Source organism: Pseudomonas sp. MF6396, from assembly GCF_002018915.1.
Lineage (GTDB): Bacteria > Pseudomonadota > Gammaproteobacteria > Pseudomonadales > Pseudomonadaceae > Aquipseudomonas > Aquipseudomonas palmensis.
In genome coordinates, this window is record NZ_MVOK01000006.1 from 1 (window position 1) to 108006 (window position 108006).

A 108006-nucleotide genomic window follows, 5' to 3' on the forward strand; every position below is an offset into this window, starting at 1 on the left:
TGAAGGCTGCCTGGATAAACGTCTGCCCATCCTGGATCGCGAAAAACGATGCGGGAGTGCCGTTGATGTCGTTGACCACGGCGAACCTGTCGGCATTGATGATGAACTGGCTCTGCAGGCCCGCTGGTCCGTTCTCGATGCCCAGGCCGATACCGGCGACAACGTACTTGCCTTGCGAGTTGAGCTGCATCTTCACAGCCCACATCGTCGATGCCCTGCCATCTGCGTCGACCTGAGCTTGTGCGATCGTCTGCACCGCCGCCGTGGCCTCGTTCATCGACACCTCGAGCGATTCGGTCTTGCGCGCCAGCACCTGGTCAGCATCGGCCAGCACTTTCGTCTCCGATGCAAACTTCGCCGCCGACTTCCAGGCCTCGAGCGCACTCGACAGGTCGCCCTCCCCGTTATCATCCCGGCCGGCGGTGTACACGGCTTCGACAGACGTGCGCATCGACGCAACAACCTGATCTGTCGTGGCCTGGGCCTCGTCGACCCGCTGGATATGCGATGTGTTGCCATCGACTTCGGTCTTGAGCTGATCGATACGGCTGGCGGTCGCGGCGCGGTCCGTGGCCACGACTGTCTCCAGCGCAGTGATCCCTGCCTTGTTGCTCTCGACCTGAGCATCCAGACTCGTCAGGCGAGTGACAGTGGCTTCGTTCTCGCTCGCGCGCACCCGCACTTCCTGTGCGAAGGACGCCGTGCTATCCCAGCCGCGCAGCGCGTCCGCCAAGTCGCCCTCTCCATCGTCATCGCGCCAGGAAGCTTGCAGCGCCTGCATCGACGCAGCTTGGGCCGTCACTCGCCCATCCACCTCACTGATGTCAGCAGTGTTCTTTTGCACCTGCACAGCCAGCGCATTGGCCGTCGAGGCGATGCTGCCAATGTCGAGCCAGTAGACCGGGTTGGGCGGTGCGTTGCTGCCATCCTCCGCGGCAGGCACATCTTGGATAGCTGCGTACAGACGCTGCCCCTGGCGAACGTTGTCGTCCTTCAGGTAGCTGCTGGTCGGCACGTACGCCAGTGCGTCGGTTGCCTCGCGGATCAAGTCCTCCAGCTCGTGCTTGGCTTCTTCCAGTCGGTCATTCACCGACCCTGGGCCATCACCGGAGATTTTCTCGATTTCCTTCAGCAGTTCCTCGCCCAGCTCGCTCTCGCCGATCTGCCCGGCTATCGCGGCCAGCATGGTCGTCACATCTGTGGAAGTTGAGGCGATCACCTTGAGGAAGCCGCTCACACCGTAAGCGTTCCGAGATCGGATGAAGTAGAAGTAGTTGGTTGAGAAAGCCAGTGCCGTGTGGGTCAGGCTGAGCCCCTGCCCCAGGTACGCGGCCTGATCAGCGTTGGCCAGCGGGTCCATGCTGAAGAAGTACTCGTAGGTTCCACCGTTCAGGCCGTGCTGCACGTTGCTCGGGAATAGCGTGATCGTGTCGATCGTCGCCTGCACCGCGCACGCCTCGGGCACTGCTGGGCCGTTGATGTTAACCGTGATGCTGGCTTCACCCGAGCGCGCCAGCGGCCCCAGAGCCGCAACGCTCATCGTGTAGCTACCAGATTGCAGCCCCGCCACTTCCAGTTGGACCGCCGTTGCCGGGATCTGGTGTGCCTGCACGGCGCGCGCACCTTGCCGGACAGTCACGGCATAGCCATTGACGATGCCAAACGGTGGCACCCAGCTCAGCACACCCTGTGAGATCTCGGCAGTCTCGTGGGTGCTCCAGGCCAGTCCGGTAGGTGAACCCAGGCCGCCGGTCGGCAGATTGATGAAGCCGATCGGTTCGTAGGGCTTGCCCACGGCATCATCAAAAATGGCAGGCTCGTACTGCGAGACAGTGACGTTGCAGCCATCGTCTGGCGCCATGTTCCAGTCGGTCACAATGAACTCGCCGACGATGTTCAGCGAAGGCAGATTCACTTTCACCACCCGCCCCGGGCGGCAGTTGTAGCCGGCGAAGTTCATGGGGAGCTGCAGTGATCCGCCGGCGCGGGCGCGCCGAAGCTTGATGTTCGCCAGGCGCTGGGCCTGGTAGGCATCACTCACATAGCCCAGCGAGATCGACTCGGGCGCCTCGCCGCCATCTTCGATAACCCACTGCTGTACCCGCACCTCCGGGAAATCCGTCTCGGCCCAAGCTTGCGAAGGATCGATGAAGGTGCCCGTGACGATGTTGATCGCAGCGTCATTGGTCACCTCGGTCGAACCCGACACAGTACCGATCACCATGTCCTCGGTGATCTCGAAGTCTGCCGGCCCGTAGTAGGCCCCGGCCTGCAGCATCCACTTACCGCCCACACGGATCAGCTGGCCGGCACACGACTCCTCCAGCTTCTGGATCACCTGGGTGCGCTGCTCGTCCGCGCCGATCACGCAACCTGTGCGATAGCGGGCCCCCAGCTTGCCATCAGCGTTGACCACTGCTTCGTCGCAGACGTTAGCAGCGCTGGCGAAGGTCTCGAAGATGATCTCGTCATCCGGCACCTTGCAGCGCTCACGCAGGTACCAGAGCAGGTGCAGCGCGGTGTTGTCGCTGTATCGCGCAAGGCCGGTACGCGGGTCGTATAGGTCATTCCGCCCGCGCACGACAAAGCGCGCATCGGGAATGCCGGATGGGAATTTTTCAGGGTCGTGCTTCAGCGATACACGGACAAAGGACAGGCCGCGACCGATCTGCGAGTTCCTCCAGTCCCGGCAGTTGGCCTTGAGGAATGCGTTGACCTGTGTCGGGTTCACAATCAACTGGTACGAGGCGTTCGCGCCATAGGTGGAGATATCTTCCTCACCCAGGTAGACCGCCTCCAGCGCGTCAATCGCACCTTCGCTAAGCACATAAACCAGATGGACCCATTCGCCGGTGCTTTGGCTGCCGGTCTGCTCCTGGGCCCATACCAGAACACCACCGGTGCTGACCCGGCCCAGAATGAACCTTGCGGGCGCCTTGGACGAACGAACGGTCTGTGCGGACGGTTCACTGCTCGTGCCGCCAGCCTTGAGTGCAGCACCCTGCTGAGAGCCAACAAACAGGCCTACCGCGCCGCCGATCAGCGCAAAGCCAATGCCGCCGGTGACGAACCCCAGCGCAGCACCGGCCGCGACGAGGGCGACCTTCTTGACTGCCTTGCTCATTCAACCCTCCAGACGGCCAGAGGGTCGCAGGCAATCCGCCCTACTCCATCCTCGGCCACCGACCAGAACTCGCCCGCCCAAAACACAGCCACGCCCCGGCCGTTCTCGCCGTCGTACATCGCCACATCACCGCGCTGGATGAACGCGGGATCGATGCGCTGAAAGCACGCATCCCAGGCAGCGTCGAGCGAACCGTGCAGCTTCTTGAGCAAACGCTTGGCGCCGGTCTCGGTGCGGTATCTGCCGCGGTACTGGGCGGCCGGGTCGACCCCGCAAACAGCAATCGCGGAGTCGGCAGCAAACAGGCAGCAGTCAAATTCGCCCCATGAAAAAGGCCGCTCGGAGGCGGCCTTGATGGTGTTGGCAAGCTGTGTTGTCCAGTCTCGATTGCGCATGGGCTACTCGTACTTAAATGAGGGTGCGTCCTTCTTGGCGCCCCAGTAGATTGGCCAGTCCGCCATCTGCGCGACGGCGAAGAAGAAGCGGTCGTCCTGGTACCGGGCCCGGTGGTTTTCGTCGGTCCAGCGCTCGGTGCCGACGCGGCTCCACTCGGCCATCCGGTCGATGACCGGCACCTTGATTGCGTTGCCGTCACTGCCGTTGCCGGCGTATGAGAACTGGGCCGCATCCATCCGGCCGCTGAAGAGAATGTCGGCTGCATACCCACCGGCCTGGTCGATCACGACGAACATGAGCTTGGCGTTGCGCCCACGGCAGCCTTTCAGGCTGGTCTCCGTGATGATCGTGGTGTCCAGGCCGTTGAGGGTGAGGTCGACGCTCATCGGAGAACCCGAACTGCTGCTCTCCTGCGCCTCGCCGACTTCGCCAAACGAGCCGACACCCTGATAGGTGATGCCGTCGAGCACCAAGTCACCGGTACCGGTGTGGGCGAAGACCATGCCGTCAGGGAAATCCAGCTGGCAGGCGTACACCGCCATGAAGTTGCCTTGGGCGATGATGTCCACCACCCGCTGGCTGAAAGGAAATGCCCCTGCCATCAGAAAGCCTCCCGGAAATCGATCGTGCCGTTGGCCACCAGGGGCCGAACGCTCAGTGCGTGGGTGTCGGAGGTCCTGCGCATCTCGGCGTAGGGCGCCCGGTATTCAACCGCGGCGCCGGCCGCGATCGTCTTGCGAATCCGCTTGTTGAGGTTCACCAGTACCTGGCCATTGGCGCTTGATACAGCGTCATCGATGACCTCGAACATCTCGCCGGCGATCGTGATGTAGTCACCCATGGAGAACACCTGCTTGTTCGCCGTAACGCCGCCCAGGCGCATGAAGGAAGCCTGGGCGGTGGCGGTGACGACGACCGGCGTGCCGATGAAGTCGTTGCGGGTACGGGTGAACGCCGGGAGGTTGAAGGTGCCGAACATGCCTTGCAGTCGCCCGATAAAGGCCGTCAGAAGGCGCTCCTCATCGCGAGAGAGCGCCGAGAACGTCAACTGGCACTGCCAGTAGGCCCCCGGGTATCCAACGATCTGCTGAGCGTTGGAGAGCGACGACGTGAATGCACGGTTGTTGTAGACGACCCCCCACGTCATTTCATTCGGGCACAGGCCATCCGGCCATGCGATTGCCATGTACTTTTCTCCTGGTGGTCGATCAGCCTTTGCGCAGTTGCTGCCGCGCCGGTCCGTTGCTGCGGAAGTCCTTCAGGACCATCTGGTACCCGGCCTGGGCTCCCTGCTTGGCCGCCTCCTGAATCCGGGCAAGCGTGGCCTCGTCAGCGGACCCCTGAACCGATATGTGCTGCTGGATCGGCGGCATGGTGCTCCACTGGCCCTGGCCGCCGTTGGCCTGAATATCGCTCAGGGTTCGGTCGAGCTTTGCACTGGTGCCGGCCGTGGTGACTCGCTCGCCCTTCTGCAGCAGCCAGGTGCCTTCGCGCGGGACGCTATCGATGCCGTCGTGCGCCATGCCCACCAGCGACAGGCTGCTGGCCAGCGCGGTGGTGCTGGTGAGCGCTGCGGATGCAGGCGCGGCGTTCGCGCCGAACGATGCCAGCGAGGCCATGGCCGCCGCCGGCGCGTAGGCCGCAGCCATCGACGTGCCGGTGACAGCTGCCACCGCAGCCGAGGAAGCGGCGGCCGTGTCACCGATCGCGGCGTTGACCGCCATCTGCAGGCCGATCTTCACCAGCATGTGCAGCAGGTCGTTCGCGATGCCCTCGGCAAAGGCGCTGAAGTTGAACTTGCCAGTCTTCACGAAGTTGACCAGCTCGTCTTCCAGGCTGCCCAGGGCGTTGCTGGTGACGCTGTACATCTGCGACGACATGTCCTTGGCGTTGTCCGAATAGTCCTGCCAGGCCGCGCGGGCGCCATCCGCCCAGTTGGATTCGGCAGCGTCGAGCTGGCTGTAGTAGTCCTGCTGGATGGCCAGGCGCTCGGTCAGTGCCTCCTCGAGCAGCGCGGTCTCCTTGTCGTACCGGGCCTTGGCATCCGGGTCGCCGAGCAGGTCGGCTTCCTTGAACTGCTTGTACAGCTCGCTGCGTTGCTTCGCGAAGTCCTGCTCGATGGCCAGGTTCTCGCGCAGGCGGGAGCGGAATTTCTCTCCCTGCCCCGCGCCGGCGATCTCAAGCTCGAAGCCCTGGCGCACGATGGTGTTGCTGTCCTTCAGGTTCGCCGCGTAGGTCGCTAGCTTGAGGTCTTCCTGGTTCTGCTTCTGCAGCTTGACCTTGGCATCGAGCTCGGCGGCCAGGTCCTGCAGCACCTTCTTGCGCTCGGCGCTGACACCCTTCAGCTTGCCGGTCTCCAGCTCGAACGCGAGCTTGGCCACCTCGGTAGCCTTGCCCTGCTTGCCGGTGGTCTCGTCGATCAAGGCGATCTGCCGGCGGTAGCCTTCCTCGGCGTCGATGCCGCGCTTCTTCAGGGCGTCGGCTGCGGCCTTGGATTTTGACTTGGCGTCCTCTTCGGCCTTCTTGGTCGCTGCTGCGGCCTTGATTGCGGCGTCGGCGCGCCGCTGCGACGCCACCAGCAGGTCGCCCTCGCCGGCCTTCAGGCCCTCGACCAGGCCCGCCTTGACGCGAGCTTCAAGCTTGTCGGCTTCCGTGCGCTTGCCGGCCAGCAAGATCTGCTCTTCGATCTTCTTGGCCATCTCGGTGTAGACCGTAGACCGCTCAGGCACTGTACCGGCGTTGGTTGCTGCTGCCGCGCTATTGGCATTGAACTCATCGGTGAGCCGCTTTACCAGGGTGGCCGCATACGATGCCTTCTCACCCGCATCCGCCACAGCGCCCGACTGCGCAACCCAAGCCTGTAGGGCTTCGGGCTTCAGTCGGAAGCGTCGAGAAAGGTCATCGATAACGAGCGACAGCGGCTGTCCAGCGGCATACGCCTCATCGAACTCCTTCTTGATGCGCGGAAACAGCGAGCTGCCCAGGTCGCGGTTCACCCGCTTCATCAGCGTACTGTATGCATCCGCCTGATCTTTGGTTGCCTGCTCGAAATCTGCCGTGTACTCGGCGAGCTGTGCCGCCTTTTGATCGCGACCCAGGGCCCTGAACTTTTCGGAGAGCTCATCAAGAGGCCTGCTGACATCAATGAGCGATTGCCGAGCATCGTCCGTTTTCATTGCGAAATAGGTCAGTGCTGTGCCGACTGCAATCAGTATCCCTGCAGGACCGCCCAGAAGCGCCATTGAGGCGGAGGCTGCCCTGGCGGTGACGCTCATTGCGGTAATCCCGGCTGCGGCCGTCCTGCTCACTCCAGCCATTGTGGCAAGGGTTGCCTGATAACGGGCCGTGTCGTATTGAACCCTCACAAAAGAGGCGGCCGCAGTAGCGGCTGCCGCAGCCAATCGAACAGATAGCACGCCGGCCAGCACTACTGCGGCCTTTGCTGTGGCCTCCACAACCGCCTTGGCCTCGGGTGAGCCCAATACCTTGTTGAGGGCGTTGACGGCATCCTTGGCTGCATCCAGGCTGCCCTCACCGGTGAGCAGCCCAGAGATCGTGTGCTGCAAGGCGTCGAGGGCCCGGCCGAAAGTATTCCTCGCTGCTGCGGCAGCCCCTGAGTACGACTCCTCTAGCGCATCCAGGATGATCCCCTGGGCCCCGGCCACATTCCCAGTCGACTCCATCGCCAGAGCCATTTTTTTCTGCTCGTCGGTGAAGCGAAACCCCGGCTTGCTGAGCGAGGTGAGGCCCTTGGATGGAACGTCCAGCGCGCGGCCGATTGTCTCGGCCGCGTCTTTAACTGTCACCCCGGTTCGGGTCGCCATATCCGCTGCGGACTGCAGTGCGCGATTGAACTGGTTTCCTATCACGCCAGTGAAGGCCAACAGTGTTGTTTGGGCCTGGTTGATGTCTCCGCCAGAAAATGTGGTCGCGCGCTCCATAGCGGCCGCCATGCCATTGAGCTGATCGCGATTGAAGCCTGCCGACTCACCAGTCGACCGAAGGACAGCACTGAGTTGCGCCTGCTCCCGCTCGGCGTTTCTCGTTTCTGAGACGAAGCGACCGAAGATGCTCGCTACCGACAAGCCTGCTACGACACCCGCCGCGACTTCGCCCAGTGCGCTCCAGGCGAACTTTGCCTGATTGGCAGCCTCAACCATTTCTTTCGAAGATTTCTTGGCTGCGCGCCCCGCCTGGTCTATCGGCCCGGTGAAGCCGCCAATCCGGGCAATCAGATCAAGAGTGAGCGTGCCAAGCGATCCAGCCATGACTTTCCTCCAGGCATAAAAAAACCCGCTTTGCGCGGGTTTCTGTCGAATTCAACTAACCTAAAATCCTTTGCTCGCGCAAAGATCTCCAACACCGTCCCCTACGCCAAGGACATAGAAGCTACCGACCGACAGCTTCATCGCAATAAACGGCTCATACCCTGCATACGCGCCATAAGAGTTCTTGGCGTTAACAAGGCCGCACGTAGTTCCATCCTTCCCGACCCGTACGTCCTTCAGCTTCGCGCTATCGGAATCCTTCAGGCGGTCATCCATGGCCGTCTTAATTGCAGAAAGGTCAGATTTTGTAGCTGGAACTCCAGTAGCGGCAATCGACGAAGCTGCGGACAAGGCCAGAACTGCTGCAATAACTACTTTCCCAAGCATGCGTTACTCCTTTGCTGAAGGAGAAACAATACCAAAATGCCAGCAGATCACCACCCCTTCACGTCCAGTTGTCCATCGCCTCCTCCAGCGTCTCGACCCGTGGGTCCATGTGCGGACCGAAGTCCTGGGCATACAGCCGAGGGGCGTCCTTGCCGGTCTTGGCGTTGAAGTACATCGCCTGGAACTGGGCCAGCGTGGCCTCGAGACGCATGCCAGGGTGGAGCGACCCGCGCTTCTGGCGGAACCTCACCCAGACCAGGAACTCGGGATAGGTCATGTTCTCCTGCGCCTCGGCAATGGTGCGGCCGCCTATCCCATTCATCACCAGCTCGCACCATAGTTCGTCGATCGGCTCTAGCGCTTCTTCTTTCCCGGGACGGCGCCGTTCTGCACTTCACCGATGGCGATCAGCAGCAGGTTGGTCAGGTCGGGATCGAGAGCCCCCTTCTCCGGATCGGCCTCGCCGGTGATGTCGTTCACGGTGAACACCGGCTTGCCCTCGGCATCGCAGATGCTGGAAGCGATGCGGCAGGCCAGTGGGTCGGCGCCGCGGTGCGCGGCAATGTCGCCCACGGCCGTCTGGTAGGACAGCGGGCGCACGTAGCAAGTGAACTTGCTGCCGGCCCACTCGATCTCCTTGGCTACCGGGCGGGCCGTGAAGGCCTTGGCCTTCTTCAGGTTTGCAATGCTCAGCTCGGTCATGCGGTCACCTTACGAATCCAGGCGGAGCCGCCCGAACGCTGGATCGCGACGGTGGACGCCACCACGGCGTTCAGTGCGAAGTTGAACGGGAAGTCGGCAACGTAGCCGGAGAAGGTGAACCAGGTGCGCGACGGCGGCAGAACGAAGTCGGATTCCTCGCTGATCTCTGCTGCTGCAGCTGCCCCGGTCCCGGTGCCGCCGGCGAAGGTGATGTTCGGCGCGCTGGTGTAGCCGCTGCCTGGGTTGGTGATGTTGATGCTCACCACCTCACCATCATCAACTACGGCTGTTGCCGTCGCACCGGTACCACCACCACCGCTGATACTGACGGTCGGCGCGCTGGTGTAGCCGCTGCCGGCATTGGTCACAGCGATCACTGCCAGGCTGCCGGCCGAAACGGCGGTTGGGGCTGCAGTACCGTCCGCCCAGCCCACGGCCCAGTGCACCGTGGTGTCGCCATCGGCTTCGGACATCTGGTGCAGGCGGATGTGGCTCGGGTTGTTCGGGTCGGCGTTCAGGCCCAGCGAGGCCTGGCCAGGGGTGCGCAGGCCTTTCTTGTAGCTGCGCTCCTTGGCCACCAGGCAGGTGTCCTCGATCTGCTCCGCCGGCGCGCCGCCGGGTTCGAAGCTGGTGGCGCATTCCACCTCCATGACAGTGTGCGGCCCGGTACCGGACACCGGCGGCACCAGGACGTAGATCTGGGTTCCTTGCGTGAGGATCGACATATCGTTCTCCAAATGTCGGGCATAAAAAAACCCGCACAGGGCGGGCGGGGTTTGGCGGTACGGGTCAGCGTTTGAGAATCCAGGCAGCATCAAAGCCTGCACGGCAGCTCTCGGTCGAAGGATCGCGCGACTCGGCGCCCCACCGGGTGATATAGGCGTGGAGCTCGATGGCGTCGCGGATCGCATCACGCACCTGGCGGGCGACATCACCTGTTTTCGCGTACACGTCGACTTGCAGGGTGAGGCCGTCAACATCGGGGCGACCGGCCAGGTAGTTCTCTGGCGAGCCAGTGATGACCTGCCAGACCGCGTAGGGCCTGGTGACTCCCTCGGGTGCCTCGCCAAACGAGTAGAGGCGCGTGTCGAGCCCGGCGCCGAGTAGCGCACCGACAGCCGCGTCTGCTGAGCAGAGGTCAAAGATCGGTGCGCGCATCAGACGGATCCCCCTTTCTTGAGCGCCCGCCTGATCGCACGATCAACGGACTTCTCGTATTCGGTTATGAATGTGTTGGTCGCCTCGCTGATGCTGTCGGCCAGAGCCGGGCGCATGAACGGCACTGCCGCCATGTTCTCGGTACCGAACTCCAGCAGGCGCCAGTGCGGCGTCGGTGCGTTCTGGCTCAGGTCGCCACCGTTCTTGAGCACAGCGCCGTGCAGTACGCCGATGCGAAAGCCGAGGTCGCCGGTAGACCGGAACAAGCGGCCATTCCAGCGCAGCGCGATGTTGTCCGAGATCGCCCGGCCAGTTTCCTTGTCGTCGATCCGCTCAGCACCTTCCTTGGCTTTGGCCATGACGACCTGGGCAGCCTTGCGCAGCGCGGCCCTGCCGCCCTTGCGCTTCACGTCGTAGCTGACGGCCTCCAGCTTGCCCAGCAGGCTATCCAGCCCGATAAGGCTGAACTCGACTGTCTCAGCCATCCTTCACCCCCTTTGAGGTCAGAATGGTCAGGTAGTCCAGGCCAGAGTCAGGATCGGCGAGCGGCGGCCCGACAATGCTGTAGACCTCTTCACGGTAGATGATGCGCATGGTCGGCAGTACACCGGGCCGGTACCGGATGACCATCCGGCTGGTTGCCTCTGCCTGGCCGGCTTTGGCAGCAATGAAGTCCCGCGCAGACAGATCCTCGATGCTCGCCGGGCATCTGCGCCAGCGCGTCACCCAGTCAGGCTCGCCGAACTCACCGTTGGGCTTGCGTACCGGCACCAGCTCCTGGATATCGATGCGGTGCCGCAACCGGCCGGCGCGCATTACACGCCCATCCGGATACGGTAAGGCATCAGCAGGTGCTGGGACGCCAGCGGCAGCTCGGTGGCAATAGTGCCGGTGACCACCTCCTCGCGGTTGGCGAACAGGTGGCCGAGCTTCAGCAGGCAAGCAGACTGGATGGCGGCGTTGATCACCATGCCGTAGGCGATGGCGTCGGCCTGTTCGTAGGCGTCGGCCAGCGCTTTGCGGGCGTACTCGAGCAGACGACAACGGGCGACGTGGTCCTGCTCGGCCTCGGCTGCAGCGACCCCCTCAGTGTTGGCCTCGCGCGCTGCCTGCATGTGTGCCGGCAATGCTGCTTTGGCCGCGTCGAGCGCCACCTGGTCCAGGTAGAAGCGGCGATTCAGAAACTGCATCGCCGCCTCCTCCGCCGCATCAAGATAGGCCTGCACCAGCGCCTGGTCTTCCGGCTCGGCCAGCAGGTGGTGCATGGCCAGGTCGATGGTGATCACGGCCATGGGTTACTCCTTGGGCTTGGCGTTCGCGCCCTTGCCGCCTTTATTGGCCGGCTCAGGGGCCTTTTTGTTCTCGGGCTCTTCGGCTTTCTTCACGTCGTATTCCTCGACCAGGCCGTTGCGCAGCAGCTCACGGGCGCGCAGCTCATCGACGGTGATCTCCGTGTTCCGCTTGGCGTAGGTGCCGTTGTTGTTGAAGCCCTTGATGGTCTTGACGGTGACTTCTGGCATGTTGTGTCACGCCCGGTTTCCCGGGCGTGCTCCTGGGCGGATTAAGGGGTGGCTTCGAATTCGCCGTGCACGAACGACTCGGGACGGTACACCGCCAGGGCCAGGCGCTCCTCGGCGCGAATGGTGACCATGTTGGTGCGGAAGTTGTCACCATCCTCGGTGGATACCTCGACAGCCGCCTCCTCACGGTCGAACACCTGGGCCGCGATGTTCATCGCACCGACCAGGAATTCGCCTTCTGGCACAGCGTTGCTGTCCACAACCGGCAGCTTCCACAGGCGCTGCACGCCGCCCTCTTGGACGTTCACCCAGATGTAGGAGCCGTTTGCGTCCTTGGTCAGCTCGATGTCGGCCCAGTCCACCGGGTTCAGGGCGATGGCCGAAGCGCGGTATTCGGCAACGCGCACCTGCAGGATCGCGCGGCGCAGGGTGTCGATCTTGGTGTCGCCGGTCTTGCGCAGCGCCTCGTTGAACGCGGTAGCCTGCGGGATCAGGCCCAGCAGATTCTGCCCGGTGCCGTCGCCGGCCAGCAGCTGCTCCTCTTCCTTGTACTTCAGGCCGTAGATCGCGCGGCCGTTGATGTAGCTCTGCAGCAGCGGGATGTCCGACAGCACCTGCTTGGAAGCGCGGAACCAGTGGGCAATGGTGATGACGTTGGTAGTCTTCAGACCGAAGGACAGATCGGACTGGGCCTTCGCGGCGCCCTCACCCGCCTGCGGCGCGGCCATGTTCTGGAAGCCGGTTTCCTGCACGAACTCGACCGCGTTCGAGCCGGTGCGGCCTGGCATGATCAAGTCGCGAATGGTGAACTCACGCTCTGGGCCCACCACGATGCCGGGTACGCGGGTCGGCTGGATGCCCACGCCGACACCACCGGTGCCGGTGGTAGAGCTGGTGATGTTGGTGACGGCCTTGCGGCCAACTCGCACGATACCCCGACCTCGGGTTTGCAGCGACTTGAAGTCGTCGCATTCGGTCAGCTCCTCGCCAGCCGACTTGAAGTCGACCGGATCATTCGCGGAGAAGCGGCGAGCCATCTTCTGCTCGATCTCCTGCAGGCGGTCCTGCAGGCCCAGGCCGTCTTTTACCAAACCATCCAGCACGGTCTTGGTTTCGGTCAGGATGGTGCCGTGCTCTTTGATTTCAGCAGCCGCCTTGCTGGCGAAGGCCTTGATTTCCTGGTCGCGCTGGTCGAGCAGCTCATTGACCGCCTTCAGCTGGATCTTGTCGTCGGCGTGTTCCTTGCGCTGGAACTGGCGGTGTTCGGCGCGAGCCTGGTTGCTCATGGCGTTATGCATGGTGAATCCTCAAAACGATGGGAGAGACAGTGCCGGGCGCGACTTCAGCGCCTCAACGATTTCGATTTCTGCCAGGTCGCCCGCGGACTCGCTCCGGAGCAGGTGCTGCAGCCCGCGGTTGGCAATAACCGCCGACTGGGTTTTCGAGAAGCCTGCCTCGCGCAGGAGCAACTCAAACTCGGGCATCGAAGGCAGGCCGCCGTGGGCAAGCTTCGATTTGATGGTGTCTGTTCGTGCTTCATCGTTCGCTGGCACGGTGACGATGGAGATCTCGATCAGGTCCAGCTTGGTCAGCGTGCGAATACGGGTCTTCTCATCGAAGGTGGATTCGCGAACGTAGTAGCCGATGGACAGGCCGGTGATGGAGCGGGTTTGCATGCCTCGGTAGGCAATGCGCGCATAGGGCGCGTCTTCCAGCCAGAGCTCGCCAGAACCGAACAGACCTCGCTCGTCTTCTTTCAGGCTGGCGATATCCCAGCTGCCGATCGGCTCGCCTGTGCGGTGCTGCCAGAGCACGGGGAAGGTGCGCCCCTTGGCCTTGGCGTCCTCGATCGATTCCAGGAATGCGCCAGGTGCCACCACTTCGTTGTAGCTGTCGACCACGCCAAACACAGATCCGTAGCCAGAAAAAAGGCCGTCGTCACCGACAGCCTTCACGTCATAGTCGAAGGAGCGGTACTTGACCGCCGCCTGCCGATCCTTGTGCCTCATGGGGTGTTACCTCTTGGCTGGTCGTTGAGCCAGTCGAGCAGCGCCGACTTGGCCTGGTTGGCACCGCCGGGGTCTTCGCCCAACTTGTCGATCGGCAGCATGTTGGATTGCACGGTGAGCTTCGCGGCGTTACCACCTTCAGGCGGCAGGTTCTCTTTGCGCCGGCAGTCGTCCCGGGTGTAGATGCCGTTCTGGGTCATCGAGCTGTAGAAGGCCGCCCGAGCCGCGCTGTCCAGGCGCAGCAGGCCTTCCGGGTTGAACTTCACGTAGAAGCGGCGGCGCTCATCTGGGCGCAGCAGGCGCCGGTTGGCGCACATCTCGATGCGCTTGATCCAGGGCAGCAGGATGAAGGACAGGAAGCCGATCATCTGCTGCTCCATCCCGGTACCCCAACTGGTGGAGTTCTGTGTGTGCCCGACCATCCAGGGCGGTACGCGGAACCAGCGGCAAATCTCCTCTACGTTGAACGCCCTGGTCTGCAGCATCTGGGCATCCTCAGGCGTCATGGATACCTGCTGGTACTTCATGCCCGCCTCGAGAACCATGGTCTTGCCGTGGTTCGTCGCACCGGAGAATTGCTTGATCATGTCCTCGCGGATGTCCTTCCGCTGTTCCGGCTTGAGGATCTGGTCGGTGGACAGCACTCCGCCCAGCTTCATACCGTTGGCAAACATCTTGGCCGCCGACTCGTCAGCAGCCATGGCCGAGCCCAGCACCTGCCGCCCGTATGCCAGGGGCGACAGGCCACAAAGCGGGTCCACCCCGAAGGCTCGCACGTGCACCATCTGGTCCTCGGTTAGCGTGTGAGGCTTGCCGAAGCTGTCGGTGTAACGGTACTCAATGGAGCCGTCCGCCAAGCGCCGCGGGGGCGACATGTTCTGCGGCAGCAGGAACTCCAAGCTCGTCAACGTCCGGCCGCTCTGGTGCGGCTCGCAGAATGCGTTCCCCTGCAGGAGCAGGCTGGCCATGACGTTCTCCCAGAACTCCACCGGTGTCTGGTCGGCGTTCGGCTGCTGGCTGATGACGAAGTTGACCGGGTGAGAGCTGGCCACCACCGGTGTGCCATTCTTGTCCTCGTACAAGGCGATCGGCAGCGTGGCAATGGTTTCAGCGATCAAGCGCACGCATGCCCACACCGTCGAGAGCTGGAGTGCCGTTTGTTGGCTGACCACCTTCCCCGATGCCGAGTCGGTGCCGTAGAAGGTGTTCCAGAAGGCGGAGTCGGTTAGGCCAATCTTGCGACCCGCCCACCCTGCGAGGCTCGATGCCACTCCCGGCTCGGCCGACTTCACCAGGGCCTGCCCGAGGATCTGCGTGAGTGATTTAGCCACCGATCAACCCCTTGCGAATGAAGCCCGCGGCCAGCAGTAGCGAGCCGGCAGCGGCCAGCAGTGCGTAACCCAGGCCGGCCAGCACGTATACGCCCGCGACGCCCAGCAGCAAGCCGCCGGCGGCGAGCACCAGAAAGATGATCAGGCCAGTTTTCATAGGTAGTCTCGTTAACCAACCACGATCGGGCTGGCAAGAAAGTCATCGAAGTGGCCGGAGTCATCGATACCGAGCTTGATGGCCACGGCGCAGCCGGTGATCAGGCTCACCATGCCGTCGATCTTGTTCTCCGGGCGCTCCTTGTTGGGGTAGATGTTGTCCTTCACGTCCAGCTTCGCCACCACGTTCGAGGCCATCCAGGTCAGCACCGGACAGTCGCCATGGGCCAGCTTGCGCTGTAGCACCAGGGCCTCGACCTCTTTCATGGGTTCGCTCAAGTTCTGCACCGTCTGGCGCAGCTCCACCATTGGCAATCCTTCGGCGTCCATTTCCTGGGCCAGCTGCGTGGCCTGCCATGGGTCGTAGGCATAGGCTCGAATATCGAACCGCCCGGCAAACTCCCGCATGTCCTCCTTGATGACTTCGAAGTCAGTGACCTCGCCGTCAGTCAGGGTCAGCAGGCCGAGAGCATCGAACTCGCGGTACCGAGCGGTGTTGCTGTCCAGCTCCTCCAGCACCCGCGCTTCTGGCAGGTAGTACCTGGCGTGGATATGCCAGAAAGGGTCGTCGCCATGAGGCGGGAAGATCAGCAGGTTCGCAGCAATGTCGATCTTGCTCGCCAGGTCGAGACTGCCGTAGCACGTGCGCCCCTCTAGTTCTGCAAGGCTCTTCCTAGCCGGGGCCTCTTTCCAGCGAAGCATGTTGAGCCAGGCATTCTTGGCGCCTACCCACTCGTTCAGGTGCTTGGTGCGGAAGGTGGCCTGCTTGGTTGCCGACTGCATCGCGTCACGCTGGCGGGCCAACAGGAAGTCCTCGCCGACCGAAATGCCGAAGTTCGGATTCGCTTTGCGCAGCGCGATCTCGCTGGTCCAGTCGTCCCCATGGTCAATGGTGTAGAGCGCGGGCCAGAGATCCGGACGCTCAATGACCCCTTCGAGCATCCGCTCGGAGTCACGGATCAGCTGGTGGCACGGTCCGCCGATGCTGGAACCCGCCGTGGTAATGACCAGCATAATGGGCTGCTCGCGAGCGCCCATCCCTGTTTCCATGGTGTCGTACAGCGTCGAATCTTGGTGTTCGTGGTATTCGTCCACCACCGAGCAGGACGGCGAAGAGCCATCGCCTGGTTTGCCGATGACCGGTTCGAAGCGTGACCCATCTGCCAAAACGACCATGTTGGATGCGTTCACGTCGACGCCGTAGTGCTCTCGCAAGTCGTCGGTACGCTCGACCATCAGCTTGGCCGGCCTGAACACCTCCCAAGCCTGCTTCTCTGTGGTCGCGCCAGAGTAGACCTCGGCGCCGAACTCTCCGTCGGCAACGAACATGTACAGACCCACGCCGCCGCCGATGATCGATTTGCCGTTCTTCCTGGGTACGAACACCAGGATCGTCCGGTAACGCCGGGTGCCATCCTTCTTGCGGACCCAGCCGAACGGCACGCAAACCGAGAAGAGCTGCCAGGGCTCCAGCTTGATCAGCTGCTTCTTACCGCCCCATTTACCCTTGGTGTGCGGCAAAAGCTGCAGGAACTTGGCGACTTTCTCCGCCTTGGCTGGATCGAATTTGTACGGAAAGTCCTTGCGCTTGGAGGCAGCCAGGTCATCGAGGTGACGCTGGGCCAGCAGCTGGATCCATTTGCAGACGAGGATCTTCCCGGCGACGACATCCTTGGCGTACTTCTCAGCCGCCTTGATCAGCGGAAATTTTGGCTTGGCCATCACAGCTCCGCGAATGCATTGCCCTTCGGCGCGTCTTTTTTACCCCCGCCCACCTTTGATCGGTCAGCCGGCGTCATGCCGAACTTGCCAAGCATGGCTTCCAGTCGCACCAGTTTGGCGGCGGGGAAATCAATGGGGTCGTTGCGGAACTGGGCCAGCAGGTTGGCGGCCAGCTCCAGGCTGAGTCGGTCGGAGTTGGTGAGCACGTCCCGCGGGGCGTACTTCGCGATCTCCTTCCAAGCGTGGAGCACTGCTCCGTTGATGTGAGCCGGCGGCGCGGTCAGCTCACCCGCAGGCTCGGCATCCTCACGGCGACGCTGGGGGTCTTTCTTGAACGCGCCGGTCAGCTCAAGCACGTTCGTCGGCTTGCGCGGTCGGGCCATTTTGAAAACCTGAATTTTGCGGAAGTGAAAAAAAAGCTGAGGGTGCGGTGTCCGAGCGAAAAGGCTGGAAGTTTGGACCCACCCCCTCCCTTGAACGAGATTTCATCTCATTTGCACCGTTTCTCGATCATTTTTTGATCGATTTCGACTCGCGCTGACTCTTGACCTTATGGCAGTCGCGGTTGATTGCCCGAAGGTTGGCAGGGTCGTCCGTTCCGCCGTGGGCCAAGGCCACAATGTGGTCAACCTCATGAGCCTCTCGAACCCTCGCAAGCCTGATGCACTCGTCGCACCGGCAAAGGTACTGATCGCGCTTCATCACCTGGTCACGAAGGCGCCGCCAAGGACGCCCACCACGGCCTGAGCCCTTGCGTGTTGCCCATGCCTTTGCCTGCTCGGCCGCAATCTCGGCATGGCCCTCACAGTATCCATGGGCATTGCGGTGCAGTGCTCGGCAACCTTGGGCGCGGCAAGGGCGCTGCGGCCTCAGCGGCATGGGGCGCCACTCAGGTAGGTCAGCGGTACCGCGTCGGCGCCTGCGGCCTGGTCATCACCGAGCGCCTCGATCAGTGCCAGGTTCTGGGTTGCGATCTGCTCGAGCAGGCCGGTCTGTTTCTTCTGCTCGGCCAGCATCTGCTCCAGCAAAGAGATTGCGCGCTCGTTCATATGCCACCTTTGTCCATTTGTTGATTCGTTCGCGCCGGGCGGCGCATCCGCTACAGGCCATTGCTCACCTCCTGTACCAGGTCAGCTGGTAGCACCGCGCATCGGCGGGTATCTCGGCGATGGGCCAGCGCAAGCAGCCCATGTACTTTCGCTCTGGCCGGGTGCGGCTCACACGCAGCGTCTGCACCAAATAGGCAGATCCGGCAGCAGTGGTTAAGAAATCACTGACTGCAATGCCGTCGGCACCGTCGACATACAGCCTGCATGGTGTATAGGGTTGCTTGGCCATGTTCGATAAGCTCTCTCGCGCAATGAAATCGGCGCATCCGCGGGGTCGTCGGAACGACATTCCGCCCGGATGGTCGTAGCGGAAAGATCTGGAGAAACCGTGATGAAAGAAATCGAAGAGCTTATAGACAGGTGCGTTTTGTTAACCGAGCAGCTTGAAGGCCTACTGGAGGAGCATCCCGTGGCGTCCGGATCAGTTGTTTATCAAACTGCCGTTCGTGTCCTCACCATGCAGGTTAATCAGCTTCAGCAAGATGTAATTACCAAGGCAGCGCGCGGAGTCATCCACGAAAGGGATCAGCTTCAACCGGTCTTCGGTCGAGTGCTTCACTAATCTGGCGGAACGCATGATCAGCGTGCTCGCGCCACGAAACGGCGCATGTCTGATTTGTGGCGCGGCTACTGCGATACCCGGTTCAGCGCCTCATCAGCCTTGTCGGCTGCCTGGGTCGCGGTAGTGGCTGCCTTCGACGCCTTGGTCGCGGCGCTCTCGGCCTTTCTGGTCAGCTCGTCCAGACGCTTGTCACGTTCAGCCATTGCGGCGTCGTAGGCCTTCCGGATCTCGTCGACCTGGTGCGACTGAGTGCTGGCCATCGACCAATAAGCAGACTGCCAACCCAGAACTGCACCGCCTGCAATGAGCACCACAGCGATGACCCACACCTCTGCCCGTCGCCACCAGCGTCGAGCGATGAATTCCAAAGCGCATTTGTCCATCAGGCTGTACCTCCAAGCTGTGCACGCAGCCGGGAGATCTCTGCGCTCTGCGTGGTCACCTTCTCAGTGAGCTGGCCCACCTGACACGTGAGCGCTTCAATCTTTCCTTCCATCCGTCCAACTGCTGCTGCCAACTCGTTGCGCTCCTTGGCGAACTGATCGGCGCGGGCCTCGGCCAGCTTTCGGGCCTCTCGCTCGGAATCGAGCAGTTCATTAAGCCGGCGGACAGTGCCGATATCGGCATTGTCCATAGCGCGATCAGCAGCGTCCTTGGACAGGAAGCGGCGCACCCATAGCAATGCGCCCGTGACAACGATGCCACTACCGCCCAGCCAGGTGGCTGTGCCTGGGCCCAGGTCGGTCGGGTCCATTTGCTTGCTCCGTACGTGAGAATTGTGCTCCGGCGTTAAACCGGCCGGATGCTTGCCCCCGGAATCCCTAGGGGTTAAAAGGAATGTTGGCCGATCTGGCTTCGCTAGAAGGAACTAGTAAATGCCCGTCAGTAACATCTATGTGGTCGCTTATCACCTCCATGGAGAAGCTCGCGAATTCATCGTCCGCGCCGAGAGGATGGATAACGCTGAGGCCTGGCACTGGGCTGCCTGCGAAGCCGGCGTTGGAGTCATCCCTAAGTTCACTGCTTCGGATATCAGAAAAGTCTCTCGGCCTGCTGCTGAGCGCTTCGGCATAACTGACGTCCAATGGCGGAGGTCCGGCAACCTATGAAATACCGCATCGACTACAACCTCAAAGGCCATACCAGATTCTGGATATGCGATTGGTCTAGCACGCCGAACGAAGACAATGTGCTGACCGCTCTCCTCCGTCTGCATGCCCCCGCTGACCCCTTGTCTGAGGCGCGCGCGCCGTGCCGCTTATCACATGATGATCTCCGCATTGCGGTCGCAGATTTGGGTATCTCGGATGTACGCATTGAGGGGGATGATTAGCTATGCCGGGGCACCCAGGCCGACGCTGGCAAGTACGCCGGTCACTGCGAGGGCGCCGGTACTTGGCTCGGCCATAGGTGGTGCTCCAGAAACAAAATGACCCGTCGAACTGGCGAGCCCTTGGATACGTGAAAAGATGGCCCCGTGCTATCGTCGAGTTTCCACACAAGACGTTTCACGGAGCGAAAAACGATGAAGGTAACCCTCAAGTGCGCCAAGTGCGGCAGTGACAAGTTCGAGGTTCCGGCTAGGCCGAACAACAACTCGAAGGTCACCTGCGGCAAGTGCGGCGCTGTCGAGACTTACGGAAAGCTCATGAAGGCTGTGGGTGACAAGGTCACGAAAGACCTGGAGCGGCAGCTCGGGAAACTGTTCAAGTGACTTGAGCGTTTCGCCCAGAGGGCGCAGGAAGTCAGCGGCGCCCTCAACCTCAACGTCGAGCTGTAGCTTTTCCATACAGCCTCCAGATACGAAAAAGCCCCGGCAGATACCGAGGCTTGGAATGGGTGCGGAGGGCCGGTGCATACCCGGCTTGGTGGCCTGGATCGCTGGGTCACATACCCCAGACTCTCATCGCGTAGCCGATCAGGGAGCGCACGGCTTTGATCGACGCCACTACCGACTTAGCCCAGCTGCCTGAGCGTGTCATCCGCATAAAAAAGCCCGCACAGGGCGGGCAAAGAGGGATCGTGCTTTTTTAAATCTGGTGGCTGTAGAACAGCGAGTACGACTCGATACCGTCGTTGGGCTGCTTAATGCCAGCGTTGGAGTAGTGAATCGCTCGGATGCCAACCTTCTGCGTCTCGCCGATCTTCAAGCCCGCACCGATGCGGTCTTCGAAGTTGAAGGCCGAACCAAAGTCCTGGTCACCTGCGGACGTACCAGAGAAGACCGCCAGGCCGATGCCAGCCTCAACGAATGGCTTCACGTTACCGCTGCCGAACTCGTAAACGAAAACTGGCGCAAAGGACAGCGAATGAGCGCCACCGGAAGCATCTCCTGCTTCCCAATAGGTATACCCAGCATCCCAGTAACCGGTTAGACGGCCAGTACTGGATTCAAACCAGCTTTTGTCCCAGTTAAAGCCAATGCCGACGCGCGCTGTAAGACCACCTTGGCCTGTCGCGCCAAGCGCTCCGGATAGCTCAGCCGCTCCGGCGGACGCAGCGAAAAGGGAAAGCGCCACAACGGCGAGAACGTTTTTCATACTCACGGTCTTCCATATTATTGAGTAGCAACCTATCAGAATCATAGCGCTATCAAATCGTTCCCTCATACAAGAAAAATGCTTTTTCTGGAGGGCTACCTGAATCGAAGCCCCTCAAAAACACAAAACCCCGACACAATGGCCGGGGTTCTGGTCGATCCCGTTAACGCGCAGGGATCAGATGATGGTTGGCAATTTCGCTCATTTGCTCACCACTGTCAAGCGCTGCAATCGATCAGTTGCTCCCTCTCCAGGATCTCGGTGACGTGAATGACGGCGCCCTCCTCCAGCTCCTCCAAGCACTTGTGGATACCTCGGCGCCAGCGGGTGCGCGTCGAATCGGGGCGCGCATCCACATCCCAGGTGTTCATGTCGTAGAACTCATCAGGTAGCACGGCAACGTCCGTTGAGCGCTTGCCTTGCTTGCCCTTCATCTTGGGGATGAACCACACGGTCGTGGCCTTGTAGATGAACAGGGCCGGAGCCGGCGAGACGATACGCGGGATGCTGCGTGCGATCGCGCCAACGCGGTTGGCCTTGTGCGTCGAGAACTTGCCCACCAGCACATCCCACTGCGCAGCACTGAGCTCTCTGTGCAACAGTGCGTGCAGGATGCAGTCGTAGTCGAACTGGTCGCGAGCCGACAGTAGCGCCCGGAAGCCTCCCGTTGCAGGCCCTGAATCGATCAACTTCTGCCAGCTCTGCCTGGTGGCGTTGCTGGTGCTGTCCGCCGCAAGCACCCTCACGATCGCCGACATAACGCCTTGGTACACCGCCGGCTGGAAGTCAGCCATCATTCTGCGCGGCATGGCCGCAGTGACGTTACTCATGGTTTGTCCCCCTTGTAGCGGCTGGCATAGCTGCCCCTGCCCATCTCGACCTCATCGTCACTGGGCATGCTGCGCCCGGAGAAGTTGGCAAATCGGGCGTACTGCCCCTGGCGCTGCACAAGGCAGGACCCTGGTGGTGCCTGCCTGCCCTTGTCGAGGATGATTTCGGTGACGCCCTGCTCGCCGGCCTCCGACTCGGGATCGTGGTGCACCAGCAGCACCGCGTCCGCATCCTGCTCGATCTGGCCGGAGTCGCGCAGGTCGCTGGCCTGAGGTTTCTTGCCGGGCCGGCTGGCCGGGTTGCGGTTCAGTTGCGCCAGCACCAGCACTGGAATGCCGAGTTCTTTGGCCAGGTTCTTCATCGCGATCGAGATCTTGCCCACGGCCTCGGCGCGCGTGGATGCGCGCCCATCACTGGCCACCAGGCCAACATAATCGACCATGAGGATATCCAGCCCGTGATCCCGTTGAAGCTTGCGCGCGGCTGACCTGATGCCGGAAGCCGTCAGCCCCGGGGTGTCATTCAGGTACAGGTCGGCCTCCTTGATCTGTCCGGACGCCACGGTGATCCGGTCCCACTCCTCGCCGCTGAGCTCTTTCACTTCCTCCATGCGACGCAGGTCCACACCGCCAAGCGAGGCGATGGTGCGCACTGTCAGCTCCTCTTCCGACATTTCCAGGCTGACCACCAGTCCCACGCCACGGCCCCGGGTGGCAACGTGCTGGACGATCTGCAGGCCGAGCATCGTCTTGCCGCTGCCAGGGCGGCCAGCGATTACCACCATGCTCTTGGGTCGTAGATAGCCGATCAGCTTGTCGAGATCGACCAGCCCGGTAGAGAGCTTCGGCGGGGCCTTGTCGTCGAGCACGTCCTGCATGGCGTCGATGACCTTCGGCAGCACGTCGCGCATGTGCTTGTACTCGGCCACCCCGCCCTGCAGGTCTCTAAGGTCGGCCATGGCCTGCTGCGCCTGACCAATTACTTCGGTGGCGGGTGCGCCGTCCTCGACCATGCCTTGCACCTGGCCGCCGATATCCAAGATCCGGCGAATTACCCCCCACTCCCGAACCATGCGGGCATAGGTGCGCCAGTTGGCCATCGAGGGCACGCTGCTGCTGATCTCGGCGGCGTAGGCCATCGTGTTCTGCCCGCTGGGCAGTGAGCGCTGAATCGACCCCACGGTCACCGCGTCCACGGGCATGCCCTGCCCCAAGCAGTCCTGAATCACATCGAACAGGGCGGCATTGTCGGGATGGTAGAAATCGCCAGAGGTCATCTGCCCGGTGATGTCTTCGACCAGGCCGGCGTCCTGATGCAGTGAGGCCATCATGATCGCGCCCAGCACACCATGCTCGGCTTCGATGCTGAACATCTCCCTCATGCGCTGGCCCTCATCGACGACCAAGTGAAGCCGACAGCCTTGCCGCCGCCCTGCCGCAAGCGGTCGATGGCGCGGTCACCGATGAAGTTTCTGAGGCCGGCAGTGTCCAGGTTGCTGATCAGCACCGTCGGGAGCACCGCCTGATACCGGCGGTCGATGATGCTGTGCAGCAAGCCCAGCTCGTACTCACTGCCCCGTTGGGCTCCGACTTCATCGATCACCAGCAGGTCCAGGCCACCCAGGTGCACCACCACGTCGCGATCGGTGTAACCAGAGCCCGGCACCATCGAGGCGCGGGCAATGCTCACGATATCGCCGGCAGGCATGATCAAAGCACGGGCGCCGTCACCCACCGCAGCGCGCACGATGGCACTGCCAAGGTGGGTCTTCCCGCAGCCAACGTTGCCGGTCAGGATCAGCGAGCGACCAGCCCGATAGTTATCAGGGAGCCGGCCGGCATACTCGCGGCAGACCTCCAGCGCCTGAACCTGCGGGCCAGCAGCGCCAGTGCGGTACGAATCGAACGTGCTGGCCGCAAAGCGCGAAGTGATCCCGGCACCCATGAGCGCGCCGGTGAGGCGTTCGGCCTTGCGCAGGGCCGATGCCTGGGCAAATGCTTCGGATTCGCGGGGAGCGGTGTTCAGCGCCTCCCAGGCGCAGCGCTTGCAGCCACGGGCAAGCATGGAGCCGTCCAGTTGCTCGATCTCGCTCATGTCGACCGCGCCGTGCACTGGGCACTGGCCGGCGAATACGCGCATGGCCGGCTTGCGGTGGAAAAGGTCAGAAATTTGGAACGCCATCAGGCACCTCCGGGTACATGTCGTCGGTGTGTTGCGGGAGATTGGTGTAGGCCGATCCGGCACCAGCAGAGGGCTGGAGCACGTCGTGCCAGCGCTCACCGTTGATCCAGGTCGAAGCCAGAGGGATGTACTGACCGCTGTCCTTGGTCCAGTCACGCGATACGCAGTGCTGACCAAGGGCAGTGATCATGGCGTCCTGTAGTGCAGGCTCGGGGCTGAGCTTATTCCAGGCCTTCAGGGCGTCTTTGCGGCCTTTCTTCTTCGGGTAAAGCTTCCAGAACCGTTCGAATTCAGCGTCAGTTTCCCCGCCCGATGCACGTACGTTGTTAACCCTCTTTGTATTACTCATAGATGTATTACTCCCCTGCGTGTTTTCCGAAGGGGGTTCACCGTCTTTTCCGAAGGGGTTCGCAGCGTTTTCCGAAGGGGTCTTCGGTTTATCGAAGGGGTTAAAGAGACGAATTCGGCGCTCGATTACGCGCTTACCTTCACGGATCTGCTCGACCTTGATCAGGCCTCGCTCAGCGAGCCCGCTGATGATCTCGGACACCCGAGATACCGACAGCCCGAAGAACGCGGCGAAGTGCGCATTGGTGGCGTAGCAGCCACGTACTTCATCTTCAAGGCTGCTGATCTCCACCAGCATCACCTTCTCGTTTGTCGACAGAGAGTGGTCCAGCCAGAGAGAGGCTGGAATCCAAACGCCCTGAAATTTGCGTGGGATACGCTCCTGGCTCACAGCTCAAGCTCCTCTGTGACGCGGCGCACGAAGGCGTCGTAGCTCTCGGCCATTGCCAGGCCCTGCGCCTCCAGCGAGGCGCGGTAGTCCTTGGCAGATCCGTACAGAACCCAGCGCTCGCGCTCTGGCAGGCCACGGAAGGTGGAATATCTCGGCCAGGGGCCTGTAATGATCGAGGCGCCAGCGCGCTGCTGGAGCGCCTGGGGGGGGGGTAGACGGTTTCATTGCAGAGTCTCCGAGCCAAGACCGGTGATCCTGGCGGCGTGCTGACCCAAGTCGGTCAGCGATCCGCCAGCCAGGCGACGTACAAGGATGTCCAGCGCAGTAGTGGCGTTGATCGCCTCTACCGACACTGTCGCCGTGATCTGCGCGTTATCAGCGGCCAGGGTTGCAGTGGTACCAAGCCTGACCTTGTCGACTGCGTTGAACGCTGCGCAGGCCAGCTCCAGGTTGCTCAAATGGCTATACCCGTCAGGCGGGGTCGGCCTGATAAGCGCCTCGGCTATCGGGATCAGTTGATCCGGATAAGGCGCGCCCTCAAGCAAATGCCGCCTCATGGCCTTCCAGTGGTCTTGAGCCACGACAGCCGCGTCATGACCAGTCTTCCGGTTGAACAGCACCTTGAGCCCCCAGAAGGCCCGAATGAGGTCGATGTGTGTGTCGTCCTCTTTCTCGATGTGGTACTCGGGCTCGTCGATCACGTCGAGCGTGTCCTTGATGACCTCGAAGCACTTCAGCAGCAAGGCCGCGTCTGTGTACTTGCGGAAAGCTTCTTCACTGATCACTTCAGTCTCAGCCGGCGCGGGGAAATTGAGAACGTTGCTCATGGGTGCACCTTCTGGACCAGGCGGAACCGGCCCTCAAAATATGGGTGGGTCGCCTGGGTGGCGGTGACCATCGTTGATTCGGAGACGAAGCGGTGGAAAGTGGCGGTGACATGGCTCTTCGACCAGACCAGGTACTGCGAGCCGAGAGCTTCCTCGTGGCCATTGCGTACCATGCCGGCCGGGTTTGGCTGGTTGGGCCAGACCTTGAGCACATAGTCCACAACCGCGCCGGACAGCCCGTGCCGCTTGAGCATCGTTTCCTTGATGCGGGTGAGCGACTGGCAGTTCTGCGGGCAGTGGTCCCAGACCATAGTCTGGCTGAGCTCATCCATACGGTGCTCGACACGCTCCAGTGCCACCTGCTGCTCGGCCTGCTGGCGTTCGAGCGTGACCATCGTCTGCGCCTGCGCCAGCAGTTGCTCAGCAGGCGTCATCGGTCGCTGATAGCTGCCCGTCTTGCGAATCGATGGGATTACCTCCCCCGCCACCCACATCTGCAGTGGAAGAGCCCCTGGCTTGTCGGATCGCCCGAGGAAGAAGTACAAGCCCTGCTCGCTCACCACGGCCATCTGCTGGCTACCGGAGGGGGTCACAACGGATGTGACCCCTCTCCACTGCTCAGGTACGTGCTCAATGCGACTGGTACCGTTCCACACGTACCCCAACTGCTCGGCAACGTCCTTCGCTACGAACCAAGGCTCGCCAATGTCATCGGTCACCACGCGAACAAGGGCGCCCTTGAAGCTGAATGGGACCAGGTTCATGCCGCACCTCCCACGTCCTTTGCGTTATGACTGGCGGCTGCATTTCGGTTTGGATAGAGGAAGTTGCGCGTCGAGAGCACGACGGCCTCCATCTGACGCTCAAGCTCACCGACCACGGGATTAGAGAACCCGCCAAGGTCAGGGACCACATGCGCCCAATAGAGGGACTTGATAACCCGGAATGCCTCACGAGCCTCGTTGAAACGGGCGATTTCCTCAGGGGTGATGATTACGTCCTGCAAGAGCTCGCCCGCAGATGGGGCCGTCGTGGAGTTGGCCCTAGTGATCAGCATGCCGCACCTCCTGCGCCACGTTTTGGTGAGGTCCGTTTTTGTGGCGCGGAACTGGCCAGACGCTCCAGCAAGGCTTCTCGCATACAGTCGAAGCCATTGGCCTGGTCCATCGCCGCGTAGACGCCAAGATCCAGAAGGCGCGCAGCATCCGTGTGTCGGCCTACCCCGGGGCGCGCAGCCTTTAAAAGCGCCTCAAGCTGGTTGATGGTGTCAACCGCTGCGGCGAGCTGGTCAATTGCATCGTGCGCGACAGCCACTGCAACGTCGCGAGAATCAGCGATTGCGATGCTCATGCGGCACCTCCAGCCGGATCGACGCCAGCGTGAGCTGAGTAGACGAGCGCCAGAGCGCTCTCGGCGGCGTAGTACACGAGAGTGGCGTGATGAGTCACGGCCTGCTCCTGCATCAGCTCGCGCAGGCCAGCGACCACTGCCTCCAGGCGATCGGTAGCAGCATCCAAGGATTCGTGTACTGGTATCCCGCCCGAGGCCTCCAGCACATCGTGGAGACCGTAAGTAGCGAACGGGCTGGCAAGGGTTTGGGGGTGCTTGCTCATGCCGACACCTCCGCACCACAAGCTGGCGAGGTTTTGTTTTGTGGCGCGGGAACTTCTGCCAGCTCGAAGGCCGTAACGCTTGAGTCGATCAGTGCCTTCGCCTGGCTTGCTAGGGCCCGGATTGCAAAAGCCACGTGGCAGCTTTCTTCGATCTGAACAAGCTGACCAAGCAGGTCTTCGACTGAAGACAGGCTTGCACTAGCCAAGTTGAGGGCGTCGGCGCAACTGACGCCGGGCACTGTTGCGAAGAAGAATTCCCGGCCGTTCTGGCCGAACGTGCTGGAGGAGGTTACAAGTGGCGAGGTCATGGCTGAACCTCCCACTTCTCCAGGGCAACCTGCGCGCTGCGGTTCAACGTGTTCGCGGCATCGGCCAGGAACGCCAGCGCCCTGAGCTCATTCACGCGAATGTCCTCTCCCAAGTTGGCTGCAAGCGCAAGTCTGTGCGTGAGCTGGTGTATGCCCTCCGTGAGCCCCACGGCCAGGGTTAGCCCGTCCATAAAATTAACGTCGGCATTGATGCGAAAGACCGCATCACCCTCGAACTCATGGGCACCGAAATCCATCGGGCGCAGCAGGGGTAGTTGCGCTGCAAGTGGGGTTTTGCTATTTTTTGGGTGCATGAATTCGTCTCCTTACGACGAAGATTCAAAAAGTCCCTTGCCTGGGACGGTTAAAGAGCCCGCCTGCGAAGCGGGCTTTTTGTTGCGCGCGATTCAGCCGCTCAACAAAAACAGGGATGGGCAGGCCTTCATGGCAGCGCCTGCTTTGTGAAGTTGGTGTTTGGGTCGCTGAGGCCCAGGGTCATTTGCAGCAGTTGGCGGCCGCGTTCGATTTCGCCAAGCAGCACAGGCTCGTCTCGCTTCCACTGGTTGAGCCCTTGACCATGCAAACTGGCCAGAGCCTTGCGATCGTCATACTTGCGGCACACGCGGTGAAAATCTTCCAGAGCGGATGGTTCACCATGGAGCAGCCGGTCAATCTGCTCGTCGCACCAAATTTCAAAGTCGACCGATAGCCATTTGGCGAACTTGACGGCCAGCTTCGGACTGATCCAAGTACCGCCGCCACGATCCAACCGAGCCCGGCTTCTCCGTACATACGGGATTTTCCCGTATCTACGCTCAAGGCCTTTTAGGTAACGCTGGGTATCGGGCAGGCGAATCCATTCATACGGATCGCGCCCGAAACTCTGCGCGATACGGGTAGCGTTCAACCAACCGGCCGCATCGAAGTCAACCTGGCGACCCTCGTAATCGAGCCTGATCACGTTGTTCACTGCGCACCTCCAGCACTGGATGGATTAACAGGTACTTCAAGACCTGACGACTCAGACCCTGCGGGATTACTATTTGTCCGCCAGCCAGTTGATGGCAGCCGACGCTGCCCAGGAAATGGCTTTTCTTCAACGGCGCGAACAGCGCCATCGGGCGTGACGATCACAAAAATGGATCGCCCCTGACGAATAGCCTTGCTCAGTGAGCCCTGGCTCATTCCAAGTTTTTCCGCCGTCTTGGCATGCCGTTTGGCTGCATACTCAGCAAGAGGGATTCGCTGCACTGGATTGGCTCCAAGATCTTGTGTTGCTTTTATAGTGCTGGCGGGATTTTTTAAAGTCAATCCTTGCGGGATTTGAATTCAAATGCCGCTCGACATAAGGTCGCCTCATGAAAAAGAAAACCCTGTCTCCAGAGCGGCTTCACGAGTGCGCTGCACTCAAATCGATCTTCATGGAAAAGCGCAAAGAGCTTGGATTGACCCAAGAAAAGGCAGCAGAAGCGCTGGGCATGAATCAGGGCTCGTTCAGTCATTACCTAAACGGTAGAAACGCCCTGAACGTCGAGTTTGCCGCTAACGTAGCCAGGCTTTTAGGCGTACCTGTTTCGAGCTTTAGCCCGCGCCTGGCCGGCGTTATCGATCTGATGGGGGAGGCCAATGCCTCACTGTCAGAGCGTGCGTATGAGCACGTGATGGCCTTTGCCGAGATATCGGGATCGAACGTGGTGCCAACGAAGCAACCATGGAAAGCAGCAAGGAGCTATCCATTGATAAGCTGGATTGCGGCAGGAGATAAGGCGGAGTCGCCAGACAGCTATCGCGCAGGCCGCGCAGAAGAATTCATCGACTCCACAGAAAACGCCGGGGATGCTGGTTACTGGCTTGAGGTTAGAGGTCCGTCCATGACGTCCCAGACGAACCCCAGTTTTCCAGAAGGGACCAAAATATTGGTCAGGCCGGAAGGCTTCGACCTGATTAGCGGAAAATTTTACGTTGCCAGGCACCGCGACGGAGAGAAAACCTTCAAACAGTATCTGTACGACGCAGGGTCGGAGTATCTGATCCCGCTAAACGCTGCATACAAACCTGTAGAAATTGACGGTGATTGGGAAATCATCGGACGTGTTGTCGACGCAAAAATCCCAGGACTATAAAATTAATCCCGCAAGGATTGACATCTACCAATCCCGCCAGCACTATACCTCCATCTTCAGCGAAGCATGGAGCGTCACCTCATGGAATTTGTCATTGTTGGCTCATGGCGCGGAAATCTCGGCCTTGGACTGGCTGAGCGAGAGCTAGCTTGCTTGGTAGCTGTAGCTGCCGGCCATACTGACAAAGAGATCGCCCTGCGCGATGGCCTTTCCCCTCGCTCCATCAAAGGACGCATCGAGGCCGCTATGCACAAGCTTGGCGTTTACAGGCGCCCAGCCCTCGTCGCTGAAGCCATTCGGCGCGGCCTGATCTCCCCAGCGATCCTCGCGCTGTGCGCCGTCCTTGTCGGCCAGTCCATCACCAGCACCGAAGAATTCACCCGCATCCGCCGACCAGGCGAGCGCAGCTTTGCTGCATCCAGAATCTACCGGCGCGCCGAGTGCGCCTCGGCGGTGGCATGACTCCCGCGCTGACTTAACCCAACCCTGATTTTTGCGAAAGCCAACAACGCGGCGGGCCTTTGCTCGCCCTGGAGAAAGTGATGAAGCAACCCACGATCAGAACCCTTGATCTGTCGATTTCCCTGGTATGCGCCCTGCTCTACCTGGCCGTGTCGCTGGCGGTCCTGCGCTTCATTGCGCCGGCATTCATCAGCAGTCAATCCACCGATCTGGTGCTGCTCGGCTTCGCCCTTGTCGCCATCTGGCTGACCGGGTCGGCTGTCGGGGCCTACCACCTTTTCAAAAAACGCCGCACTCCAGCGGCAACCACCAAAGAGGAAAACCTATGAAGCGGATCGCCGCCGTTGCAATGCTGTGCCTGCTCGCTATCACCGCAGGCTGCTCCAAGGTCCCTGCCGGCTACACGGGCGTGATCGTCAACCTGATGGGCAGCGACAAGGGCGTGGCGCCCACGGAAACCAGCGTGGGCTACAAGTGGCTGACCTGGAACGAGGAGCTGTTCCTGTTCCCGACGTTCAACCAGAACATCAACATCGGCGCAGTGACGTTCCAGGACAAGGACGGCATGAAGATCAGCACACCGATCGGCATGACCCTGCGTGCCAAGCCTGGGTCAGCACCGCTGCTGTTCCAGACCTACCGAAAATCCATGGACGAGATCGTCCAGGTCAACGTGCCGCAGGTGATCCGCACTGCCTTCAACAACACCGCGTCGAAGCTCACCGCCGAAGAGATCTACGGGCCAAACAAGGAGCGATTCCTGAAGGACGTTGAAAGCCGCGTGCGCGACCACTTCGACAGCCGAGGCATCGTGGTCGAGAGCCTGTACTTGAACGGAGAGATCGGCCTGCCAGAGAAGGTGGTGGCCGCGCTGAACCTGAAGATCGAGGCGACGCAAAAAACGGCTCAGCGCCAGAACGAGGTGGCCCAGGTAATCGCCGAAGCTGACAAGGCGCGTGAGGAGGCCAAGGGCCTGAAGGACGCAGCGGTACTGCGCGCTCAGGGTGAGGCCGAGTCACTGAACATCCGGGGCGAGGCACTACGGAAGAACCCTGGCGTGGTAGAGCTCAATGCGATCGAGAAGTGGGACGGCAAGCTGCCGGTGTACATGACCAGCGGCACGGCCACCCCATTCATCGGTGTAGGCAAGTAACCCCAAGGGGGTGGTTACGTCGACCACCCCACTACTCGGCAGGGAGTTGAACCATGTTGATTTTGAGTCGCCGCACTGGCGAAACCATCCGCATCAATGACGACATCAGCGTGACGGTGGTTGCCGTCAGCGGCATGCAGACACGCCTCGGCATAGAAGCGCCAGCAGGTGTTGCCATCCACCGCCAGGAGATCTACGACAAGATCCAGGCCCAGGGCGATGCACACCCAGCGCGCCCAGCCCGCGCTGCCGCCAGCATCGATCCGGTTGACCTGTTCATCAAGCTGAATCCCGCTGACCTTCCCGAGGAGTACATGACGAAAGGCCGCGGCAGCTTTGTCGATGTGTCCACTCGTGCGCGCTACGAGATGTTCCTGGCGGGCTACCAGGCCGCTCAAGGGGGACGCCATGCCGACGCTTGAGCAAGCAGCCCGGCAGCGTAGCGAGATCGGCGATCTTGGTCAGCGCCTGGTTCGCCTCGGCCAAGCACTGCAGGAAGGCAGCACCACCGTTGGTGACTTGACCCGCCTGGCCACTGCCTGCGGCATCAAGTTACACATGCGAGTGGTGGCCGACACGGAGGGTGCCAGAAATGCGCACGCTCGCTGATATGGCGCTCTGCCGAGCTCGCGGGCGCATTCATTCGGTTCAGTCCAGGGCTTCGGCCAGGCCGCCAGCGAAAACCGCTTCCGCGAGCGCTGTTGGCGCCCGCCCGGAAGTTGTGGCGAGCGGCCCGATCAATCGCTTCATGTTTCTAGAGGGGCGCAGCTGGGCTATCGACCTGGTCGGTTGCCTGAGGGGATATCCGGTCGGGGTGGTGATTGATCGCCTTTCTGGGGCGACTGTCGGCCGGCCAGGCAGCTATGTGGCCGGGATCAAGTCGGTGATCGCCGATCTACAGGCTGCTGACGCGACAGATTCACGTGACAACCAGAACCTGACGCGTCAGGTCGGGAGGAAAGAGTGAGCGAAGAAACCGAGGTGCTGACGGTAGAAGGTCTGGCCAAGCTGCTGGGCCGCACCGAGGCGTCGATCAGGGAAGGGATTCGCCGCGGTGTGCCATGGCTGCCCAAGAGCTTCAAGATGGGTAACCGGCATTGCTGGCTGAAAGAGGACGTGCGCAAGTTCCTGCGCGAGTTCAGGGATGGAGAGCACCAGAAGACGAAGCCGGGGCGGAAGCGGAAAGAACCGCCGTCTCTCCGGGTTGCCTGACCTCAGCCGAGCTTTTCGGCGAGGTCCTGTGGGCTGAGGTGCGTGTAGCGTTTGAGCATCGCGAGGGTCTTATGGCCGGTGATACTCGCGACTTCCATCATAGTGAAGCCGCGCTCGAAGAAACGACTGGTCGCCTCGTGGCGCAGGTCGTGAAGGCGTAGGCCTTCAATCCCAGCAGCCTCGCAGGCCCTGGGGAAGTAGTTACTGATTGTGTTGAGCGCCAGGCTGAAATATCGACCGCCACCGATTGGCGTGGGCAACCCCTCAAGTAAGGCAATCGCCCGAGAAGACAGTGGCACAGCGCGACGCTCGCCGTTCTTCGTGTCCTCCAGGTAGGCAACCTTGCCGCGCACCTGGTCCCGGCGCAGCAGTAGAAGTTCCGACCGACGCATTGCCGTCTCCACCGCCAGCTCGATAAACACTGGGAGCTGGGCATTCATCTGGCCTGCAGCCTTGTAGAGAGCCGCGAGCTCCGCCGGCGTCGGCCGCCTATCCCGCTCCTTGCTCCCCTTCGGCATCCGGATCGCCCTACACGGGTTCGTCAGCCCCTCGATGCCCCACTCCTTGGTGGCCACCGTGTAGAGGTGGCTGATCACCGCCAGGTTGAGCCGGACGGTTGCCGAAGACTTCCCTTCCTTCAGTTCAGCATCGCGGTACGCGGCCATGTCGCTCGAGCGGATAGCAGCCAGGCCCTTGCTGGCCAGCTTGTGCTCCTTCCACTTCTTGATGCGGACCTCTTCCTGCCGGGCGCCCTTCTTCGTAGAGGTAACCTCTGCCAGGTAACGGTCCAAGGCCTCGGCCAGGGTGGTGCTCTCGGCCTCGCGCATGTCGACGAATCGCGCACGCGACATATCGCCTTCAACCTCAGCAGCCCAGCGCTGGGCTTCTGACTTGGTGTCGAAGGTCGCGGAAAGGGTTGGATATCCTTTGCGGCGGATCTGGGCGCGCCAGGCATCGCCGCGTTTCTCGTAGTAGGCCATGGGGGAATCATAGCGAATGCTTGGGGGAAGATCACGCTCCCCCATTCCCCCAAAATTCCCCCAAATGCAAAAAGCCCCGAGTGCTATAAGCGCTCGGGGCCTTGTATTTGGCGGAGAGATAGGGATTTGAACCCTAGGTACTGTTGCCAGTACAACGGATTTCGAATCCGTCCCGTTCGGCCACTCCGGCATCTCTCCAGTGGCGCGCATGATACCAGCAGTTTTCCCAAACGCAAAGCTTCTTGTGAAAAAAATTCGCGTGGTATCAGGCGCTTGCGTCAGTCACGCGCTTACAGCGGCACGCCCAGACGCTTGGCAACTTCTTCGTAGGCTTCGATCACGTCGCCCAGACCCTGACGGAAGCGGTCCTTGTCCATCTTCTTGCGGGTTTCCTTGTCCCACAGGCGGCAACCATCCGGGCTGAACTCGTCACCCAGCACGATCTCGCCATGGAACACGCCGAACTCGAGCTTGAAGTCCACCAGCAGCAGACCAGCGTCGTCGAACAGCTTGCTCAGCACTTCGTTGACCTTCAACGACAGCGCCTTCATTTTCACCAGCTGCTCGGCGGTGCCCCAGCCGAACGCAACCACGTGGGATTCATTGATGAACGGGTCGCCCTTCTCGTCGTTCTTGAGGAACAGCTCGAACGTCGACGGCTCCAGCTTGATGCCCTCCTCCACGCCCAGGCGCTTGACCAGGCTGCCGGCTGCGTAGTTGCGCACCACGCACTCGACCGGAATCATGTCGAGCTTCTTGACCAGGCATTCGTTGTCGCCCAGCAGCTTGTCGAACTGGGTTGGAATGCCGGCTTCTTCAAGCTTCTGCATGATGAAGGCGTTGAACTTGTTGTTCACCATGCCCTTGCGGTCGAGCTGTTCGATACGCTTGCCGTCGAACGCCGAGGTGTCGTTGCGAAACAGCAGGATCAAGCGGTCGGCGTCGTCGGTCTTGTACACCGACTTGGCTTTGCCGCGGTAGAGTTCTTCACGTTTTTCCATGATGGGCTCCGCTTGCTAAATTGAAATGGGCTAGGCGATTTCGCGCCAGTCGAGCCCGTAATCCTGATTCGCCACTTGCAGCCAGTCCGGGTCACACCCGAGGGCGTCGACGAAACATTGCCGGGCCAGCTGTGGCAGGTTGTTCTTGCTGCTGAGGTGGGCCAGCACCAGGTGCTGCAGGTTCTGCCAGCCCAACTCCGACACCAGGCGCGCGGCCTGGTGGTTGTTCAAATGTCCGTAGTCGCCACCCACGCGCTGCTTGAGGAACATCGGGTAATGCCCGCGGCCCAGCATGTCGCGACAATGGTTGGCTTCGATCAGCAAGGCGTCCAGGCCCTGATAGCTGTCGAGCAGGGCCGCGTCGTACGAGCCCAGGTCGGTCAGCACGCCAAACCGGCGGCGGCCATCGCTGAACACATACTGCAAGGGCTCCAGCGCATCGTGGCTGACGCCAACGGCGGCAATGCTCAATGCACCCAGCTGCAGGGTATCGCCAGCTGCCAGGAAGCCGCTGGGCTCCACGGGCTTGCGCATCCCGCGCAAGGTGCCACGACTGAGGTACACCGGCACATTGTAGCGCCGCGCCAGCAAACCCACCCCATGCACGTGGTCGGCATGCTCGTGGGTCACCAGCACCGCGCTCAACTGCGCCGCCGACACGCCGAGCAGCGCCAGACGCCGCTCGGTTTCGCGCAGGGAGAACCCGCAATCGACCAGTACGCAGGTACTGCCACTGACAATCAGCGTGCCATTTCCCTGGCTGCCACTTCCGAGTACGGCGAAGCGCACTTAACCCAGGTTGTCCTGGATGACGCTCAGCACGCGACGGGCCACATCGGCCGGGGCCACGGTGTTGATGTTCTTCTCGACCGTCACCTGCACGCTTTCACCCACCTTGCTCAGGCGTACCTGATAGCGCTCGGCGCGGGCTTCACGCTCTTCCTTGCTCGGCGCGCTGCCGAACAGGCGGCTGAAGAAACCAGGCTCCTGGTCCTTGGCCTCGGCTTTTTCGGCAAGGTTGATGTAGTACAGGCCCAGGCTGCGGTTGATATCCTCAACCCGCCATTCGCCCTGTTCCAGGGCACGGCCGACGCTGGACCACGCGCGATCGAGGTCGGCGCCCAGGTTCAGTACCGGGTTGCCGCTACCGTCTTCGCTCAGGCTGACACGGCTCGGGGTATCGAAGTCACGGGCCGCCAGCAGCGATACCGAACCGCCCTTCTCGGCGCTGCGGGTCATGCTGGCAAGCATTTCGTCGACCAGTGCAGCGTCCACACCGGTGTTCTCGGCGCGTGCCGGGAAGTCCTGTTCGGTGGCGCTGCCGGCAGCACGCTCGACGGTCACCACATAGACTTCACTGGTATTGCGCTGTACGCCCGGCTCGATGCGAACCCGGGCACGGATTTCATTGCTGCTGCTGCCTGCAACACCGCCCAGGCGCTGGGCCATGGACGCCGACAACTCGTCGAAACGCTGCCAGGTGGTGCTGAACTCGCCGGTCTGCGGGCGCTCTTCGGCGATGCGGAAGCCGTTGTCCTCGAAGAACTGGTGGGCCACCGGCCACACCTCCGCCGGGGCGCGCTGGGCCAGGACCCAACGCGAAGCGCCGCTCTTCTGCAGGCTGAAATCGCTGATGTCGGCACCTGCCGCCAACGGCTGTGGACGCGGCACTTCGAACTCGCCCTTGACGTTGTCGTCGGCGACGTTGCGCGGAATCGGCAGCAGCGGGTCAAGACGCTTGACGTTGCTGACATCCGGCGGCAGCTGCATCGGCGGCTTTTGAGTGGCCTCCAGATAATCGCTGCCCCGGTCACGGAAGTAACCCTCTTCGCCCCAGAGCCAGCCACAACCACTGGTGCTGGAGATGATCAAGGCAAGGGCGGAAAGACCAGCCAATCGCTTCATGCGGTGTACGTCCTCAATTAAAACTTCAGGCCGCACTGGCGCATGGCCTGGCGTACCGTATCGTGACAGGATTCGCTCAGCCAGGTCAGCGGCAGGCGGATGCCCTTGTGCATCAGACCCATTTCGACCAAAGCCCACTTCACCGGAATCGGGTTGGCTTCGACGAACAGGTCCTTGTGCAGGGGCATCAGTTTTTCGTTGATGGCGCGGGCCTCGTCGGCCTTGCCTTCGAGTGCGGCGTTGCACAGGTCGGCCATTTCGCGCGGGGCGACGTTGGCGGTCACCGAGATGTTGCCTTTACCGCCCAGCAGGATCAGTTCGACGGCGGTCGGATCATCGCCGGACAGCACGATGAAATCCTTGCTCACGCCATCCAGGATCGCCTTGGCACGCTTGAGGTCGCCGGTGGCTTCCTTGATGCCGATGATGTTCGGCACGCTCGAGAGACGGATCACGGTCTCGGCCTGCATGTCACAGGCGGTACGGCCGGGCACGTTGTAGAGGATCTGCGGGATGTCGACGGCTTCGGCAATGTGCTTGAAGTGCTGGTACAGGCCTTCCTGGGTCGGCTTGTTGTAGTAAGGCACCACCAGCAGGCAGGCGTCGGCACCGGCGTCCTTGGCATTGCGGGTCAGGTGCACTGCTTCGCTGGTGGAGTTGGCACCCGTACCGGCGATCACCGGAATACGGCCGTTGACCTGCTTGACCACGGCCTTGATGACTTCGATGTGCTCATTGACATCCAGGGTCGCCGATTCGCCGGTGGTACCGACCGCAACGATGGCGTGGGTGCCGTTTTCCAGGTGGAAGTCCACGAGTTTGCTGAGGCTGTCCCAGTCAAGACGCCCTTGTGCATCCATGGGTGTGACCAATGCCACCATACTGCCCGCAATCATGAAGCTGCTCCTGCCGGAAAAAGAGAGCGGTAATGGTACTGGCGCCACAGGGCTTGCACAAGCGAAGCAGGCGGCAGGAGCATTCCCCTCGGCGACCATTTTCGCTACCCTTCTCTCTTTGATCGGTACACAGCGGCCCGCCGGGCTGCCGACAACGCGCCCCGACAGTGCCCGAGCCCTCGATCCTGAGCCACGGAACCACGCCGACAAGCCTATTTGCCCCGTCACGTACCGACCGCTCATCGCTTTAGGAATGCTGCATGTCCACCCCCACCGTTCGCGAACAATTCCTTGTCATCAGTGCCCTGGGCGCAAACCCCATGGAACTGACCAACATTCTGTGCCGGGCCAGCAACGACAATCGCTGCTCGGTCGTCACCTCGCGCCTGACCCGCCACGGCGAGTGCAGCGCACTGGTGCTGCAGGTCACCGGTAGCTGGGACGCCCTGGCGCGTTTCGAAGCGGCGCTGCCGACCCTGGCCAAGAAGCACACCTTCACCGTGAATGTGGTGCGTAGCGCCGAACTCGAAGTGCGCCCGCTGTCGCTGCCCTACGTCGCCTATGTCAGTGCCGCGTACCGCCCCGACATCATCAACGAGCTGTGCCAGTTCTTCATCGACCACAACGTCGAGCTGGAGAACCTGACCTGCGACACCTATCAGGCACCACAGACCGGCGGCACCATGCTCAACGCCACGTTCACCGTGACCCTGCCGGCCGGCACCCAGATCAGCTGGCTGCGTGACCAGTTCCTGGACTTCTCCGACGCCCTGAACCTGGATGCGCTGATCGAACCGTGGCGCCCACAGAACCCCATGTAAGGAAACCCGCAATGGCCGTAGCACTCGACCAACCCGTCGCCGATTTCGAGGCGCAAGCCACCGGCGCCAAGACCGTCAGCCTGAGCGGCCTGAAGGGTCGCCAAGTGGTGATCTACTTCTACCCCAAGGACAGCACCCCGGGCTGCACCACCGAAGGCCAGGGCTTTCGCGACCAGTACGCGGCGTTCCAGGCGGCCAACACCGAGGTGTTCGGCGTATCGCGTGACGGGCTCAAGTCCCACGAGAACTTCAAGGCCAAGCAGGGCTTCCCGTTCGAGCTGATCAGCGACAAGGACGAAGCCCTGTGCCAGCTGTTCGACGTGATCAAGCTCAAGAAGCTGTACGGCAAGGAATACATGGGGGTGGACCGCAGCACCTTCCTGATCGACAGCGAGGGTGTGCTACGCAAGGAATGGCGCGGCGTGAAGGTGCCCGGGCATGTGGAAGCGGTGCTGGCGCAGGCGCAAGCATTGAACAAGGGCTGAAGCGCTTCGCCGGCGAAGCGTGCGCCGCGGCTAGAGCAGCGGCGCCACCACCGGCTCACGCCGCGGCCAGGCGTCGAGCACCGCCTTGAACAGCGTAGCCAGCGGGATCGCGAAGAAGATCCCCCAGAAGCCCCACAATCCGCCAAACAGCAGTACTGCGCAGATGATCGCCACCGGGTGCAGGCTGACCGCTTCGGAGAACAGCAGCGGCACCAGCACGTTGCCGTCCAGCGCCTGGATGATCGCGTACACCGCCATCAGGTAGATGAACTGGTCGCCCCAGCCCCACTGGAACAGGGCAATCAGGGTCACCGGTACGGTTACCACCACCGCCCCCACATACGGCACCACCACCGACAACCCCACCAGCAGCGCAAGCAGCGCCGCATAATTCAGGCCCAGTGCGATGAACGCGATGTAGGTGGCCACGCCGCAGATCAGGATCTCGATGCCCTTGCCGCGAATGTAGTTGGCGATCTGGCGGTTCATCTCCTCGGCCACGCGGGTCATCAGGGCCCGCTCGCGCGGCAGGTAGCCGCTGACCCAGCGCGCGATCTGCTCGCGGTCCTTGAGAAAGAAGAACACCAGGATCGGCACCAGCACCAGGTAGATCATGATGTTGACCAGCAACGGCAGGCTCGACAGCGAGAAGGTCAGCGCCCATTGACCGAACTTGCCGATCTCGCCGCGCATCGCCTCGATGGCCTGCAGCACCTGCTCATCCGAGACCAGATGCGGGTAGCGCTCCGGCAGCAGCAACAGCAGCGACTGCCACTTGCCAAGCATGCCCGGCAGTTCGTTGAACAGGGTGATCAACTGGTGCCAGAGCAACGGCACCAGCACCAGCAGGAACACCGCCAGCGCGCTCAGGAACAGCAGGAACACCAGCCCCACCGCCACCTTGCTGGGCACCCGCAGGCGCTCCAACGCATTGACCAGGCCCTGCATCAGGAACGCCAGCACCATGCCCGCCAGCACCGGAGCCAGCATGCCGCCCAGGGTCAGTATCGCGGTGAACCCCAGAAACAGCAGGACCGCCAGCACCACCGCTTCTTCATCCGAGAAATAGCGGTGCAGCCAGCCACGAAGCACTTTGAACATCGGTGATCCTTAAAAAGAAGGGTTCAGGCTTTCTTGAGCCAGTAGGTGTAGACCCCGGCGTCGGCCTGCTCATGCAGCAGCGTATGACCGGCCAGGCGGGCAAAAGTGCGGAAGTCGCGCTGCGAGCCGGCATCGGTGGCCACCACCTTGAGTACTGCACCACTGCCCAGGCGGTTGAGCTCCATCTTGGCCTTGAGCAACGGCAAGGGGCAATTCAGGCCGCTGGCATCCAGTTCGGCGTCGCAGGGTACGGCATCGGTCATCGGGCTTCTCCAGGCAGGTGCATGCCCACGGCAGGTAGCGGCATGCACAGACCTCGTAGGATACCGCCACTGGTCGTCAACGTGTGAGCCGGCTACAGTAAGGTTCTTTGTCGACCCGAGCTTCGTGCATGAATTTTCTGCGCCCTACCCTGCTGACGCTGGCTTGCCTGCTGGCTCTACCGAGCCATGCCGACGACCTGCCGTCACTCGGCGACGCCAGCTCGGCCATCGTTTCCCCGCAACAGGAACACCAACTGGGCCGCGCCTGGTTGAGCCTGCTGCGCGGCAACGTGCGCCAGCTGTCCGACCCCCAGCTCAAGGACTACGTCGAAACCAGCGTCTACCGCCTTGCCGAAACCAGCCAGCTGCAGGACCGGCGCCTGGAGTTCATCCTGATCGACAGCAAGGAACTCAACGCCTTCGCCGCCCCCGGCGGGATCGTGGGGGTCAACGGCGGCCTGTTCCTGAACGCCCAGACCGAGGGCGAGTACGCCTCGGTGCTGGCCCACGAACTGGCGCACTTGTCGCAACGCCACTTCGCCCGCGGCGTGGAAGCCCAGCAACGCATGCAACTGCCGATGATGGGCGCCCTGCTGGTGGGCATCATTGCCGCCGCTGCCGGGGCTGGCGATGCCGGCATCGCCGCGATTGCCGGCACCCAGGCCGCCGCCATCCAGGAACAACGGCGCTTCTCGCGCCAGAACGAACAGGAGGCCGACCGCATCGGCATCCTCAACCTGGAAAAGGCCGGCTACGATCCACGCAACATGCCGACCATGTTCGAACGGCTGATGCGCCAGTACCAGTACAGCGCCAAGCCACCGGAGTTTCTGCTGACTCACCCGGTTACCGAGTCGCGGGTCGCCGACACCCGCAACCGTGCCGAACAGTCCCCCAAGGGCGGTGTGGATGACAGCCTGCGCTACCAGTTGATTCGTGCACGCCTGCAACTGACCTACGAAGGCACGCCGGGCCTGGGTGCCAAGCGCTTCCGCGCCCTGCTGGACGAAAACCCCAACCTGGATGCGGCGCGTTACGGCCTGGCACTGGCGCAGATCAAGGGCGGCCAGCTCAACGAGGCCCGCGAGAGCCTCAAGCCCTTGCTCGCCAAGGCACCCAACGACATCACCTACAACCTTGCGCAGATCGACCTGGACGTCACCAACAACCGCCTGGCCGATGCCCAGCAACGGGTGGAGAAGATGCGAGCCCTGTACCCGGGCAACTACCCGCTGCAGCAGTCACGCATCGACCTGCTGCTCAAGCAGAACCGCCCGGCCGAGGCAGAGAAGGCGCTGGATGCGCTGCTCAAGAATCGGCCGCAAGACCCGGATGTCTGGTATGAGGTGGCGGAGGTTCGCGGCCTGTCGGGCAACACAATCGGCCTGCACCAGGCTCGCGCCGAGTACTTTGCCCTGGTGGGCGACTTCGACCAGGCCTTGCAGCAGCTCGACTACGCCAAGCAGCGGGCGGGCAACAACTTTGTGCTGTCGTCGAAGATCGATGCCCGTCAGCGCGAGCTGATGGAGCAGCAGCGGATGGTCAAGGACATGATGCGCTGACACGCATCAAGGTAGCGCGCACACCATATCGCGGGTCAGCCCCGCCCCCTTGTGGGAGCGGGCTCGACCCGCGATGCTGCTTTCAGGCGTTGCCGGAGAGCTTGAGCCGCGCCGCCTGGGTGAAGTCCAGCATGCGCTTGAGTGGCTTGAGTGCCTGCGGGATAAGCGCCGGCTCGACGAAGATCTCGTTGCTGCCCTCGCGCAGGCACTGCAAGGTGCGCTCAAGCGTGTTCATCGCCATCCACGGGCAGTGCGCGCAACTGCGGCACGCCGCGCCGTTGCCGGCAGTGGGCGCCTCGACGAAGACCTTGTCCGGGCACAGCTGCTGCATCTTGTAGAAAATGCCGCGGTCGGTGGCCACGATGAAGGTCTTGTTCGGCATGCGCTGCGCAGCCGCAATCAGCTGGCTGGTGGAACCCACCGCATCGGCCAGGTCGATCACCGCCTCTGGCGACTCGGGGTGCACCAGGATCGCCGCGTCCGGGTACAGCGCCTTCATGTCCAGCAACTGACGCGACTTGAACTCCTCGTGAACGATGCAGGCACCGTCCCACAGCAACATGTCGGCGCCGGTGTTCTTCTGGATGTAACGGCCCAGGTGCTGGTCAGGCCCCCAGATGATGGTCTCGCCGTTGTCCATCAGGCTTTCGACGATCTCCAGCGCACAGCTGGAGGTCACCACCCAGTCGGCCCGCGCCTTGACCGCCGCCGACGTGTTGGCATACACCACAACGGTGCGCTCGGGGTGCTTGTCGCAGAACGCCGAAAAGTCCTCCACCGGGCAACCCAGGTCGAGCGAGCAGGTAGCCTCCAGGGTCGGCATCAGCACGCGCTTTTCGGGGTTGAGGATCTTCGCCGTCTCACCCATGAAGCGTACACCGGCCACCACCACGGTCTTGGCCGGATGCTGGTTGCCGAAACGGGCCATCTCCAGCGAGTCGGACACGCAACCGCCGGTCTCCTCGGCCAGGGCCTGGATCACCGGATCACAGTAGAAGTGGGCCACCAGCACGGCGTCCTGAGCCTTGAGCTCGGCGGCGATGGCGGCACGGTAGTCAGCCTCTTGCTCGGGCGTCAGCGGCTTGGGCTGCTTGGCGTCGAGGTGGGCCTGGACCAGAAGGCGTTCGGAAATCTGGGTCATGTTCGCAAGACCTGCAGGCGCTAGTGCGCGTAAGTCGAGTGTATCACCGAGCCCTGGCAAATCGGATAACGGTTCAGCCTGTACGACAGAACCAAAGACCCTCTGCGGCCTCGGGTTTTATGGGTTGCCGAAGGCTACAGATAATCGAATGAATTCTAAAGGGTTTTTTGCCAAACCAGGCTGGCGGGGCAAGCCCGCCAGCCCAGCGGTCAGTTGCCTGCCGGTTGCAGGCCGCCGAGGCTGGACATCACCAGCGCGGCGAACTCTTCAACGGTCATCTTCTGCCCGTTGAAGGCCACCTGGCCATCGGCATAGTGCAGGTTGGCAATGATGTCATTGCCCTTGAGCGTGGCCAGCTTGGAATACAAGGCCATCTGCCCGACCATCTCGCCGGCCATTGCGGCCTGCTTGACCTGCGCCTCGTCCTGCCCTTCCAGGCTGGCCTGCAAGGCTGCCAGGTCACCGATCATCGGCTTGGACAGCGACAAGCTGCTCTGCAGTTTCTCGATCATCTGGCGCACCAGCTGATCGGAAGGCAGGTCGGCCGACGTCGGCTTGGCCAGGTCCAGGGTGAGGTTGAAGCGACTTTCACCGTTGGCGGTCTTGAAGGAAAGGTCCTCCACGGCCACCTGAGGCTTGCCCGCCAGCAACTGCATCATCTGCACCTGCATCAGCGCCTGCTCTTCGGCATTCAGCTCCAGCTCGGGCGGTTGGCCGGCAGCGGCCGTCTCCTGCAACTGGGGCATGTGCTTCTCATAGATCGCCATGATCGCCTGCAGCGCAGGGATATCGAAGCGGTTGACCGCCACCACCAGTTGCCCGCCGCCCACGGCCTTGCCGTCATAGGTGATGGCGTCGACCTTGTAGGCGGCCCTGGCATCGACCTTGTCGCCGTTGACCTTGTAGGTGTTGCGTTGCTCCACACCCTTGACGGTCAGCGGTACCTGGCGATCGCCAAAGGTGAAGGCGCTGTCGTCCAGGGTCACGTCGGCCTGGCCTTCATAGAAGTCGTAGGGCGTCAGGGTGAGGTCTGCAACCAGTTTCAGGCCCTTGAGGTCGAACTTGAGCGGCGGCGTCTCGCTATCGACCATCGACACCTGCAAGGTGCCCATGGTGCCGTCGAGCTTGAGGCGCTTGCCTTCGAAGTCGCCGCTCATGCCCAGGTCGAAGCCGGAGAACTTCACCGACGAACCGTCCTTGGCGATGTCCAGGGGCATCAGCCTCAACGTGCCGTCATACGACTGGTCATAGCCCAGGCTGAACTCGCCCTGCACCGGCGAGACATCACCGCTGGCCGCATACCACTCGGCTGTGGTGGCATCCTTCTCGATCGAGGTGCTGGATGCCGCCATCACCGGCATCAGCTTGAATGCCTTGACCCGCTGCCAGGGAAACGGCCCGTGCTCGATGCGATCGACCAGGGTCAGTTCCAGATTGCTCGGCTCATCGCCCAGCTCCAGGTTCTGCACGGTGAACCTGTAACGCGCGACACTGCTGAACAGGTGTTGCTCCAGCGATACCAGCTCAAGCCGCGCCGTGGCACCCAGGCCCTTGAACGACTTTTGCATCTGCAGATTGGACTGTGCGGTAGCGTGCTCCAGCACGCCAGGCAACTGCTTGCCCGTATACCACGCCCCGGCCGTGCATACGGCCGCTACGGCGACGGCAAGCCCGCACACCACTCCCAGTGTTTTCTTCATGAATTGATCCGTTTGCTATCCATATTGAGGTGAAGCGATGTTACTCGTTGACGTCCATGAACTCCCGCGCCCAGACGATGTAGTCGCCGGGTACGGTGTAGGTATGGGTGAGTTCGGTGGCACTGAGGTCCGAGGCGCTGCTGGTGATGCGGCGCTGCTCGCGCAGGCAGTCGTAGGTGGCCTTGATCGCGGCGAAGTAGGCGCCATGGCCATCCACGGCGATACGCACGCCTAGCTCGGCCAGACGCGTGTCGTCGTGCAGCTGCGGGTTGCCGTAGGTCACCAGCATCAGCGGCACGCTGACGTGGCGGGCAATCTCTTCGAGGTGATCGAAATCGCGAATGCCGACCATGCACACGCCGTCGGCGCCAGCATTCTGGTACGCGACCACGCGGGCAATGACTTCTTCGACCGGGATCAGCGCGGCATTGGTGCGCGCGATGATCGACAGCTCCTGGTCGACGCGAGCCTCCAGGGCAGCGCGGATCTTGCCCACGCCTTCGTCGATGCTGATCAGGTCGGTGGACTTGCGCCCGAACTGGGCAGGCAGCAGGGTGTCTTCGATGGTCAGCGCAGCCACGCCGGCGCGCTCGAGCTCGGTGACGGTGCGCATCACGTTCAGCGCGTTGCCGTAGCCGTGGTCGGCGTCGGCGATCACCGGCAGCTGCGCGACACGCCCGATGCGCGTGGCCTGCTCGGCAAATTCACTCAAGGTGATCAGGGCAAAGTCCGGAGCCGCCAGCACCTGTAACGAAGCCACCGAGCCGCCCAGGATGCCGACTTCGAAGCCGAGGTCGGCGGCGATTCGCGCAGACATCGGGTCGAACACGGAAGCCGTGTGATAGCAGACCGGGGAGGCCAGGAGTTTACGAAAGGCACGGCGCAAATCTTGGTGGGAGGCTCTAGGCATGATCATTCCAGTTTCTTCATCTTCATTCTGGAGGAGAACATACCATTCCTGCCCGACACTCCGACAGTCGCCAGACCCGAACCCAAACAAAAATAAGCGAACAGAAAACGAAAACGCCCCCCCTCCAGAAGCCCTGCACGCGCTGCCCCCCCTCATTCTGAGGGAGAGACCAGTCGCGGCTTGCAGGGCTGTCGAGAGTGACCGCCCAAGGGCAATCTCAGACCGAGGCCACGATGAAGGTGCGCTTGAACGGGAACAGCGTGCGCCCGTCGTCCTCACGCGGGTAGTGCGCTTCCAGAAGCCTGAGGTACTTGCGCAGAAAGGCCTCACGGTCCTCGTCATCCAGGGAGCTGAGCACCGGGCGCAGTGCCGAAACCTTGACCCAGTCGAACACCGGCGACTGGCCTTCGACCACCTGCAGATGCTCGGTTTCCCAGATATCCAGCTTGCTGGTAAGCGGCGCCAGCAACCGGTAGTAGCAGTCCAGGGACAGGACATTGCGCGCCGACATGAACTTGCGCAGCTCCAGCGTGCCGATCACCCGGCCCGCAGGCCCGCATTCGCTCAGGGCCCTGAGCATCAGGTGGTACCAGGGTGCATCCCGCCAGTTGGGCATGTGCAGCGCCAGGTAGCCGCCGGCGTGCAGATTGCCGAGCAGCCGCGGCAGCAGGTTTTCGTGGTCCTCCATGAAATGCAGCACGGCAGCGGCGAACAGCAGGCTTGCCGGCTGCTTGGGCTCCCACTGGCCTATGTCGCTGTTCAGCCATTGGGCATTGACCGGCAGGGCTCGGGCCTCGGCGAGCATTTCTGCCGAGCTGTCGACGCCGAACAACTGTGCCTCCGGCCAGCGTTCGGCCAGCAGCCGGGTGGCGATTCCGGTACCACAGCCCAAATCATAGATGGACGCTGGTGCCTGCAACGGCAGGTGATCGAGCAGCTCGATCACCGGACGCTCCCTCAAACGCGAAAACTGCTGATAGCCTTGCGGGTCCCAGGTCGTACTCCCGCGCAGACCCTGTTGCTGTTTTACAAGCATTGCCACGTTCCTCTCGCTCCATGCGATCAATATTGCCGTCCAAGATTGTTCAACACCCTCAACACCAGCGCGATACCACGTCGCGTTTGCGGCTCGCGCAGCAGTTGCACCAGGCCCAGCAGGCTTGGTGGCTGGGTATCGCTGCTCTGCGCCTGCGCCATGCGCAGCGCGTTGCCCACGGTCCAGGTCAGGGCTGTCACGTCCTCGAACCCATGGGCCAGCTTGTCCACCATCGCGGTGTCGAGCAGGTCGACCAGGTCGGACCCCAGCGACAGCAAGTCGATGATGTTGTCCATGCGACCACTGACCAGCAGCGGTTCGAGTTTTTTCATCAGGGCATCAACGCCCGGGTGAGCAAGGTGTTCCACGGTAGGCTCGAAGGTTTCCATATCGACGTACTCCTGCACCGCTCGACTCAGATCATTCCACGGGCAACCGCCCAGTAGAGGCCCCGGTTGAATCCATTGCGCAACAGGCCGCCCAGCTTGGTCGGCGGGGTGGGCACCACATCCTGCTGGTAGTTGTAGGTCAGTGGCATGCCGGCGTTGAGGCCCATCTGCGCAACGGCCTGGACCTTCCCGTCGTAGACGGCGCAGGGGGTGCCCAGGCGAATCTCGCCGGCGATGTTGTTGGCCACCACCGGTGCCTGGTTATGGCAGGCACCGCCCGCCTTGCTGATGGGCAGGTCCATGGTGTCGCCGATCACGTAGACGTTCTCCAGGCCGTAGACCTGCAGGGTCTCGTGGTTGGTCGGCAGCCAGCCCTCGTTGTTGGGGGCCTGGGACGCACCGCTCTGTATCACCGCGTCCACTGCACGAATGGGTGGGGTCGCCATCAGGATGTCGAACGGCTGCGCCTGGCCTTCGGCCGAATAGGCAATACGTTGATCCGGGTCCACGCGGTCCAGGGTGAAGCCACGCTGAAACCTGATGTTCTTCTGTTCAAAAAGGGTGGGCAACAGTTCTCCGGTTGGCCGCTGCATGAACAGACAGTTTCTGAGCAATTGCGCAGTGGTCGGATAGGTATAAACAATTTCAATGTTATTGCGAACACCGCGACGGCGCAGCAAGTCATCCAGCATCAAGGTAGTTTCCACCGGCGCAATACCGCACTGGTGCGGAACATTGGGCGTCTGTGGGAAAGAAACGGATATGAAGATGCGCCCTTTTTCAATCGTCATCAGACGTTGCGCCAATTGTCGCGCCGCCTTGTATTGATAGAAATGATCCCCCGCCTCCTGCAGCCCCTCGATGCGCTCGGGAGCGGGTACGCAGCCCGTCGCGATCACCAGAAAGTCATAGCCCACGCGCCTTCCAGAGCGGGTGTGCAGGGTTTGCCCGGTGAAGTCGAAGCGGGTCACCTCCTCCACCTGGAAGTCGATTTCAGGTCGCAACAGCGAACGCTCGGGCCGTTTCAGGTCTTCCTGGAAATAGCTGTTGAAGGCAACGTACATGAAGGCAGGTTTGTAATAATGATCCGGCGAATTCGACAGCAGTTTGACCGTGACCTGGTGTTTGAGTATTTCCGGGTAAAGTTGTCTGACCAATTGATTGGCGAGCATCGTGCCGCCTACACCTCCCCCCACGACGACAATAGTTTTAGACATAGCCCCACTCCCTGGCTGGTTTTGAATCCATGCCAAGTACCATAGCAATTATAAAAAAATGCCATATACAGAATCGCTATAGCAAAACAGACATTAATTGCTGTTTCAAAAAAATATTACCCTTCCACCGGTGAAACTCTGCCCACTTAGCATTATTCCTTGGCACAGGCAGACTCTCCTCTGCCGCTGGCTGCTTTGTGTGAAATTTTATTAACGTTTCAATTTTCACGCCTGATTGCTGTTGACTTCGCTCCCCCTCCTGAGTAAATTGCGCGGGCCGGAAATCCGGCCTTTTTTCAACTCACCAAAGAAGCCAATGGACATAGTATCTAGACGCTGTCTGGTCATTGCCGCTGCGCAACGCCAGGCACTTAACCCTGAAAATGACGGGACTCGACTCCGCGGTCGGGTAAGCTGCGCTAGGGCTTGATGCTCCAACGTGGCTTGCCTCCCCGGTTCGTCCGGTCGCGAGGCACACGTTATGTACTTCACTTCTTCTGCAATACCGGGCGTACGCGCCTTCACTTCAGCCCTGCGGGCCAGGCTTCTGCGCGCGCCCAGGCTGCCCGTGCGTGCGCCAAGGCTCCTCTGCGACTCCCCTGCCAGCAGCGCCTTGCGGGCCCGTTGGCGCGTCTGCTCCACAAGCGGCCAACGCCAGCAGCGCTGGAGCCTGGACGACAGTCAGGACCCACCGAGTCGGGGCGCCGCCCTGTTTCTGCAGCACGCCTGATCCAGGTTTGCATGCATTCGGGGTGCGTACTTCCCCTTGAATAAACGGCAACTTTGCGCTTATTAAAAAACGAATTTCCTAGTTGGAAAATTCGCCGGCACTTTATTGCCTTCGCATTAATAAAAATCTGTGGAGCACATTATGGAAGAGGCCAGTAGTCGGTTCGCTGCCTGTGCACGTTCATTCAACAGGCAGCGAACGTCACCGCTAAAGATTCCACTCTTCGAATCGATCGCCTGCCCGCGACTCGACATACTTTCACTCGCCTATGATTAGTTGAGTTGTCGGTGTGTCGTGCCGCGAGCAGGCGGCAGGAGCACAGACCATGACTGTAAAAAACCCAACACCCCGCCACACCCACCCCACCCGTGACAGCAACAAGCTGTCGATGCGCGCCGCGCGCGAGGCCCAGAACGGCCTGGCCGTTACCCTGGCCAACGTCAACTCCAGCCCCGCCGGTCTCACCGAAGAAGAAGCCCAGGGCCGCCTGCAACGGGACGGCCACAACGAAGTCGCCCATGACCGTCCGCCCCATGCACTGGTGCAGTTGCTGCACGCTTTCAACAACCCCTTCATCTATGTGCTGATGACCTTGACGGGTATCAGTTTCTTCACCGACTTCTGGCTGCCGCTGCAGGCCGGCGAAGAAACCGACCTGACCGGCGTGATCATCGTGCTGGTGATGATGTTGGCGAGCGGCGTGATGCGTTTCTGGCAGGAACACCGATCGGCCAAGGCCGCCGAAGCCCTGAAGGCGATGGTGCGCACCACCGCAGCCGTGCTGCGGCGCGAGCAGCTAGGGGCCCAGGCGCGGGTTCGAGAACTACCCATGCGCGAACTGGTGGTGGGCGACATCATCCAGCTGTCTGCCGGCGACATGATCCCCGCAGACATTCGCCTGATCGAGTCCCGCGACCTGTTCATCAGCCAGGCGGTACTGACCGGCGAAGCCTTGCCAGTGGAAAAGTACGACACCCTGGGTGCGGTGCAGGAAAAATCCGCCAAGGCCCAGGCCGCCGACCAACAGGACCTGCTGGACCTTCCCAACATCTGCTTCATGGGCACCAACGTGGTCAGCGGGACCGCCACGGCCGTGGTGGTCGCCACCGGGGCTCGTACCTATTTCGGCTCACTGGCCCGCTCCATCGTCGGCTCCCGCGCGCAGACCGCCTTCGACCGCGGGGTCAACAGCGTGAGCTGGCTGCTGATCCGCTTCATGCTGGTGATGGTACCCATCGTGCTGCTGATCAACGGCTTCACCAAGGGGGACTGGGCCGAAGCCTTCATGTTCGCCCTGGCGGTAGCGGTTGGCCTGACCCCGGAAATGCTGCCGATGATCGTCAGCGCCAACCTGGCCAAGGGTGCGGCCGCCATGGCCAGGCGCAAGGTAGTGGTCAAGCGCCTGAACGCGATCCAGAACTTCGGCGCCATGGACGTACTGTGCACCGACAAGACCGGCACCCTGACCCAGGACCGCATCATCCTCGAACACCATGTCGATGTCGGCGGCAACCGCTGCGACGAGGTGCTGCAACTGGCCTGGCTCAACAGCCACCACCAGAGCGGCATGAAAAACCTCATGGACCGCGCCGTGGTCAGTTTCGCCGAGGACAATCCGCAGTTCACCCCTCCGGCAGCCTGGCGCAAGGTCGATGAACTGCCCTTCGACTTCGTACGTCGGCGCCTGTCGGTGATCCTGGCCGATGCCAGTGGTGGTCACCTGCTGGTGTGCAAGGGCGCCGTGGAAGAGATGCTGGAGACCGCCAGCCGGGTCCGCCAGCAGGGCACTGCCGTAAGCCTGGATGCCGAGCGCCGTTCGGCCCTGCTCAAACTCGCCGAGACCTATAACCGCGACGGCTTTCGCGTGCTGCTGGTGGGTACCCGCCAAATAGCCGCAGGCCAGACGCAGAGCCAGTACAGCGCCAGCGATGAGCGCGAGCTGATCATCGAAGGCTTGCTGACCTTCCTCGACCCGCCCAAGGAAAGCGCCGGCCCGGCCATCGCCGCACTGCGCGACAACGGCGTGACGGTCAAGGTACTCACCGGCGACAACCCCACCGTTACCGCCAAGATCTGCCGGGAAGTGGGCCTGGAGGCAGGCGAGCCGCTGCTGGGCCGCGACATCGAGCACATGGACGATGAGGTGCTCGCGCGCCGGGTGGAAGAGCGCACGGTGTTCGCCAAGCTCACGCCACTGCAGAAGTCCCGCGTACTCAAGGCCCTTCAAGCCAACGGCCACACCGTCGGGTTTCTGGGTGACGGGATCAACGACGCCCCTGCCCTGCGCGACGCCGACGTCGGCATCTCGGTGGACAGCGGCACCGACATTGCCAAGGAGTCGGCAGACATCATCCTGCTGGAAAAGAGCCTGATGGTACTGGAGGAAGGGGTGATCAAGGGTCGCGAGACCTTCGGAAACATCATGAAGTACCTGAACATGACCGCCAGCTCCAACTTCGGCAACGTGTTCTCGGTGCTGGTCGCCAGTGCCTTCATCCCCTTCCTGCCGATGCTGGCGATTCACCTGTTGCTGCAGAACCTGATGTACGACTTCTCCCAGCTGGCGCTGCCATGGGACAAGATGGACAAGGAGTACCTGGCCAAGCCACGCAAATGGGATGCCCGGAACATCGGGCGGTTCATGCTGTGGATAGGGCCAACCTCATCCATTTTCGACATCACCACCTTCGCGCTGATGTGGTACGTGTTCGCCGCCAACAGCGTGGAAATGGCCAGCCTGTTCCAGTCGGGCTGGTTCATCGAAGGGCTGCTGTCCCAGACCCTGGTGGTGCACATGCTGCGCACCCGCAAGATCCCGTTCATCCAGAGCACTGCAGCCTTGCCGGTAATGCTGGCGACGGGGCTGGTGATGGCGCTGGGAATCTACGTGCCCTTCTCGCCGCTGGGCAGCATGGTCGGCCTGGTTCCGCTGCCGTGGGAATACTTCCCTTGGCTGGTGGGCACACTGCTTAGCTACTGCGTGGTCGCCCAGACCATGAAGACCTTGTACATCCGCCGCTTCAAGCAGTGGTTCTGAAGAACGTGGCTCAGGGAGAACGCCTATGCGCGTACTGATTTGCGCCGGCCGCCATTACGCCGACAGCCGGGTGTGCCGGCAGGTTCTGGAAGCTTTCCAGCGCCTGCACCCGGTGCAGGTGGTCATCCACGGTGGCAGTCAGTTCCTCGGTGCGCATATCGAGGACTGGGCCCGGGAAAACGCAGCCCACATCGTGCGCTACCCACCCAACTGGCAGCACCACGGCAAACAGGCCGAACGCCTGCGCAACCGCTTCATGCTGGCCGATAGCCGACCGGACATCGTGCTCGCGCTGCCCGGCGGGGCAGACACCGAAGAACTGCTCGACCAGGCCCGAAGCCAGGGCTTGCAGACACTCTCGGCAGGCAACCCGTAGACCGGTGACCCCCTCCCGCGCCAGCTCGCACCCAGCCGAGCTGGCGCGAACGCAATCTCCAGGTCAACCCGCAGATCACGGTTCAGTTGCTGAACAGAGAGGGAAATTCAACAGACGAAAAAAAACCCGCTTTCTCATGGAAAGCGGGTTTTTCGAAATGGTGGGTCGTGTAGGATTCGAACCTACGACCAATTGGTTAAAAGCCAACTGCTCTACCAACTGAGCTAACGACCCGTTGCGTGGGGCGTATAATACTGATTTCCTTAAGGAAATCAACACCCCACCGTAAAAAAAATCAAAAATATCGGGTTGGGTCGGCCACGCCGGCTGCCCGGAAGCCATCTGCACGCAGGCGGCAGCTGTCGCACTTGCCACAGGCACGGCCTTGGTCGTCAGCCTGATAACACGACACAGTGAGGCTGTAGTCGACACCACGCGCCATGCCCGCCTGAACGATCTGCGCCTTGCTCAGGTTCTGCAACGGCGCCTGGATGCGAAAGCCCTGCCCCTCGACACCGGCCTTGGTGGCCAGGTTGGCCATGCGCTCGAATGCCTCGACGAACTCGGGACGGCAATCCGGGTAGCCCGAGTAATCCACCGCGTTCACGCCGATGAAGATATCCCGCGCCTGCAACACCTCGGCCCAGCCCAGCGCCAACGACAGGAACACGGTATTGCGCGCTGGTACGTAGGTCACTGGAATGCCTTCACCCGGCGTCTCGGGTACATCGATGCTGCTGTCGGTCAGCGCCGAACCACCAATACCATCCAGGCTCAGGCCGATCACCTTGTGCTCGACTGCACCCAGGTCACGGGCAACTCGCGCAGCGGCGTCCAGTTCGGCGCGATGACGCTGGCCGTAGTCGAAACTCATGGTATAGCAGCTGTAGCCTTCGGCCTTGGCCATCGCGACCACCGTGGCCGAGTCCAGGCCACCAGACAGCAGGATTACCGCACGTTTATCAGTCATGACATCACTCCCCAATCAGCGTCCCGGCTCGTCGTTCCACAATTGCTTGTGCAACTGCAGTTGAAAACGAACCGGCAAATTATCGGCCACGATCCAGTCGGCCAGGTCGCTGGCCTTGACCTGATGGTGGCTCGGCGAAAACAGCACCTCCCCGGCACGCTTCTCCAGACCATACTGGATCAGCTTGGACACCGCCCAGTCATAGTCTTCACGGGAACAGATGACGAACTTGACCTGATCGTTCGGGGTCAGCAGCTCGATATTCTCGTAGAGGTTGCGGTGCATCTCTTCGGAGCCCGGCGTCTTGAGGTCTACCACCCGGCTGACGCGCTGGTCGACCTTCGAGATGTCCAGTGCTCCGCTGGTTTCCAGCGACACCTCATAGCCGGCGTCGCACAATTGCTTGAGCAAGGGGATGGCGTTGGGTTGGGCCAATGGCTCACCGCCAGTGACGCACACGTAACGCGGGCGAAAACCAGCCACCTGCTCGAGAATCGAGTCGAGGCTGCGCACGGTGCCACCACTGAAGGCATAGGCACTGTCGCAATACTGGCAACGCAAAGGGCAGCCGGTGAGACGTACAAATACCGTGGGCAGCCCAGCGGTACGCGTTTCACCCTGCAAAGAGTAAAAAACTTCGGTAATTCGTAATGTGTCTTGCATAGTCGCCACGGGCGTAACAGCTAAACAGGCTGTCCGCCTCCGTCAGGCACTGCAGCGAACCCGGCATCGCGTAGTTCGCAGCAGCGTGTGTCAATAAAAGGGCATCGATTCTAACGAAAAAACCCGCGACTAGCGCGGGTTTCTTCCAGGCGGGCAGTTCAGAGCTTCTGCAGGTCGCGCTGGGCCAACTGTGCGGCGGAGGTACCCGGGTACTGGGTGACCACCTGCTGCAGAATACCCTTGACCCGGTCGGTGTGACCCAGGCGGCGCTCGACATCGGCCAGCTTGTACAGCGAGTCCGGCACCTTGCTGTGCTTCGGATACAGCTGGCTGACCTTGGCAAACGCCTGGCCGGCGCCCTGCAGGTCGCCCTTGGCAAGGTTCACTTCACCCAGCCAGTACTGGGCATTGCCGGCGTACTGACTGTTGGGGTACTTGCGCAGGAAGGCATTGAATGCCTGGCTGGCCTTGTCGAAATCCTTGGCCTTGATCAGGTCGAAAGCAGCGTCGTAATAGAGCTTTTCTTTCGCCGGGTCGCCAGGTTCGCTACTGGCCGCAGGGGCGGTGGCCGCGCCTGCAGCGGCACCGGCGGCTACATCACCACCGGTGGAGGAATTCTCGGGAGTTGCAGCGGGTGCACCGCCGGCTCCGATACGCCGATCCAGGTCCTGGTAACGCTCCAGGCCTTCCTGTTTCAGGCGGGCTACATCGTTTTGCAGTTCTTCGATCACGCCTTGCTGACGCGAAATCTGATCCTGCATCTGCTGCAATTGCATGAACAGCTGACCCTGCGCCGAGGCAGGGGCCGAAACCCCTCCCCCGGCGTAGGCGCCGCTCGTACCATAACCCGCTGGCGGATAACTGCTTGCGCCGTTATAGCCAGCGTTGTCATCAACAACAGGAACCTCGGCCCAGGCCACGAGTGGCAGGGCGAGAGCCAGGACGGTTACAGCACGGCGGCACGTTCGCATATCGAATTACTTACGCAGTTCGACGCGACGGTTCTGAGCCCAGGATTGCTCGTCGTTACCGGTAGCAACTGGACGCTCTTCGCCGTAGGAAACCAGTTCCAGTTGGGCTGGGGAAACGCCTTGCAGTACCAGGTAGCGCTGTACGGCTTTAGCACGACGCTCGCCCAGGGCCATGTTGTATTCGCGAGTACCACGCTCGTCGGTGTTGCCTTCCAGGACGACGCGAGCGCCATTGCCTTTCAGGTCTTTGGCGTGAACGTCCAGAGCGCGCATGGCTTCTGGCTTCAGGTCCGAGCTGTCGTATTCGAAGTAGAAGGTGGTGATTGCGCGCAGAGCGGCTTCTTCGCTCAGGGAACCGTCAACAGCACCGGTGTTAGCGCCGTAACCAGCGTTTGGATCAACAGCGCCTTCACCAGCGTTGTCGCCGCCCTTGGAGGAGCAACCTACAGCTACAGCCATGGCCAGAGCCAGCGCAGCAAACTTACCAAACTTCAGCATTTCCATCGTGAAACTCCTAATGAACCCCAATGTGTTAAGTGTTACGTAAAGCGCCGCGTCAGTTCAGGTAAGGGGACCAGGACGGTTCTCTGACTTCGCCTTGAGCGGTAGGAAGCGGGAGCCTCACGCGTCCGTTGAGAGAGACGAGCATCAAGACTCCCCGGCCCTGCTGGCGGGTGGCGTAGATTAGCATGGTGCCGTTGGGCGCAACAGTGGGTGACTCATCAAGACTTGTTTCAGAGAGGATTTTTACACTTCCTCGCTGCAAATCCTGCGCGGCCACCTTGAAGTTGGTGAAACCTTGCTGGCGATGAATCATTACCAGGGTCTTTTCATCCGCCGACAGTTTAGGGTTGGCGTTGTAGTTACCCACGAAAGTTACACGCTCGGCACCACCACCCGAAACGTTGGTTTTGTAGATCTGCGGCTTGCCGCCACGATCCGACGTGAAATAGATGGTCGAACCATCCTTGCCCCAGAACGGCTCGGTGTTGATACCCGGGCCGGCCGTGACACGCGACATCTGGCGCGAAGCCATGTTCATCACATAGATGTCAGGGTTGCCGTCCTTGGACAGCACGAACGCCAGGCGCGAACCATCGGGCGACCAGGCTGGTGCACCGTTGAGGCCTTCGAAGTTGGTGATCTGCTCACGACGGCCAGTGTCGATGTGCTGTACGAAGATACGCGGACGACGCTGTTCGAACGACACATAGGCAATACGCTTGCCGTCTGGCGCGAAGCGCGGCGACAGGATCGGCTCGCGCGACTGCAGCAGGGTCACGGCGCGGGCGCCGTCGTAGTCCGAACGCTGCAACGTGTAACGAGTGTTGTCCTTGGAGAAGCGTTCGGCGGTGACGTACAGCATGCGCGTGGAGAACGCACCCTTGATGCCGGTGAGTTTCTCGAACGACTGGTCGGCAATGTAGTGCGACATGTCACGCAGCTGGTCGGTAGTGCCCGAGACGCTGCCGGTCAGCACTTGCTGCTCGGTGGCGACGTTGAACAGCGCATATTGCACCTGCAGGCGACCGCCCGCTGGCACGATGCTGCCTACCATCACGTACTGGGCGCCCAGGGCCTTCCAGTCGCGGAAGATGACTTCGCTGGCCTGGCTAGGCTGGCTGATCATGTTCTGGCGCGGAATCGGCGCATAGTAGCCGGAGTTGCGCAGGTCATTGCCAATGATATCGGCCATGTCCTCGGGCAGCACACTGCCACCCTGCAGGGCGAACGGCACGACCGCGATCGGCGTGGCACGGTCACTGCCGCTGGTGACCAGGATGTTCTTTTCTTCTGCAACGGCCATCCCTGCTGCGCAGCAGAGAACGACCAGCAGTCCTCTAAGAAGGTTAATCACAAGGCTAGATCCTCAGGTGTGAATGTCATCTTGAATGAACGATAGGGATTGAATTCGCTCGGTTTCAAGCCCTGCATTTCGGTCAGGCGGCCAATGTTCTTGACCGCTGCTACCGCAGAGGCATCGAACGGACCATCACCACTGGAGCGTGCAACGCTCACCGTGGTCACGGTGCCATCGGGCAACATGCCAATCTGCAGGACCACCGTCATGTTCTTGCGTGCAGAAGGTGGGCGCGCCCAGCCTTCGGCTGCGCGGGCACGTATCAGGTCGTCGAAGTCGCCGGCCACCTGGTCACCCTGCTCGTCGGCCAGCGCCTGCTGCCGTTCGGTGGAGTCGGACAACAGCTCGGCCAGGGCCTGGGCTTTCTTGTCTTCCGCCGCCTTGCGCGCCGCTTCTGCTGACTTCTTCTTGGCCGCATCGGCTGCGGCTTTCTTCTTGGCATCCTCGGCGGCCTTTTTCTTGGCCTCTTCGGCTGCCGCTTTTTTCTTCGCATCCTCGGCTGCCTTTTTCTTGGCATCCTCGGCGGCTTTCTTCTTGGCGTCTTCAGCGGCCTGCTTCTTGGCCTCTTCTGCTGCCTGTTTCTTGGCCTCTTCCTCGGCTTTCTTCTTGGCGAGGTCGGCCTGCTGTTTCTCTTCGACCTTCTTGGCTTCCTCGGCTTTCTTGGCCGCGTCGGCCTTTTTGGCCTCGTCGGCTTTCTTGGCCTCGTCGGCCTTCTTGGCTTCGGCCGCCTCGCGGGCTTCTTCGGCCTTTTGAGCCGCCTCTTCTTTCTTTTGTTCCGCAGCCTTCACCGCTTCCTGCTTCTGCTGCTCGACCTTCTTCTGTTCCATCTGCTCGACTTCGGTCTGACGCGCCGCGGTTTTCTTCGCTTCACCCGCAATCTTCTGATTGGTCTGGGTGGTGGCCTGACTTTTGGACTTCAGCTGGTACAGGGTCGCCTGGACAATAGGCTTGGCCGGCGGCAGTTCCGGGGTCATGGCAAAGCTGACGAACAGCATGCCGAACACCAGAACGTGCAGCGCGATGGCCCAGACGCTGGGCCAGAAATAGCTTTCCGAGGCGGATGGCTCTCGCTGTTGCATCAGGGCGCCTCGGTAATCAGGCCAACGTTACCGACACCGGCCTTCTGCAACCCGCCCATGGCGCCCATCACCGCGCCATAGTCGACGGCTTTGTCGCCACGGATGAACACCTGGGTCTGTTTGCCCTGGTCACGTCCGGCCGCGATGATCTTGGTCACCGCGTCGGTCATTTGCGGCAAGGTCATGGCCTTGTCCATCTGCTTTTCGGTGTCGACTTCGCTGCCAAGGTTCCAGAAATAGGTCTTGTCGGCCTTGATCGAAATGGTAAGGATCTGGACGTTGTTGTCCTGCGGCAAGGCTTCGCTGGAAACCTTGGGCAGGTCGACCTTCACGCCCTGGTTGAGCATCGGTGCGGTCACCATGAAGATGACCAGCAGTACCAACATCACATCGATGTAGGGCACCACGTTCATCTCCGCGACCGGCTTGCGTTTGTGTCGAACTCGAGCCATGGGCTTTTACCTGATCACTCTTCGCTGGTGTGCACTTTACGGTGCAGGATGGCCTGGAACTCGTCGGCGAACGTGTAGTAGCGGCCGATCAAGACTTCACTGCGTGCAGCGAAACGGTTGTAGGCAATAACTGCCGGGATTGCGGCGAACAGGCCGATCGCGGTGGCGATCAGTGCCTCGGCGATACCCGGAGCCACAGTGGCCAGGGTCGCCTGCTGGGCCGAAGCCAAGCCGCGGAAGGAGTTCATGATGCCCCATACAGTACCGAACAGACCGATGTACGGGCTGGTGGAACCGACGGTGGCGAGGAACGGCAGGCTCTGTTCGAGCTTCTCTTCTTCACGCGAGATGGCCACGCGCATGGCCCGGCCAACGCCTTCCATCACGGCGTCAGGGTCGACACCCGGTTGCTGGCGCAGGCGCGAGAACTCCTTGAAGCCGGCACGGAAGACCTGCTCCACACCCGAGTCCGGGTCCGGGTTGCTGCCGGCCTGGCGGTACAGCTTGGACAGGTCGATACCCGACCAGAAGCGCTCCTCGAAGCTTTCCAGCGCACGACGACCGGCACGCAGCATGGTGCTGCGCTGAAAAATCATGATCCACGAGGTCACCGATGCGGCCACCAGAATCAGCATGACCAGCTGCACCACGATGCTGGCATTACTGACCAGGCTCCACATGGAGGTATGGTCGACGACGTTAGCTTCCACGCTTAATCTCCTGCAATTGTTTGGTTACCCGCACCATCCGCCGCCACAAAGGCTGCACGCAGCTCGGAAGGAATGGCCCGGGGTTTGAACGTATCGGCGCGCACACAGGCCACCAGGAACTGCCCCTCGCAGAGCAGCGTTGCATCACGCTCGCGCCAGACCTGCTGCACGAAGCGCAGGCTGGCACGATTCAATTCAAGCACTTGTGCGGTGACCCGCAATTCATCGTCCAGGCGGGCCGGCGCGTGGTAGCGCGCCTCGCTGGAATGAACGACGAACAAGGTGTTCTGTTCTGCCATCGCAGACTGGGCAAAGCCCAGCTCGCGCAACCGCTCGGTGCGGGCACGCTCCATGAATTTCAGATAATTGACGTAATACACCACGCCGCCCGCATCGGTGTCCTCGTAATAGACGCGACAGCGATGTGCGAACGACTCAACCCCATTTTGCGCGCGCATACTCTAGTGCTAACTCCTCAGCTTGCCAATCCGCCCCACCAACTGTTTTTAACGGATTATGTCGTATTGCCAGCGCGACTCATGCGTGTCCGCCGATAGGACCACGAAAACGCCGGATAAGTCTGTCATTCATCGGCCAGGTCGGAAAAACCCTCGCCGTTGACCGACTCGCCCATGCGGCCCGGAATGTTCAGGCCAAAGTGCAGGTAGGCGTGCCGGGTCACCACGCGCCCACGGGGTGTGCGCATGATGTAGCCCTGCTGGATCAGGTAGGGCTCCAGCACGTCCTCGATGGTGTGACGTTCTTCGCTGATCGCCGCCGCCAGGCTGTCAACACCCACCGGGCCACCGTCGAACTTCTCGATCATGGTCAGCAGCAGGCGCCGGTCCTGGTGATCGAAACCACGCTCGTCCACGTCCAGCAGGTTCAGCGCCAGGTCGGCGATGGCCTTGGTGATGTCACCTTTGCCACGCACCTCGGCGTAGTCGCGTACACGACGCAGCAGACGATTGGCGATACGCGGGGTGCCGCGGGCGCGCCGGGCGATCTCGAAGGCGCCCTCGTCCTCGATCGGCAGGCCCAGAATCCCGCCCGAGCGGCTGACGATGGTGGCCAGGTCTGCGGTGTTGTAGAACTCCAGGCGCTGCACGATACCGAAACGGTCGCGCAGCGGATTGGTCAGCATGCCGGCGCGGGTGGTTGCCCCGACCAGAGTGAACGGCGGCAAATCGAGCTTGATCGAACGTGCGGCCGGCCCCTCGCCGATCATGATATCCAGCTGGAAGTCTTCCATGGCCGGGTACAGCACCTCTTCGACGATCGGCGAAAGCCGGTGAATCTCGTCGATGAACAGTACATCGTGGGGTTCCAGGTTGGTCAGCAGCGCCGCCAGATCGCCCGGACGCTCAAGGATCGGCCCGGAGGTGCTCTTGATCGAAACGCCCATCTCCTGCGCGATGATGTTGGCCAGGGTGGTCTTGCCCAGGCCCGGCGGGCCGAAGATCAGCGTATGGTCCAGCGACTCGCTGCGCCCACGTGCCGCCTGGATGAAAAGCGCCATCTGCTCGCGCACCACTGGCTGCCCGATGTACTCGTCCAGGCGCAATGGCCGGATCGCCCGGTCCTGGACCTCTTCGCGGTCGCGCCCGGTAGCGGCTATGAGTCGGTCGGCTTCGATCACTTAAATCATCCCCTTGAGGCTGCGCCGGATCAGCTCTTCGCTGCTCAGGCCCTTGGCATCGATGGCCGCCACGGCGCGGCTGGCTTCCTGCGGCTTGTAGCCCAGCGAGATCAGCGCGCTGACCGCATCGGTTTCGGCAGTGGAGGCACTTGCCACCGGCTGCGGGCCGTCGGACACCAGGGTAAACAGGCTTGGCGCGGTTTCCCAGGCCTTGAAGCGGTCCTTGAGTTCGACCAGCAGGCGCTCGGCGGTCTTCTTGCCCACCCCCGGCACCTTGACCAGCGCCGAGGTGTCCTGGGCCTGCACGCAGCGTATCAGGTCGTCGACCTCCAGGCCCGACATCAATGCCAGGGCCAGCTTGGGCCCTACGCCGTTGAGGCGGATCAGCTCGCGGAACAGCTCGCGCTCGCGCTTTTCGTGAAAGCCATACAGCAGGTGCGCGTCTTCACGTACCACCAGGTGGGTGTGCAGCGTCACTGCCTCGCCAACCTTGGGTAGGCGATACAGGGTGGTCATCGGCACCTCGAGCTCGTAGCCCAGGCCGTTGACATCGACAATCAGGTGCGGCGGCTGCTTTTCAGCCAGGGTACCGCGCAAACGTCCAATCACGTTCAGGTCCTTTATCCAGGGCGCCGGGGCGATCGAGCCCGCCATCAGCCGCCATGATTGCAAGCCGGCGGTGGCCGGCAAGCGAAATTGTGTTAACCGATGATGCTATCAGAGCCTTAGGCGGCCACTGCGGCTGCGTGCAGCGCCCAGCCCGTGCGGCACCAGGCTGGAACGGGTATGGGCATGGCACAGGGCGATGGCCAGGGCATCGGAGGCGTCTATCTGCGGCTTCTGGGTGAGCTTGAGCAGGTGCATGACCATCATCTGCACCTGTTCCTTGTTTGCCCCGCCCGTACCGGCGACCGCCTGCTTGACCTGGGTGGCACTATACTCGGCGATCTCCAGGCCCTCTTCGACCCCGGCGACGATGGCGGCGCCGCGCGCCTGGCCGAGCTTGAGCGCCGAGTCGGCGTTGCGCGCCATGAACACCCGCTCGATACCCATGGTCACCGGCCCGTGCAACTGGATGATTTCGCGCACGCTGCGGTATACCACCTGCAGGCGCTCGGGCAGCTCGCCGCTGCCGGTACGGATGCAACCGGAGGCCACGTACTCGCACCCGCGCGCCGTGTGGCGCACCACACCATAGCCGGTAATCCGCGAGCCGGGGTCAATACCAAGAATCAGAGTCATATCGCCTGCGCAACCAGTGGCGCACCGGGGCGCCATTAAAAAGACAGAAGCCGGACCCGTCACGGGCACAAGGTGCCTGCGGACGAATCCGGCCTCGAGTACGCCAGAACTGAACCTTAGCCGAGTTGTTCCATGACTTCGTCAGGAATTTCGGCGTTGGAATACACATTCTGCACATCGTCCAGGTCTTCAAGCATGTCGATCAGCTTGAGCACCTTCTGTGCACCCTCCAGGTCGAGTTCGGCGCTGGTGGTCGGCTGCATGACGATTTCCGCATCCGCAGCCTTGAAGCCGGCAGCCTCCAGGGCAGTACGCACCGCGTAGAAGCTGGCAAACGAGGTGAACACGTCGAACGAGCCATCTTCGTTGCTGACCACGTCGTCGGCATCGGCCTCCATCGCCGCTTCCATCAGCGCGTCTTCATCGACACCGGCGGCAAAGCTGATCTGCCCCTTGCGCTCGAACAGATAGGCCACCGAGCCATCGGTGCCCAGGTTGCCACCGCACTTGCTGAAGGCATGGCGCACGGCCGCGGCGGTGCGGTTGCGGTTGTCGGTCATGGCCTCGACCATGATCGCCACGCCGCCCGGGCCGTAGCCTTCGTAGCTGAGCTCTTCGACATTGTCGGCTTCGGTTGCGCCTGCACCACGGGCCACGGCGCGATCGATGATGTCGCGGCTCATGTTCGCGCCCAAGGCCTTGTCCAGCGCCAGGCGCAGGCGCGGGTTGGAATTCGGGTCACCACCGCCCTGCTTGGCAGCGACGGTCAGCTCACGAATCCACTTGGTGAAGATCTTGCCTCTCTTGGCATCCTGGCGCTCTTTGCGGTGCTTGATGTTCGCCCACTTGGAATGACCCGCCATAACTGACTCCAGAAATCCTTGAAACAAAACCACGCCCCCGCCAGAAGAAAACCTGGCGTGGGCAATCAATTCGGTATGCCGTAACGCAAAGGCGCATCCAAGTGGATGCGCCCCGGGCCCGCTTACTCAGCCTTGGGCTGTTCGCGCAGACGGATGTGCAGCTCACGCAGTGCCTTGGCATCGACCAGGCCTGGGGCCTGGGTCATGACGCACGCCGCGCTCTGGGTTTTCGGGAAGGCGATCACTTCACGAATCGACTGGGCGCCGGTCATCAGCATCACCAGGCGGTCCAGACCGAAGGCCAGGCCACCGTGCGGCGGTGCACCGAACTTCAGCGCGTCGAGCAGGAAGCCGAACTTCTCTTCCTGTTCCGCCGCCTCGATGCCCAACAGGCGGAACACGGCCTGCTGCATCTCTTTGCGGTGGATACGGATCGAACCGCCACCCAGTTCGGTGCCGTTGAGCACCATGTCATAGGCGCGCGACAGCGCGGTAGCCGGGTTGGCCTCCAGCTCTTCAGGAGAGCATTTTGGCGCGGTGAACGGGTGGTGCAGCGCCGTGAAGCTGCCATCGTCGTTCTCTTCGAACATCGGGAAGTCGACAACCCACATCGGTGCCCATTCGCAGGTCAGCAGGTTGAAGTCGTTGCCGACCTTGATGCGCAGCGCGCCCAGGGCTTCGCTGACGATCTTGGACTTGTCGGCACCGAAGAACACGATGTCGCCATCGACCGCGCCCACGCGATCGAGGATCACGTTCAGGTTGGCCTCGGGGATGTTCTTGACGATTGGCGACTGCAGGCCCTCGACGCCCTTGGCGCGCTCGTTGACCTTGATGTATGCCAGGCCCTTGGCACCGTAGATGCCGACGAACTTGGTGTACTCGTCGATACGGCTGCGCGGCATGCTCGCCCCGCCCGGTACACGCAGTGCGGCAACGCGGCATTTCGGGTCGTTGGCCGGGCCGCTGAACACCTTGAAGTCGACCGCTTGCAGCTGGTCGGCCACATCCACCAGTTCCAGCGGGTTGCGCAGGTCAGGCTTGTCCGAACCGTAGCGGCGCATGGCCTCTTCGAAGGTCATGTGCGGGAATTCGCCGAACTCCAGGTCCAGGACTTCCTTGAACAGTTTGCGGATCATGCTTTCGGTCAGGCCCATGATCTCGGTCTCGTCCAGGAAGCTGGTCTCGATGTCGATCTGGGTGAATTCCGGCTGGCGGTCGGCGCGCAGGTCTTCGTCGCGGAAGCACTTGGCGATCTGGTAGTAGCGATCGAAACCGGCCACCATCAGCAGTTGCTTGAACAGCTGCGGCGATTGCGGCAGGGCAAAGAAGCTGCCGGCGTGGGTACGGCTTGGCACCAGGTAGTCACGCGCGCCTTCCGGGGTAGCGCGGGTCAGGATCGGCGTCTCGACGTCGAGGAAGCCGTTTTCGTCAAGGAAGCGACGGATGCTGGTGGTGATGCGCGAGCGCAGACGCAGCTTCTCGGCCATCTCCGGACGACGCAGGTCGATGAAGCGATAGCGCAGGCGGGTCTCTTCACCCACGTCGGAGTACTCGTTGAGCGGGAACGGCGGGGTTTCCGCTTCGTTCAGCACTTCGAGCTCGTAGCCCAGCACTTCGATGGCGCCCGAGGCCATGTTGGCGTTGACTGCGCCTGCAGGGCGCGGACGCACCTTGCCGGTGATCTTCACCACGTACTCGCTGCGCACGCGGTCGGCGGCAGCAAAGCTTTCTGCGCGGTCCGGGTCGAACACGACCTGAGCCATGCCTTCGCGATCACGGATGTCGAGGAAAATCACCCCGCCGTGGTCGCGACGACGATGGACCCAGCCGCAAAGGGTAATTTCCTGACCTTCCAGGCTCTCGTTCAGTTGGCCGCAATAGTGGCTGCGCATCATGATGGTGGTTTCGCTTCTCGTCATTCGTGAATTCGGGTGTGGGCCTTGCCGGCCCCAGGGGGCCCATAGTGCAAGACCCTGGCAGTACAGTTCAACTCAGTCGGCCTTGTCGGCGCCCGCCAGGTTCTTTTTGGTGCCGGTCTTGAAGTCGGTTTCATACCAGCCGGTGCCGCCCAGGCGGAAGCCCGGGGCAGAAATCAGCTTCTTCAGGGCAGGTGCCTGGCAGGCCGGGCAATCGGTCAGCGGCGCTGCGCTGATCTTCTGCAGAACTTCCATCTGGTGGCTGCAGGAACCGCATTGATAGTCGTACAGGGGCATTGGCGTATCTCGTTGACCACTGCGCGGGCCGCGCCACGCAGCAAAAAGCGGGATTATATATGGTTAACCGGGGCTGTGCAGCCCGCCCGCCGTGCCAGCGCACGAATGGTTCAGGGCTTGGCGCCGCCCCCCAGCACGTAGACCACGCAGATCACCCGCACCAAGCCGCTGAAATTCTTGACGCCGCCGTGGCGAAGGTGGACTTCGCGGTCCACATGGGACAGCACCGCATTGACCGTACACCGGTTGGCGGCGGCAATGCGCTCGAGGATTTTCCAGTAGACCTCTTCCAGGCGCAAGCAGGTGGCGAAGCCGTTGAGTCGCACCGAACGCGACAGCGGGCGCGCCAGGCCCATATTGAAATCTGCCTGAAAAGGATCACCAGGGGCCATACGAAGTTGCTCGGCGGTGCATGCACGTTCATTCACGACTCGCGACATATTCATCCCACGCATTGACTGACAGGAAGTTCATCACCGGGATACTTGCTATCCAGGTACCTGCCTATGAAGCGCTGTTCATCGTATTGCAACCAGCAGACCGCGAGCCTGCGCAGCGTAGGAATAACCTTTTAGTTGAGTTCATGTACCACACCTGCTGAAACTGTTCCACGCCGGCCGCAGCACGCAGGAAGTACCCATTAAAAAAGCCCGATTCCTCTAAAGAAAAATCGGGCTTGCGTCTTTCAACAGGCGCCTTTACAGGCGCCGAACACTCACTTGGCCAACAGCGAGCGCAGCATCCAGGCAGTCTTTTCATGGGCCTGCATGCGCTGGGTCAACAGGTCGGCGGTCGGCTCGTCGCTGACTTTGTCCAGCAACGGGAACAGGCTACGCGCGGTACGCACCACGGCTTCCTGGCCATCGACCAGTTGCTTGATCATCTCTTCGGCCGCCGGCACACCTGGCTCCTCCTTGATCGAGGACAACTTGGCGTAGGTGGAATAAGTACCCGGCGCCGGGAAGCCCAGTGCACGAATCCGCTCGGCGATGGCATCGACTGCCAGGGCCAGTTCGTTGTACTGGCCTTCGAACATCAAGTGCAGTGTATTGAACATCGGCCCGGTCACGTTCCAGTGGAAGTTATGGGTCTTCAAGTACAGTACATATGTATCCGATAACAGATGCGACAAGCCGTCAACAATGGACTTGCGATCTTCTTCACTGATACCAATATCAATTGCCATGTACATTTCCTTCCTGTGATGTCAGTTCAACATGCTGGAAGCACTGTACCAAGAGTTGCGCGTGCCTGCAGCTCCGATTGCCGGTCTGGCGTGCGACACAGGGCTGCAGCCGCGCGGCCCGTTTGGCCCGCTGATTTGAGAAGCACCCGGCTTTGCTGTTAAATAGGCACTGTGCCGTCATTGCGCATTTTTTGTGCAATGGCGCATAGGCTGCAGCCACGCTTTGGCGCCTCATCGGTAACCGCGCACCGTGGGTTCAGCTCTTCCTGTGATATGCCTGAATAAAATGTGAGCCAAACCACCATGTTCAAGATCGTTCACCTGTTGACGGGCGCAGCTGCCTTGCTGCTGTCCCTGATTCCTAGCCTGAGGGGCGAAGCTGTCCCTTTCCTGCAACAACCCGATGCCATCTACCTGGCGCTGTTCGGGCTGCTCAACCTGATCCTGGTGCCTGTGCTGCCAATGCACTACCGCGGCGCGCGCCAGTACCTGCAACACACTGCCAGCGCGCTGCTGGTGCTTGCAGTGGTATTGCAAGCGGTCACTGTGCTGCTGCGCCCGGAGCTGGGCAATGTCGCGGCCATGGTCTGCGCCCTGCTGGCCGTGCTGCTGCATCTGGTGGCGGGCCTGGCCAAGGTTGGCCGTGCGCGCAGCCAGGCACCTGCCTACGACATGAGCAACCGCGACACGGGCACCGTGAAGTGGTTCAACACGTCCAAGGGCTTTGGATTCATTTCGCGGGATTCCGGCGATGACATCTTCGTGCACTTCCGGGCCATTCGTGGCGAGGGTCACCGGGTGCTGGTGGAGGGTCAGCGCGTGGAGTTTTCGGTGATGAACCGGGACAAGGGCCTGCAGGCCGAGGATGTGATTGCGGCACCGCGTCGCTGATCCTAGCGTGAAGAACCGCGACGGCCACTCGGCCGATCGCGGTTTTTTTACGCCTACTCACCCGCCCTGCTCTGCTGTCGATCTGCACTGAGCCTTTAGGCCCGCTGCGCGAGGCGCATGCATCAATAGTGCGGGGGCGGCGCTTCTTCCTCGTTGGACTCGTACTGCCCCACCATCTCCTCATAACGCTTGAGCAGCGCGCCCATCTGCAGCTGCAGCCGTTCAACCACCCGCTGCTGCTCCACCAACACATCGTTCAGCGCCAGCAGCGTATCGTCCTGAAATGCCAGACGACTCTCCAACTCGGTTACCCGTGCTTCCAGGGTCATGATTCAAGCCTCGATCGGTTGAAGATAATCACCAAGCTCACGCTCGACGATGCGGCGCACATGAGCCAGCGCCTCGGCTGTATAAACCAGCGCCGGCACGCGCCCCCACACCGGGCCAGGCCATGCCACATCGCTCTGGCGTCGCACGATCACATGCATGTGCAACTGGCTCACGACGTTGCCCAGGGTCGCGACATTCATCTTGTCGGCATCGAACAGCCCGTCGAGCAACTTGGCCAGCAACGTGGTCTCTTGCCAGAGTTGCTGCTGCGCCTCTTCATCAAGTTCGAATACTTCGCTGACAGCAGGACGCCGCGGCACCAGAATGAACCACGGATAGTTAGCATCCTTACTAAGTAACAAGCGACAAAGAGGAAAGTCCCCCAACGCAATCGTGTCTTGTTGCAAACGTGAATCAAGAGCAAACACAGAACAATCTCCTCGCACCTTTCAATCCCGATACCTGCACCCGGCAGGTGATTGACGCAAGGATACTCCCGATTGGAGTCACAGGCATGAGTACATGGCGCTCCATCCCGGGGCAGGCAGACCACACTGCACGCAGGAGGTCCGCTCACGCCGGTAACAAAACGCTACTTTTCGCACCAAAATAGCGCCTCGCGAACACAATCAGCACCGCCTCCTACCGAAAACTACTCACTTGTCCTACAAGCCGGTAACGTTTTGACTTCAAAGTCGATTTTTTGCTTATTCCGCGACGGCATCGACCCTCAAACCAAAAGATCTGTACACCCCCGGTTTTCGGGCACCACGCGCCCTTCGGCCAACGAAATGTGAAAATTTCATCAACACACAGCGCAATTGAGCACGCTTGTTGCATTCATCTCTGCCCAACGTCGGCATGGCGCCTGCATAAGCAAGCCAAGTGCGACAAATAACAACAGCTGCAAGGGCAACCAGGGAGTTTTGGCATCAAAGGCTTGGCGTGATTGCACTGCCTTTGCTGCTCTGCGAAACAGCGCTGTAGTTGAACGCACCGGTCATGCCGGGGCGTAATTTGCGACAGGGATTTAACCGTTTGCGACGGGACCATAAAGTTAATGAAAGGTTCCTTTCGCAAGTATCGCCAACGACAGTCAGCGTGATATACATTTCGCCGACTCAAAAAAGAAAGAGCCGCCCCATAAAAAAACCAGGGGGCAAGGCCGTAATCTTCCAAAACCAAAGGAGCAAATCACGATGCGCGTGATGAAGTGGAGCATAATCGCCCTGGCCGTAGCGGCAGGCACCTCGCAGCTGGCCATGGCGTCTTCTCAGGATGAATCCAAGGGGTTTGTAGAAGACAGCAGCTTGAACGTCAAACTTCGCAACCTGTACTTCAGCCGTGACTACCGCAACGTCCCCAACACCGCGCAGAGCCGCGCTGCAGAGTGGGGCCAAGGCTTCATCGGCACCTTCGAGTCGGGCTTCACCCAAGGCACCATCGGCGTCGGCGTCGACGCAATCGGCATGCTGGGTCTGAAACTGGACGGCGGCAAGGGCACTGCCGGCACCGGCCTGTTCCCGACCGGCTCCGACGAACGCTCGCAGGACGACTACTCCAAAGGCGGCGCAGCCATCAAGTTCCGGATTTCCGACACCGTCCTGAAAGTGGGTGACCAGTTCACCTCGCTGCCAGTGCTGGCCACCGACGACAGCCGCCTGCTGCCTGAAATGGCCCAGGGCGCGTTGATCACCAGCAACGAAATCAAAGGGCTGACGCTCAACGCCGGTCGCTTCACCAGCATCACCGCACAAGACCAGACCAACCGTGACGGCGGCATCCACCTGACCAAGGCCGACGTACTGGGCGGCACCTACGCGTTCAGCGACGAGCTCAGCACCAGCCTCTACTACTCCAAGGTCGAAGACTACTGGCGCAAATACTACGCCAACGTGAACTGGAGCCTGCCGATCAACGACGAGCAGGGCCTGGTGTTCGACTTCAACTTCTACAACACCAAGAGCACCGGCGCCGCGCTGGAAAAAGCCTACGACGGCGACAAGATCGACAGCCGTGCATTCAGCCTGTCCGCCGCCTACACCATCGGCGCGCACACCTTCACCCTGGCGCACCAGCGCATCAGCGGCGACGGCGGCTACGCCTACGGCGTCGACGGCGGCGGTACCGTGTTCCTGGCCAACTCGGTGGCACGTTCGGACTTCAACTCCGAAGACGAGAAATCCTGGCAGGCTCGCTACGACATCAACATGGCCACCTTCGGCGTACCGGGCCTGAGCTTCATGACCCGCTACATCCGTGGTACCGATGCCAACGTTTCCTCCGGCAACAACGGCAAAGAGTGGGAACGCGACATCGAAGCCAAGTACGTACTGCAGGAAGGCCCGGCCAAAGACCTGAGCTTCCGCGTTCGCCAGGCCACCTACCGCTCCAGCGATGCGGTGTACAACAACTCGTCGCCTTCGATCGACGAACTGCGCCTGATCGTCGAGTACCCGCTGAGCATCCTGTAAGCCTTCCGGCTCACGGACCCCAGCTCGAAAAAGCCCGGCCCTGCCGGGCTTTTTCTTTTGTGTTGATGCACTTGGCGCAGTTTCCCGCGCCACCATCCTATACGTCACCGAATCGCCCCCGTACAATGCGGGGTCATTTCAGTTAAGCAACCGACAACGGCCTACCATGCGCACCAGTCAATATTTGCTCGCCACACAGAAAGAAACCCCTTCCGACGCGGTCGTCATCAGCCACCAGCTCATGCTGCGTGCCGGCATGATCCGCAAGCTCGCATCCGGCCTTTATACCTGGCTGCCGATGGGCCTTCGCGTGATGCGCAAGGTCGAAGCCGTGGTACGCGAGGAAATGAACGCCGCAGGCGCCCTGGAAGTGCTGATGCCGGCCATTCAGCCCGCTGAACTGTGGCAGGAGTCCGGCCGCTGGGAGCAGTACGGCCCCGAGCTGCTGCGCTTGAAGGACCGCCATGGTCGCGAGTTCTGCGTGGGGCCTACCCACGAAGAGGTCATCACCGATCTCGCGCGCAACGAGCTGAGCAGCTATAAACAGCTGCCACTGAACATGTACCAGATCCAGACCAAGTTCCGCGACGAGATCCGTCCGCGCTTCGGCCTGATGCGCGGTCGCGAGTTCATCATGAAGGATGCCTACTCCTTCCATGCCGACCAGGCGTCCCTGCAACAAACCTATGACCGCATGCACCAGGCGTACTGCAATGTGTTCACCCGCCTGGGCCTGGATTTCCGCCCCGTGCAGGCCGACACCGGCCCGATCGGTGGCAGCTGGTCCCACGAATTCCACGTGCTGGCCGAGTCCGGTGAAGACGACGTGATCTTCAGCGACAGCTCCGACTACGCCGCCAACATCGAGAAGGCCGAAGCGATCCCGCGGGAAACCGTGCGCCCTGCCCCCACCGAGGAGCTGCGCCTGGTCGATACCCCGGACGCGAAAACCATCGCCGCCCTGGTCGAAAACTACGGCGTGCCGATCGAGCGCACCGTCAAGACCCTGATCGTGCATGCCGCCGAAGAAGGCAAGCTGATTGCCCTGATCGTCCGTGGCGACCACGAACTCAACGAAATCAAGGCTGCCAACCTGCCACAGGTGGCCAGCCCGCTGGTGATGGCCAGCGACGCCGAACTGCGCGACGCCATCGGCGCCGGCGCCGGCTCCCTGGGCCCGCTGAACCTGCCGCTGCCGTGCATCATCGACCGTTCCGTGGCCTTCATGAGCGACTTCGGCATCGGTGCCAACATCGACGACAAGCACTACTTCGGCGTGAACTGGGAGCGCGACCTGCCCGTACCGGAAATCGCCGACCTGCGCAACGTGGTAGCCGGCGACCCGAGCCCGGACGGCAAGGGTACGCTGATGATCAAGCGCGGCATCGAAGTCGGGCACATCTTCCAGCTGGGCACCAAGTACAGTGAAGCACTCAAGTGCCAGGTGCTGGGCGAGAACGGCAAGCCGGTGACCCTGGCCATGGGCTGCTACGGCATTGGTGTTTCGCGCGTGGTTGCCGCTGCCATCGAGCAGAACTACGACGACAAGGGCATCATCTGGAGCGATAGCCTCGCGCCATTCCAGATCGCCCTGGTACCGCTGCGCTACGAAACCGCCGAAGTGCGCGAAGCCACCGACAAGCTCTACGCCGAACTGACCGCCGCCGGTTTCGAAGTGCTGCTGGACGACCGTGACAAGAAAACCAGCCCGGGGATCAAATTCGCCGACATGGAACTGATCGGCATCCCGCACCGCATCGTGGTCAGCGACCGGGGCCTGGCCGAAGGCAACCTGGAATACAAGTACCGCAAGGACAGCGAGGCCCAGGCCTTGCCCGTGGCCGAGGTGCTGTCGTTCCTGCAAGCCCGTATTCGTCGCTGATAGCCAACACAAGAGTAGCCATGTTCAAGCGAATCACCTTCGGAGGCGCCGCCCTGTGCGGCGCCGTGCTGCTCAGCGGCTGCGCCAACCAGATGTCCCAGCGCAGCGAGCATGAGGAGCGGATCGAGCGCAAGCTGCTCGAGCACAGCCTGCAGATCGATGTCGGAGAGCCCAAGGTACTCGAGCTGCCGCAACGGCGCGTGCGCGTTCACGAACAGAAGAACTTCGAAGTCACCGAATTCGAAGTGACCCGTCGTTATGATCGCTACACGCCCTACCAACCCTGGCGCGAAATCTACGAGATCCCGCTGGGCGCAGTGGCCGTGGTTGCCGGTATCGGCGCCAATGTGGTCAATGTGTTCGCACTGGGCAACCTGCCCGACAGCGTGACCCATGACTGGCTCAGCTATGGCGTGGCCGGGCTCAACCCGTTCATGAACGTGCAGTCCAACGGCCGCGCACAACAGAACCTGGCCAGTATCAGCGAAGTGCAGAAGGACAAACGCCAGGAGTACACCAGCCTGCCGTGGGGCGAACGCCCGGTCGAGGTCAAGGCTGGCAAGCTCACCCACGAGCTGACCACCGACCGCAATGGTGTGTTGCGCCTGAACCTGCTCGACAGCCCGTTCACCGAACAGAACCTGACCCAGGTGGGCACCTTGCACCTGGCCGTGGCCGATGAAGAAAACAACGTGCGTGCCGCCGCCAGCCTGCTGCTCAGCCCAACGCTGCGCGGCAAACTGGTCGAAGCCCATGAGCTGATCTACGACGACCTTGAAGACGACGAGGTGAGCGAGTGGGTGCACCGGGTCAAGCGCTTGTCCGAACTGGGCCTGGAAGAGGAAGCCAGCGAGCTGGAACAGAGCCTGATCGAGCTGACCCGCAATGATCCGGAGCTGCAACAGGAGTTTCTCAAGGCGCTGACCAGGGATGCCGGCCGCCTGGTGGCAGACCCCGGCGCGAAGTAGCTCCAGCACCATGAACGCCAGGCATCGACCACGATGCCTGGCGTTTCACTCGGGCGTGAACAGCTCCAGCTGAACATGCGCCCCGCGCAAGTCGTGCAACCGCACGCCAATTCCCAGCAACCTGACCGGCTTGGCGCCACGCGCGAAAGCCTGGCTGAGCAGTTGCCGGTAGCTTTCAAGATCACGCCCCGCCCCCGCCTGCTCCAGGGTGGTCTGGGTGAAGTCATGGAACTTGACCTTGACGAACGGCTTGCCCGGCCGGTAACTGTCGTCGATCCGGGCCATGCGACCGCCCAGCGATTCCAGCAGTTCAGGCAGTTTTTCAAGGCAGCTGGCCAGGTCCGGCAGGTCGCTGTCGTAGGTGTTCTCGACGCTCACCGACTGGCGCCGGCTGTCGTTGTGCACCACCCGCTCGTCAATGCCGCGCGCCAGCCCGTAAAGACGCTCGCCGAAACTGCCGAACTCGCGGACCAGGGCCAGGCGGTCCCACTCGCGCAGATCCTTGCAATCGACAATGCCCAGGCGCCCCAGCTTGTCAGCCGTGACCTTGCCAACCCCATGCAGCTTGGTCACTGGCAAGCAGGCGACGAAGTCTTGCACCTGTGCCGGGGTAATCACGAACAAGCCGTTGGGTTTGCGCCAGTCACTGGCAATCTTGGCCAGGAACTTGTTGGGCGCCACCCCCGCCGATACCGTGATGTGCAGGCGCTGGGACACCCGCCGGCGAATGTCGTCGGCAATGCGCGTGGCACTGCCGGAAAACTTCGGGCTGTCGGATACGTCCAGATAGGCTTCATCCAGCGACAATGGCTCGATCAGCTCGGTGTACTCGCGGAAGATGTTGTGAATCTCCCGCGAGGCTTCCTTATAGGCATCCATGCGCGGCTTGACGATGGTCAGGTCGGGGCACAGCTTCAACGCGTGGTGCGACGACATCGCAGAGCGTACGCCAAAGGCCCGCGCTTCGTAGTTGCAGGTAGCAATCACCCCGCGCCGGTCGGCCGAACCACCCACGGCCAGAGGCTTGCCGGCCAGCCGCGGGTCGTCGCGCATCTCGATGGCTGCGTAGAAACAGTCGCAATCGATGTGGATGATCTTGCGTTGGGACATGGATGACCGTTAACACCGTTGATTCGTACGCGCAGTATCTCACTCGTCACCACCGGCTGCACCCTGCACCCGTCACCCCGGGCAAATGCCCTGCAGCCCCCGCCTTAGCGCGCCCGCAGCCAGATCACAAACGCTAAGCAATTGAACAAAAAAGGATTTCTGGATTTTAGCGGTTGACACGTTCTGAGATATCTGTAGAATCCACTCCACAGACGCGGGATGGAGCAGTCTGGTAGCTCGTCGGGCTCATAACCCGAAGGTCGTCGGTTCAAATCCGGCTCCCGCAACCAAACATCAGAGAAGGCCACTTGAAAAAGTGGCCTTTTTTGTTGGGCGCTGTTTGGCCCATAGCAGGTTTTTGTTGTAAATCAACAATTAAGCATTGACAGCATCTCCATACGCTGTAGAATCCGCCCCACAGACGCGGGATGGAGCAGTCTGGTAGCTCGTCGGGCTCATAACCCGAAGGTCGTCGGTTCAAATCCGGCTCCCGCAACCAAACAACAGAAAAGGCCACTTTGAAAAAAGTGGCCTTTTTTGCGTCTGGCGAAAAGTACCTTCCCCTCCTCTCCATGCCCTTGCGGCAGCATGAAACTTCTTTAACTATCCTGATGGGCGCGGATCGGCATGATCGCGAGTAAGATTCAGACATTATTTTTCCATAGGGATTGGTAACTTGGTCGGATACATCGTCCAGTCGCGCGCAATCCAAAAAGGTGATTGATGCGCCCACAAACGCCCGAAGCAGAAACCCCTGTTAGCGCCGCCCAGCCCATCGCCCCGCATCGCCTGCGCTGGCTGGAACTGCTCAGCCGGTATCGTCAGCCGATCGGCCTGGCGGTCACCCTGCTACTGTTCGGCATCGCCCTGATTGCCTGTCGCCATCTGCTCAGCGAGCTGGATATCTATGCCCTGCACGATTCGCTGCTGAGTGTGCCCAAGCCCGCCCTGGCCGGTGCACTGCTGGCCACGGTCGCAGGCTTTGTCATCCTGCTGGGCTATGAATGGTCAGCCAGCCGTTATGCCGGGGTCCGGCTGCCTTCAGCCACCCTGACCATGGGCGGCTTCTGTGCATTCGCCATCGGCAACGCGATCGGGTTGTCGCTGCTGTCCGGCGGCTCGGTGCGTTACCGGTTGTACGCCCGCCACGGCATAGGCGGTGCCGAAGTAGCCCGCATGACGCTGTTTGCCAGCCTGTCGCTGGGCTGCGCGCTGCCGCCGCTGGCAGCGCTGGCCACCCTGAGCAACCTGCCCGCCGCGGCCATGGCGCTGCGCACGCCGGCCCCGGTACTGGCAGCCATCGCCGTCGCGGTACTGGGCCTGAGCATGGCCCTGGCCTACGGGCTGTACCGGCGTCGACTGCCGGAACAGCCGCTGGCCGACAACCTGCTGGTACGCATACGCCGACGCACACTGCGCCTGCCGGGCGCGCGCCTGACCTTGCTGCAGCTGCTGATCACCGCACTGGACGTGGCCGCCGCCGCCACGGTGCTGTACCTGCTGCTGCCCGAGGCTCCGCCCTTCGGTGCGTTCCTGCTGGTGTACCTGCTGGCCCTGGCTGCCGGTGTGCTCAGCCATGTGCCCGGCGGGGTCGGGGTCTTCGAGGCCATCCTGCTGGCCGCCTTCGCCGACCAGCTGGGGGCAGCGCCACTTGCCGCTGCGCTGCTGCTGTACCGCCTGATCTATGTCGTGCTGCCGCTGCTGGTGGCCTGCGTGGTCCTGCTGGCCAGCGAAGCCAAGCGCTTTCTGTTCGCGCGCCAGGCCATGAAGGTGGCCTCCGGGCTTGCCGCACCGGTACTGGCGATTCTGGTGTTCCTGTCGGGCGTGGTGCTGTTGTTCTCCGGGGCCACGCCTGAAATCGACACGCGCCTGGAGCACCTGGGTTTCCTGGTGCCGCACCGCTTGATCGATGCCTCGCACTTCGGCGCCAGCCTGATCGGCGTGCTGTGCCTGCTGCTGGCCCAGGGCCTGCGGCGGCGCCTGTCGGCAGCCTGGATACTCACCACCGTGCTGCTGCTGGTCGGCGCCCTGCTGTCGCTGCTAAAGGGCTTCGACTGGGAAGAGGCCAGCCTGCTGACGTTTACCGCCTGCCTGCTGGCAGTGTTCCGCGGTTCGTTCTACCGGCCCAGCCGACTGCTCGAGCTGCCCTTCTCGCCGGTCTACGTGGTGGCCAGTGCCTGCGTGATCGGCGCGTCGGTGTGGCTGCTGCTGTTCGCCTACCAGGACGTGCCCTACAGCCACCAGCTGTGGTGGCAGTTCACCCTGGACGCCGATGCCCCGCGCGGGCTGCGCTCATTGCTCGGTAGCGCGGTACTGCTGGTGATCGTTGCACTGACCTGGCTGCTGCGTACCGCACGCCCGACCATCCACCTGCCTACAGGTGACGAGCTGCAACGGGCCAACCGCATCCTGCAGAGCTCCGACCAGCCCGATGGCGGCCTGGCGCTGACCGGCGACAAGGCGTTGCTGTTCCACCCTCAGGATGACGCCTTCCTGATGTACGCCCGCCGCGGGCGCAGCCTGGTGGCGCTGTACGACCCGATCGGCCCGGCCCAGCGCCGCGCCGAGATGATCTGGCAGTTTCGCGACCTGTGCGATATCCATCACGCTCGACCGGTGTTCTACCAGGTGCGTGCCGAGAACCTGCCCTTCTATATGGACATCGGCCTGACCGCGATCAAGCTGGGCGAAGAGGCCCGCGTGGACCTGCTGCGCTTCGACCTCGACGCCAAGGGCAAGGAGATGAAAGACCTGCGCTATACCTGGAACCGCGGCGGGCGCGACGGCCTGAGCCTGGAGATCCACGAGCCCGGGCAAGCCCCGCTCGAGGAATTGAAGGTGATTTCCGATGCCTGGCTCGAAGGCAAGAACGTGCGCGAAAAAGGCTTTTCGCTGGGCCGCTTCAGCGCAGAGTACCTGCAGCACTTCCGCATCGCGCTGATTCGCTTCCAGGGCCAGCCGGTGGCCTTTGCCAACCTGCTCGAAACCCACAGCCGCGAGCTGGCCAGCCTGGACCTGATGCGCGCGCACCCGCAAGCACCAAAGCTGACCATGGAGTTTCTGATGATCGGCCTGATCCAACACTACAAGACGCATGGATATGCGCGCTTCAGCCTCGGCATGGTGCCGTTGTCCGGGCTGCAGCCGCGTCGCGGCGCACCTCTGACCCAGCGCCTGGGCTCGATGGTGTTCCAGCGCGGCGAGCAACTGTACAACTTCCAGGGCCTGCGCCGCTTCAAAGACAAGTTCCAGCCTGACTGGGAACCCCGTTACATGGCCGTACCCGCCGGGCTCGATCCCCTGGTGGCCCTGGCCGATACCGCCGCCCTGATTGCAGGCGGCCTGACCGGATTGGTGAAACGCTGATGATTCGACGCTACTGGCTTCATGTACTGGCCGCCCTGGTGCTGGCCCTGCTCGCGGCGGCCCTGGGCTTCTGGCTGTGGGCCCGCCCTGCCCCGCAACCGCACCTTGAACATTTGACCCTGGCCGATGGCAGCAGCCTGGTGCGGGTTACCCCAAGCACGCGAGGCAAGGACCTGGTGGCCGTGGCCGTGCCGCAGGACCAGGCCCTGAGCGACAAGCAACTGATCGACCTGAGCCAGAGTGCCCGCGCCCAGCTGGTACAGGTGATCCTGCCGCCGAGCGACTGCAACCTGCAGCAGCAGGCGCTGCAGCAGGCCTTGCAACAGTTGCAGGGCACGCCGACGCTGGTTGCCGGCATCGGCCCGGGAGCCGGGCTGGCCTGGAGCTGGCTGGCCGGGCAGACCAACGACAAGGCCCAGGCCATCTCCGTGGGGTTCAGCATCGAGCAGCCCGGCTGCAGCGCCGCGCTGCCCAAGTCGGCCGCCCATGGTCACTGGAACGTGGCCTGGAACGACAACCCGGATGACGCCAGCGCCGCCTTCGTGCGCGACCAGGCCAATGCACAGACCAGCATCAGCGATTACGACATCCACCTGCCCCAGGTGCTCAAGGCCCAGCTGACCCAGGCCCTGCTGGGCGTGGATGGCAATGCATTGAGCATTCCGGTGGTGGAGGTACCGGCCGGCCAGACCACCGACACCGTGACGCTGTTCCTGTCCGGCGATGGCGGCTGGCGCGACCTTGACCGCGACGTGGCGGGCGAGATGGCCAAGCTGGGCTACCCGGTGGTGGGCATCGATACCCTGCGCTACTACTGGCAGCACAAGACACCGGAGCAGAGCGCAGTCGACCTGTCCGAGCTGATGCAGCACTACCGCCAGAAGTGGGGCACCAAACGCTTCGTACTGACCGGCTATTCATTCGGTGCCGACGTGCTGCCGGCGATCTACAACCGCTTGCCACCCGAAGACCAGAAGCGCATCGATGCGGTGATTCTGCTGGCGTTCGCGCGCAGTGGCAGTTTCGAGATCGAGGTCGAGGGCTGGCTGGGCAATGCCGGCAAAGAGGCGCCAACCGGGCCTGAGATGTCCAGGATGCCGCCGAGCAAGGTGCTGTGCATCTATGGTGAAGAAGAAGCCGATGAAAGCGGCTGCACCGACCATACCGCCGTGGGTGAGCGCGTGAAGCTGCCCGGCGGGCACCACTTCGACGAAAACTACCCGGCCCTGGCCAAACGCCTGATCAGCGAGATCGAAACGCGCCAGGGAAAGTCCAGCGTCGCTGAACAGTAGAAGCCTCGCCGGCAAGGCCGGCTCCTGCAACGGATCGCATCCTGCAGGAGCCGCCTTGGCGGCGAAAGGCCCCGCTAGATCTCCACCTGCGTACCCAGCTCGATCACCCGGTTCAATGGCAGGTTGAAGAACCTCAGGTTGCCGTTGGCATTCTTCAGCAGGAAGGCAAACAGCACCCCACGCCAGCGCGACATGCCCACCAGCTTGGATGCGATCACCGTCTCGCGGCTGAGGAAGTAGGTGGTGCGCATGGGGCTGAAATCCAGCTCGTCCAGGTGACACAGCTTCAACGCCGCCGGCACGTCCGGCTCGTCCATGAAGCCGAAATGCAGGATCACCCGGTAGAACCCCTCGCCATACCCCTCCACCTCGAAACGCCGCTGTGGCGGTACCCGCGGTGAATCCTCGTTGACCACGGTGAGCAACACCACCTGGCGGTGCAGCACCTGGTTGTGCAGCATGTTGTGCAGCAGCGCATGGGGCACCGCGTCCGAACGTGCGGTCAGGAACACCGCCGTACCTTCCACACGGTGCGGCGGCTGCACGCGGATGCTGGCGATGAACACCGGCAATGGCAACGCGCCCTCATCCAGGCGCTCCACCAGGATCTGCTTGCCGCGCTTCCAGGTGGTCATCAGGATGAACAGCGCAATCCCTGCCAGCACCGGGAATGCCCCACCCTGCAGCACCTTGGGCACGTTGGCGGCAAAGAACAGCCCGTCGACGAACAGAAAGCCCAGCAGTACCGGTACCGCCAGCAGCGGTGGCCACTTCCACAGCAGCAACATCACCGCCGACACCAGGATGGTGGTGATCAGCATGGTCCCGGTTACCGCGACGCCATAGGCCGACGCCAGCGCGCCGGAGGACTCGAAGCCCAGCACCAGCAGGATCACCCCGACCATCAGCGACCAGTTGACCGCCCCGATGTAGATCTGCCCCTGCTCGTCGCTGGAGGTGTGCTGGATCTGCATGCGCGGCACATAACCAAGCTGGATGGCCTGGCGGGTGAGGGAGAAGGCCCCGGAAATCACCGCCTGGGAAGCGATCACGGTGGCCAGGGTGGCCAGCCCGACCAGCGGCACCAGCGCCCAGCCGGGGGCCAGCAGGTAGAACGGGTTGCGTGCCGCTTCGGGGTTCTCCAGCAGCAATGCGCCCTGACCGAAATAGTTGAGCACCAGCGCCGGCAGCACCAGCGCGAACCAGGCCCGCGCGATCGGTTTGCGGCCAAAATGCCCCATGTCGGCGTACAAGGCCTCGGCCCCGGTCAGCGCCAGCACCACGGCGCCCAGAATCGCCACGCCCATGCCGGGGTGGACGATGAAGAAGCGCACGGCCCAGATCGGGTTGAGCGCCTGCAGCACTTCGGGGCGCTGGATGATGCCGTGCACGCCCAGGGCCGCCAGCACCACGAACCAGGCCACCATCACCGGCCCGAACAGAATGCCGATGCGCGCGGTACCGTGCTTCTGGATCAGAAACAGCGCCACCAGCACGACCAGCGCCACCGGTATCACCCAGTGATCGATGCCATCGAACGCCAGTTGCATGCCTTCGACCGCCGACAGCACCGAAATCGCCGGGGTGATCATGCTGTCGCCATAGAACAGCGCCGCACCGAACAAGCCGAACACCACCAGCAGCGCACGCAACCTGGGATAAGGTGCAGCCGCTCGTCGGGCCAGTGCGGTCAGGGCCATGATGCCACCCTCCCCCTGGTTGTCCGCGCGCAGGATGAACAGCACGTACTTGATCGACACCACCCAGATCAGCGACCACAGGATCAACGCCAGGATGCCCAGCACACCATCATGGTTGACCGGCACCCCGTAGCCGCCGGAGAAGACTTCCTTGAGGGTATACAAGGGGCTGGTACCGATATCGCCGTATACCACCCCGACTGCCGCCACCAGCAGGCTCAGCGGCTTTGCCGCCGTATGCCCGGCATTGGCCTGACTGCTTGCCTGAACCATCAACCACTCCCGCAACCAAGACCCAGAGGCCGGCGAAATTCGCGCCAGGCGCTATCATTTTTGCAACCCGTCGCAGCGTGCCGAACGCAGCGCTGAACGACGCGGGAGCGATGGCGCGAAGCATAGCGCAGCGTTCGTCGCATTTCTGCTAGTCAAGCGCGTTGTGCCTCGCTAGAATTGCGCACTTTTTGATCAGAGGCGCCCCAAAGCGCCCGTCAGGGCTGCCACCTTCGCGTGCCAAGCAGCCCCTCTACACCGAGGTTAACCATGTCCACCACCGCCACGCCCACCACGCCAAAGGTCGGCTTCGTTTCCCTGGGTTGCCCCAAAGCCCTGGTCGATTCCGAGCGCATCCTGACCCAGCTGCGCATGGAAGGCTATGAAGTCGTGCCCACCTACGAGGATGCCGACGTGGTGGTGGTCAACACCTGTGGCTTCATCGACTCGGCCAAGGCCGAATCGCTGGAAGTGATCGGCGAGGCCATCAAGGAAAACGGCAAGGTCATCGTTACCGGCTGCATGGGTGTCGACGCCAACAACATTCGCGACGTGCACCCCAGCGTGTTGTCGGTGTCCGGGCCGCAGCAGTACGAGCAGGTGGTCAACGCCGTGCACGAAGTGGTGCCACCACGTCAGGACCACAATCCGCTGATCGATCTGGTGCCGCCCCAGGGTGTCAAGCTGACCCCGCGTCACTACGCCTACCTGAAGATTTCCGAAGGCTGCAACCACACCTGCAGCTTCTGCATCATTCCGTCGATGCGTGGCAAGCTGGTCAGCCGCCCGGTGGGCGAGGTGCTGAGCGAGGCCGAGCGCCTGGTCAAGGCCGGCGTCAAGGAGCTGCTGGTGATCTCCCAGGACACCAGCGCCTACGGCGTCGACGTCAAGTACAAGACCGACTTCTGGAACGGCCGGCCGGTCAAGACGCGCATGCTCGAGCTGTGCGAAGCGCTCAGCAGCCTGGGCGTGTGGGTGCGCCTGCACTATGTGTACCCGTACCCGAACGTCGATGACGTGATCCCGCTGATGGCCGCCGGCAAGCTGCTGCCGTACCTGGACATCCCGTTCCAGCACGCCAGCCCCAAGGTGCTCAAGTCGATGAAGCGCCCTGCCTTCGAAGACAAGACCCTGGCACGCATCAAGAAATGGCGCGAACAGTGCCCGGAGCTGATCATCCGCTCCACCTTCATCGTCGGCTTCCCCGGCGAGACCGAGGAAGACTTCCAGTACCTGCTCGACTGGCTCACCGAAGCCCAGCTCGACCGCGTCGGCTGCTTCCAGTACTCGCCCGTCGAAGGCGCACCGGCCAACGACCTGGACCTGCCCGTGGTTCCTGATGACGTCAAGCAGGACCGCTGGGATCGCTTCATGGCCCACCAGCAGGCCATCAGCAGCGCACGCCTGCAACTGCGCATCGGCAAGCGCATCGAAGTGCTGATCGACGAAGTGGAGGAGCAGGGCTCGGTGGGCCGCAGCTTCTTCGACGCCCCGGAGATCGACGGCAATGTGTTCATCGACGGCGACCACGGCTTCAAGCCGGGGGACAAGGTCTGGTGCGTCGTCACCGATGCCGACGAATACGACCTGTGGGCCGAGCCTGTCTGACGCTTTGCGGCCTGGAAAAGCCCTGCCATCATGGCGGGGCTTTTTATTGGACTATCGTATCCAGTACGGACACCCCAGGAGACCCTGAGATGCGCGCGCATTCCACCGTGCAAACCCCTAGCCCCCACGACTACCCTCGCCTGCTGCAGGTATGGGAAGCCTCGGTACGTGCCACCCACGATTTTCTCCCCGACAGCTACATCGTGCTGCTGCGTGAACTGGTGCCCAAGTACCTGGATGCAGTGATGCTGATCTGCTGCAAGGACAGCCAGCAACGCATCACCGGCTTTGCCGGTGTAGCGGCCGGGCGTGTCGAAATGCTGTTCGTCGACCCGCAGTATCGCGGTCAGGGCATCGGCAAGCAGTTGCTGCGGCATGCCATCAATGAGCTGAACGCCGATGAGCTCGACGTCAACGAGCAGAATCCCCAGGCCATCGGCTTCTATGCCAGCCAAGGCTTCGAAGTCATCGGGCGCTCGGAAAAGGACGGCATGGGCAAACCCTACCCCCTGCTTCACCTCAGGCTAGGTCGTACACAGTCTGCGAGCACGGGCTGAAGGACGCTGTAAGGCCGATCCGAAAATCATCCCCTCACGGCATTAATAGCCGCCCGGCACGAATGTAGCCGGGCCTTCGCTCGCCCGGGCGGTTACAATGGGCGCCTTTCCCTGTGCCACGGCCGCCGTCATGTCTGAACCCATTCGTCTTTCCAAACGCCTTATCGAACTGGTCGGCTGCTCCCGACGGGAGGCCGAACTCTATATCGAAGGCGGTTGGGTGACCGTTGACGGCAACGTCGTCGACGAGCCACAGCTCAAGGTCGACGGCCAGGTCGTCGCCCTGCTGCCGGGCGCCAAGGCCGAAGCCCTGGAACCGGTAACCCTGCTGCTGCACCAGGCCGCCGACCAGGACAGCGAAAGCGCTCGCCTGAGCATGACCCCGGCCACCTTGTCCGAGGCCCACGCCGAAGGGCATCGCCCGCTCAAGGGCCACTTTGCCCGGCTGACCTGCGTCGCCGAGCTGCAACAGGGCGCCAGCGGCCTGCAGGTGTACAGCCAGGACTGGCGTGCCGTGCGCAAGGTCACCTCGGACCTGGCCAAGCTGGAGCAGGAGTATGTGGTCGAGGTCAGCGGCGAGATGGTTGCCCATGGCCTCGAACGCCTTAACCGCGGTTTCACCTGGAAGGGCCAGGAACTGCCCCGCATCAAGGCCAGCTGGCAGAACGAGACGCGCCTGCGCATGGTGCTGAAAAACCCGGCGCCGGGGCTGATCGAGCTGCTGTGCCGCAGTGTCGGTGTCAGCGTGGTCAGCATGCGCCGTATCCGCCTGGGCGGCGTGGCCATGAGCAAGCTGCCGCTGGGCCAGTGGCGCTACCTGTCCAGCAAAGAAAAATTCTAGGCCTCGCCACTCGGGCGTTGCCACTTGATCAGGATTGTCCAATGATTCACAACGATGTGCTGCGCAGCCTGCGCTACATGCTGGATATCAGCGATGCCAAACTGGCAGAGATCACCCGCATCAACGGTTTTGACGTCAGCGATGCCGACATTGCCAGCTACCTGAAAAAAGACGAGGAAGAAGGCTTCGTGCGCTGCCCGGACGAGGTCATCGCGCATTTTCTCGATGGCCTGGTGGTGTTCAAGCGTGGTCGTGACGAGAGCCGCCCGCCTCTGCCGGTCGAACTGCCGGTCACCAACAACATCATCCTGAAAAAACTGCGGGTGGCCTTCGAGCTAAAGGAAGACGACCTGCATGCCATTCTCAAGGCGGCGGATTTTTCGGTATCCAAGCCTGAACTCAGCGCCCTGTTCCGCAAGGTCGGCAACAGCAACTACCGCCCCTGTGGCGACCAGTTGCTGCGCAACTTCCTCAAGGGCCTGACCCTGCGAGTGCGTGGCTGATTCGATCATGGCCTACAGTGTCGAGCCGGTCGGCTACGTGCGCTCCTGCTTCAAGGAGAAATTCGCCATCCCGCGCCAGCCGCAGCTGGCTCCGGCTGCGCGCGGGGTGCTGGAGCTGGTATCGCCTTTCGATCAGGGGGAAGCGGTTGCCGGGCTAGAGCAGGTCAGCCACGTGTGGCTGCTGTTCCTGTTTCATCAGGCCCTGGAAGAGAAGCCGCGCCTGAAGGTGCGCCCGCCGCGCCTGGGCGGCAACACGTCGATGGGCGTGTTCGCCACCCGCGCCACCCACCGGCCAAACGGCATCGGGCAGTCGGTGGTGAAGCTGGAGGGCGTCGAGGCCGGGCGACTGCTGCTGTCGGGCATCGACCTGCTGGACGGCACGCCGGTCATCGATATCAAGCCCTATGTACCCTATGCCGACAGCGTAGCCGGGGCGGTCAATCACATGGCCAGCGCCCCGCCTGCGCCGATCACGGTGCAATGGAGCGACTCGGCACTGCAGCAGGCCCATGCGCATGCGCTGCGTCTCGCAGAGCCGTTGGTGGAGCTGATAGAACAATGCCTGGCACAGGATCCACGCCCGGCCTATCAGGTGCCCCCGGTCGAGCGCGTGTACGGGGTCGGGTTCTGGGACGTGCAGGTACGCTGGCACTACCCTCAGCTGGATACGATCCGGGTGCTGGAGGTGGTGCGCGAGGCGTAGGGCAGGCGCCCGCAAGGCCGCAGGAACGCTGGCCGCGCCGGCGAATGCCGCACCACAAATCCCGGGCAAAAAAAACGCAGACCACGGTCTGCGTTTTTTATTGGTACTGCCTGCTTACTTCTCGACGAACGCACGCTCGATCAGATAGTCACCTGGCTCGCGCATGCGCGCGGAGACTTTCAGGCCGAAGCTGTTCAGGACTTCGCTGGTTTCATCCAGCATGCTCGGGCTACCGCAGATCATCGCACGATCGTCCTGCGGGTTGATCGGCGGCAGGCCGATGTCGCTGAACAGTTTGCCGCTGCGCATCAGGTCAGTCAGGCGTCCCTGGTTCTCGAACGGCTCGCGGGTGACGGTGGGGTAGTAGATCAGTTTTTCACGCAGCGCCTCGCCGAAGAACTCGTTCTGCGGCAGGTGCTCGGTGATGAACTCGCGATAGGCCACTTCGTTGACGTAGCGCACACCGTGGACCAGGATCACTTTCTCGAAGCGCTCGTAGGTTTCCGGGTCCTGGATGACGCTCATGAACGGTGCCAGGCCAGTGCCGGTGCTCAGCAGGTACAGGTGCTTGCCCGGGTTCAGGTCATCCAGCACCAGGGTGCCGGTAGGCTTCTTGCTGATGATGATCTCGTCGCCTTCCTTCAGGTGCTGCAACTGCGAGGTCAGCGGGCCGTCCGGCACCTTGATGCTAAAGAACTCCAGATGCTCTTCCCAGTTAGGGCTGGCGATCGAATAGGCGCGCATGAGCGGGCGGCCGTTAGGCTGTTGCAGGCCGATCATCACGAACTGACCGTTCTCGAAGCGCAGGCCCGGGTCGCGGGTGCACTTGAAGCTGAACAGGGTGTCGTTCCAGTGATGAACACTGAGGACACGTTCGTGGTTCATGTTGCTCATGTACGGGGGCTCCTGAAAAATAACGCAGCGCTGACCGTGAGCGCGATTGCGCGATAGTTTAGTGCGAGCGACAATATCTGTTAAATGAATTATCAAGATATGTCTTATCGGTTATATAGATATGCGATTTACACTGCGTCAACTTCAGGTCTTCGTGGCCGTCGCGCAACACCAGAGCGTCTCCCGTGCGGCCGGGATACTGGCGCTGTCGCAGTCGGCTGCGAGCACCTCCATCACCGAGCTTGAACGGCAATCCAGCTGTCAGCTGTTCGATCGTGCCGGCAAGCGCCTGAGCCTCAATGCACTGGGGCACCAGCTGCTGCCCCAGGCCGTGGCCCTGCTCGACCAGACCAAGGAAATCGAGGACCTGCTCAACGGCAAGTCCGGCTTCGGCTCTCTGGCAGTGGGCGCCACACTGACCATCGGCAACTACCTGGCCACCTTGCTGATCGGCAGCTTCATGCAGGTTCACCCGGAGAGCCAGGTCAAACTGCATGTACAGAACACCGCCCATATCGTGCATCAGGTCGCGCACTATGAAATTGATCTGGGTCTTATAGAAGGCGATTGCAACCACCCCGACCTGGAGGTTCAGCCCTGGGTCGAGGACGAACTGGTGGTGTTCTGCGCGCCGCAGCACCCCTTGGCGCTCAAGGGTCGCGCCAGCCTTGAGGAACTGACCCATGAAGCCTGGATTCTGCGCGAGCAGGGTTCAGGCACGCGCCTGACCTTTGACCAGGCGATGCGCCACCATCGCTCGACACTCAACATCCGCCTGGAGCTGGAGCATACCGAAGCGATCAAACGCGCGGTGGAATCAGGGCTCGGGATCGGCTGCATTTCACGTCTGGCGCTGCGCGATGCGTTTCGTCGCGGCAGCCTGGTGGCGGTGGAAACCCCCGACCTGGACCTGGCGCGGCAGTTCTACTTCATCTGGCACAAGCAGAAGTACCAGACCTCGGCGATGCGCGAGTTTCTGGAGTTGTGCCGCAACTTTACCGCCGGGGTACGACGCAGCGACGAAATCGTGCTGCCGCACATTGCCTAGAGCAGAATCACCGCCCACACCACCGCCACGATGCTCAACGCCACGAACTGGGCAGCACTGCCCATGTCCTTGGCGTTCTTGGACAACGGGTGGCGGTCCAGGGAAATACGATCGATCGCGGCTTCCACGGCAGAGTTGAGCAGCTCGACGATCAGCCCCAGCAGGCACACCGCGATCAGGATCGCGCGTTCGGCACGGCTTACATCCAGCCAGAAGGCGACCGGGATCAGCACCACGTTGAGCAGCACCAACTGACGAAACGCCGCTTCGCCGGTAAAGGCGGCGCGCAGGCCGTCGAACGAATAGCCGGCGGCGTTGAATACTCGTTTAAGGCCGGTCTGGCCCTTGAAAGGCGACATAGAAAGCCACTTGAACCCAATGAGGAGCGGTGCAGGCTAGTGCACGCCGAGTCAAAAAAGCGTGAAGGCCAGTGGCCTTAACTCGTTGAAACCGATTCCAATTGTTGCAGCAACAACGCGGCCTGGGTGCGCGTACGCACGCCCAGCTTGCGGAAGATCGCGGTGACGTGGGCCTTGATGGTGGCCTCCGACACGCTCAGCTCATAGGCAATCTGCTTGTTCAGCAGGCCTTCGCACACCATGGTCAACACGCGGAATTGCTGTGGGGTAAGGCTGGCCAGGCCCTCGCTGGCGGCCTTGGCTTCAGCGGACACATCGATCTTCTCGAAGGCTTGCGGCGGCCACCAGACATCGCCGTCGAGCACTTTCTTGACCGCGTCCTGAATCTGCTCCAGCGGGCTGGATTTTGGGATAAAGCCGCTGGCACCGAATTCTCGGGACTTTACCACCACGGCCGCCTCTTCCTGGGCCGAGACCATCACCACCGGGATTTGCGGATACTGACCGCGCAGCAGCACCAGCCCCGAGAAACCATAGGCACCGGGCATGTTCAGGTCCAGCAGCACCAGGTCCCAGTCGTTTTTCTCGGCCAGGCGGGTTTCCAGTTCGGCGATGCTTGCCACCTCAACCAGTCGAACGTCCGGACCAAGGCCCAGGGTAACGGCCTGGCGCAGCGCACTGCGAAACAGCGGGTGGTCATCGGCAATCAGGATTTCGTATGTGGCCATCGATCTAATGATCCTGTTCTGTGCAGGCGCAGCCAGCGTGGGGGCGCCTGGCGGGGCAGCTCAAGGGCATCGGGCGGCAGTGCCGGAAGCCAAAAAGGCACGTCGGGGCCAGGAAAACAGCATTCAAGCCTTCGTCGTGCCCGAATCGGCGCCAAGGATGCCGAGCCCGGACCGGGTGGTCAAGTTCAAAGCCCGGTGGTTGTCTCGTAGCCCATGGCGCCAGTGCACACATTATGAAGCAAAGTGGCGTACTTGCCCCTTGAACTATAGGAAGGGCCGCAGTTTTTGGTGCACGGCATCGTCTTCATCCAGCACAAGCCTGTTCTTGGCGCCCAGATAATGGGTGCTGAATACGTCCAGATAGGCATCCAGTGCCTGCGAGGCCTGCTGGTCATCGGCCAGCTCCAGACACATGGCTGCCACTTCAGCGGTACAGAAATGGTCGTCGCGCCGGGAGCGGCGCAATGTGTAGCGCGAGATCTGTTCAGGCTGCAGATTGAGCACCGGGAACCGTTCCAGGTACGGGCTTTTGCGAAACATCTTGCGGGCTTCGGGCCACGTGGCATCCAGCAGAATGAACAGCGGGCGCTTGCCCGACGCTGGGGCGACGCTGCTGACCACTCGCTCCGGCGCCACGAATTCACCCGGGAAAACGATGTAGGGCTGCCACTGTGGATCATCGAGCAGCGCCTGCAATTGTGCATCCACCGCCTTGCGTTCCCAGGCAAACGCCGTGGTGTCACCGATCACGTCGGCAATCAGCCAGCCCGTGTTCGTAGGCTTGAGTGGTTCGGTGTCATGCATGAGCAGGCAAATGCCCGAGTGCGCCTGCACCCGCGGGCGCCAGGCACACAGACAGTATTCGGGGATTACCCGGCAGCCGGGACAGCGTGGCGCACGCGAGCCGCGCGCGACGAAGGGTTTGACACTGCGCGCCAGGCGCTCGGCGCGCAGGCGCGAGACGGCATGGCTCATGACAGGGCGCAACGGTGGCAATGGGGATGGCAATAAAGGCAGGGCACGACGCAGGCTCAGCGAGACTAAAACCCCGGCAGTTTACCAGAGCTAGCCTCCACTGGCCGTATTTGCCGTGCAGCGTTGCGCGCTACTCCCTTATAATCTCCAGCCTGTACAGACCTGCCAGTACTGCCATCGCGCCTGTGACGGAACACTGCGCGCAATGACCGGTCAAATCGCCAGTTATCGAACCAGGAGAGATTCATGCTGCGTTTCATTGCCCCATCCTTGAGCCTGTTGCTTGCCCTGCCGTTGGGCGCGCATGCCGTCTCCAAGCAAGAGTACGCCCTGAACCAGAAGCTTCAAGAAGTCGCCAAGGAAAGCAGCGTGGGTACCCCTCGGGCAATCAACGAAGACATCCTCGATCAGGGCTACACTGTCGAAGGCAACCAGTTGATCAACCACCTCAGCGTTCGCGCCGGCCATGCACAAAAAATGCAGCAAAACCCGGAAGTCATGCGCGGCCAACTGGGAGACAGCGTGTGCCGTAACACCGGCTTTCGCCAGTTGATGGACCGCGGTGCTGTGCTGACCTACCGTTTCACCGAGTACAAAACCAACCGCCCGGTGATCGACCAGTCGTTCAACAAGGCCAGTTGCGTTTCCGGGCAGAAGAAGAAGTAACCAGCGTTCTCTGTTGCGCCGCTGCTCGCCATCGGCGCGCAGCTCAGCGATCAAGGCCTGAATGTGACGCGTACTCTACGCACGGTCACTACAGGCCTTGTCACTTCAGGCCCCGGTTGTTGGCCTGTACTGCGCAGTTCGGGCCCGGCTTGTCCGCCCGGCTCCCACCTGAACATCATGTACAGCCCATTGCCTGCCGCGTCCTCGCGAGCCCACGTTCGACACCGGCATAACCCTGCGACAAGGTCTAGATTTATAGCCAGGACCTTTCACTTTGCGGACAAGCAGAGGGGCCTGACCGATGTGCGGCCAGGCCGAAGGTTTTGCTGCAAAAGGAGAAGTTGAATGCCGTACCAGACCAACGAATTGCTAGCCAACCATTTCAAGAACAATGCAATCGACCTGACCCACCTCGAACAACAGCTCAACCTGGTCGCCCCCAACAGCCCCAACCTGCCACTGTACCGGGACATGATGCTGACCGTGTTGCGCATGGCGCACGATGACAGCGACCGCTGGAGCGCCAAGATCACCCTGCAGGCACTGCGTGAACTCGACCACGCCTTCCGTGTGCTGCACCAGTACAAGGGGCGACGCAAGGTCACCGTGTTCGGCTCGGCACGCACCCCGATCGAACACCCCATGTATGCCCTGGCCCGCGAGTTGGGTGCGACCCTGGCGCGCTCGGACCTGATGGTGATCACCGGGGCCGGGGGCGGCATCATGGCTGCGGCTCACGAAGGCGCAGGCGTCGACAACTGCCTGGGCTTCAACATCACCCTGCCCTTCGAGCAGCACGCCAATGCCACGGTGGATGGAACGGACAAGTTGCTGCCGTTCCACTTCTTTTTCATTCGCAAGCTGTTCTTCGTCAAGGAAGCTGACGCGCTGGTACTGTGCCCGGGCGGTTTCGGCACCCTGGACGAGGCCCTGGAAGTGCTGACCCTGATCCAGACCGGCAAGAGTCCGCTGGTGCCGGTGGTACTGCTCGACTCACCGGGGGGGACCTTCTGGCAGGATGCACTGGACTTCATTACCCGCCAGCTGGAAGGCAATCGCTACATCCTGCCGAACGATCTGAAGCTGGTGCGCCTGGTGAACAACGCCGACGATGCGGTAGCGGAAATCAACCAGTTCTACAGCAACTACCACTCCAGCCGCTGGCTGAAGAACCAGTTCGTGATTCGCACACACCACCCGCTCAGCGAAGCGGCCCTGCTCGACATCCAGCAGTCCTTCGCCGACCTGCGCCTGAGTGGCGACTTCCATCAGCACGCCTATGCAGGCGAGGAGCATGACGAGGCACAGTTCAGCCACTTGTCACGCCTGGCTTTTGCCTTCAATGGACGCGATCAGGGCCGCCTACGCGAGCTGGTAGACTTCATCAACCGGTCGGAAAACTGGGCAAAGCCTCAGCACAATGAAGCCCCGCAACGGGCACGTGAACCCCTCAAGGTCACCTGAAAAGCCACACCGTGAACATGCCTGGCCTACCCCCTTTCGGGTCGGCCATCGCTCAATCGTCCAGGCTGCGACCACTCAGCACACGACCGACCATCTCCATGGAAAAACCACGGTAGACCAGAAAACGGGTTTGCTGTGCGCGACTGCGCGGATCGGAGGGCAGTTGCCCGGAAAACTTGCGTTGCCATACATCGATCAGCAGGCTTTGCCAGTCGATGCCGCACTCACGCAAGGCCTGTTCGATATCACTACGCTGCAAACCGCGCTGACTGAGCTCTTCACGGATACGCGCAGGGCCATAGCCCGAACGGGAGCGGTAACTGATGAAACTTTCGAGATAGCGCGCTTCGCTGAGCAGGCCCTCTTCCGTCAGACGGTCGAGTTCCTGGTCGATCAATTCGAGCTCAGCGCCGCGCTGACGCAACTTGCGCGTCAGCTCGACACGACCATGCTCGCGTCGCGCGAGCAGGTCCATAGCTGTCCGCCTTATGGCGACGGGGGTATCGAGTACGACGGACATGGTCTATCTGCAAATCAGAAGTTGGCGTCGGCGTCAGCGTCGACCAGATCATCTTCAGGTTCTGCAGCAGCCGTTTTACCAGCAGCCGCAGCAGCTGCAGCTTCAACACCACCGGTCAGCAGCTTGTCACGGATCTGCTTCTCGAGGGTCGCGGCGATTTCCGGGTTCTCTGCCAGGAACTTGGCGGAGTTGGCTTTACCCTGACCGATCTTGCTGCCCTGGTAGCTGTACCAGGCACCGGCTTTTTCGAGGAAACCGTGCAGCACGCCCAGGTCGATGATCTCACCGTTGCGGTAGATGCCCTTGCCATACAGAATCTGGAACTCGGCCTGGCGGAACGGCGGCGCCACCTTGTTCTTGACGATTTTGACCCGGGTTTCGCTGCCGACCACTTCGTCGCCTTCCTTCACCGCGCCGGTACGGCGGATGTCCAGACGTACCGAAGCGTAGAACTTCAGCGCGTTACCACCGGTGGTGGTTTCCGGGCTGCCGAACATCACGCCGATTTTCATGCGGCTCTGGTTGATGAAGATCACCAGGCAGTTGGCGTTCTTGATGTTGCCGGTGATCTTGCGCAGTGCCTGGGACATCAGGCGAGCCTGCAGGCCCACGTGCATGTCGCCCATTTCGCCTTCGATCTCGGCCTTGGGTACCAGGGCCGCCACGGAGTCGACGATGATCACGTCGACAGCGTTGGAGCGCACCAGCATGTCGGTGATTTCCAGGGCCTGCTCACCGGTGTCCGGCTGCGAGACCAGCAGGTCGTCGACATTGACGCCCAGCTTGCCGGCGTACTCGGGGTCGAGGGCGTGTTCGGCGTCGACGAATGCGCAGGTGGCGCCGGCTTTTTGTGCCTGGGCGATCACCGACAGGGTCAGCGTGGTCTTACCCGACGACTCAGGACCGTAGATTTCGACGATACGGCCCTTTGGCAGGCCGCCGATGCCCAGAGCAATGTCCAGACCCAGCGAGCCGGTCGAGATTGCCGGAATCGCCTGGCGATCGTGATCGCCCATGCGCATGACCGCGCCTTTACCGAATTGACGTTCGATCTGACCCAGGGCCGCAGCCAAGGCACGCTTCTTGTTGTCGTCCATTGAAGTCCTCACGTAATCATCGATAGGGCCTGACGGCCACAACACCTGTATAAGTAGCCAGTATTATTCCACAGGGTTTTCTTTCCGCCTACCCCCGATTTGCGATTTACTCTGCGCCAAGCTGTAACAAGCCCTCTAGGGCGGCGATTACCGTTTGTCGGCGCACCGCATCGCGGTCGCCATCGAAGTGCCGGCGCTCGCTGGCCACATGCGCACCGTCGCCCCAGGCCAGCCATACAGTGCCCACCGGTTTGGCCGGCGAGCCGCCATCGGGCCCTGCCACGCCGCTGACCGCCACGGCAAAGCGTGCCCCGCTGGCAGCCTGGGCGCCGCGCACCATGGCCTCGACCACTTCCTGGCTGACCGCACCAACCTGCGGGAACAGTGCCTGGTCTACCCCCAGCTGGCGAGTCTTCTGGGCGTTGGAGTAGGTCACGTAGCCCGCTTCGAACCAGGCCGAACTGCCAGGAATACGCGTGATGGCCTCGGCGATACCGCCGCCGGTGCAGGACTCGGCCGTGGTGACTTGGGCATTGTAACGGCGCAGGTGTTCTCCCAGCCGGGCAGAAAGTGCGGTGATCGGGTCCATGGCGGGCTCCTTGAAGGTCTGGCGCCTACCCTACACCAGCTATCGGCGTGGCTGAACACTCAAGGTGTGAGCGCGCGTATGTAACCCTGGCAGGCGCGCAGGGCGATCAGTCCGGCGTCACCGGCATCGGTGATGGCGATAATTCGTCGAGCATGCGCCGGGTCAAGTCGGGCGCGTGGGGCGCCATGATCCAGGCTGCCGGCGCCGGGGGCGGCAGGCAGGTCGGGGGTGGCGTCGCGGTCGAGAAGGACCGACAACCGCAGATCAGCAGTAGCCAGCCGATCACGCAAGCGTGCCTGAGCCTGTTGTGCATCGAGAAGCTCCTGATAATGGGTGTTGTCGTTCAAATCCAGCTGGCGCTCCAGCACATGACGTTGCTGGCGTTCGCCCGGCAGCTCGGCGGCAGCACGCTCGGCCAGTTGCTGGCGTTCGAATGCCCAGGCCTGTTGCTGCTGCGCCAGCTGGCGGCCCAGGCGCCAGCCCTGGACCTGCCAGGTCAATGCGCAGGCCAGCAGCGCCAGGCTCAGCAGCACGCCAGCGTGCAAGCGGTTCAACACAGCACCTCGCGGGCGCGGGCCCAGAGTTTGAGGCGATCCTCCAGGCCATTGAGGCCACCGTTGATATGCCGCGTGATGCGGTTGAACTCACCGCGGTCGGCCAGCGCGTTAAGCCCGCGCGAGTGCCAGAACCAGGCAGCCGACTCGGCGGCCCAACGCGGTTGCTCGAGCAACTGCGGCAACTCCAGCAGACGCTCGTCGCCAAACAGCGCCATGCTGCAGGCGCGGTAGTTGTTGCGCCCTGTAACCTGGATCAGCCCCCGGCCGCAGTACCGCTGACCGTCGCCGTCCGCCTCCGGCGTGTTGCCCAGGCGCAGGGCCAGGGCGCCGGTGTCGTAACGGGACAGGTAGCGATCGCTGCCCAGCTCCTTCACGTAACGCAGGTGGCCCGACTCGTGGCCGATCTGCGCGAGGAAGGCAGCAATGCGCCGGGGGTTGTCGATTTCCCAACGGGCCATGGCAGTGTTCAGGGCGGGTACAAAAATGCCGGCATTGGCGCCGGCACCGGGAAGAATCTGCATCAAGTTCTGCTGAGTGATGACCATCATCATTCTCCAAAATGCATAGGGGTTTAGGCCTGTCCGGCCTTGAGCGAACGACCGGCATTACCCGGCCCGCCCTTGGCCCTGGCCTTGCCTTGCTTGCCGCCATTGCACTCGACCGTGGTGCTCCACCCGGACGCGCTGAACACCTGCTCGATCGACTCGATCAGGTACTCGCCATCGAGGCCGGGCTTGAAGCCCTGGGCATCGAGGGTGCGTTCGACGAACAGGCCGGTGCGGCCCGGCATTTCCAGGCGCAGGCTGGCGGTGCTGCGGTTGAGCGCCGCCAGGCGGGCCTTGGCGGCCTGCTCGGCAGCGCTACGGTTGGGGTACAGGTGGCGGTCGGTGTGCACAGGCGACAGGCCGTCGGGCGCGTCGTCGTTGGGCAGGTCGACCACGCTCTGCTGGCCGCTCTTGCTGTCCAGATGACGGGTTTGCACGGCCTTGTGGGTGCCTTTGTCGGTCATGCGAAACTGCCAGCTGCGCACGTCGCCACGGCTGATTCTGACGTTACCAAGGGCCTTGCCGCTGGCGCTCTTGCCGGCCTGGCGCGGCATCACCAGCAGCGCGCCGTTCGCTACCTTGGCGGTGCAGTCGAACAGGCGCCCCAGACGGGTGATGAAGTTGAAGTCCGACTCGTTGAACTGGTCAATGCGCGGTATGCGCAGCGTCACCGGGCACGCTGGCTGCCAGCCATTGCGCGCGGCGATGTCGCGCACGATCTGCTGCAGGGTGACGTTCTCCCAGCTGCCGCTGCGGGTGGTCTTGCCGCTGCCGCGCATGTCGCTGGCCTTGCCTCGGATCACGATGCTGTCAGGCGGCCCGGACAGCTCCACCTCATCCACGGCGTAGCGCCCCAGGCGGGTCAATGCCTGGCCGGCGTAGCCCAGATGCACCTCGATGAAGGCACCGCGTGCCGGCAATGCCACCTCGCCGTCGCGATCGTCGATACGCAGTTCGAACTCGTCCGAGTCCATGCCCGGCTTGTCGGTGGTACGCAGCGACAGCAGGCGATCATTGATCAGCGCGGTGATGTCCTTGCCATCGGCCACGATGCGAAACACAGGTTGCATGGTTGCTGCTCCAGAAGGGCCTGCCCGCGCACGCAGCGCTGGCAGGCAGGGGGGCGCGCCAGCTCAGTCCCATAACTGCACCAGGGCCTGGCGGGCGGGCGTCAACGCGGGCAGCCTGATGAGCACCCCGGCACCAAACGGCTGCGCCTGGTCGGCCAGGCCCTGGTTGGCATCGAGTACCGCTTCGACGCTGCCGTTGAGGTGCCCGTAGTAGTGCTGGCAGAGGCTGTCGAGCAGATCGCCGTCAGAGGTTCTGCAGATCGTCGCCATAGCTCACGAACTCCAATGAAAAGCCTTGTTTGCGAGGAATGCCGCCAGCCACCAGGCTGCTCTGGTCCTCCTCGATGCTGGTCAGGCACCAGTTGCCCAGTACCTCGCCGTAGCCGGTGGTCAGGCTCAGTGGCTGCAATTGCCGACCGATGCTGCGCAGCGCCTGCAACTGGCCGAGCCCGCTTTTGGCACCGGGAAAGATCGTGCCCTTGAGGGTGATGCGCTCTTCGCCCAGCCCCACCGCCTGCTGCGCCGGGTGGCGGCTCAGGCGCTCCTGGCCCGCCCAGCGAAAGCCGCTCTGGCGACGCAGTTCATCGAAGGTCGCGGTGTCGAGGTTGAAGTAGTAAGGCTGCGCCTGCGCCTGCAACGACTGCAGAATGAGCAGGTGCGGGAACGGCTTGACCACCTCGGCTGCCGGCGTGACCGACGGCGCGAAACTGCCGGTGGGCAGCAACGTGCCCAGCGACGGGCTGATGCGACCCGCCACCTTGTTGATGGCTGCGGCAGCCTTGGCCGCCTTCTGCTCGAAGATGACGATGCGCTCCTGCACCAGCGCGACCTTGGCCACGGCGCGGCTGTAACGGCCCAGCACCTTGTCGACGCCCCGCTGCGCCCGGTTGATGGCGCGCATCGTGCGTTGCAGCCTGGCGCCGATCAGCGGCCCGACGTAGGGGATGTCCTCGAGCGCGGCAGCGGCTTCGGCGATATCGCTGATGGCGCCGGTCATGGGCTCCAGCATCTCGTCGGCACTGCGCCGGCCCGCCTCCCCCGCTGCGATCAGCGCCCGCAGGGCCGAGTGCAACTGGTCCATGTAGGTCATGGCAGCTCCTTATACAAATGTGGGGTCGGCCAGTTGCCGCATCGAAGCCTGACGGGTCAGTTCGAGGAACTGACGTCGAATGATGGGCTCGATGTTCATCGCCAACTGGGCCGGGTCGGTGACACTGCCCTGCACGGTGATGGGCATGTTCGGGGCGAAGGTGATCTGTTGGGCAATCGGCTGCGGCGCAGGGCTGATCGAAGGTGGCGCAGGCGGCAACGACAGAATTGTCATGGGCTCGCCAGCGCCGGGATTCATCGAACGAGCGACATCGCCCAGCGACTTGGACAAGTGAGTGGGTTCGCCAGCAGGAGGCTTGGCAGCATCGTCGTCTGCAAACCACTTCTTGGCTAACGAGGAGCCCCACTCGCTGAACACAATACCCCCGATCAGCGAACCGATCGCAGGACCGATGACAGGAACGAAAGCGCCCAGTGCAGCCCCGGCCAGTGCGCCACCAAAACCGCCCACTGCCCCACCATATCCCTCGGCCTTCTGCTCGGTGGTTTCTGCAGTGAGGAAGGTCTTGCCGAACTTGTAGATGGCCTCGACGGCTGCGGGCGCTCGAGCGGCCTTGATCGCCGGAACAGCCTTGCCGAGGTAACCTTTGATGCTTTCCCAGCGCCCAACCGGAGCAGATGAAGGTCGGCGCCTGGAGGGGCTGTTCTTTCTTCCCCCTCTACCCCTTCTCGAAGTTATCGCGCCGCAGCAAAAGTCCTGGGCATTGACGACAAACACGCGTTGCGGCGCCCTTGCGCCTTTGGGAGCGTCGCCACCCAGCACGCCAGCCTTCCGTAGCCCTGCCCTGAAATCACTGGCAACAGCGATGATACCTATGGGCTGCGGCCCCTTTGCCGGGGGCCCGGTATCATCGCTCCCCGCCATCCTACTGCTGAGCGGGTCGGATACTCGACCCGCCGCAGGTGTCCCATCGGTTGGCAGAGATGCAGGCGCTGCAGTCTCCAGTGAAGCAGCCGCAGCTGCCCCTGCGGGTGCCTGCGGTGCCGCTTGCGATCTGATGTTTACGGATACCCTGGCGGGCTTCGATTGCGAAAGCCGGCGCGCAACATCGGCGACCTTGAAACTGATCACCTGCAAGTGCCCGTCGATGCTCTTCAACAATGTCAGCCTGTGCCGGGAGCCCTGTGCGTCAGCAGCCTGTACGGCGCCCCCGGTCTTTGCTTGAGTTCTCGCGCCTGGCGGATCACCAGGAGCGCTGTCGAGCATCCCGTTGCCCAGCGACTCGTGCCCGAGCGGGTACAGATCGCCCTTGCCTTCGCTGCTCAATTGCCTGAGTTGCCGGATCCGCGCCTCAAGCAGCTTGAATGATGCGCCGATCGTCGAACTGACCGAGGCGCCGATAACCAGTTTCAACGCTAACGCGTTTGCCATACGGTCCCCCTGTGCGTGCAAAACCGGCTCACTCCGTGAGCCACCAGACCATGTCGGTGAACGACATGGTCATGATCTCGGTGGCAGAAAAATTCAGCTCACGGGCAAGCCGCCTGGCGGCCACCTTCTGAAGGGAGGGGTCAAAGCTCGTCGTCTTGCACCAGGCGAAAATAGCCCGCCTGCAGGCGGCCATAGTCCTTGAGCGCGAGGCCCTCCAGGTCCTTGATGCCCACCTCGGCGAGGGAGGCGAACAGGTTCAGCTCACGCTGCTCGTCGTCGCCGCTGCCGGCCGACTGAGCCGCACGAATGTCGCGTACCGTAGGCGAGCGCAACGACAGGCTGTCGACCTTGATGCCATTGGCTTCGCTAGGCCGGGTCAGCGTCACCACCACGCCGTCGGCGCTCAGCTTCATCCAGCTGGGGATCTTTGCTTGGGTCATGAGAAGTCCTTACAGGCCCAGGGCCGAACGTTGAGCCGCGAGCTGGTCGACGCCGTCGATCACGCGCTTCATGCCGATGGGGTCGATCTCGTAGATCAGGCGTCCGCCGACTTCCAGCTTGTAGTAGGTGACGGCGACGGTGTGCTTGACCTCGGCCTTGTCACCGGCCTTCCAATCACCCATGTCGACTTCCTTGAGCGCGCCGCGCAGGGTCACGATCACCGGGGTGACAGCGCCCTTGAGGCCCTTGAAGGCACCGCGGAAGGTGCCGTTGAACGCAGAACCATCGGCCAGGCCGAAGAACTTCAGCGACTCACGGCGCACGCCGGTAGTGGTGAAGCCGGCTTCCTGCTTCTCCATGCCCATGTCCATCTCGATGGGCATGTCCATGCCGCCCACCCGGTGCTCTTCCATTTTCAGGGTGAGCTTGGGCAGGGTCAGGCTGGTGACATCGCCCTGGAAGCTGGTGCCATCGACGAACAGGTTCAGGTTCGCCAGGGTTTCGGGAATCATTGCCATTGCTAGTGCTCCTTAAGCTGCGTTATCGAGAACTTCGGTCAGCCACTGGTTGGTGACCTCGACGCGGAAGTTGGGGTTTTCGGCCGGTGGTACGTCGGTGAAGCGGATGTTCCAGTACACCTTGCCCTGCTCCAGCTGGCTGGCACTGTTGAGTTCCGGGTCGGCGAACACTTCGAAGTTGATGATCGCGCCCTGGGCCTTGAGGTCGCGCATGAACGCCTGCAGGCCTTCGGTCACGTCCTTGACGTAGGTGGCGGTGATCGAACGGTCGACTGCCCATTTGTGCCCGTAGAGAATCGCGTCCATCACGATGTCCATGGTGCGCACGCGGGTGACGAAGGCCCACTTCGGGTCGCTGCTCAGGGTGCGGTTGCCCCACAGGCGATAGCCGTCATCGCGGATGATGGTGGTGATGTTGGCGTTGTTGAGCAGGTTGGCGCGGCAGGTCTCGTCGCCATCGAGGAACTCGATGGGGCGGGTGGTGCCGGTAATGCCGACGAACTCCTTGTTCGAGGGCGAGGCCCAGAAGCCGTACTCGTTGTCGGTCCAGGCGAACAGGCCGGCGACCCAGGCCGAGGCCGCTGCATCGACGGTGGCGCTGGTGGTGGTGTCCCAGTACTGCACGCCCGGGTCGACCAGGAAGGCGCGCTTGGCACCGAAGTTTTCGGCGTAGGCCAGGGCGGCCTCGTCGGTGGTGGCCGGGCCGTCGATGATGGCCAGGCCGCGCAGCTTGTCGGCCAGGGCCACCAGGGCGGTGGCGACGGCTTGAGTTGCGCTGTGCTTTGGAGTAACCAGCAGGCGCGGCTGGGCGTTGAAACGGCTCTTGCCGTCGAGCAGCGCTTGCAGGCCGGTACGCTTGCCGTCGGCCAGCACGCTGCCGATGATGGCCGAGGTCTGCTCGGCCGCATCGGCAACCTTGGCCACGCCGCAGGCGACGATGACCGCCTTGGCGCGCTGGTAGATGGCCTGGCAGGCATGGGTGATGGCCGCGTCGGCGCCGAAGGCGGCGATAGCTTCACGCTCGCTGGTGATCAGCACCAGGTCGTTGAACTTGGCGCTGGCGGTCGGGCCTTCGGTGAAGGTGTCCACCAGGCCGATGATCGAGGACGACGGCAACGCGATGGTGCGGGCGCCGGTGTCGACGTTGGTGACGGTGACGCCGTGAAAGAAACCACTCATGGGTAAACTCCGGGTATGAAAAAGGCCCTGCAATGCAGAGCTGTAAGGGGTGAAGCCAGGAATAAAAACGCCCCGACAGTGCGGGGCGTTATTGGGTCTGCTCGGCGATCCAGGGCGGCGCTACCGGGCGCTGCGCCGGATCGGGGAACACTTCGGACTGGGGCAGGTCGCGCAGGGCCTGGCGATACACCAGCAGTTCGGCGAACTGCTCAGCGGTCAGCGTGGTGAGCACCTGCATATCCTGCTCGTCGCGGTGACGGGTCACCAGCCATTCCGTCGATGACACTTCGCCATCTCGCCACGCGCGCTCGATGGCCGCCAGCTCCTCGGCCGTCAACACAGCAACAGGCGGATCAATGAGGATCGGCAACCCTTGGCCGTCATGACTGCGGACCTTCGCGGGGTCAGGATTGGCGATCACTTCCTCGTATCGCTCATCACTGATCTCGATCGCCTCTGGCGGTATCGGAGCCGGCCCGTTCTCCAGGTAGCAGTTACCTGTGATATGGCTGTAGTACCGCTTCATTTCCCTACCCCTATCGCCTGAATGTTGCCAACAACACGGCCGCCGTTGTGGTTATATGTGTCTGCGTTCCCACCGTTCACCGTGACTGTATTTAGGCCGCCGAACACCGGCGCCGATGAGTGCACGCCACCAGCCGCACGGACCCACGCCGAAAAGGCCAACGGCCAGGTGAAAGCCGTTGTAGCGCTTGCCGATGTGGATACCGACACCCACTGTAGAAGTAAGCCACCGAGCCAGGTCGGGAACAGCACGTATCCGTTAGCCCCAAACGATGCGGCAAAGCCCCAGCGCATCTTTTTCGGCGTGACGACCACGTCGTCAGCCGTGCCCGAATCGACCTGAGGCTGGGTTGCGATTTTGTCAGTCGTTAGCAACTCGGACCAATACACGGTGTTCGGGTCTTCGAGCCAGTACTGGCCCAACCAGAACTTGCGATCGGCAGGATTGGTTCCGTGCTCTACAGCCAAGTAGTAGGTCACATCTAAACGGGGCGTAATAGCCACCACCCCGATTAGCGACCCTCTGTTTGTAGGCGGGCCTGCGGGCGTCGCAGAACTACCCGCGTTCGCGCCGGAAGCGCGATACAAGCCACCAGGCACGATTGCCTGAAAGGTCGCCAGGGGTGGCGCAGAATTGATAGCCAGACCAACGTTATTCAGTTGCTTGATCGCTGCTTGTAACGCCCGCAGCGGCGTAATGATCTTGGTGTTGTCAGCCCCAGCCTCGGCCTCGGCCTGGGTTGCCTGTGCTGCTCGCAGTTTCCTGGGCGTGATGATCGTCGTGTCATCCGCGCCGGTGGTGACCTGCGCCTGGGTCGCCACCTTCGCCCAACCAAATTTACTTTCCGTCGCCTGAGTGATCACCTTAGCAATCGCTTGGAACACCCGCAGCGGCGTCATAACCTTGGTGTCGTCAGTGCCAGCCTCTGCCTCCGGCTGCGTGGCTCTTATCGTGAGCGACTGCACTAGGTCATTCACCTGCGTCTTGGTGTACACGTCCGTCAACCCGTAACCCGCCACTGTGGTTGGGTTCGTCGCGGCGACCACTCGGCCATAGGCGTCGACCTGTACGCTACGGTAAGTACCAGCGGCCACCCCGGTGCGGCCGAATGCCATCCCGTAGTTCAAGGCAGTCACGCCCAAGGTAATCGGCGCATCAGTCAGCAGTTGCCATGCGCTGTCGGCGTTTACCGTCCCGCGCTCGACCAGCACCAACATGCCCGGCGTCACCTTCGCACTGGCATCGGCATCGGTGCAGCGTGTCCAGGCGCCCCCTGCCACCACCAGATACAAGCCATTGTCCTTGGCAACGGCCTGATTCTTCACGAGCACTCGCGCCCCGGCCGTCAGCGCAACGCCGTCCACCGTCTGCAGGCCGCTCAAAGTGATGGCGGCGGTCGTCGCGGCCAGCACCGAGTGCTTGAAGTCCTGCCGCGCCAGTTCCTCGGTGACCCATTCCCGCGTGGCCAGCACCACGCTCGGATCGATCTTGAGCACCACGTTGCTAGAGCTGCTGACCACCAGGTTCATGCGCACCACCTGAGTGCGGCCCGAGCCCTGGTTGAGCAGCGGTTTGTAGGTAGGCGCACAGTTGGCCACCGCCACCAGGTCGCCGTCGGCGTCGTACAGCCCCACCTCGCGAATCCAGCGACCGCCGATCTCGGCCGGGATCACCTGCTCGGCGACGATGACCGCACTGTCCTTTTCGTCGACCTTGAGCTGGTTCAGCGGCGCCCGCCGCCACTCGTTGAGCAGGCTGGTCCAGCTCGCGTCGGGCATTGGCAGCGGCGGGTTGTCCAGCCCTGCCGGACTGGCGTCACCGACGGCCATGTGTGTGATTTTCCAAGGAATGCCCAGGGCATCCGCATTGGCCTGTTTCGCGGCCCCCACCTTGGTCAGGATCGCGTAGAACTGGGAGTTCTGATCAACCATTAGTAAATGTCCAGATAATCAATGGTGTGTTCTCGCCCACCACGCCCGATGGCCCCCATGACCGTGAGGTCGGCCGGCGCAGGCGGGTAGATGTCAAGTTCGTCGCCGTCTTGCAGCGCGGCGCCGAGGTAAAGCGAGCCGGCGGTTTCCAGGCTGATGACCAGGCCGCTCAGGTGTCGGCTGACGGGCCTGGCGTCGTCGATCAGCCAGGTCAGTTCCTGGTACGTCTGTTCGCTGATCCCCGCCTCGGACACGCCGATCTTCAGCGCGAACGTGCCGGGCACCGCAGGGGGCGTGGCCTTGAACCACTCGATCACTTCGATCAAATAGCCAAACGGCTCCACCACGCGGCGCAATGCGCCGATCGTGCCCTTGTGGGCATGCACGTAGAACGAGGAGCGAATCACCGAGCGCTTGATCGCCTCGGGCCAGGTGTCGTCCCAACGGTCCACCGACCAGGCCCAGGCCAGCTGGTACAACAAGTTCGCCGGGCAGGTATCGGGGTTGTACAGGGTGCGCAGGGTGACCTTGAGGTCTTCGTTGGAGGCCGCCTCGACGGCCCGTTCCAGCTGCGTGCTGTTGAGCGGCAGGAGGCTGTGCATGTCAGCCCCCCCGCGTCAGTTCGAACCCGGTGCACCAGGCCGCCTGCGCCTTGCTCGGGCGGATGTCGGTCCAGTTGCGCAGCTCCACCCGGCTCACACCGGCGATGTGCAGTTGCGCATCGATGGCCGAGCGCGAGACCTCCACGCCCAGGCGTCGTCGGGGGTTGACCCAGGCCTGCAGGCGCCGCTGGCACTCGGCCAGGGTCGCTTCGTTCTCCGGCCCCGTCCCGGCCATGTAGAGCACGGCATCGATGCGATAAGGAATCACCTCGGCACTGCGCACTTCCAAGCGGTCCGCCACCGGGCGTACATCGTCGTCGTTGAGGTAGGCGGCCACTTCGGCCAGCAACTGCGCACTGGCGATGCCGTCCTCCTCCAGGCTCAGCACCGTCACCTCCACCACTGCCGGTGACGGGCTTTCTGCAGAGGCATCGGCCACCTGCCCCGAGGCATTGCGTGCATGCAGGATGTAGCTGTTGCGCGGGCCGGCGGTGGTCAGGCCCTCGTACACCAGTTGCACCCGCTCGCGCAGTGCATCGTCTTCCTCAAGCACTTCGAGGGTCGGTGGCACACTGTTCGCGTCTTCGGCCTGTACCACCAGCCGCTTGAGCTGCACGTTGGCTGCCAGCTGGTCCAGGTCGCTGCCCTGGGCATAGGCCAGCAGCAGCGCCTTGGCGGCATCGTTGACCCGCGCCCGATTGAGCAGCTTGCGGTACGCGCCCACCTCCAGCAGTTTGGTTACCGGGTCGCTTTCCAGCAGCGCGTCCCAGTTCTCGCCCATGTGCGACCGAAAGGCCGCCAGGTCATCCTGGAAGATGTCCTCGAAGTCGAGATCTTCCAGCACCTGCGGCGCGGGCAGCGCCGACAGTTCCACGTTGCTCATGCCGTTATCTCCAGCAGTTGGCTGTCGCCCAGGTACTGCCCGCTCAGCTGCAGGCTGATCTGCCCGCCCACTACCGCCACCACGCGCACCCGCTGCAATTTCAGGCGTGGTTCCCAGCGGGTCAGGGCGCGGGCGACCTCGGCCTGCACCGCACTCTTCCAGCCCTCGTTGACTGGCAGGTCGACGAAACGGCGCAGCTTGCTGCCGTAGTCGGGGCGCATGCGCCGGCTGCCCAGCGGGGTGGTGAGGATGTCTTCGATGGACTGGCGCAGGTGCCCGATGCCGGACAGCGTCTGCCCGCCGTGGCGGCTCATGCCGATCATCGCGGTACCTCCCTGGCCTGAATGCATTCACTAGCCATGTTGTCTCCAGGCATAAAAAAGCCCGCGTCGGCGGGCGGGGTTCAGTGCTTGTGATTGGCGGTGTTGCCGCCGGTGTCGATGATCTTGCCGGCCCCCAGGATGTCACCGGTCACACGCAGGCCACCGTTGATGCTCACCTCACCGGTCAGGGCAATGTTGGCGGCGTTCAGGGTGATTGCGTTGTCGGTGACCAGCAGCGAGCTGCCGGCCACCTTTAGGCTGACGGTGCCACCGGGCAGCTCGATGCTGTAGCTGCGGGCCTGCCAGTCGTAGACCAGCGAACCACCGTCATCGAAGCGCCATACCTCGACGTGCTCGCGGTTGTCGGGTGGCGCGCCGGCATTGCCGTACAGGCCCGGTACGAAGGTACCCTGCGCCGGCTCACCGCTGGGGCTGAGCAGTGCGCCCTGCTCGTTCAGGCTCGGCGCACGCCAGTGGCGGGCCTTGCCTGCCGCGTGGCTGTGCCAGCGCACCCAGGCGCTGGTCCAGCCGGCGCCATCGGAGACCCGTACCCGCGCTGCTGCCAGGTCGATGCCGACCACCCGACATGGAATGACCAGCGCCGCCAGCATGCGGTCATGCATGGAGCTGGCGTAACTCATGCCATATCCTCCGGTGCCTGGTAGCTGTCCTTGTGCGCGGGCCCTGTGTCGGGGCTGAAGGCGAACAGCAGCGAACCGGGTGGCTGGTCTGGCCAGGGCCACTGCAGGTCGCCAAGGTAAACGGGCTGCTGCCATTGCACCCGCCATTCCAGGGTGCCGGGTACTTCGGCAGGTATGGCCGTCTGCGCCTTCACATTGAGGGTCGCCGCGACGAAATCCACGCCCCAGAACTGCTTGTGCAGCACAAGCGTTGATTTCGCCGCCAATGTGGCGGCTTGCAGGGCGGCGTGTTGCTGCTGTGCATCCACCAGGATGCGTGCCTCGAAACGCGCCAGGATGCACAAGCGTCCATCGCCGGGGTCAACGCTTGCCTCCATAGCGGTGATGGTGTGACACAGTGCCGGTTGCGGAGTGTGCTCGTTGATTGCGCTGAACGCTTCAACCGTCGCGAAATCAGGTACACCCGCCTGGAATGTTGCGGTAATGGCCTGGCTCAATAGCTTGAGTTCGTTCACAAGCCCTCCTTTCGTGTCTTCTTCGGCAAGCCGCCCACTGCGGTTGCAGCGGGCGTTGCGTTCACTGCGGCGACTACGGCTCGAACCAGCCGGTCGGCGAAATCCGGCCCTCGGAGCGCTTGGCTGCCAGCGTGCCGGCATTCTTGAAGTTGAAGGTCTGCGGGTACAGGAACGCCAGCGATACGCCACCGAACACGAAGCTGCGCGAGCCGCTGTTGTCCTTCAGGTCGTAGTTGGTACGTACATCGTGGTTTCCGCTGTCGGGCGAGAAGTACTCGGCGTAGTCACCGGTGGCAGAGGTGCTCATGACGCACCTGGAGTCCATTCGAACGCCGGTAGCCAAGGGTGCGATATACCCGGAGCAGTCCATCAAGGTGCCGACAGGGCCTGGACTTGCACCGGGCGTTTCGGGTAGTAGCAGGTAAATGCCTCTGGACACCACCTCGGTGCCGGTGTCGTAGATGTTGCGCACCTCATGGGTGTCCAGATAGAACGACGCCAGGTAGCAGAAATGTGCGAACCCGGGGGGCGCGGGCAACAAAAATGCGCCGAAGGACAGCGCCCCTATGTTGTCGAGCGTAAGGGTGGTTGCAGTGTTAGCGACGACGGTCGCTACCCGGCCGGACCACTGCCCGCCCTCACTGATGACCAGGCACTGCACACCGGCAAGATTGTTGTCGGCCATCCAGTCGTAGCTTTTTTCAGCGATATCATGGGTACCCTCGCCGGCCTTGTTCAGCGTGATCACGTTGCCGCTGATACTGCCCACGCGCAGGAACGGCATGGTTTTCACCACAGCACTGGCGTCACCTTCATTGGCACAGGCAAAGGCGGCGTACCAGCTCTCTTTGCAGTTGCTGCGTTCGGCACCGAGACCGGCTGGCGCCACGCTGGCGACCTTGTCAGCCATCGCGAAGGTCGGAACCATGCCCCGTGTGTATTGGCCGCGAAAGCGAAAACCGCCCATCGCAACAAAATTCCTGCTCAGCCTGAGCGACGTGGCAGAGCCGTAGATCACCGCGTCGCGCGGCCCCTGGGCCAGGGTTAGGCCGACGTTGCCGGCATTCTCGTACAAGCGGGTGTTATCAGACATAGGTTTCTCCGGACATGAAAAAGCCGCTGCAAGCGGCTTTCGATAGTGTTGCGATGATCATTGCTCCTGGTCGCGCTCACGCAGGTCGCGCTGCAGTGGCGCATCCGATGCCAGGGGCGGCACGCCCTGTGCCACACCCAGCCGCTTCGCAGCCCAGCGCTCGTAAAGCCCGATGGCCACGTCGGCGCCCGCCATGGCGGTCAGGCAACCAAAGGCCGCGGCGCTCCAGATCGACAGCCCGCTGGCATACAGCAGCATCACGGTCGATACGCCGCAGACCATGCAGGCCCCGGAGCGCAGCAGCAGTCGCCTGAACAGGCCCCAGCCGCGGTCGCCCTCCTTGTCTGCGCGCCACATCTCGCCAGACAGACCGCCCAGCAATGCCAGGACGATCACCAGCCAGATCGGCATTTCCAGCAACGTCTGTTGCTCGTTTGTCATGCTCGTGCTCCCTTGTTGAACAGCCGATCACTCGGCATTCCAAAAAGCCCGGTCGCCCAGGCTTTTCAGTAATGCGTTGTCGGACCGCCGGCCACTGCTGGTGCGCCGTGCGATCCCGCCTCAAATTGTTCCTCCGACCGCGGCCGCCTGCCCGCCGGATAACTGCTTACGGTGCTTTACGCTGCACACCCGGGTCAGTTGCCAACCCTCTGAACAGTTCAGGCCTGTTCATCGCTGCCTTTGCCACTGCCGGTGTCTGACCGGCTTGAGACAAAGGTTATGCATCAATGCATATGCAGTCAATGCATTTTTGGAAATATTTATGCACGCGGTTTTGCGCTAACGCATGAAAGCCTTGCCCTACTTGCGCTGGAGTGCTGTCTTGAGGGGTAGATCTTTTGCAGGAACCGGCCTTGCCGGCGAAGGATTCAGTGGGATTGCCGCAAATATTTGGTGCGATCATTCGCCGGCAAGGCCGTCCCCTGCAGTCATTTGCAGGCACAAAAAAACCCGCCGAGGCGGGTTTGATGCAGCGACAGAACCTAGCGGGCGTACATGCCCCACCAGAACACATGCCCGAGGATGCTGATCTGCTCCTCCTGCATCTGCTGGAAGGTGTAGTCCTCATCCGGGTGCTCGTCGCGGTTGAAGCTGCGCAGGCGGATACCCGTGGGCAGGCGATACAGCTGTTTCACGCGCAACTGGCCATTGTGGTTGATGGCGTACAGGTCGCCGTCGACAATGTCGCCGATGCCGCTCTTGCCCGCATTCACCCCCACCGTGGCGCCATCACGCAGCACCGGCAGCATGCTGTTGCCGCGCACCGTCACGCACTTGGCCTGGTCGAACTGCACGCCGTTGTGACGCAGGCTGCGCTTGCCGAAGCGCAGGCTGGCCTTCTCGCTTTCCTCGATGACGAATCGTCCTGATCCTGCTGCCAACTCGACCTCACGAAGAAACGGAATGGATACCTCGTCGTCCTCGACGGGGGTGTCGTCATCCCACAGGCTGATGTCCTGCAGCTGCACGTCGGCGCGCGGCGCGTTCGCCGGGCGGGTATCGCCCAGGTCGGCACGGCCGCGCAACTGATCGGTGCTCACGCCGAAGTACTCGGCGATCTTCGACACATGCTTGTCGGAAGGATCGACGATCTTCTCGCTGAGAATCCGCGACAGGGTGGATTGGGGCACGCCGGTGCGACGGTGAAGCTCCGTGGGGGAGATCCCGTGGCGGTCGAGCAATGCTCTCAAGACGGTAGCTACGTTGCGTTTTTGCATAACGTGCATAGTACTCATCTCGTGCGCAAATGCAAATTCAAATATGCATTAACACAATGCCAGGGGCAAAAGGTCGCTGCGCAGCGTTAGGCCCGGCAACGGGGAAAAAATCCCTGTACCATTGCCCGCTGCCTTTGGTCTAAACGACACTGCGAGCCAAGTTTCTGTAATGAGCGATCTTTCCGCACACACCCCGATGATGCAGCAGTACTGGAAGCTGAAGAACCAGCACCCGGACCAGCTGATGTTCTACCGCATGGGCGATTTCTACGAGATCTTCTACGAAGACGCGAAGAAGGCCGCCAAACTGCT

The 108006-nt window shown here is 62.1% G+C and carries 128 protein-coding genes, 4 tRNA genes and 1 pseudogene (1 of these 133 only partly in view); 33 read left to right on the plus strand and 100 right to left on the minus strand.

Annotation, left to right across the window (positions count from 1 at the left end; all coding sequences use genetic code 11):
* The 22 genes from MF6396_RS07485 to MF6396_RS07585 form a co-directional block, all read right to left on the minus strand.
* Window positions 1-3124, minus strand: a 3124-nt coding sequence (locus MF6396_RS07485; RefSeq protein ID WP_102063790.1) for a phage tail protein, incomplete at its 3' end; no start/stop codon positions are given.
* A complete protein-coding gene (locus MF6396_RS07490) occupies window positions 3121-3519 on the minus strand; it encodes a DUF6950 family protein (RefSeq protein WP_078479990.1) in 399 nt (132 codons plus the stop codon). The genes MF6396_RS07485 and MF6396_RS07490, both read right to left, overlap by 4 nt.
* A gap of 3 nt (window positions 3520-3522) precedes the next feature.
* A complete protein-coding gene (locus tag MF6396_RS07495; protein ID WP_078479991.1) occupies window positions 3523-4122 on the minus strand; it encodes a hypothetical protein in 600 nt (199 codons plus the stop codon).
* Window positions 4122-4706 (minus strand): hypothetical protein, encoded by a 585-nt coding sequence (locus MF6396_RS07500; RefSeq protein WP_078479992.1) that lies wholly within the window; start codon window positions 4704-4706, stop codon window positions 4122-4124. Before MF6396_RS07500 ends, MF6396_RS07495 begins: the two co-directional genes overlap by 1 nt.
* A 22-nt stretch (window positions 4707-4728) precedes the next feature.
* Complete coding sequence (locus MF6396_RS07505) at window positions 4729-7788, minus strand: phage tail tape measure protein (protein WP_078479993.1); 3060 nt, start codon at window positions 7786-7788, stop codon at window positions 4729-4731.
* Between the two features lie 60 nt (window positions 7789-7848).
* Window positions 7849-8175, minus strand: coding sequence for a hypothetical protein (locus tag MF6396_RS07510; RefSeq protein ID WP_078479994.1), 327 nt, complete (start codon window positions 8173-8175; stop codon window positions 7849-7851).
* A gap of 58 nt (window positions 8176-8233) precedes the next feature.
* Window positions 8234-8497: a hypothetical protein gene (locus MF6396_RS07515; RefSeq protein ID WP_102063791.1), complete on the minus strand. Its 264-nt coding sequence runs from the start codon at window positions 8495-8497 to the stop codon at window positions 8234-8236.
* A gap of 32 nt (window positions 8498-8529) precedes the next feature.
* Window positions 8530-8877 carry a phage tail assembly chaperone family protein, TAC gene (locus MF6396_RS07520; RefSeq protein ID WP_078479996.1) on the minus strand — a complete coding sequence of 116 codons (348 nt, stop codon included), beginning with the start codon at window positions 8875-8877 and terminating at the stop codon, window positions 8530-8532.
* Window positions 8874-9692, minus strand: coding sequence for a phage tail tube protein (locus MF6396_RS29435; protein ID WP_443217203.1), 819 nt, complete (start codon window positions 9690-9692; stop codon window positions 8874-8876). The genes MF6396_RS07520 and MF6396_RS29435 overlap by 4 nt, the downstream gene beginning before the upstream one ends.
* Window positions 9667-10035 (minus strand): DUF3168 domain-containing protein, encoded by a 369-nt coding sequence (locus tag MF6396_RS07530; protein WP_078479998.1) that lies wholly within the window; start codon window positions 10033-10035, stop codon window positions 9667-9669. The genes MF6396_RS29435 and MF6396_RS07530 overlap by 26 nt, the downstream gene beginning before the upstream one ends.
* A complete protein-coding gene (locus MF6396_RS07535) occupies window positions 10035-10520 on the minus strand; it encodes an HK97-gp10 family putative phage morphogenesis protein (RefSeq protein ID WP_078479999.1) in 486 nt (161 codons plus the stop codon). Before MF6396_RS07535 ends, MF6396_RS07530 begins: the two co-directional genes overlap by 1 nt.
* Window positions 10513-10851 carry a phage head closure protein gene (locus tag MF6396_RS07540; protein ID WP_078480000.1) on the minus strand — a complete coding sequence of 113 codons (339 nt, stop codon included), beginning with the start codon at window positions 10849-10851 and terminating at the stop codon, window positions 10513-10515. The genes MF6396_RS07535 and MF6396_RS07540 overlap by 8 nt, the downstream gene beginning before the upstream one ends.
* Entirely contained in the window at window positions 10851-11327 is a 477-nt protein-coding gene (locus tag MF6396_RS07545; RefSeq protein WP_078480001.1) for a head-tail connector protein, read from the minus strand. Before MF6396_RS07545 ends, MF6396_RS07540 begins: the two co-directional genes overlap by 1 nt.
* Before the next feature lie 3 nt (window positions 11328-11330).
* A complete protein-coding gene (locus MF6396_RS07550; protein ID WP_078480002.1) occupies window positions 11331-11555 on the minus strand; it encodes a hypothetical protein in 225 nt (74 codons plus the stop codon).
* Window positions 11556-11596: 41 nt separating this feature from the next.
* Complete coding sequence (locus MF6396_RS07555) at window positions 11597-12853, minus strand: phage major capsid protein (RefSeq protein ID WP_078480003.1); 1257 nt, start codon at window positions 12851-12853, stop codon at window positions 11597-11599.
* 9 nt (window positions 12854-12862) lie between these two features.
* Window positions 12863-13564, minus strand: a complete 702-nt coding sequence (locus MF6396_RS07560; RefSeq protein ID WP_078480004.1) for an HK97 family phage prohead protease — start codon at window positions 13562-13564, stop codon at window positions 12863-12865.
* Window positions 13561-14895, minus strand: a complete 1335-nt coding sequence (locus tag MF6396_RS07565; RefSeq protein ID WP_078480005.1) for a phage portal protein — start codon at window positions 14893-14895, stop codon at window positions 13561-13563. The genes MF6396_RS07560 and MF6396_RS07565 overlap by 4 nt, the downstream gene beginning before the upstream one ends.
* Entirely contained in the window at window positions 14888-15052 is a 165-nt protein-coding gene (locus MF6396_RS28780) for a hypothetical protein (RefSeq protein WP_167400235.1), read from the minus strand. Before MF6396_RS28780 ends, MF6396_RS07565 begins: the two co-directional genes overlap by 8 nt.
* An 11-nt stretch (window positions 15053-15063) precedes the next feature.
* Window positions 15064-16773, minus strand: coding sequence for a terminase large subunit (locus MF6396_RS07570; RefSeq protein WP_078480006.1), 1710 nt, complete (start codon window positions 16771-16773; stop codon window positions 15064-15066).
* Window positions 16773-17156, minus strand: a complete 384-nt coding sequence (locus MF6396_RS07575; protein ID WP_078480007.1) for a terminase — start codon at window positions 17154-17156, stop codon at window positions 16773-16775. Before MF6396_RS07575 ends, MF6396_RS07570 begins: the two co-directional genes overlap by 1 nt.
* Before the next feature lie 127 nt (window positions 17157-17283).
* Window positions 17284-17652, minus strand: a complete 369-nt coding sequence (locus MF6396_RS07580) for an HNH endonuclease (RefSeq protein WP_078480008.1) — start codon at window positions 17650-17652, stop codon at window positions 17284-17286.
* Window positions 17643-17822 (minus strand): hypothetical protein, encoded by a 180-nt coding sequence (locus MF6396_RS07585; protein WP_078480009.1) that lies wholly within the window; start codon window positions 17820-17822, stop codon window positions 17643-17645. Before MF6396_RS07585 ends, MF6396_RS07580 begins: the two co-directional genes overlap by 10 nt.
* Window positions 17823-18213: 391 nt before the next feature.
* Between MF6396_RS07585 and MF6396_RS07595 the strand changes: the two genes are divergently transcribed.
* A complete protein-coding gene (locus MF6396_RS07595; RefSeq protein ID WP_078480011.1) occupies window positions 18214-18444 on the plus strand; it encodes a hypothetical protein in 231 nt (76 codons plus the stop codon).
* Window positions 18445-18509: 65 nt separating this feature from the next.
* Here MF6396_RS07595 and MF6396_RS07600 read toward each other — a convergent pair whose 3' ends face one another.
* Together MF6396_RS07600 and MF6396_RS07605 are read right to left on the minus strand one after the other, a co-directional pair.
* Window positions 18510-18827, minus strand: coding sequence for a hypothetical protein (locus tag MF6396_RS07600; RefSeq protein ID WP_012313242.1), 318 nt, complete (start codon window positions 18825-18827; stop codon window positions 18510-18512).
* Window positions 18827-19198, minus strand: a complete 372-nt coding sequence (locus MF6396_RS07605; RefSeq protein WP_009685286.1) for a chemotaxis protein — start codon at window positions 19196-19198, stop codon at window positions 18827-18829. The genes MF6396_RS07600 and MF6396_RS07605 overlap by 1 nt, the downstream gene beginning before the upstream one ends.
* Window positions 19199-19319: 121 nt before the next feature.
* Here MF6396_RS07605 and MF6396_RS28980 point away from each other — a divergent pair, with 121 nt between their 5' ends.
* Complete coding sequence (locus MF6396_RS28980) at window positions 19320-19553, plus strand: DUF6555 family protein (protein ID WP_009685285.1); 234 nt, start codon at window positions 19320-19322, stop codon at window positions 19551-19553.
* A 416-nt stretch (window positions 19554-19969) separates the two neighbouring features.
* A complete protein-coding gene (locus MF6396_RS07620; protein ID WP_009685283.1) occupies window positions 19970-20158 on the plus strand; it encodes an ECs_2282 family putative zinc-binding protein in 189 nt (62 codons plus the stop codon).
* Window positions 20159-20474: 316 nt separating this feature from the next.
* Here the strand turns inward: MF6396_RS07620 and MF6396_RS07625 are convergent, their stop codons facing one another.
* From MF6396_RS07625 to MF6396_RS07695, 14 genes are all read right to left on the minus strand, one after another.
* Window positions 20475-20984, minus strand: coding sequence for an acyloxyacyl hydrolase (locus tag MF6396_RS07625; RefSeq protein ID WP_016489223.1), 510 nt, complete (start codon window positions 20982-20984; stop codon window positions 20475-20477).
* Between the two features lie 218 nt (window positions 20985-21202).
* Window positions 21203-21814, minus strand: coding sequence for a hypothetical protein (locus MF6396_RS07630; RefSeq protein ID WP_078480012.1), 612 nt, complete (start codon window positions 21812-21814; stop codon window positions 21203-21205).
* Window positions 21811-23196, minus strand: coding sequence for a replicative DNA helicase (locus MF6396_RS07635; protein ID WP_078480013.1), 1386 nt, complete (start codon window positions 23194-23196; stop codon window positions 21811-21813). Before MF6396_RS07635 ends, MF6396_RS07630 begins: the two co-directional genes overlap by 4 nt.
* Complete coding sequence (locus MF6396_RS07640) at window positions 23193-23996, minus strand: ATP-binding protein (RefSeq protein WP_078480014.1); 804 nt, start codon at window positions 23994-23996, stop codon at window positions 23193-23195. The genes MF6396_RS07635 and MF6396_RS07640 overlap by 4 nt, the downstream gene beginning before the upstream one ends.
* A complete protein-coding gene (locus MF6396_RS07650) occupies window positions 23977-24735 on the minus strand; it encodes a helix-turn-helix domain-containing protein (protein ID WP_177346318.1) in 759 nt (252 codons plus the stop codon). The genes MF6396_RS07640 and MF6396_RS07650 overlap by 20 nt, the downstream gene beginning before the upstream one ends.
* A gap of 221 nt (window positions 24736-24956) precedes the next feature.
* Window positions 24957-25562, minus strand: a complete 606-nt coding sequence (locus MF6396_RS07655) for a hypothetical protein (protein WP_078480015.1) — start codon at window positions 25560-25562, stop codon at window positions 24957-24959.
* The gene (locus MF6396_RS07660; RefSeq protein WP_078480016.1) at window positions 25559-26326 is read right to left on the minus strand and encodes a BRO-N domain-containing protein; all 768 of its coding nucleotides are present in this window, start codon (window positions 26324-26326) and stop codon (window positions 25559-25561) included. The genes MF6396_RS07655 and MF6396_RS07660 overlap by 4 nt, the downstream gene beginning before the upstream one ends.
* A complete protein-coding gene (locus MF6396_RS07665) occupies window positions 26323-26619 on the minus strand; it encodes a hypothetical protein (RefSeq protein WP_078480017.1) in 297 nt (98 codons plus the stop codon). The genes MF6396_RS07660 and MF6396_RS07665 overlap by 4 nt, the downstream gene beginning before the upstream one ends.
* Complete coding sequence (locus tag MF6396_RS07670; protein WP_078480018.1) at window positions 26613-26912, minus strand: hypothetical protein; 300 nt, start codon at window positions 26910-26912, stop codon at window positions 26613-26615. The genes MF6396_RS07665 and MF6396_RS07670 overlap by 7 nt, the downstream gene beginning before the upstream one ends.
* Window positions 26909-27175, minus strand: a complete 267-nt coding sequence (locus tag MF6396_RS07675; RefSeq protein WP_078480019.1) for a hypothetical protein — start codon at window positions 27173-27175, stop codon at window positions 26909-26911. The genes MF6396_RS07670 and MF6396_RS07675 overlap by 4 nt, the downstream gene beginning before the upstream one ends.
* A complete protein-coding gene (locus tag MF6396_RS07680) occupies window positions 27172-27483 on the minus strand; it encodes a hypothetical protein (protein ID WP_078480020.1) in 312 nt (103 codons plus the stop codon). Before MF6396_RS07680 ends, MF6396_RS07675 begins: the two co-directional genes overlap by 4 nt.
* Window positions 27480-27797, minus strand: coding sequence for a hypothetical protein (locus tag MF6396_RS07685; protein ID WP_238596419.1), 318 nt, complete (start codon window positions 27795-27797; stop codon window positions 27480-27482). Before MF6396_RS07685 ends, MF6396_RS07680 begins: the two co-directional genes overlap by 4 nt.
* 128 nt (window positions 27798-27925) lie before the next feature.
* Window positions 27926-28453, minus strand: coding sequence for a KilA-N domain-containing protein (locus tag MF6396_RS07690; RefSeq protein ID WP_078480021.1), 528 nt, complete (start codon window positions 28451-28453; stop codon window positions 27926-27928).
* Window positions 28450-28734 (minus strand): Cro/CI family transcriptional regulator, encoded by a 285-nt coding sequence (locus MF6396_RS07695; RefSeq protein WP_078480022.1) that lies wholly within the window; start codon window positions 28732-28734, stop codon window positions 28450-28452. Before MF6396_RS07695 ends, MF6396_RS07690 begins: the two co-directional genes overlap by 4 nt.
* 107 nt (window positions 28735-28841) lie before the next feature.
* Between MF6396_RS07695 and MF6396_RS07700 the strand changes: the two genes are divergently transcribed.
* The 8 genes and pseudogenes from MF6396_RS07700 to MF6396_RS07735 all read left to right on the plus strand — a co-directional run bounded on the left by MF6396_RS07700 (window position 28842) and on the right by MF6396_RS07735 (window position 32433).
* The gene (locus tag MF6396_RS07700; protein ID WP_078480023.1) at window positions 28842-29606 is read left to right on the plus strand and encodes a LexA family transcriptional regulator; all 765 of its coding nucleotides are present in this window, start codon (window positions 28842-28844) and stop codon (window positions 29604-29606) included.
* Window positions 29607-29687: 81 nt separating this feature from the next.
* The gene (locus tag MF6396_RS07705; protein WP_078480024.1) at window positions 29688-30068 is read left to right on the plus strand and encodes a response regulator transcription factor; all 381 of its coding nucleotides are present in this window, start codon (window positions 29688-29690) and stop codon (window positions 30066-30068) included.
* An 80-nt stretch (window positions 30069-30148) separates the two neighbouring features.
* Window positions 30149-30397: a hypothetical protein gene (locus MF6396_RS07710; protein ID WP_078480025.1), complete on the plus strand. Its 249-nt coding sequence runs from the start codon at window positions 30149-30151 to the stop codon at window positions 30395-30397.
* The gene (locus MF6396_RS07715; RefSeq protein ID WP_078480026.1) at window positions 30394-31221 is read left to right on the plus strand and encodes an SPFH domain-containing protein; all 828 of its coding nucleotides are present in this window, start codon (window positions 30394-30396) and stop codon (window positions 31219-31221) included. Before MF6396_RS07710 ends, MF6396_RS07715 begins: the two co-directional genes overlap by 4 nt.
* 53 nt (window positions 31222-31274) lie before the next feature.
* A pseudogene (gene csrA, locus MF6396_RS28985) lies at window positions 31275-31454 on the plus strand (carbon storage regulator CsrA); the annotation flags it as partial.
* Between the two features lie 175 nt (window positions 31455-31629).
* Window positions 31630-31830, plus strand: a complete 201-nt coding sequence (locus tag MF6396_RS07725; RefSeq protein ID WP_078480028.1) for a hypothetical protein — start codon at window positions 31630-31632, stop codon at window positions 31828-31830.
* Window positions 31814-32188 (plus strand): hypothetical protein, encoded by a 375-nt coding sequence (locus tag MF6396_RS07730; RefSeq protein WP_078480029.1) that lies wholly within the window; start codon window positions 31814-31816, stop codon window positions 32186-32188. The genes MF6396_RS07725 and MF6396_RS07730 overlap by 17 nt, the downstream gene beginning before the upstream one ends.
* On the plus strand, window positions 32185-32433 hold the full coding sequence (locus tag MF6396_RS07735; protein WP_078480030.1) for a helix-turn-helix transcriptional regulator: 249 nt from the start codon (window positions 32185-32187) through the stop codon (window positions 32431-32433). Before MF6396_RS07730 ends, MF6396_RS07735 begins: the two co-directional genes overlap by 4 nt.
* Before the next feature lie 2 nt (window positions 32434-32435).
* Here MF6396_RS07735 and MF6396_RS07740 read toward each other — a convergent pair whose 3' ends face one another.
* The 6 genes from MF6396_RS07740 to dapA all read right to left on the minus strand — a co-directional run bounded on the left by MF6396_RS07740 (window position 32436) and on the right by dapA (window position 37215).
* Entirely contained in the window at window positions 32436-33413 is a 978-nt protein-coding gene (locus tag MF6396_RS07740) for a site-specific integrase (protein WP_161493027.1), read from the minus strand.
* 108 nt (window positions 33414-33521) lie between these two features.
* A tRNA-Ser gene (locus tag MF6396_RS07745) sits at window positions 33522-33611 on the minus strand.
* A 92-nt stretch (window positions 33612-33703) separates the two neighbouring features.
* Complete coding sequence (gene purC / locus MF6396_RS07750) at window positions 33704-34414, minus strand: phosphoribosylaminoimidazolesuccinocarboxamide synthase (RefSeq protein ID WP_010223163.1); 711 nt, start codon at window positions 34412-34414, stop codon at window positions 33704-33706.
* Between the two features lie 30 nt (window positions 34415-34444).
* Window positions 34445-35203, minus strand: a complete 759-nt coding sequence (locus MF6396_RS07755) for an MBL fold metallo-hydrolase (protein ID WP_043864220.1) — start codon at window positions 35201-35203, stop codon at window positions 34445-34447.
* The gene (bamC, locus tag MF6396_RS07760; protein WP_078480032.1) at window positions 35204-36319 is read right to left on the minus strand and encodes an outer membrane protein assembly factor BamC; all 1116 of its coding nucleotides are present in this window, start codon (window positions 36317-36319) and stop codon (window positions 35204-35206) included.
* A 17-nt stretch (window positions 36320-36336) separates the two neighbouring features.
* Window positions 36337-37215 carry a 4-hydroxy-tetrahydrodipicolinate synthase gene (dapA, locus tag MF6396_RS07765; RefSeq protein WP_043864222.1) on the minus strand — a complete coding sequence of 293 codons (879 nt, stop codon included), beginning with the start codon at window positions 37213-37215 and terminating at the stop codon, window positions 36337-36339.
* 260 nt (window positions 37216-37475) lie between these two features.
* On the opposite strand from dapA, the gene MF6396_RS07770 reads away from it, so the two are divergent.
* Both MF6396_RS07770 and MF6396_RS07775 read left to right on the plus strand, forming a co-directional pair.
* Window positions 37476-38036, plus strand: coding sequence for a glycine cleavage system protein R (locus MF6396_RS07770; protein ID WP_043864223.1), 561 nt, complete (start codon window positions 37476-37478; stop codon window positions 38034-38036).
* An 11-nt stretch (window positions 38037-38047) separates the two neighbouring features.
* Complete coding sequence (locus tag MF6396_RS07775; protein ID WP_043864224.1) at window positions 38048-38521, plus strand: peroxiredoxin; 474 nt, start codon at window positions 38048-38050, stop codon at window positions 38519-38521.
* Between the two features lie 30 nt (window positions 38522-38551).
* On the opposite strand, the gene MF6396_RS07780 is transcribed toward MF6396_RS07775, so the two are convergent.
* Both MF6396_RS07780 and MF6396_RS07785 read right to left on the minus strand, forming a co-directional pair.
* A complete protein-coding gene (locus tag MF6396_RS07780; RefSeq protein ID WP_043864225.1) occupies window positions 38552-39622 on the minus strand; it encodes an AI-2E family transporter in 1071 nt (356 codons plus the stop codon).
* Window positions 39623-39645: 23 nt separating this feature from the next.
* Window positions 39646-39885, minus strand: coding sequence for a sulfurtransferase TusA family protein (locus MF6396_RS07785; protein WP_043864226.1), 240 nt, complete (start codon window positions 39883-39885; stop codon window positions 39646-39648).
* A gap of 128 nt (window positions 39886-40013) precedes the next feature.
* On the opposite strand from MF6396_RS07785, the gene MF6396_RS07790 reads away from it, so the two are divergent.
* Window positions 40014-41447 carry a M48 family metalloprotease gene (locus MF6396_RS07790; RefSeq protein ID WP_078480033.1) on the plus strand — a complete coding sequence of 478 codons (1434 nt, stop codon included), beginning with the start codon at window positions 40014-40016 and terminating at the stop codon, window positions 41445-41447.
* Between the two features lie 82 nt (window positions 41448-41529).
* On the opposite strand, the gene nadA is transcribed toward MF6396_RS07790, so the two are convergent.
* The 6 genes from nadA to MF6396_RS07820 form a co-directional block, all read right to left on the minus strand.
* Window positions 41530-42588: a quinolinate synthase NadA gene (gene nadA, locus MF6396_RS07795; protein ID WP_043864228.1), complete on the minus strand. Its 1059-nt coding sequence runs from the start codon at window positions 42586-42588 to the stop codon at window positions 41530-41532.
* 209 nt (window positions 42589-42797) lie between these two features.
* The gene (locus tag MF6396_RS07800; protein ID WP_078480034.1) at window positions 42798-44288 is read right to left on the minus strand and encodes a YdgA family protein; all 1491 of its coding nucleotides are present in this window, start codon (window positions 44286-44288) and stop codon (window positions 42798-42800) included.
* A gap of 40 nt (window positions 44289-44328) precedes the next feature.
* Window positions 44329-45198 carry an isocitrate lyase/PEP mutase family protein gene (locus tag MF6396_RS07805; protein WP_043864299.1) on the minus strand — a complete coding sequence of 290 codons (870 nt, stop codon included), beginning with the start codon at window positions 45196-45198 and terminating at the stop codon, window positions 44329-44331.
* Between the two features lie 217 nt (window positions 45199-45415).
* Complete coding sequence (locus tag MF6396_RS07810) at window positions 45416-46234, minus strand: methyltransferase domain-containing protein (RefSeq protein WP_043864230.1); 819 nt, start codon at window positions 46232-46234, stop codon at window positions 45416-45418.
* Window positions 46235-46260: 26 nt separating this feature from the next.
* On the minus strand, window positions 46261-46623 hold the full coding sequence (locus MF6396_RS07815) for a DUF1641 domain-containing protein (RefSeq protein WP_078480035.1): 363 nt from the start codon (window positions 46621-46623) through the stop codon (window positions 46261-46263).
* A 26-nt stretch (window positions 46624-46649) separates the two neighbouring features.
* The gene (locus MF6396_RS07820) at window positions 46650-47840 is read right to left on the minus strand and encodes an NAD(P)/FAD-dependent oxidoreductase (protein ID WP_058541512.1); all 1191 of its coding nucleotides are present in this window, start codon (window positions 47838-47840) and stop codon (window positions 46650-46652) included.
* A 1055-nt stretch (window positions 47841-48895) separates the two neighbouring features.
* Here MF6396_RS07820 and mgtA point away from each other — a divergent pair.
* Window positions 48896-51607 carry a magnesium-translocating P-type ATPase gene (gene mgtA, locus MF6396_RS07830; protein WP_078480037.1) on the plus strand — a complete coding sequence of 904 codons (2712 nt, stop codon included), beginning with the start codon at window positions 48896-48898 and terminating at the stop codon, window positions 51605-51607.
* Between the two features lie 25 nt (window positions 51608-51632).
* Window positions 51633-51983, plus strand: a complete 351-nt coding sequence (locus MF6396_RS07835) for a DUF2493 domain-containing protein (protein ID WP_078480038.1) — start codon at window positions 51633-51635, stop codon at window positions 51981-51983.
* Window positions 51984-52141: 158 nt separating this feature from the next.
* Here MF6396_RS07835 and MF6396_RS07840 read toward each other — a convergent pair.
* The 18 genes from MF6396_RS07840 to MF6396_RS07925 form a co-directional block, all read right to left on the minus strand.
* Window positions 52142-52217 (minus strand) — tRNA-Lys (locus tag MF6396_RS07840).
* 61 nt (window positions 52218-52278) lie between these two features.
* Entirely contained in the window at window positions 52279-52953 is a 675-nt protein-coding gene (gene queC, locus MF6396_RS07845) for a 7-cyano-7-deazaguanine synthase QueC (protein WP_078480039.1), read from the minus strand.
* A gap of 15 nt (window positions 52954-52968) precedes the next feature.
* On the minus strand, window positions 52969-53616 hold the full coding sequence (gene queE / locus MF6396_RS07850) for a 7-carboxy-7-deazaguanine synthase QueE (protein WP_043864236.1): 648 nt from the start codon (window positions 53614-53616) through the stop codon (window positions 52969-52971).
* 158 nt (window positions 53617-53774) lie between these two features.
* A complete protein-coding gene (gene ybgF / locus MF6396_RS07855) occupies window positions 53775-54587 on the minus strand; it encodes a tol-pal system protein YbgF (protein WP_054914972.1) in 813 nt (270 codons plus the stop codon).
* 6 nt (window positions 54588-54593) lie between these two features.
* Window positions 54594-55091 (minus strand): peptidoglycan-associated lipoprotein Pal, encoded by a 498-nt coding sequence (gene pal / locus MF6396_RS07860; protein ID WP_042121796.1) that lies wholly within the window; start codon window positions 55089-55091, stop codon window positions 54594-54596.
* 52 nt (window positions 55092-55143) lie between these two features.
* Window positions 55144-56394: a Tol-Pal system beta propeller repeat protein TolB gene (gene tolB, locus MF6396_RS07865; protein ID WP_213085823.1), complete on the minus strand. Its 1251-nt coding sequence runs from the start codon at window positions 56392-56394 to the stop codon at window positions 55144-55146.
* A gap of 47 nt (window positions 56395-56441) precedes the next feature.
* Window positions 56442-57527 (minus strand): cell envelope integrity protein TolA, encoded by a 1086-nt coding sequence (tolA, locus tag MF6396_RS07870; RefSeq protein ID WP_043864239.1) that lies wholly within the window; start codon window positions 57525-57527, stop codon window positions 56442-56444.
* Window positions 57527-57979 carry a protein TolR gene (gene tolR, locus MF6396_RS07875; RefSeq protein ID WP_043864240.1) on the minus strand — a complete coding sequence of 151 codons (453 nt, stop codon included), beginning with the start codon at window positions 57977-57979 and terminating at the stop codon, window positions 57527-57529. Before tolR ends, tolA begins: the two co-directional genes overlap by 1 nt.
* A 14-nt stretch (window positions 57980-57993) precedes the next feature.
* On the minus strand, window positions 57994-58689 hold the full coding sequence (tolQ, locus tag MF6396_RS07880) for a protein TolQ (protein WP_043864241.1): 696 nt from the start codon (window positions 58687-58689) through the stop codon (window positions 57994-57996).
* 2 nt (window positions 58690-58691) lie between these two features.
* Complete coding sequence (gene ybgC, locus MF6396_RS07885) at window positions 58692-59147, minus strand: tol-pal system-associated acyl-CoA thioesterase (protein WP_043864242.1); 456 nt, start codon at window positions 59145-59147, stop codon at window positions 58692-58694.
* 125 nt (window positions 59148-59272) lie between these two features.
* Entirely contained in the window at window positions 59273-60328 is a 1056-nt protein-coding gene (gene ruvB, locus MF6396_RS07890; RefSeq protein ID WP_043864243.1) for a Holliday junction branch migration DNA helicase RuvB, read from the minus strand.
* Window positions 60329-60937, minus strand: a complete 609-nt coding sequence (ruvA, locus tag MF6396_RS07895; RefSeq protein ID WP_043864300.1) for a Holliday junction branch migration protein RuvA — start codon at window positions 60935-60937, stop codon at window positions 60329-60331.
* A 108-nt stretch (window positions 60938-61045) separates the two neighbouring features.
* On the minus strand, window positions 61046-61570 hold the full coding sequence (ruvC, locus tag MF6396_RS07900) for a crossover junction endodeoxyribonuclease RuvC (RefSeq protein ID WP_043864244.1): 525 nt from the start codon (window positions 61568-61570) through the stop codon (window positions 61046-61048).
* A 116-nt stretch (window positions 61571-61686) separates the two neighbouring features.
* Window positions 61687-62433: a YebC/PmpR family DNA-binding transcriptional regulator gene (locus tag MF6396_RS07905; RefSeq protein ID WP_043864245.1), complete on the minus strand. Its 747-nt coding sequence runs from the start codon at window positions 62431-62433 to the stop codon at window positions 61687-61689.
* Window positions 62434-62555: 122 nt separating this feature from the next.
* Window positions 62556-64331, minus strand: a complete 1776-nt coding sequence (aspS, locus tag MF6396_RS07910) for an aspartate--tRNA ligase (RefSeq protein WP_043864301.1) — start codon at window positions 64329-64331, stop codon at window positions 62556-62558.
* Between the two features lie 96 nt (window positions 64332-64427).
* The gene (locus MF6396_RS07915; protein ID WP_043864246.1) at window positions 64428-64649 is read right to left on the minus strand and encodes an FmdB family zinc ribbon protein; all 222 of its coding nucleotides are present in this window, start codon (window positions 64647-64649) and stop codon (window positions 64428-64430) included.
* Between the two features lie 110 nt (window positions 64650-64759).
* A complete protein-coding gene (locus tag MF6396_RS07920; RefSeq protein ID WP_054914974.1) occupies window positions 64760-65089 on the minus strand; it encodes a ribbon-helix-helix domain-containing protein in 330 nt (109 codons plus the stop codon).
* 275 nt (window positions 65090-65364) lie between these two features.
* Entirely contained in the window at window positions 65365-65835 is a 471-nt protein-coding gene (locus MF6396_RS07925) for a Dps family protein (protein WP_043864248.1), read from the minus strand.
* Window positions 65836-66138: 303 nt separating this feature from the next.
* Here MF6396_RS07925 and MF6396_RS29200 point away from each other — a divergent pair, with 303 nt between their 5' ends.
* A complete protein-coding gene (locus MF6396_RS29200) occupies window positions 66139-66726 on the plus strand; it encodes a cold-shock protein (protein WP_043864302.1) in 588 nt (195 codons plus the stop codon).
* Window positions 66727-66848: 122 nt separating this feature from the next.
* On the opposite strand, the gene MF6396_RS07935 is transcribed toward MF6396_RS29200, so the two are convergent.
* Together MF6396_RS07935 and MF6396_RS07940 are read right to left on the minus strand one after the other, a co-directional pair.
* The gene (locus tag MF6396_RS07935; protein WP_043864249.1) at window positions 66849-67055 is read right to left on the minus strand and encodes a SlyX family protein; all 207 of its coding nucleotides are present in this window, start codon (window positions 67053-67055) and stop codon (window positions 66849-66851) included.
* A 3-nt stretch (window positions 67056-67058) separates the two neighbouring features.
* Complete coding sequence (locus MF6396_RS07940; protein ID WP_078480040.1) at window positions 67059-67484, minus strand: HIT domain-containing protein; 426 nt, start codon at window positions 67482-67484, stop codon at window positions 67059-67061.
* 771 nt (window positions 67485-68255) lie between these two features.
* Between MF6396_RS07940 and MF6396_RS07945 the strand changes: the two genes are divergently transcribed.
* From MF6396_RS07945 to MF6396_RS07955, 3 genes are all read left to right on the plus strand, one after another.
* Window positions 68256-69530, plus strand: coding sequence for an OprD family porin (locus tag MF6396_RS07945; protein ID WP_078480041.1), 1275 nt, complete (start codon window positions 68256-68258; stop codon window positions 69528-69530).
* Between the two features lie 166 nt (window positions 69531-69696).
* Window positions 69697-71412 (plus strand): proline--tRNA ligase, encoded by a 1716-nt coding sequence (locus MF6396_RS07950; RefSeq protein WP_078480042.1) that lies wholly within the window; start codon window positions 69697-69699, stop codon window positions 71410-71412.
* Between the two features lie 20 nt (window positions 71413-71432).
* A complete protein-coding gene (locus tag MF6396_RS07955) occupies window positions 71433-72380 on the plus strand; it encodes a hypothetical protein (protein WP_078480043.1) in 948 nt (315 codons plus the stop codon).
* A gap of 45 nt (window positions 72381-72425) precedes the next feature.
* Here the strand turns inward: MF6396_RS07955 and dinB are convergent, their stop codons facing one another.
* On the minus strand, window positions 72426-73490 hold the full coding sequence (dinB, locus tag MF6396_RS07960; RefSeq protein WP_043864254.1) for a DNA polymerase IV: 1065 nt from the start codon (window positions 73488-73490) through the stop codon (window positions 72426-72428).
* A 213-nt stretch (window positions 73491-73703) separates the two neighbouring features.
* Between dinB and MF6396_RS07965 the strand changes: the two genes are divergently transcribed.
* The 4 genes from MF6396_RS07965 to MF6396_RS07980 all read left to right on the plus strand — a co-directional run bounded on the left by MF6396_RS07965 (window position 73704) and on the right by MF6396_RS07980 (window position 78148).
* Window positions 73704-73780: transfer RNA gene (locus MF6396_RS07965), tRNA-Met, on the plus strand.
* Window positions 73781-73912: 132 nt separating this feature from the next.
* Window positions 73913-73989, plus strand: a tRNA-Met gene (locus MF6396_RS07970).
* Between the two features lie 224 nt (window positions 73990-74213).
* Complete coding sequence (mprF, locus tag MF6396_RS07975; protein ID WP_078480044.1) at window positions 74214-76856, plus strand: bifunctional lysylphosphatidylglycerol flippase/synthetase MprF; 2643 nt, start codon at window positions 74214-74216, stop codon at window positions 76854-76856.
* Window positions 76856-78148: a virulence factor family protein gene (locus MF6396_RS07980; RefSeq protein ID WP_078480045.1), complete on the plus strand. Its 1293-nt coding sequence runs from the start codon at window positions 76856-76858 to the stop codon at window positions 78146-78148. The genes mprF and MF6396_RS07980 overlap by 1 nt, the downstream gene beginning before the upstream one ends.
* A 74-nt stretch (window positions 78149-78222) precedes the next feature.
* On the opposite strand, the gene MF6396_RS07985 is transcribed toward MF6396_RS07980, so the two are convergent.
* Window positions 78223-80121 (minus strand): potassium transporter Kup, encoded by a 1899-nt coding sequence (locus tag MF6396_RS07985; RefSeq protein ID WP_058541506.1) that lies wholly within the window; start codon window positions 80119-80121, stop codon window positions 78223-78225.
* A 267-nt stretch (window positions 80122-80388) separates the two neighbouring features.
* On the opposite strand from MF6396_RS07985, the gene rimO reads away from it, so the two are divergent.
* The 5 genes from rimO (at window position 80389) to tsaA (ending at window position 84330) form a co-directional block, all read left to right on the plus strand.
* On the plus strand, window positions 80389-81726 hold the full coding sequence (rimO, locus tag MF6396_RS07990; RefSeq protein ID WP_058541505.1) for a 30S ribosomal protein S12 methylthiotransferase RimO: 1338 nt from the start codon (window positions 80389-80391) through the stop codon (window positions 81724-81726).
* An 89-nt stretch (window positions 81727-81815) separates the two neighbouring features.
* Window positions 81816-82283, plus strand: coding sequence for an acetyltransferase (locus MF6396_RS07995; RefSeq protein ID WP_043864259.1), 468 nt, complete (start codon window positions 81816-81818; stop codon window positions 82281-82283).
* A gap of 130 nt (window positions 82284-82413) precedes the next feature.
* Window positions 82414-83124, plus strand: a complete 711-nt coding sequence (locus MF6396_RS08000) for an rRNA pseudouridine synthase (RefSeq protein WP_043864303.1) — start codon at window positions 82414-82416, stop codon at window positions 83122-83124.
* 41 nt (window positions 83125-83165) lie between these two features.
* Complete coding sequence (locus MF6396_RS08005; protein ID WP_043864260.1) at window positions 83166-83627, plus strand: DUF1456 family protein; 462 nt, start codon at window positions 83166-83168, stop codon at window positions 83625-83627.
* 7 nt (window positions 83628-83634) lie between these two features.
* Window positions 83635-84330, plus strand: a complete 696-nt coding sequence (gene tsaA / locus MF6396_RS08010) for a tRNA (N6-threonylcarbamoyladenosine(37)-N6)-methyltransferase TrmO (RefSeq protein ID WP_043864304.1) — start codon at window positions 83635-83637, stop codon at window positions 84328-84330.
* A gap of 114 nt (window positions 84331-84444) precedes the next feature.
* Here tsaA and fpr read toward each other — a convergent pair whose 3' ends face one another.
* On the minus strand, window positions 84445-85224 hold the full coding sequence (fpr, locus tag MF6396_RS08015; protein WP_043864261.1) for a ferredoxin-NADP reductase: 780 nt from the start codon (window positions 85222-85224) through the stop codon (window positions 84445-84447).
* A gap of 121 nt (window positions 85225-85345) precedes the next feature.
* Here fpr and MF6396_RS08020 point away from each other — a divergent pair, with 121 nt between their 5' ends.
* Window positions 85346-86272 carry a LysR family transcriptional regulator gene (locus MF6396_RS08020; RefSeq protein ID WP_078480046.1) on the plus strand — a complete coding sequence of 309 codons (927 nt, stop codon included), beginning with the start codon at window positions 85346-85348 and terminating at the stop codon, window positions 86270-86272.
* Here the strand turns inward: MF6396_RS08020 and MF6396_RS08025 are convergent.
* The 3 genes from MF6396_RS08025 to MF6396_RS08035 form a co-directional block, all read right to left on the minus strand.
* Window positions 86269-86631 carry a diacylglycerol kinase gene (locus MF6396_RS08025; RefSeq protein WP_054914977.1) on the minus strand — a complete coding sequence of 121 codons (363 nt, stop codon included), beginning with the start codon at window positions 86629-86631 and terminating at the stop codon, window positions 86269-86271. The two genes, MF6396_RS08020 and MF6396_RS08025, sit on opposite strands and share 4 nt — an antisense overlap.
* Window positions 86632-86708: 77 nt before the next feature.
* Window positions 86709-87359 carry a response regulator transcription factor ErdR gene (gene erdR / locus MF6396_RS08030; RefSeq protein WP_043864264.1) on the minus strand — a complete coding sequence of 217 codons (651 nt, stop codon included), beginning with the start codon at window positions 87357-87359 and terminating at the stop codon, window positions 86709-86711.
* A gap of 264 nt (window positions 87360-87623) precedes the next feature.
* A complete protein-coding gene (locus MF6396_RS08035; protein ID WP_043864265.1) occupies window positions 87624-88334 on the minus strand; it encodes a tRNA-uridine aminocarboxypropyltransferase in 711 nt (236 codons plus the stop codon).
* A 246-nt stretch (window positions 88335-88580) separates the two neighbouring features.
* Between MF6396_RS08035 and MF6396_RS08040 the strand changes: the two genes are divergently transcribed.
* Together MF6396_RS08040 and MF6396_RS08045 are read left to right on the plus strand one after the other, a co-directional pair.
* On the plus strand, window positions 88581-89000 hold the full coding sequence (locus MF6396_RS08040; protein WP_043864266.1) for a quorum-sensing-regulated virulence factor family protein: 420 nt from the start codon (window positions 88581-88583) through the stop codon (window positions 88998-89000).
* Window positions 89001-89345: 345 nt separating this feature from the next.
* On the plus strand, window positions 89346-90464 hold the full coding sequence (locus tag MF6396_RS08045; RefSeq protein WP_078480047.1) for an LOG family protein: 1119 nt from the start codon (window positions 89346-89348) through the stop codon (window positions 90462-90464).
* A gap of 52 nt (window positions 90465-90516) precedes the next feature.
* Here the strand turns inward: MF6396_RS08045 and recX are convergent, their stop codons facing one another.
* The 22 genes from recX to MF6396_RS08155 all read right to left on the minus strand — a co-directional run bounded on the left by recX (window position 90517) and on the right by MF6396_RS08155 (window position 107694).
* Entirely contained in the window at window positions 90517-90984 is a 468-nt protein-coding gene (gene recX / locus MF6396_RS08050) for a recombination regulator RecX (RefSeq protein WP_078480048.1), read from the minus strand.
* 14 nt (window positions 90985-90998) lie between these two features.
* Window positions 90999-92081, minus strand: coding sequence for a recombinase RecA (gene recA / locus MF6396_RS08055; RefSeq protein ID WP_078480049.1), 1083 nt, complete (start codon window positions 92079-92081; stop codon window positions 90999-91001).
* Window positions 92082-92187: 106 nt separating this feature from the next.
* Window positions 92188-92670 (minus strand): CinA family protein, encoded by a 483-nt coding sequence (locus MF6396_RS08060; protein WP_054914980.1) that lies wholly within the window; start codon window positions 92668-92670, stop codon window positions 92188-92190.
* 59 nt (window positions 92671-92729) lie between these two features.
* Complete coding sequence (locus tag MF6396_RS08065; protein WP_078480050.1) at window positions 92730-93224, minus strand: lysis system i-spanin subunit Rz; 495 nt, start codon at window positions 93222-93224, stop codon at window positions 92730-92732.
* Window positions 93221-93772 (minus strand): glycoside hydrolase family 19 protein, encoded by a 552-nt coding sequence (locus tag MF6396_RS08070; RefSeq protein ID WP_054914982.1) that lies wholly within the window; start codon window positions 93770-93772, stop codon window positions 93221-93223. Before MF6396_RS08070 ends, MF6396_RS08065 begins: the two co-directional genes overlap by 4 nt.
* Window positions 93773-93798: 26 nt before the next feature.
* A complete protein-coding gene (locus tag MF6396_RS08075; protein ID WP_078480051.1) occupies window positions 93799-94842 on the minus strand; it encodes a phage late control D family protein in 1044 nt (347 codons plus the stop codon).
* A gap of 63 nt (window positions 94843-94905) precedes the next feature.
* Window positions 94906-95112 carry a tail protein X gene (locus MF6396_RS08080; RefSeq protein ID WP_078480052.1) on the minus strand — a complete coding sequence of 69 codons (207 nt, stop codon included), beginning with the start codon at window positions 95110-95112 and terminating at the stop codon, window positions 94906-94908.
* Window positions 95087-95932, minus strand: a complete 846-nt coding sequence (locus tag MF6396_RS08085; protein ID WP_043864275.1) for a phage tail protein — start codon at window positions 95930-95932, stop codon at window positions 95087-95089. The genes MF6396_RS08080 and MF6396_RS08085 overlap by 26 nt, the downstream gene beginning before the upstream one ends.
* 9 nt (window positions 95933-95941) lie before the next feature.
* Window positions 95942-97324, minus strand: a complete 1383-nt coding sequence (locus MF6396_RS08090; RefSeq protein ID WP_078480053.1) for a hypothetical protein — start codon at window positions 97322-97324, stop codon at window positions 95942-95944.
* A gap of 140 nt (window positions 97325-97464) precedes the next feature.
* On the minus strand, window positions 97465-97764 hold the full coding sequence (locus MF6396_RS08095; RefSeq protein ID WP_078480054.1) for a phage tail assembly protein: 300 nt from the start codon (window positions 97762-97764) through the stop codon (window positions 97465-97467).
* Between the two features lie 9 nt (window positions 97765-97773).
* Window positions 97774-98283, minus strand: a complete 510-nt coding sequence (locus tag MF6396_RS08100) for a phage major tail tube protein (RefSeq protein WP_043864278.1) — start codon at window positions 98281-98283, stop codon at window positions 97774-97776.
* 12 nt (window positions 98284-98295) lie between these two features.
* Complete coding sequence (locus MF6396_RS08105) at window positions 98296-99462, minus strand: phage tail sheath subtilisin-like domain-containing protein (protein WP_078480055.1); 1167 nt, start codon at window positions 99460-99462, stop codon at window positions 98296-98298.
* Window positions 99463-99550: 88 nt separating this feature from the next.
* A complete protein-coding gene (locus MF6396_RS08110) occupies window positions 99551-99988 on the minus strand; it encodes a phage tail assembly chaperone (protein WP_078480056.1) in 438 nt (145 codons plus the stop codon).
* Window positions 99985-101919, minus strand: coding sequence for a phage tail protein (locus MF6396_RS28995; protein WP_078480057.1), 1935 nt, complete (start codon window positions 101917-101919; stop codon window positions 99985-99987). The genes MF6396_RS08110 and MF6396_RS28995 overlap by 4 nt, the downstream gene beginning before the upstream one ends.
* Window positions 101919-102521, minus strand: a complete 603-nt coding sequence (locus MF6396_RS08120; RefSeq protein WP_078480058.1) for a phage tail protein I — start codon at window positions 102519-102521, stop codon at window positions 101919-101921. Before MF6396_RS08120 ends, MF6396_RS28995 begins: the two co-directional genes overlap by 1 nt.
* Before the next feature lies 1 nt (window position 102522).
* Window positions 102523-103404, minus strand: coding sequence for a baseplate assembly protein (locus MF6396_RS08125; protein ID WP_043864284.1), 882 nt, complete (start codon window positions 103402-103404; stop codon window positions 102523-102525).
* Window positions 103401-103727, minus strand: a complete 327-nt coding sequence (locus MF6396_RS08130) for a GPW/gp25 family protein (RefSeq protein WP_043864285.1) — start codon at window positions 103725-103727, stop codon at window positions 103401-103403. The genes MF6396_RS08125 and MF6396_RS08130 overlap by 4 nt, the downstream gene beginning before the upstream one ends.
* Before the next feature lie 80 nt (window positions 103728-103807).
* The gene (locus MF6396_RS08135; protein ID WP_043864286.1) at window positions 103808-104368 is read right to left on the minus strand and encodes a phage baseplate assembly protein V; all 561 of its coding nucleotides are present in this window, start codon (window positions 104366-104368) and stop codon (window positions 103808-103810) included.
* Window positions 104365-104883 carry a hypothetical protein gene (locus MF6396_RS08140; protein WP_078480059.1) on the minus strand — a complete coding sequence of 173 codons (519 nt, stop codon included), beginning with the start codon at window positions 104881-104883 and terminating at the stop codon, window positions 104365-104367. Before MF6396_RS08140 ends, MF6396_RS08135 begins: the two co-directional genes overlap by 4 nt.
* Before the next feature lie 73 nt (window positions 104884-104956).
* Window positions 104957-105976: a hypothetical protein gene (locus MF6396_RS08145; protein WP_078480060.1), complete on the minus strand. Its 1020-nt coding sequence runs from the start codon at window positions 105974-105976 to the stop codon at window positions 104957-104959.
* Window positions 105977-106033: 57 nt separating this feature from the next.
* Window positions 106034-106417 carry a phage holin family protein gene (locus tag MF6396_RS08150; RefSeq protein WP_078480061.1) on the minus strand — a complete coding sequence of 128 codons (384 nt, stop codon included), beginning with the start codon at window positions 106415-106417 and terminating at the stop codon, window positions 106034-106036.
* Window positions 106418-106959: 542 nt separating this feature from the next.
* Window positions 106960-107694 carry a LexA family transcriptional regulator gene (locus MF6396_RS08155; RefSeq protein WP_078480062.1) on the minus strand — a complete coding sequence of 245 codons (735 nt, stop codon included), beginning with the start codon at window positions 107692-107694 and terminating at the stop codon, window positions 106960-106962.
* Window positions 107695-107863: 169 nt separating this feature from the next.
* Here MF6396_RS08155 and mutS point away from each other — a divergent pair, with 169 nt between their 5' ends.
* A protein-coding gene (mutS, locus tag MF6396_RS08160; RefSeq protein WP_078480063.1) for a DNA mismatch repair protein MutS crosses the window boundary here: on the plus strand, window positions 107864-108006 show its 5' portion. 2425 nt of this gene lie beyond the right edge of the window; only the first 143 of its 2568 coding nucleotides appear in the window; its start codon is at window positions 107864-107866; the stop codon falls past the right edge of the window.

Bases quoted from the DNA above. Each gene is read 5' to 3' on its own strand.
- MF6396_RS07490 (WP_078479990.1), bottom strand. From the start codon at position 3,519: ATGCGCAATCGAGACTGGACAACACAGCTTGCCAACACCATCAAGGCC.
- MF6396_RS07495 (WP_078479991.1), bottom strand. From the start codon at position 4,122: ATGGCAGGGGCATTTCCTTTCAGCCAGCGGGTGGTGGACATCATCGCC.
- MF6396_RS07500 (WP_078479992.1), bottom strand. From the start codon at position 4,706: ATGGCAATCGCATGGCCGGATGGCCTGTGCCCGAATGAAATGACGTGG.
- MF6396_RS07505 (WP_078479993.1), bottom strand. From the start codon at position 7,788: ATGGCTGGATCGCTTGGCACGCTCACTCTTGATCTGATTGCCCGGATT.
- MF6396_RS07510 (WP_078479994.1), bottom strand. From the start codon at position 8,175: ATGCTTGGGAAAGTAGTTATTGCAGCAGTTCTGGCCTTGTCCGCAGCT.
- MF6396_RS07515 (WP_102063791.1), bottom strand. From the start codon at position 8,497: ATGAATGGGATAGGCGGCCGCACCATTGCCGAGGCGCAGGAGAACATG.
- MF6396_RS07520 (WP_078479996.1), bottom strand. From the start codon at position 8,877: ATGACCGAGCTGAGCATTGCAAACCTGAAGAAGGCCAAGGCCTTCACG.
- MF6396_RS29435 (WP_443217203.1), bottom strand. From the start codon at position 9,692: ATGCTGCCTGGATTCTCAAACGCTGACCCGTACCGCCAAACCCCGCCC.
- MF6396_RS07530 (WP_078479998.1), bottom strand. From the start codon at position 10,035: ATGCGCGCACCGATCTTTGACCTCTGCTCAGCAGACGCGGCTGTCGGT.
- MF6396_RS07535 (WP_078479999.1), bottom strand. From the start codon at position 10,520: ATGGCTGAGACAGTCGAGTTCAGCCTTATCGGGCTGGATAGCCTGCTG.
- MF6396_RS07540 (WP_078480000.1), bottom strand. From the start codon at position 10,851: ATGCGCGCCGGCCGGTTGCGGCACCGCATCGATATCCAGGAGCTGGTG.
- MF6396_RS07545 (WP_078480001.1), bottom strand. From the start codon at position 11,327: ATGGCCGTGATCACCATCGACCTGGCCATGCACCACCTGCTGGCCGAG.
- MF6396_RS07550 (WP_078480002.1), bottom strand. From the start codon at position 11,555: ATGCCAGAAGTCACCGTCAAGACCATCAAGGGCTTCAACAACAACGGC.
- MF6396_RS07555 (WP_078480003.1), bottom strand. From the start codon at position 12,853: ATGCATAACGCCATGAGCAACCAGGCTCGCGCCGAACACCGCCAGTTC.
- MF6396_RS07560 (WP_078480004.1), bottom strand. From the start codon at position 13,564: ATGAGGCACAAGGATCGGCAGGCGGCGGTCAAGTACCGCTCCTTCGAC.
- MF6396_RS28780 (WP_167400235.1), bottom strand. From the start codon at position 15,052: ATGAAAACTGGCCTGATCATCTTTCTGGTGCTCGCCGCCGGCGGCTTG.
- MF6396_RS07570 (WP_078480006.1), bottom strand. From the start codon at position 16,773: ATGGCCAAGCCAAAATTTCCGCTGATCAAGGCGGCTGAGAAGTACGCC.
- MF6396_RS07575 (WP_078480007.1), bottom strand. From the start codon at position 17,156: ATGGCCCGACCGCGCAAGCCGACGAACGTGCTTGAGCTGACCGGCGCG.
- MF6396_RS07580 (WP_078480008.1), bottom strand. From the start codon at position 17,652: ATGCCGCTGAGGCCGCAGCGCCCTTGCCGCGCCCAAGGTTGCCGAGCA.
- MF6396_RS07585 (WP_078480009.1), bottom strand. From the start codon at position 17,822: ATGAACGAGCGCGCAATCTCTTTGCTGGAGCAGATGCTGGCCGAGCAG.
- MF6396_RS07595 (WP_078480011.1), top strand. From the start codon at position 18,214: ATGAAAGAAATCGAAGAGCTTATAGACAGGTGCGTTTTGTTAACCGAG.
- MF6396_RS07600 (WP_012313242.1), bottom strand. From the start codon at position 18,827: ATGGACAAATGCGCTTTGGAATTCATCGCTCGACGCTGGTGGCGACGG.
- MF6396_RS07605 (WP_009685286.1), bottom strand. From the start codon at position 19,198: ATGGACCCGACCGACCTGGGCCCAGGCACAGCCACCTGGCTGGGCGGT.
- MF6396_RS28980 (WP_009685285.1), top strand. From the start codon at position 19,320: ATGCCCGTCAGTAACATCTATGTGGTCGCTTATCACCTCCATGGAGAA.
- MF6396_RS07620 (WP_009685283.1), top strand. From the start codon at position 19,970: ATGAAGGTAACCCTCAAGTGCGCCAAGTGCGGCAGTGACAAGTTCGAG.
- MF6396_RS07625 (WP_016489223.1), bottom strand. From the start codon at position 20,984: ATGAAAAACGTTCTCGCCGTTGTGGCGCTTTCCCTTTTCGCTGCGTCC.
- MF6396_RS07630 (WP_078480012.1), bottom strand. From the start codon at position 21,814: ATGAGTAACGTCACTGCGGCCATGCCGCGCAGAATGATGGCTGACTTC.
- MF6396_RS07635 (WP_078480013.1), bottom strand. From the start codon at position 23,196: ATGAGGGAGATGTTCAGCATCGAAGCCGAGCATGGTGTGCTGGGCGCG.
- MF6396_RS07640 (WP_078480014.1), bottom strand. From the start codon at position 23,996: ATGGCGTTCCAAATTTCTGACCTTTTCCACCGCAAGCCGGCCATGCGC.
- MF6396_RS07655 (WP_078480015.1), bottom strand. From the start codon at position 25,562: ATGAGCAACGTTCTCAATTTCCCCGCGCCGGCTGAGACTGAAGTGATC.
- MF6396_RS07660 (WP_078480016.1), bottom strand. From the start codon at position 26,326: ATGAACCTGGTCCCATTCAGCTTCAAGGGCGCCCTTGTTCGCGTGGTG.
- MF6396_RS07665 (WP_078480017.1), bottom strand. From the start codon at position 26,619: ATGCTGATCACTAGGGCCAACTCCACGACGGCCCCATCTGCGGGCGAG.
- MF6396_RS07670 (WP_078480018.1), bottom strand. From the start codon at position 26,912: ATGAGCATCGCAATCGCTGATTCTCGCGACGTTGCAGTGGCTGTCGCG.
- MF6396_RS07675 (WP_078480019.1), bottom strand. From the start codon at position 27,175: ATGAGCAAGCACCCCCAAACCCTTGCCAGCCCGTTCGCTACTTACGGT.
- MF6396_RS07680 (WP_078480020.1), bottom strand. From the start codon at position 27,483: ATGACCTCGCCACTTGTAACCTCCTCCAGCACGTTCGGCCAGAACGGC.
- MF6396_RS07685 (WP_238596419.1), bottom strand. From the start codon at position 27,797: ATGCACCCAAAAAATAGCAAAACCCCACTTGCAGCGCAACTACCCCTG.
- MF6396_RS07700 (WP_078480023.1), top strand. From the start codon at position 28,842: ATGAAAAAGAAAACCCTGTCTCCAGAGCGGCTTCACGAGTGCGCTGCA.
- MF6396_RS07705 (WP_078480024.1), top strand. From the start codon at position 29,688: ATGGAATTTGTCATTGTTGGCTCATGGCGCGGAAATCTCGGCCTTGGA.
- MF6396_RS07710 (WP_078480025.1), top strand. From the start codon at position 30,149: ATGAAGCAACCCACGATCAGAACCCTTGATCTGTCGATTTCCCTGGTA.
- MF6396_RS07715 (WP_078480026.1), top strand. From the start codon at position 30,394: ATGAAGCGGATCGCCGCCGTTGCAATGCTGTGCCTGCTCGCTATCACC.
- MF6396_RS07725 (WP_078480028.1), top strand. From the start codon at position 31,630: ATGCCGACGCTTGAGCAAGCAGCCCGGCAGCGTAGCGAGATCGGCGAT.
- MF6396_RS07730 (WP_078480029.1), top strand. From the start codon at position 31,814: ATGCGCACGCTCGCTGATATGGCGCTCTGCCGAGCTCGCGGGCGCATT.
- MF6396_RS07740 (WP_161493027.1), bottom strand. From the start codon at position 33,413: ATGGCCTACTACGAGAAACGCGGCGATGCCTGGCGCGCCCAGATCCGC.
- purC (WP_010223163.1), bottom strand. From the start codon at position 34,414: ATGGAAAAACGTGAAGAACTCTACCGCGGCAAAGCCAAGTCGGTGTAC.
- bamC (WP_078480032.1), bottom strand. From the start codon at position 36,319: ATGAAGCGATTGGCTGGTCTTTCCGCCCTTGCCTTGATCATCTCCAGC.
- dapA (WP_043864222.1), bottom strand. From the start codon at position 37,215: ATGATTGCGGGCAGTATGGTGGCATTGGTCACACCCATGGATGCACAA.
- MF6396_RS07770 (WP_043864223.1), top strand. From the start codon at position 37,476: ATGTCCACCCCCACCGTTCGCGAACAATTCCTTGTCATCAGTGCCCTG.
- MF6396_RS07775 (WP_043864224.1), top strand. From the start codon at position 38,048: ATGGCCGTAGCACTCGACCAACCCGTCGCCGATTTCGAGGCGCAAGCC.
- MF6396_RS07780 (WP_043864225.1), bottom strand. From the start codon at position 39,622: ATGTTCAAAGTGCTTCGTGGCTGGCTGCACCGCTATTTCTCGGATGAA.
- MF6396_RS07785 (WP_043864226.1), bottom strand. From the start codon at position 39,885: ATGACCGATGCCGTACCCTGCGACGCCGAACTGGATGCCAGCGGCCTG.
- MF6396_RS07790 (WP_078480033.1), top strand. From the start codon at position 40,014: ATGAATTTTCTGCGCCCTACCCTGCTGACGCTGGCTTGCCTGCTGGCT.
- nadA (WP_043864228.1), bottom strand. From the start codon at position 42,588: ATGACCCAGATTTCCGAACGCCTTCTGGTCCAGGCCCACCTCGACGCC.
- MF6396_RS07800 (WP_078480034.1), bottom strand. From the start codon at position 44,288: ATGAAGAAAACACTGGGAGTGGTGTGCGGGCTTGCCGTCGCCGTAGCG.
- MF6396_RS07805 (WP_043864299.1), bottom strand. From the start codon at position 45,198: ATGCCTAGAGCCTCCCACCAAGATTTGCGCCGTGCCTTTCGTAAACTC.
- MF6396_RS07810 (WP_043864230.1), bottom strand. From the start codon at position 46,234: ATGCTTGTAAAACAGCAACAGGGTCTGCGCGGGAGTACGACCTGGGAC.
- MF6396_RS07815 (WP_078480035.1), bottom strand. From the start codon at position 46,623: ATGGAAACCTTCGAGCCTACCGTGGAACACCTTGCTCACCCGGGCGTT.
- MF6396_RS07820 (WP_058541512.1), bottom strand. From the start codon at position 47,840: ATGTCTAAAACTATTGTCGTCGTGGGGGGAGGTGTAGGCGGCACGATG.
- mgtA (WP_078480037.1), top strand. From the start codon at position 48,896: ATGACTGTAAAAAACCCAACACCCCGCCACACCCACCCCACCCGTGAC.
- MF6396_RS07835 (WP_078480038.1), top strand. From the start codon at position 51,633: ATGCGCGTACTGATTTGCGCCGGCCGCCATTACGCCGACAGCCGGGTG.
- queC (WP_078480039.1), bottom strand. From the start codon at position 52,953: ATGACTGATAAACGTGCGGTAATCCTGCTGTCTGGTGGCCTGGACTCG.
- queE (WP_043864236.1), bottom strand. From the start codon at position 53,616: ATGCAAGACACATTACGAATTACCGAAGTTTTTTACTCTTTGCAGGGT.
- ybgF (WP_054914972.1), bottom strand. From the start codon at position 54,587: ATGCGAACGTGCCGCCGTGCTGTAACCGTCCTGGCTCTCGCCCTGCCA.
- pal (WP_042121796.1), bottom strand. From the start codon at position 55,091: ATGGAAATGCTGAAGTTTGGTAAGTTTGCTGCGCTGGCTCTGGCCATG.
- tolB (WP_213085823.1), bottom strand. From the start codon at position 56,394: ATGGCCGTTGCAGAAGAAAAGAACATCCTGGTCACCAGCGGCAGTGAC.
- tolA (WP_043864239.1), bottom strand. From the start codon at position 57,527: ATGCAACAGCGAGAGCCATCCGCCTCGGAAAGCTATTTCTGGCCCAGC.
- tolR (WP_043864240.1), bottom strand. From the start codon at position 57,979: ATGGCTCGAGTTCGACACAAACGCAAGCCGGTCGCGGAGATGAACGTG.
- ybgC (WP_043864242.1), bottom strand. From the start codon at position 59,147: ATGCGCGCGCAAAATGGGGTTGAGTCGTTCGCACATCGCTGTCGCGTC.
- ruvC (WP_043864244.1), bottom strand. From the start codon at position 61,570: ATGACTCTGATTCTTGGTATTGACCCCGGCTCGCGGATTACCGGCTAT.
- MF6396_RS07905 (WP_043864245.1), bottom strand. From the start codon at position 62,433: ATGGCGGGTCATTCCAAGTGGGCGAACATCAAGCACCGCAAAGAGCGC.
- aspS (WP_043864301.1), bottom strand. From the start codon at position 64,331: ATGATGCGCAGCCACTATTGCGGCCAACTGAACGAGAGCCTGGAAGGT.
- MF6396_RS07915 (WP_043864246.1), bottom strand. From the start codon at position 64,649: ATGCCCCTGTACGACTATCAATGCGGTTCCTGCAGCCACCAGATGGAA.
- MF6396_RS07920 (WP_054914974.1), bottom strand. From the start codon at position 65,089: ATGTCGCGAGTCGTGAATGAACGTGCATGCACCGCCGAGCAACTTCGT.
- MF6396_RS07925 (WP_043864248.1), bottom strand. From the start codon at position 65,835: ATGGCAATTGATATTGGTATCAGTGAAGAAGATCGCAAGTCCATTGTT.
- MF6396_RS29200 (WP_043864302.1), top strand. From the start codon at position 66,139: ATGTTCAAGATCGTTCACCTGTTGACGGGCGCAGCTGCCTTGCTGCTG.
- MF6396_RS07935 (WP_043864249.1), bottom strand. From the start codon at position 67,055: ATGACCCTGGAAGCACGGGTAACCGAGTTGGAGAGTCGTCTGGCATTT.
- MF6396_RS07945 (WP_078480041.1), top strand. From the start codon at position 68,256: ATGCGCGTGATGAAGTGGAGCATAATCGCCCTGGCCGTAGCGGCAGGC.
- MF6396_RS07950 (WP_078480042.1), top strand. From the start codon at position 69,697: ATGCGCACCAGTCAATATTTGCTCGCCACACAGAAAGAAACCCCTTCC.
- MF6396_RS07955 (WP_078480043.1), top strand. From the start codon at position 71,433: ATGTTCAAGCGAATCACCTTCGGAGGCGCCGCCCTGTGCGGCGCCGTG.
- dinB (WP_043864254.1), bottom strand. From the start codon at position 73,490: ATGTCCCAACGCAAGATCATCCACATCGATTGCGACTGTTTCTACGCA.
- mprF (WP_078480044.1), top strand. From the start codon at position 74,214: ATGCGCCCACAAACGCCCGAAGCAGAAACCCCTGTTAGCGCCGCCCAG.
- MF6396_RS07980 (WP_078480045.1), top strand. From the start codon at position 76,856: ATGATTCGACGCTACTGGCTTCATGTACTGGCCGCCCTGGTGCTGGCC.
- MF6396_RS07985 (WP_058541506.1), bottom strand. From the start codon at position 80,121: ATGGTTCAGGCAAGCAGTCAGGCCAATGCCGGGCATACGGCGGCAAAG.
- rimO (WP_058541505.1), top strand. From the start codon at position 80,389: ATGTCCACCACCGCCACGCCCACCACGCCAAAGGTCGGCTTCGTTTCC.
- MF6396_RS07995 (WP_043864259.1), top strand. From the start codon at position 81,816: ATGCGCGCGCATTCCACCGTGCAAACCCCTAGCCCCCACGACTACCCT.
- MF6396_RS08000 (WP_043864303.1), top strand. From the start codon at position 82,414: ATGTCTGAACCCATTCGTCTTTCCAAACGCCTTATCGAACTGGTCGGC.
- MF6396_RS08005 (WP_043864260.1), top strand. From the start codon at position 83,166: ATGATTCACAACGATGTGCTGCGCAGCCTGCGCTACATGCTGGATATC.
- tsaA (WP_043864304.1), top strand. From the start codon at position 83,635: ATGGCCTACAGTGTCGAGCCGGTCGGCTACGTGCGCTCCTGCTTCAAG.
- fpr (WP_043864261.1), bottom strand. From the start codon at position 85,224: ATGAGCAACATGAACCACGAACGTGTCCTCAGTGTTCATCACTGGAAC.
- MF6396_RS08020 (WP_078480046.1), top strand. From the start codon at position 85,346: ATGCGATTTACACTGCGTCAACTTCAGGTCTTCGTGGCCGTCGCGCAA.
- MF6396_RS08025 (WP_054914977.1), bottom strand. From the start codon at position 86,631: ATGTCGCCTTTCAAGGGCCAGACCGGCCTTAAACGAGTATTCAACGCC.
- erdR (WP_043864264.1), bottom strand. From the start codon at position 87,359: ATGGCCACATACGAAATCCTGATTGCCGATGACCACCCGCTGTTTCGC.
- MF6396_RS08035 (WP_043864265.1), bottom strand. From the start codon at position 88,334: ATGAGCCATGCCGTCTCGCGCCTGCGCGCCGAGCGCCTGGCGCGCAGT.
- MF6396_RS08040 (WP_043864266.1), top strand. From the start codon at position 88,581: ATGCTGCGTTTCATTGCCCCATCCTTGAGCCTGTTGCTTGCCCTGCCG.
- MF6396_RS08045 (WP_078480047.1), top strand. From the start codon at position 89,346: ATGCCGTACCAGACCAACGAATTGCTAGCCAACCATTTCAAGAACAAT.
- recX (WP_078480048.1), bottom strand. From the start codon at position 90,984: ATGTCCGTCGTACTCGATACCCCCGTCGCCATAAGGCGGACAGCTATG.
- recA (WP_078480049.1), bottom strand. From the start codon at position 92,081: ATGGACGACAACAAGAAGCGTGCCTTGGCTGCGGCCCTGGGTCAGATC.
- MF6396_RS08060 (WP_054914980.1), bottom strand. From the start codon at position 92,670: ATGGACCCGATCACCGCACTTTCTGCCCGGCTGGGAGAACACCTGCGC.
- MF6396_RS08070 (WP_054914982.1), bottom strand. From the start codon at position 93,772: ATGGTCATCACTCAGCAGAACTTGATGCAGATTCTTCCCGGTGCCGGC.
- MF6396_RS08075 (WP_078480051.1), bottom strand. From the start codon at position 94,842: ATGCAACCTGTGTTTCGCATCGTGGCCGATGGCAAGGACATCACCGCG.
- MF6396_RS08080 (WP_078480052.1), bottom strand. From the start codon at position 95,112: ATGGCGACGATCTGCAGAACCTCTGACGGCGATCTGCTCGACAGCCTC.
- MF6396_RS08085 (WP_043864275.1), bottom strand. From the start codon at position 95,932: ATGACCTACATGGACCAGTTGCACTCGGCCCTGCGGGCGCTGATCGCA.
- MF6396_RS08090 (WP_078480053.1), bottom strand. From the start codon at position 97,324: ATGGCAAACGCGTTAGCGTTGAAACTGGTTATCGGCGCCTCGGTCAGT.
- MF6396_RS08095 (WP_078480054.1), bottom strand. From the start codon at position 97,764: ATGACCCAAGCAAAGATCCCCAGCTGGATGAAGCTGAGCGCCGACGGC.
- MF6396_RS08100 (WP_043864278.1), bottom strand. From the start codon at position 98,283: ATGGCAATGATTCCCGAAACCCTGGCGAACCTGAACCTGTTCGTCGAT.
- MF6396_RS08105 (WP_078480055.1), bottom strand. From the start codon at position 99,462: ATGAGTGGTTTCTTTCACGGCGTCACCGTCACCAACGTCGACACCGGC.
- MF6396_RS08110 (WP_078480056.1), bottom strand. From the start codon at position 99,988: ATGAAGCGGTACTACAGCCATATCACAGGTAACTGCTACCTGGAGAAC.
- MF6396_RS28995 (WP_078480057.1), bottom strand. From the start codon at position 101,919: ATGGTTGATCAGAACTCCCAGTTCTACGCGATCCTGACCAAGGTGGGG.
- MF6396_RS08120 (WP_078480058.1), bottom strand. From the start codon at position 102,521: ATGCACAGCCTCCTGCCGCTCAACAGCACGCAGCTGGAACGGGCCGTC.
- MF6396_RS08125 (WP_043864284.1), bottom strand. From the start codon at position 103,404: ATGAGCAACGTGGAACTGTCGGCGCTGCCCGCGCCGCAGGTGCTGGAA.
- MF6396_RS08130 (WP_043864285.1), bottom strand. From the start codon at position 103,727: ATGATCGGCATGAGCCGCCACGGCGGGCAGACGCTGTCCGGCATCGGG.
- MF6396_RS08135 (WP_043864286.1), bottom strand. From the start codon at position 104,368: ATGAGTTACGCCAGCTCCATGCATGACCGCATGCTGGCGGCGCTGGTC.
- MF6396_RS08145 (WP_078480060.1), bottom strand. From the start codon at position 105,976: ATGTCTGATAACACCCGCTTGTACGAGAATGCCGGCAACGTCGGCCTA.
- MF6396_RS08150 (WP_078480061.1), bottom strand. From the start codon at position 106,417: ATGACAAACGAGCAACAGACGTTGCTGGAAATGCCGATCTGGCTGGTG.
- MF6396_RS08155 (WP_078480062.1), bottom strand. From the start codon at position 107,694: ATGCAAAAACGCAACGTAGCTACCGTCTTGAGAGCATTGCTCGACCGC.